101 protein-coding genes, 3 tRNA genes and 1 riboswitch (2 of these 105 only partly in view) are annotated in these 115,343 nt (G+C 71.3%); of the genes, 61 read left to right on the forward strand and 43 right to left on the reverse strand.

Translation table 11 applies throughout. The annotated features are described in order from the left end of the window. On the forward strand, window positions 1-1,608 hold the end of the coding sequence (locus ACIG47_RS00725; RefSeq protein ID WP_397429214.1) for an SNF2-related protein. The gene continues 1,695 nt to the left of window position 1, outside the view; the window shows 1,608 of its 3,303 coding nt (coding positions 1,696-3,303); its start codon lies off the left edge, out of view; its stop codon occupies window positions 1,606-1,608. A gap of 20 nt (window positions 1,609-1,628) precedes the next feature. Next, window positions 1,629-2,345, forward strand: a complete 717-nt coding sequence (locus ACIG47_RS00730; protein ID WP_397429215.1) for a response regulator — start codon at window positions 1,629-1,631, stop codon at window positions 2,343-2,345. A gap of 16 nt (window positions 2,346-2,361) precedes the next feature. Here the strand turns inward: ACIG47_RS00730 and ACIG47_RS00735 are convergent, their stop codons facing one another. Together ACIG47_RS00735 and ACIG47_RS00740 are read right to left on the reverse strand one after the other, a co-directional pair. Beyond that, the gene (locus ACIG47_RS00735) at window positions 2,362-2,757 is read right to left on the reverse strand and encodes a hypothetical protein (RefSeq protein WP_397429216.1); all 396 of its coding nucleotides are present in this window, start codon (window positions 2,755-2,757) and stop codon (window positions 2,362-2,364) included. 78 nt (window positions 2,758-2,835) lie between these two features. Next, on the reverse strand, window positions 2,836-3,306 hold the full coding sequence (locus ACIG47_RS00740) for a hypothetical protein (protein WP_397429217.1): 471 nt from the start codon (window positions 3,304-3,306) through the stop codon (window positions 2,836-2,838). Window positions 3,307-4,729: 1,423 nt separating this feature from the next. Between ACIG47_RS00740 and ACIG47_RS00745 the strand changes: the two genes are divergently transcribed. Next, window positions 4,730-5,257 (forward strand): PDDEXK nuclease domain-containing protein, encoded by a 528-nt coding sequence (locus tag ACIG47_RS00745; RefSeq protein ID WP_397429218.1) that lies wholly within the window; start codon window positions 4,730-4,732, stop codon window positions 5,255-5,257. A gap of 33 nt (window positions 5,258-5,290) precedes the next feature. On the opposite strand, the gene ACIG47_RS00750 is transcribed toward ACIG47_RS00745, so the two are convergent. Both ACIG47_RS00750 and ACIG47_RS00755 read right to left on the reverse strand, forming a co-directional pair. Next, on the reverse strand, window positions 5,291-6,154 hold the full coding sequence (locus tag ACIG47_RS00750; RefSeq protein WP_397429219.1) for a PKD domain-containing protein: 864 nt from the start codon (window positions 6,152-6,154) through the stop codon (window positions 5,291-5,293). An 11-nt stretch (window positions 6,155-6,165) separates the two neighbouring features. After that, window positions 6,166-6,597, reverse strand: coding sequence for a DUF6318 family protein (locus ACIG47_RS00755; RefSeq protein ID WP_397429220.1), 432 nt, complete (start codon window positions 6,595-6,597; stop codon window positions 6,166-6,168). A gap of 326 nt (window positions 6,598-6,923) precedes the next feature. Here ACIG47_RS00755 and ACIG47_RS00760 point away from each other — a divergent pair, with 326 nt between their 5' ends. Then, entirely contained in the window at window positions 6,924-7,130 is a 207-nt protein-coding gene (locus ACIG47_RS00760) for a hypothetical protein (protein ID WP_397412115.1), read from the forward strand. A gap of 117 nt (window positions 7,131-7,247) precedes the next feature. On the opposite strand, the gene ACIG47_RS00765 is transcribed toward ACIG47_RS00760, so the two are convergent. From ACIG47_RS00765 to ACIG47_RS00815, 11 genes are all read right to left on the reverse strand, one after another. Then, a complete protein-coding gene (locus ACIG47_RS00765) occupies window positions 7,248-11,957 on the reverse strand; it encodes a LysM peptidoglycan-binding domain-containing protein (RefSeq protein ID WP_397429221.1) in 4,710 nt (1,569 codons plus the stop codon). After that, window positions 11,957-12,415 carry a pilus assembly protein TadG-related protein gene (locus ACIG47_RS00770; RefSeq protein ID WP_397429222.1) on the reverse strand — a complete coding sequence of 153 codons (459 nt, stop codon included), beginning with the start codon at window positions 12,413-12,415 and terminating at the stop codon, window positions 11,957-11,959. Before ACIG47_RS00770 ends, ACIG47_RS00765 begins: the two co-directional genes overlap by 1 nt. Before the next feature lie 17 nt (window positions 12,416-12,432). Beyond that, complete coding sequence (locus ACIG47_RS00775) at window positions 12,433-12,873, reverse strand: TadE/TadG family type IV pilus assembly protein (protein ID WP_397429223.1); 441 nt, start codon at window positions 12,871-12,873, stop codon at window positions 12,433-12,435. Then, window positions 12,870-13,247, reverse strand: coding sequence for a TadE family protein (locus tag ACIG47_RS00780; protein WP_397429224.1), 378 nt, complete (start codon window positions 13,245-13,247; stop codon window positions 12,870-12,872). Before ACIG47_RS00780 ends, ACIG47_RS00775 begins: the two co-directional genes overlap by 4 nt. Before the next feature lie 3 nt (window positions 13,248-13,250). After that, window positions 13,251-13,547 carry a hypothetical protein gene (locus ACIG47_RS00785; RefSeq protein WP_397429225.1) on the reverse strand — a complete coding sequence of 99 codons (297 nt, stop codon included), beginning with the start codon at window positions 13,545-13,547 and terminating at the stop codon, window positions 13,251-13,253. A gap of 88 nt (window positions 13,548-13,635) precedes the next feature. Continuing rightward, window positions 13,636-14,559: a hypothetical protein gene (locus tag ACIG47_RS00790; RefSeq protein WP_397412127.1), complete on the reverse strand. Its 924-nt coding sequence runs from the start codon at window positions 14,557-14,559 to the stop codon at window positions 13,636-13,638. 1 nt (window position 14,560) lies between these two features. Beyond that, on the reverse strand, window positions 14,561-15,439 hold the full coding sequence (locus ACIG47_RS00795; RefSeq protein WP_397429226.1) for a type II secretion system F family protein: 879 nt from the start codon (window positions 15,437-15,439) through the stop codon (window positions 14,561-14,563). Then, on the reverse strand, window positions 15,436-17,130 hold the full coding sequence (locus ACIG47_RS00800) for a CpaF family protein (RefSeq protein WP_397429227.1): 1,695 nt from the start codon (window positions 17,128-17,130) through the stop codon (window positions 15,436-15,438). Before ACIG47_RS00800 ends, ACIG47_RS00795 begins: the two co-directional genes overlap by 4 nt. Next, on the reverse strand, window positions 17,127-18,032 hold the full coding sequence (locus ACIG47_RS00805) for a hypothetical protein (protein ID WP_397429228.1): 906 nt from the start codon (window positions 18,030-18,032) through the stop codon (window positions 17,127-17,129). The genes ACIG47_RS00800 and ACIG47_RS00805 overlap by 4 nt, the downstream gene beginning before the upstream one ends. Window positions 18,033-18,035: 3 nt before the next feature. After that, window positions 18,036-18,743 carry an SAF domain-containing protein gene (locus ACIG47_RS00810; protein WP_397429229.1) on the reverse strand — a complete coding sequence of 236 codons (708 nt, stop codon included), beginning with the start codon at window positions 18,741-18,743 and terminating at the stop codon, window positions 18,036-18,038. A gap of 516 nt (window positions 18,744-19,259) precedes the next feature. Then, window positions 19,260-20,117, reverse strand: a complete 858-nt coding sequence (locus tag ACIG47_RS00815) for a hypothetical protein (RefSeq protein WP_397412137.1) — start codon at window positions 20,115-20,117, stop codon at window positions 19,260-19,262. 229 nt (window positions 20,118-20,346) lie between these two features. Between ACIG47_RS00815 and ACIG47_RS00820 the strand changes: the two genes are divergently transcribed. The 9 genes from ACIG47_RS00820 (at window position 20,347) to ACIG47_RS00860 (ending at window position 31,129) form a co-directional block, all read left to right on the forward strand. Continuing rightward, a complete protein-coding gene (locus tag ACIG47_RS00820; protein WP_397412139.1) occupies window positions 20,347-20,673 on the forward strand; it encodes a hypothetical protein in 327 nt (108 codons plus the stop codon). Further along, window positions 20,670-21,809: a hypothetical protein gene (locus tag ACIG47_RS00825; protein ID WP_397429230.1), complete on the forward strand. Its 1,140-nt coding sequence runs from the start codon at window positions 20,670-20,672 to the stop codon at window positions 21,807-21,809. Before ACIG47_RS00820 ends, ACIG47_RS00825 begins: the two co-directional genes overlap by 4 nt. Window positions 21,810-21,823: 14 nt before the next feature. Beyond that, window positions 21,824-22,108 (forward strand): hypothetical protein, encoded by a 285-nt coding sequence (locus ACIG47_RS00830; RefSeq protein ID WP_253836168.1) that lies wholly within the window; start codon window positions 21,824-21,826, stop codon window positions 22,106-22,108. Window positions 22,109-22,221: 113 nt separating this feature from the next. Beyond that, complete coding sequence (locus tag ACIG47_RS00835; protein ID WP_397429231.1) at window positions 22,222-22,962, forward strand: hypothetical protein; 741 nt, start codon at window positions 22,222-22,224, stop codon at window positions 22,960-22,962. 6 nt (window positions 22,963-22,968) lie between these two features. Then, window positions 22,969-25,497: an ATP-binding protein gene (locus ACIG47_RS00840; RefSeq protein WP_397429232.1), complete on the forward strand. Its 2,529-nt coding sequence runs from the start codon at window positions 22,969-22,971 to the stop codon at window positions 25,495-25,497. Continuing rightward, window positions 25,494-27,470, forward strand: a complete 1,977-nt coding sequence (locus ACIG47_RS00845) for a hypothetical protein (protein WP_397429233.1) — start codon at window positions 25,494-25,496, stop codon at window positions 27,468-27,470. The genes ACIG47_RS00840 and ACIG47_RS00845 overlap by 4 nt, the downstream gene beginning before the upstream one ends. Next, window positions 27,467-28,111: a hypothetical protein gene (locus ACIG47_RS00850; protein WP_397429234.1), complete on the forward strand. Its 645-nt coding sequence runs from the start codon at window positions 27,467-27,469 to the stop codon at window positions 28,109-28,111. Before ACIG47_RS00845 ends, ACIG47_RS00850 begins: the two co-directional genes overlap by 4 nt. After that, entirely contained in the window at window positions 28,108-29,415 is a 1,308-nt protein-coding gene (locus ACIG47_RS00855) for a M23 family metallopeptidase (protein ID WP_397429235.1), read from the forward strand. Before ACIG47_RS00850 ends, ACIG47_RS00855 begins: the two co-directional genes overlap by 4 nt. Window positions 29,416-29,590: 175 nt before the next feature. Continuing rightward, window positions 29,591-31,129, forward strand: coding sequence for an MDR family MFS transporter (locus tag ACIG47_RS00860; RefSeq protein ID WP_397429236.1), 1,539 nt, complete (start codon window positions 29,591-29,593; stop codon window positions 31,127-31,129). A gap of 189 nt (window positions 31,130-31,318) precedes the next feature. On the opposite strand, the gene ACIG47_RS00865 is transcribed toward ACIG47_RS00860, so the two are convergent. Next, window positions 31,319-32,743: an SMI1/KNR4 family protein gene (locus ACIG47_RS00865; RefSeq protein ID WP_397429237.1), complete on the reverse strand. Its 1,425-nt coding sequence runs from the start codon at window positions 32,741-32,743 to the stop codon at window positions 31,319-31,321. Window positions 32,744-32,804: 61 nt separating this feature from the next. Here ACIG47_RS00865 and ACIG47_RS00870 point away from each other — a divergent pair, with 61 nt between their 5' ends. After that, window positions 32,805-33,755, forward strand: coding sequence for a ribose-phosphate diphosphokinase (locus ACIG47_RS00870; RefSeq protein WP_397412157.1), 951 nt, complete (start codon window positions 32,805-32,807; stop codon window positions 33,753-33,755). Window positions 33,756-33,767: 12 nt separating this feature from the next. Here the strand turns inward: ACIG47_RS00870 and ACIG47_RS00875 are convergent, their stop codons facing one another. Next, on the reverse strand, window positions 33,768-35,207 hold the full coding sequence (locus tag ACIG47_RS00875; protein WP_397429238.1) for a CCA tRNA nucleotidyltransferase: 1,440 nt from the start codon (window positions 35,205-35,207) through the stop codon (window positions 33,768-33,770). A 97-nt stretch (window positions 35,208-35,304) separates the two neighbouring features. Here ACIG47_RS00875 and ACIG47_RS00880 point away from each other — a divergent pair, with 97 nt between their 5' ends. The 8 genes from ACIG47_RS00880 (at window position 35,305) to ACIG47_RS00915 (ending at window position 46,183) form a co-directional block, all read left to right on the forward strand. Beyond that, the gene (locus tag ACIG47_RS00880) at window positions 35,305-35,937 is read left to right on the forward strand and encodes an NUDIX hydrolase (protein WP_397412161.1); all 633 of its coding nucleotides are present in this window, start codon (window positions 35,305-35,307) and stop codon (window positions 35,935-35,937) included. Further along, window positions 35,934-38,174, forward strand: coding sequence for a DUF6049 family protein (locus ACIG47_RS00885; RefSeq protein ID WP_397429239.1), 2,241 nt, complete (start codon window positions 35,934-35,936; stop codon window positions 38,172-38,174). The genes ACIG47_RS00880 and ACIG47_RS00885 overlap by 4 nt, the downstream gene beginning before the upstream one ends. A 107-nt stretch (window positions 38,175-38,281) precedes the next feature. Further along, window positions 38,282-40,012: a murein biosynthesis integral membrane protein MurJ gene (gene murJ / locus ACIG47_RS00890; protein ID WP_397429240.1), complete on the forward strand. Its 1,731-nt coding sequence runs from the start codon at window positions 38,282-38,284 to the stop codon at window positions 40,010-40,012. 162 nt (window positions 40,013-40,174) lie between these two features. Beyond that, window positions 40,175-42,043 (forward strand): hypothetical protein, encoded by a 1,869-nt coding sequence (locus ACIG47_RS00895; RefSeq protein WP_397429241.1) that lies wholly within the window; start codon window positions 40,175-40,177, stop codon window positions 42,041-42,043. Between the two features lie 239 nt (window positions 42,044-42,282). Next, window positions 42,283-43,257 (forward strand): thioredoxin-disulfide reductase, encoded by a 975-nt coding sequence (gene trxB, locus ACIG47_RS00900; RefSeq protein ID WP_397429242.1) that lies wholly within the window; start codon window positions 42,283-42,285, stop codon window positions 43,255-43,257. A gap of 15 nt (window positions 43,258-43,272) precedes the next feature. Then, complete coding sequence (gene trxA, locus ACIG47_RS00905; RefSeq protein WP_119141134.1) at window positions 43,273-43,599, forward strand: thioredoxin; 327 nt, start codon at window positions 43,273-43,275, stop codon at window positions 43,597-43,599. Between the two features lie 227 nt (window positions 43,600-43,826). Further along, the gene (locus tag ACIG47_RS00910) at window positions 43,827-45,062 is read left to right on the forward strand and encodes a PLP-dependent aminotransferase family protein (protein WP_397429520.1); all 1,236 of its coding nucleotides are present in this window, start codon (window positions 43,827-43,829) and stop codon (window positions 45,060-45,062) included. 92 nt (window positions 45,063-45,154) lie between these two features. Beyond that, a complete protein-coding gene (locus ACIG47_RS00915; RefSeq protein WP_397429243.1) occupies window positions 45,155-46,183 on the forward strand; it encodes a D-alanine--D-alanine ligase in 1,029 nt (342 codons plus the stop codon). 107 nt (window positions 46,184-46,290) lie between these two features. Here the strand turns inward: ACIG47_RS00915 and ACIG47_RS00920 are convergent, their stop codons facing one another. The 8 genes from ACIG47_RS00920 to rpmH all read right to left on the reverse strand — a co-directional run bounded on the left by ACIG47_RS00920 (window position 46,291) and on the right by rpmH (window position 54,560). Beyond that, window positions 46,291-47,544 (reverse strand): ParB/RepB/Spo0J family partition protein, encoded by a 1,254-nt coding sequence (locus tag ACIG47_RS00920; RefSeq protein WP_397429244.1) that lies wholly within the window; start codon window positions 47,542-47,544, stop codon window positions 46,291-46,293. Window positions 47,545-47,647: 103 nt separating this feature from the next. Next, window positions 47,648-49,924, reverse strand: coding sequence for an AAA family ATPase (locus tag ACIG47_RS00925; protein ID WP_397429245.1), 2,277 nt, complete (start codon window positions 49,922-49,924; stop codon window positions 47,648-47,650). Window positions 49,925-51,108: 1,184 nt separating this feature from the next. Beyond that, a complete protein-coding gene (gene rsmG, locus ACIG47_RS00930; RefSeq protein WP_397429246.1) occupies window positions 51,109-51,798 on the reverse strand; it encodes a 16S rRNA (guanine(527)-N(7))-methyltransferase RsmG in 690 nt (229 codons plus the stop codon). Between the two features lie 95 nt (window positions 51,799-51,893). After that, complete coding sequence (locus ACIG47_RS00935) at window positions 51,894-52,442, reverse strand: protein jag (RefSeq protein ID WP_397429247.1); 549 nt, start codon at window positions 52,440-52,442, stop codon at window positions 51,894-51,896. Between the two features lie 12 nt (window positions 52,443-52,454). Next, the gene (yidC, locus tag ACIG47_RS00940; protein WP_397429248.1) at window positions 52,455-53,660 is read right to left on the reverse strand and encodes a membrane protein insertase YidC; all 1,206 of its coding nucleotides are present in this window, start codon (window positions 53,658-53,660) and stop codon (window positions 52,455-52,457) included. Window positions 53,661-53,736: 76 nt separating this feature from the next. After that, on the reverse strand, window positions 53,737-54,045 hold the full coding sequence (yidD, locus tag ACIG47_RS00945) for a membrane protein insertion efficiency factor YidD (RefSeq protein WP_397429249.1): 309 nt from the start codon (window positions 54,043-54,045) through the stop codon (window positions 53,737-53,739). Then, complete coding sequence (gene rnpA, locus ACIG47_RS00950) at window positions 54,042-54,419, reverse strand: ribonuclease P protein component (RefSeq protein ID WP_397429250.1); 378 nt, start codon at window positions 54,417-54,419, stop codon at window positions 54,042-54,044. The genes yidD and rnpA overlap by 4 nt, the downstream gene beginning before the upstream one ends. 3 nt (window positions 54,420-54,422) lie before the next feature. Beyond that, a complete protein-coding gene (gene rpmH / locus ACIG47_RS00955) occupies window positions 54,423-54,560 on the reverse strand; it encodes a 50S ribosomal protein L34 (protein WP_010849920.1) in 138 nt (45 codons plus the stop codon). A gap of 429 nt (window positions 54,561-54,989) precedes the next feature. Between rpmH and dnaA the strand changes: the two genes are divergently transcribed. The 5 genes from dnaA (at window position 54,990) to ACIG47_RS00980 (ending at window position 61,032) form a co-directional block, all read left to right on the forward strand. Further along, window positions 54,990-56,426: a chromosomal replication initiator protein DnaA gene (dnaA, locus tag ACIG47_RS00960; protein WP_397412185.1), complete on the forward strand. Its 1,437-nt coding sequence runs from the start codon at window positions 54,990-54,992 to the stop codon at window positions 56,424-56,426. A 635-nt stretch (window positions 56,427-57,061) separates the two neighbouring features. Next, entirely contained in the window at window positions 57,062-58,195 is a 1,134-nt protein-coding gene (dnaN, locus tag ACIG47_RS00965; RefSeq protein ID WP_397412187.1) for a DNA polymerase III subunit beta, read from the forward strand. Window positions 58,196-58,333: 138 nt separating this feature from the next. Then, a complete protein-coding gene (gene gnd / locus ACIG47_RS00970) occupies window positions 58,334-59,230 on the forward strand; it encodes a phosphogluconate dehydrogenase (NAD(+)-dependent, decarboxylating) (protein WP_397412189.1) in 897 nt (298 codons plus the stop codon). A 28-nt stretch (window positions 59,231-59,258) separates the two neighbouring features. Then, window positions 59,259-60,497, forward strand: coding sequence for a DNA replication/repair protein RecF (gene recF, locus ACIG47_RS00975; protein ID WP_397429521.1), 1,239 nt, complete (start codon window positions 59,259-59,261; stop codon window positions 60,495-60,497). 208 nt (window positions 60,498-60,705) lie between these two features. Beyond that, the gene (locus ACIG47_RS00980) at window positions 60,706-61,032 is read left to right on the forward strand and encodes a DUF721 domain-containing protein (protein WP_397412191.1); all 327 of its coding nucleotides are present in this window, start codon (window positions 60,706-60,708) and stop codon (window positions 61,030-61,032) included. A gap of 186 nt (window positions 61,033-61,218) precedes the next feature. Here the strand turns inward: ACIG47_RS00980 and ACIG47_RS00985 are convergent, their stop codons facing one another. Next, window positions 61,219-61,896 carry a hypothetical protein gene (locus tag ACIG47_RS00985; protein ID WP_397412193.1) on the reverse strand — a complete coding sequence of 226 codons (678 nt, stop codon included), beginning with the start codon at window positions 61,894-61,896 and terminating at the stop codon, window positions 61,219-61,221. A gap of 483 nt (window positions 61,897-62,379) precedes the next feature. Here ACIG47_RS00985 and gyrB point away from each other — a divergent pair, with 483 nt between their 5' ends. From gyrB to ACIG47_RS01020, 7 genes are all read left to right on the forward strand, one after another. After that, entirely contained in the window at window positions 62,380-64,524 is a 2,145-nt protein-coding gene (gyrB, locus tag ACIG47_RS00990; RefSeq protein ID WP_397429251.1) for a DNA topoisomerase (ATP-hydrolyzing) subunit B, read from the forward strand. Between the two features lie 79 nt (window positions 64,525-64,603). After that, window positions 64,604-67,264 (forward strand): DNA gyrase subunit A, encoded by a 2,661-nt coding sequence (gene gyrA / locus ACIG47_RS00995; RefSeq protein ID WP_397412197.1) that lies wholly within the window; start codon window positions 64,604-64,606, stop codon window positions 67,262-67,264. Continuing rightward, window positions 67,264-68,649: a DUF3566 domain-containing protein gene (locus ACIG47_RS01000; RefSeq protein ID WP_397429252.1), complete on the forward strand. Its 1,386-nt coding sequence runs from the start codon at window positions 67,264-67,266 to the stop codon at window positions 68,647-68,649. Before gyrA ends, ACIG47_RS01000 begins: the two co-directional genes overlap by 1 nt. A 140-nt stretch (window positions 68,650-68,789) precedes the next feature. Continuing rightward, window positions 68,790-68,863 (forward strand) — tRNA-Ile (locus ACIG47_RS01005). Between the two features lie 36 nt (window positions 68,864-68,899). Beyond that, entirely contained in the window at window positions 68,900-69,019 is a 120-nt protein-coding gene (locus tag ACIG47_RS01010; RefSeq protein ID WP_253836205.1) for a DLW-39 family protein, read from the forward strand. An 11-nt stretch (window positions 69,020-69,030) separates the two neighbouring features. Beyond that, window positions 69,031-69,103 (forward strand) — tRNA-Ala (locus ACIG47_RS01015). 233 nt (window positions 69,104-69,336) lie between these two features. Then, window positions 69,337-70,539 (forward strand): beta-1,3-glucanase family protein, encoded by a 1,203-nt coding sequence (locus tag ACIG47_RS01020; RefSeq protein WP_397429253.1) that lies wholly within the window; start codon window positions 69,337-69,339, stop codon window positions 70,537-70,539. 102 nt (window positions 70,540-70,641) lie between these two features. Here ACIG47_RS01020 and ACIG47_RS01025 read toward each other — a convergent pair whose 3' ends face one another. Continuing rightward, window positions 70,642-71,685 (reverse strand): hypothetical protein, encoded by a 1,044-nt coding sequence (locus ACIG47_RS01025; protein WP_397429254.1) that lies wholly within the window; start codon window positions 71,683-71,685, stop codon window positions 70,642-70,644. A gap of 123 nt (window positions 71,686-71,808) precedes the next feature. On the opposite strand from ACIG47_RS01025, the gene ACIG47_RS01030 reads away from it, so the two are divergent. Both ACIG47_RS01030 and ACIG47_RS01035 read left to right on the forward strand, forming a co-directional pair. Then, window positions 71,809-72,348, forward strand: a complete 540-nt coding sequence (locus ACIG47_RS01030) for a peptidylprolyl isomerase (RefSeq protein ID WP_253836220.1) — start codon at window positions 71,809-71,811, stop codon at window positions 72,346-72,348. Window positions 72,349-72,456: 108 nt separating this feature from the next. Next, entirely contained in the window at window positions 72,457-73,344 is an 888-nt protein-coding gene (locus ACIG47_RS01035; protein WP_397429255.1) for a rhomboid family intramembrane serine protease, read from the forward strand. 87 nt (window positions 73,345-73,431) lie between these two features. Here ACIG47_RS01035 and ACIG47_RS01040 read toward each other — a convergent pair whose 3' ends face one another. Continuing rightward, window positions 73,432-73,704 carry a cell division protein CrgA gene (locus ACIG47_RS01040; protein WP_397412207.1) on the reverse strand — a complete coding sequence of 91 codons (273 nt, stop codon included), beginning with the start codon at window positions 73,702-73,704 and terminating at the stop codon, window positions 73,432-73,434. A gap of 143 nt (window positions 73,705-73,847) precedes the next feature. Between ACIG47_RS01040 and ACIG47_RS01045 the strand changes: the two genes are divergently transcribed. The 4 genes from ACIG47_RS01045 to ACIG47_RS01060 are packed head-to-tail and all read left to right on the forward strand — an operon-like array spanning window position 73,848 to window position 76,320. Then, window positions 73,848-74,660: a DUF881 domain-containing protein gene (locus tag ACIG47_RS01045; protein WP_397412209.1), complete on the forward strand. Its 813-nt coding sequence runs from the start codon at window positions 73,848-73,850 to the stop codon at window positions 74,658-74,660. Then, complete coding sequence (locus ACIG47_RS01050; RefSeq protein ID WP_397429256.1) at window positions 74,657-75,490, forward strand: class E sortase; 834 nt, start codon at window positions 74,657-74,659, stop codon at window positions 75,488-75,490. Before ACIG47_RS01045 ends, ACIG47_RS01050 begins: the two co-directional genes overlap by 4 nt. Further along, complete coding sequence (locus ACIG47_RS01055) at window positions 75,490-75,648, forward strand: hypothetical protein (protein ID WP_397412212.1); 159 nt, start codon at window positions 75,490-75,492, stop codon at window positions 75,646-75,648. The genes ACIG47_RS01050 and ACIG47_RS01055 overlap by 1 nt, the downstream gene beginning before the upstream one ends. A 9-nt stretch (window positions 75,649-75,657) precedes the next feature. Continuing rightward, window positions 75,658-76,320, forward strand: a complete 663-nt coding sequence (locus ACIG47_RS01060; RefSeq protein WP_397429257.1) for an aminodeoxychorismate/anthranilate synthase component II — start codon at window positions 75,658-75,660, stop codon at window positions 76,318-76,320. A 63-nt stretch (window positions 76,321-76,383) separates the two neighbouring features. Here ACIG47_RS01060 and pknB read toward each other — a convergent pair whose 3' ends face one another. From pknB to ACIG47_RS01095, 7 genes are read right to left on the reverse strand one after another with little or no spacing between them, the layout of a single operon-like run. Continuing rightward, window positions 76,384-78,420: a Stk1 family PASTA domain-containing Ser/Thr kinase gene (gene pknB / locus ACIG47_RS01065; protein WP_397429258.1), complete on the reverse strand. Its 2,037-nt coding sequence runs from the start codon at window positions 78,418-78,420 to the stop codon at window positions 76,384-76,386. Next, entirely contained in the window at window positions 78,421-80,226 is a 1,806-nt protein-coding gene (locus ACIG47_RS01070; RefSeq protein WP_397429259.1) for a protein kinase, read from the reverse strand. After that, window positions 80,223-81,758, reverse strand: coding sequence for a peptidoglycan D,D-transpeptidase FtsI family protein (locus ACIG47_RS01075; RefSeq protein ID WP_397429260.1), 1,536 nt, complete (start codon window positions 81,756-81,758; stop codon window positions 80,223-80,225). Before ACIG47_RS01075 ends, ACIG47_RS01070 begins: the two co-directional genes overlap by 4 nt. Beyond that, entirely contained in the window at window positions 81,755-83,236 is a 1,482-nt protein-coding gene (locus ACIG47_RS01080; RefSeq protein WP_397412224.1) for an FtsW/RodA/SpoVE family cell cycle protein, read from the reverse strand. Before ACIG47_RS01080 ends, ACIG47_RS01075 begins: the two co-directional genes overlap by 4 nt. Next, the gene (locus ACIG47_RS01085; protein ID WP_397429261.1) at window positions 83,233-84,828 is read right to left on the reverse strand and encodes a PP2C family protein-serine/threonine phosphatase; all 1,596 of its coding nucleotides are present in this window, start codon (window positions 84,826-84,828) and stop codon (window positions 83,233-83,235) included. Before ACIG47_RS01085 ends, ACIG47_RS01080 begins: the two co-directional genes overlap by 4 nt. A 7-nt stretch (window positions 84,829-84,835) precedes the next feature. Beyond that, window positions 84,836-85,327 (reverse strand): FHA domain-containing protein, encoded by a 492-nt coding sequence (locus tag ACIG47_RS01090; protein ID WP_397412228.1) that lies wholly within the window; start codon window positions 85,325-85,327, stop codon window positions 84,836-84,838. A gap of 10 nt (window positions 85,328-85,337) precedes the next feature. After that, window positions 85,338-86,054, reverse strand: coding sequence for a DUF3662 and FHA domain-containing protein (locus ACIG47_RS01095; RefSeq protein WP_020017306.1), 717 nt, complete (start codon window positions 86,052-86,054; stop codon window positions 85,338-85,340). A gap of 240 nt (window positions 86,055-86,294) precedes the next feature. On the opposite strand from ACIG47_RS01095, the gene ACIG47_RS01100 reads away from it, so the two are divergent. Further along, window positions 86,295-86,378: transfer RNA gene (locus ACIG47_RS01100), tRNA-Leu, on the forward strand. A 118-nt stretch (window positions 86,379-86,496) separates the two neighbouring features. Here ACIG47_RS01100 and ACIG47_RS01105 read toward each other — a convergent pair. Then, window positions 86,497-87,666, reverse strand: a complete 1,170-nt coding sequence (locus tag ACIG47_RS01105; protein ID WP_397429262.1) for an anhydro-N-acetylmuramic acid kinase — start codon at window positions 87,664-87,666, stop codon at window positions 86,497-86,499. Window positions 87,667-87,798: 132 nt separating this feature from the next. Here ACIG47_RS01105 and ACIG47_RS01110 point away from each other — a divergent pair, with 132 nt between their 5' ends. Further along, on the forward strand, window positions 87,799-88,647 hold the full coding sequence (locus ACIG47_RS01110) for a class I SAM-dependent methyltransferase (protein ID WP_397429263.1): 849 nt from the start codon (window positions 87,799-87,801) through the stop codon (window positions 88,645-88,647). Here ACIG47_RS01110 and ACIG47_RS01115 read toward each other — a convergent pair. Beyond that, window positions 88,625-89,458 (reverse strand): alpha/beta fold hydrolase, encoded by an 834-nt coding sequence (locus ACIG47_RS01115; protein WP_397429264.1) that lies wholly within the window; start codon window positions 89,456-89,458, stop codon window positions 88,625-88,627. The genes ACIG47_RS01110 and ACIG47_RS01115 overlap by 23 nt on opposite strands. 440 nt (window positions 89,459-89,898) lie before the next feature. Between ACIG47_RS01115 and ACIG47_RS01120 the strand changes: the two genes are divergently transcribed. From ACIG47_RS01120 to ACIG47_RS01135, 4 genes are all read left to right on the forward strand, one after another. Next, complete coding sequence (locus ACIG47_RS01120) at window positions 89,899-90,390, forward strand: low molecular weight protein-tyrosine-phosphatase (RefSeq protein WP_397429522.1); 492 nt, start codon at window positions 89,899-89,901, stop codon at window positions 90,388-90,390. A gap of 51 nt (window positions 90,391-90,441) precedes the next feature. Next, the gene (locus ACIG47_RS01125; protein ID WP_397429265.1) at window positions 90,442-91,401 is read left to right on the forward strand and encodes an NmrA family NAD(P)-binding protein; all 960 of its coding nucleotides are present in this window, start codon (window positions 90,442-90,444) and stop codon (window positions 91,399-91,401) included. Continuing rightward, entirely contained in the window at window positions 91,398-92,594 is a 1,197-nt protein-coding gene (locus tag ACIG47_RS01130; protein WP_397429266.1) for an alpha/beta hydrolase, read from the forward strand. Before ACIG47_RS01125 ends, ACIG47_RS01130 begins: the two co-directional genes overlap by 4 nt. Before the next feature lie 96 nt (window positions 92,595-92,690). Beyond that, window positions 92,691-92,984 carry a hypothetical protein gene (locus tag ACIG47_RS01135; RefSeq protein ID WP_397429267.1) on the forward strand — a complete coding sequence of 98 codons (294 nt, stop codon included), beginning with the start codon at window positions 92,691-92,693 and terminating at the stop codon, window positions 92,982-92,984. Window positions 92,985-92,990: 6 nt separating this feature from the next. Here ACIG47_RS01135 and ACIG47_RS01140 read toward each other — a convergent pair whose 3' ends face one another. Continuing rightward, window positions 92,991-93,629 (reverse strand): DUF1992 domain-containing protein, encoded by a 639-nt coding sequence (locus tag ACIG47_RS01140; protein WP_397429268.1) that lies wholly within the window; start codon window positions 93,627-93,629, stop codon window positions 92,991-92,993. Window positions 93,630-93,737: 108 nt separating this feature from the next. Here ACIG47_RS01140 and ACIG47_RS01145 point away from each other — a divergent pair, with 108 nt between their 5' ends. Together ACIG47_RS01145 and ACIG47_RS01150 are read left to right on the forward strand one after the other, a co-directional pair. Then, on the forward strand, window positions 93,738-95,684 hold the full coding sequence (locus ACIG47_RS01145; RefSeq protein ID WP_397429269.1) for a SigE family RNA polymerase sigma factor: 1,947 nt from the start codon (window positions 93,738-93,740) through the stop codon (window positions 95,682-95,684). Window positions 95,685-95,739: 55 nt separating this feature from the next. Beyond that, on the forward strand, window positions 95,740-96,909 hold the full coding sequence (locus ACIG47_RS01150) for a pyridoxal phosphate-dependent aminotransferase (RefSeq protein WP_397429270.1): 1,170 nt from the start codon (window positions 95,740-95,742) through the stop codon (window positions 96,907-96,909). Here ACIG47_RS01150 and ACIG47_RS01155 read toward each other — a convergent pair whose 3' ends face one another. Further along, window positions 96,910-97,374 (reverse strand): DUF6328 family protein, encoded by a 465-nt coding sequence (locus ACIG47_RS01155; protein ID WP_397429271.1) that lies wholly within the window; start codon window positions 97,372-97,374, stop codon window positions 96,910-96,912. A 150-nt stretch (window positions 97,375-97,524) separates the two neighbouring features. On the opposite strand from ACIG47_RS01155, the gene ACIG47_RS01160 reads away from it, so the two are divergent. The 3 genes from ACIG47_RS01160 (at window position 97,525) to ACIG47_RS01170 (ending at window position 102,883) form a co-directional block, all read left to right on the forward strand. Further along, a complete protein-coding gene (locus ACIG47_RS01160) occupies window positions 97,525-99,078 on the forward strand; it encodes a hypothetical protein (protein ID WP_397429272.1) in 1,554 nt (517 codons plus the stop codon). 341 nt (window positions 99,079-99,419) lie between these two features. Beyond that, a complete protein-coding gene (locus ACIG47_RS01165; RefSeq protein WP_397429273.1) occupies window positions 99,420-100,184 on the forward strand; it encodes a TetR/AcrR family transcriptional regulator in 765 nt (254 codons plus the stop codon). After that, window positions 100,181-102,883, forward strand: coding sequence for a PEP/pyruvate-binding domain-containing protein (locus tag ACIG47_RS01170; RefSeq protein ID WP_397429274.1), 2,703 nt, complete (start codon window positions 100,181-100,183; stop codon window positions 102,881-102,883). The genes ACIG47_RS01165 and ACIG47_RS01170 overlap by 4 nt, the downstream gene beginning before the upstream one ends. A gap of 21 nt (window positions 102,884-102,904) precedes the next feature. Here the strand turns inward: ACIG47_RS01170 and ACIG47_RS01175 are convergent, their stop codons facing one another. After that, window positions 102,905-103,765, reverse strand: a complete 861-nt coding sequence (locus tag ACIG47_RS01175) for an SDR family oxidoreductase (protein ID WP_397412259.1) — start codon at window positions 103,763-103,765, stop codon at window positions 102,905-102,907. Window positions 103,766-103,911: 146 nt separating this feature from the next. Between ACIG47_RS01175 and ACIG47_RS01180 the strand changes: the two genes are divergently transcribed. The 3 genes from ACIG47_RS01180 to ACIG47_RS01190 all read left to right on the forward strand — a co-directional run bounded on the left by ACIG47_RS01180 (window position 103,912) and on the right by ACIG47_RS01190 (window position 105,914). Further along, a complete protein-coding gene (locus ACIG47_RS01180) occupies window positions 103,912-104,598 on the forward strand; it encodes a PAS and ANTAR domain-containing protein (RefSeq protein WP_397412261.1) in 687 nt (228 codons plus the stop codon). A 72-nt stretch (window positions 104,599-104,670) separates the two neighbouring features. Beyond that, window positions 104,671-105,072 carry a DUF6766 family protein gene (locus ACIG47_RS01185; protein WP_397412263.1) on the forward strand — a complete coding sequence of 134 codons (402 nt, stop codon included), beginning with the start codon at window positions 104,671-104,673 and terminating at the stop codon, window positions 105,070-105,072. Beyond that, on the forward strand, window positions 105,069-105,914 hold the full coding sequence (locus ACIG47_RS01190; RefSeq protein WP_397429275.1) for an endonuclease/exonuclease/phosphatase family protein: 846 nt from the start codon (window positions 105,069-105,071) through the stop codon (window positions 105,912-105,914). Before ACIG47_RS01185 ends, ACIG47_RS01190 begins: the two co-directional genes overlap by 4 nt. Before the next feature lie 15 nt (window positions 105,915-105,929). On the opposite strand, the gene ACIG47_RS01195 is transcribed toward ACIG47_RS01190, so the two are convergent. Next, entirely contained in the window at window positions 105,930-106,340 is a 411-nt protein-coding gene (locus ACIG47_RS01195; protein ID WP_397429276.1) for a VOC family protein, read from the reverse strand. Between the two features lie 117 nt (window positions 106,341-106,457). Continuing rightward, the gene (locus ACIG47_RS01200) at window positions 106,458-106,838 is read right to left on the reverse strand and encodes a hypothetical protein (RefSeq protein ID WP_397429277.1); all 381 of its coding nucleotides are present in this window, start codon (window positions 106,836-106,838) and stop codon (window positions 106,458-106,460) included. A 188-nt stretch (window positions 106,839-107,026) separates the two neighbouring features. Between ACIG47_RS01200 and ACIG47_RS01205 the strand changes: the two genes are divergently transcribed. From ACIG47_RS01205 to ACIG47_RS01230, 6 genes are all read left to right on the forward strand, one after another. After that, a complete protein-coding gene (locus tag ACIG47_RS01205; protein WP_397412271.1) occupies window positions 107,027-107,932 on the forward strand; it encodes a LysR family transcriptional regulator in 906 nt (301 codons plus the stop codon). 64 nt (window positions 107,933-107,996) lie between these two features. Then, window positions 107,997-108,113, forward strand: a riboswitch (glycine riboswitch). Between the two features lie 126 nt (window positions 108,114-108,239). Next, window positions 108,240-111,203 (forward strand): aminomethyl-transferring glycine dehydrogenase, encoded by a 2,964-nt coding sequence (gcvP, locus tag ACIG47_RS01210; RefSeq protein WP_397429278.1) that lies wholly within the window; start codon window positions 108,240-108,242, stop codon window positions 111,201-111,203. A gap of 87 nt (window positions 111,204-111,290) precedes the next feature. Next, entirely contained in the window at window positions 111,291-112,460 is a 1,170-nt protein-coding gene (gcvT, locus tag ACIG47_RS01215; protein WP_397429279.1) for a glycine cleavage system aminomethyltransferase GcvT, read from the forward strand. A 34-nt stretch (window positions 112,461-112,494) separates the two neighbouring features. Then, window positions 112,495-112,866, forward strand: a complete 372-nt coding sequence (gcvH, locus tag ACIG47_RS01220) for a glycine cleavage system protein GcvH (protein WP_397429280.1) — start codon at window positions 112,495-112,497, stop codon at window positions 112,864-112,866. A gap of 187 nt (window positions 112,867-113,053) precedes the next feature. After that, the gene (locus ACIG47_RS01225; RefSeq protein ID WP_397412279.1) at window positions 113,054-113,278 is read left to right on the forward strand and encodes a LuxR C-terminal-related transcriptional regulator; all 225 of its coding nucleotides are present in this window, start codon (window positions 113,054-113,056) and stop codon (window positions 113,276-113,278) included. Window positions 113,279-113,422: 144 nt separating this feature from the next. Next, the gene (locus tag ACIG47_RS01230; RefSeq protein ID WP_397429281.1) at window positions 113,423-113,842 is read left to right on the forward strand and encodes a (deoxy)nucleoside triphosphate pyrophosphohydrolase; all 420 of its coding nucleotides are present in this window, start codon (window positions 113,423-113,425) and stop codon (window positions 113,840-113,842) included. Here the strand turns inward: ACIG47_RS01230 and ACIG47_RS01235 are convergent, their stop codons facing one another. After that, entirely contained in the window at window positions 113,843-114,658 is an 816-nt protein-coding gene (locus ACIG47_RS01235; protein ID WP_397412283.1) for a 2-phosphosulfolactate phosphatase, read from the reverse strand. It abuts the gene before it with no gap. Between the two features lie 155 nt (window positions 114,659-114,813). Here ACIG47_RS01235 and ACIG47_RS01240 point away from each other — a divergent pair, with 155 nt between their 5' ends. Then, on the forward strand, window positions 114,814-115,343 hold the 5' portion of the coding sequence (locus tag ACIG47_RS01240; RefSeq protein WP_397429282.1) for a phosphodiester glycosidase family protein. Its footprint extends 3,073 nt past the window's final position; only the first 530 of its 3,603 coding nucleotides appear in the window; it begins with the start codon at window positions 114,814-114,816; its stop codon lies beyond the right edge, outside the window.

Raw genomic sequence — 115,343 nt, forward strand, 5'->3', positions numbered from 1 at the left:
CCGGGCGCCCTGCGGGTCAGCCGCTTCAACGCCGGCCTGTGGGCGGAGCTGGAGGAGGTCGCCGACGTCGTCGAGCAGTCCGACCGGTGGCGACGCTCGGTGCGTGACCTGATCGCGCTCACCGGCGACGGGGTCGACGGGCCGGAGCCGGTGGCTCCCCCCGTCGGGCTGAAGGCCGAGCTGCGCCCGTACCAGCAGCGTGGCTTCGAGTGGCTGACGTTCCTGTGGCGGCACGGGCTCGGCGGGATCCTGGCCGACGACATGGGTCTGGGCAAGACGGTCCAGACGCTCGCGTTCCTCGCGCAGGCTCGGCAGGAGGCGTCCGACGGCGACGCGGTTCCCCGGGATGAGGGTGGCGACCCGCCGCCGTTCCTGGTGATCGCGCCCGCGTCCGTGGTGAGCAACTGGGCCGCGGAGGCCGCACGGTTCACCCCGGACCTGCGGGTGGTCGCCCTGCCGACGACCGCACGCAAGGCTGGCGTCTCCGTCGCCGAGGTGGCGGCGGGGGCCGACGTCGTCGTCACGTCGTACGCGATCTTCCGGCTGGACTTCGACGCGTTCGCCGACGTCGGCTGGAGCGGGTTGATCCTGGACGAGGCGCAGTTCGCGAAGAACCACCAGACGCGGGCCAACGAGGTCGCCCGTCGGCTGCGGGCGCCCTTCAAGCTCGCGATCACCGGCACGCCCCTCGAGAACAACCTCATGGAGCTGTGGGCGATGCTCGCGATCGTGGCCCCGGGTCTGTACGGGTCAGCCACCAAGTTCCGGGAGGACTACGTCAAGCCGGTCGCCGGCGAGGGCGACTCGGGACCGCTGCTGGCCCGCCTGCGCCGTCGGATCCGGCCGTTGATGCTGCGCCGCACCAAGGAGCAGGTGGCACCCGAGCTGCCCGAACGGCAGGAACAGGTGCTGCGCGTTCCCCTGGACGCCAGGCACCGGCGCATCTACGACACGCACCTGCAGCGCGAACGGTCGCGGCTCCTGGGGCTGCTCGACTCGTTCGACGAGAACCGCGTGGCCGTGTTCCGCGCCCTGACGACGCTGCGGCGCATGGCGCTCGACGCGTCCCTGGTGGACCCGGAGTACGAGGGTGTGCCGTCGGCGAAGCTGGACCTGCTCGCCGAGCAGCTCGCGGAGGTGACCGCCGAGGGCCACCGCGCCCTGGTGTTCTCGCAGTTCACGTCGTTCCTGTCCAAGGCCGCCGAGGTCTGCGACGCCCTGGGGATCCCGTACGAGTACCTCGACGGTTCGACCCGGCGGCGGGCTGAGGTCATCGGGCGGTTCAAGGACGGCCCGGCGCCGGTGTTCCTGATCAGCCTCAAGGCGGGCGGCTTCGGCCTGAACCTCACCGAGGCCGACTACGTCTACCTGCTCGACCCATGGTGGAACCCGGCGACGGAGGCGCAGGCGATCGACCGGACCCACCGGATCGGGCAGACGCGCAACGTGATGGTGTTCCGGATGGTCTCGGAGAACACCATCGAGGACAAGGTGATGGCGCTCAAGGAGCGCAAGGCGCGGCTGTTCGACGCGGTGCTGAGCGATGACGCCGGTGAGTTCGCGGGAGCACTGGGAGCGGAGGACATCCGAGGGTTGTTGTCGGACTGATTTTCTGTAGGTTTGCCCCCGTGTCTCCCATTGCTGACCTGATCGCGGCGGTCGCGAGCCTGCTGTGGCCCCTGCTCGTGATCGTCGTGCTGCTGGTGTTCGGGGGGCAGCTGCTCGCGAAGCTGCGCGGATCGGATGACGTGACGCTGGAGATCGGCGGGCAGAAGCTCAGCATCCGGCAGGCCACGGATCAGCAGGCCGACCTGATCGCCGACCTGCAGCGCGAGGTAGCGGCACTGAAGCGAAAGATCGACGCGAGCGCTGTCGTCGTGCCGGGCGACGAGCTGCCCTGGGGGTCGCAGGAGCAGGAACGGACGATCACCCGTCCAGGAGATGGCAGGCTGCCCGTGCCGGGCGCCGGGACGCCGCACTCGATCCTCTGGGTCGACGACAACCCCGAGAACAACGCCATGCTCGCGGAGTCCTGGCGACGTGACGGCATCGACGTCGAGGTCGCCCGCACGACCGACGAGGCCCTGCGGCTGCTGAACACACGGCCCTACGGTCTGATCATCTCGGACCTCGGCCGTCGCGAGTCCGACGTCGACGTCCCGGACGCCGGGCTCCGGCTGCTCACCCGGGTCCGGGCGAACGACCCCGTGACGCCGTTCGTGCTGTACGGAAACACGGGCCCGTATGCCGACGACGCGCGCGCCGCCGGGGTGACGCTCATGACCGGGTCGACGTTCGATCTGGTGGAGTACGTGACTGGGCTCGGAATGATGGACGAGGTCTGACCGCCGGGGCGACGCGCTATCGGCGCGTCGCAGCCAGAGCCCACGCGACAAGCGCCGGCTGACCCAGCAGCCGCAGCGCGCGCTTCCGATCCGTGTCCAGCCCGAAGGCATCACGATGTTCCGTGAGCTGAGCGATGTTGCCGGGAAAGACCGCGACGAAGAACGCTGCCGCCAGCACCCCCAGGCGGCGACGAGCGGGCTGCCTCCAGGTGGCGACGAGCGCCGCGCCGAGACCGATCTCGACGACGCCGGACCCGACCACGACGGCATCCGGATCGACGGGGACCCACGTGGGCACCTGTGCCTGGAACTCCTTGCGTGCCACGGTCAGGTGCCCGATGCCGGCTGTGAGAAGGGCGGCGCCCAGGGCTGCCTGAGCGAGGCCGCGGACGATGGTCGGTGTGGTCGCCATGAGCACCATCATGTTGTCTCGCCTGCGAGGTTGCGACCGCACGTCCGGCCCATGGGTGTGGAACGAGCCCGGGGATCGTCAGTCGCGTACGAGCGCCTGAAGCTCCCCGATCCGAATCTGCGCACTGTTGGTCGTCGACGTGAAAGGGATCTGACCGGACTCACCGTTGCTGCTCTGCCACTCGACGACCCAGTAGGACGTCCCAGCAAGAGTGAGGTTGCCCGGACTGCTGTTCAGGTCGGCACCGAATCCACAGGTGGGGGACGGTTCCGCGCTGTTCCGGCCGTCATACGGCGTCCCTGCAGCATTGGCACCATCACAGGAGATGGCGCCAACCGTGGTCCCGTTCCCATCGGCCAGTGTCCACTCGACCCGGTCAAGCGTCCCCGTCGCTGTGACCGAGAGACTGCCCCCTTCTGCGCTCCGGACGATCGGACCGGTCGTGTTCTCAGCAGGGTTGGCAATCCACAGCCAGATAGGTAGACCGATGGTGCCGACGGCACCCTGATCGCTGGTGGTCGCCGGCGGAGTCGAACCGATCTGTCCCATGGAGAGCTCCATGGCGGCTACTGCGCTCTGGGCTAGTTCTTCGGCGGTGGGGCCGACTGGTGCGGGCGCGTCCGCAGACCAGTAATACGAGTGCCCCGGGCACGATTCCACATCTGACGATGAAACACAGTCATACGAGGTGCACTCGACAATCAATCCATCGCTATGGCCGTCCCAAACGCTTGCGTCTTTTGGTGGCTGCGGATTTGCTGCCCGCGTATAGCATCTGCCATTCCAGCTTCCGTATTCCCCTGAGCACGGGATCTCCTCTCCGCGAAACTCGCACGTCACAGGAGCCCCACCACCAGGATTCTCACCCTCCCCAGGCCCACCTGGATCATCCGTTCCACCACCGGATTCGCACGGGATTACAACCCCGTCGGGGCCAGTTACGGGAACACATTCCGAGGCGGAGGCAGGAGCTGATACAACTAAGGCAGCGATGAAAGTCGAGCAAAACATCATCCCCAGCCAGGCCAATTTTGAGGACTGGGCGCGCGATTTGATCAACATGCTCGCTCCGTTTCGGGAGTCTCCTCGTGCACAGTCCACGAACCTTCAGCGCCTTGATGACGCATCACATAAGTCAGCAAGTACCGAACTGGAGCTCCGTCGACGCGTCTGATCTCACGACCGTCCGAGTCAAAATTGGTGACATCCGAAAAATCAACACAGGCACTGAGCTTTACGTCCTCGAATCCAGATCGGTCGTCGCGATATCCGATCAGTTCCATCGACTCAACGGTTGCAGCGCCCGTGGTGTATCGACCATCTGTTCGATACCCCTCAAATAGGTCGCTCATCGGCTGCCATATTTGAGGACGACCCCAGAACGGGAGGAGTTCGCTCTCCCAGTCTCTGTACCCGTTATTTGCTACCCGCGCCGTAGTTGAATAGTACTCCACAAGACGCACCTTGGCGTCAGCAATGTTCTTCGCCTTGATTTGTTCCCGCGTACTCGGTGATGGCGACGCCGCTGTAGAAGGTCGAGCCGGCAGGCTCTCGGACGCGCTCGGCGATGCAGACGCCACCACCGATGGAGAGCTTGGTCCCGGGATTGCACCCTGAACCGTCTCCGGCGCGAAAACACCTGACCGCACCACCGCGAACCCGGCGACCGCAAGGACTGCGACTCCGATGAGGACAGCGATGGTGCGCGTGGGCGTGATGGCGGACGAGACCATCCGGGCAACTCCCTCAACTTCGGGCAGAACTCAGCGAACACGGCCGTAAGCAAGGGTGCGGCATATCCGTCTTCCCGGCAAGGCGCTTCCGTGATAATTCACAACATCCTGCCAACGAAGGACAACATCCGGCCAGGAACGCACCATGGATCGATCTCAGCACCCCGCCGGTCGTGGCGATTCGTTGCACATATGCAACTCGGGTCGCGGATGCTGCGATCTCTCTACAGGCTTGCGCCATGACCTTCTTCCAACGGACCGAGGACTTCGAGCCCGAAGGGTTCGAGGACGTCGTCGGCGAGCTCATCGAAGCCATCCGACGCTCGTTCACTGGCATCCTCGTCGACCACCTCGAGGACATGCTTGCCGTGCCCGACCGCCACATGTGCGTGGTCGATCGCCACCTGCACATCACGGAGGACGATCGCGACTACACAGTTGATCTTCTGCTCTTCCACGTGACCCAAATGCGCTATTTCGCCATCCAGGTGCAGGCCGGCCGATTCGATCCAGCCCTGGTTGCCCGTTCTCGCTACACGCTCAGACTCGTCGACGACCTGGTCCGCGTGCCTGACGTACACGGATCCACAGTCGGGGTCCTGTTGTGCACCGATGCCGCGGCCGATCAGGAGCCAGGTCCCGTCGTCGTCACCCTGTACGACGACCTCAGTCCTGCACAACGGTCCGAGCTCCCGTCCGGCCTGGAGTTTGCCGACCTGGTCGGCCGGTGCCTTGACACCAGCGTCGTCAAGGATCAGCCAACGTGACCGCGAGTACATCGGCTCTTCGCCAGTACTCCGTTAGCGGCCATACAAGTCCTCGACCAGCCGTGCCCGGGCCTCCACGATCTCCAAGCTGCCCGACGAAGATGCAGTGGTCGCCTCTCCCGCTACGTCGCGCCATGTTGGATCACCAGCGATCCGGAACTGGCCGCGCCACCTCGTGGTGAGCGAGATTGTTGCAGACCCTTGCTTCGAGTAGGCGTGGGAAATGGTGTGCGCGGGGTACGGGGCGCCCGGGTCAGTCGTTGAGAAAGCTGGGGACCCGTCACCGAAGTTCCACGTATAGCTGCTCGGTACCGCTCGGATATCGACGGGGATTCCGAACAGTTCGGTGCTTGTTGTTCGGGGTTCACCGTCGGTGTACGCGATCGTGTCGACGCTGACCAAGGTCCAGCCGTCCGGCGGTTGCACTATGAGCGACGACGGCTCGATCTGCATCTCCTGGAACGCTCGAGCCGCAGCGGCAGGGATGTCGATCTGCTGTCGGGCCTCTGTCAGACATGCCTCTTCCTCCACAAGTTCTGCTTCAGTCCACTCTCCGGACTCTCGACGCTGCTCGAAGAGGGCGCCGACAGCGTGCTCGTCGTCCTCGCACTCGATGCCTGCGTAGGCGAGCTGATGGCCTTCATCGCATGACTCGGCAAGTACGGTGGCACCGCTGAGATCCCGCAAGAAGCAGAGCGCCGGAGTCGTCCGCCATTGCCGGACTGGTGAAGTTACAGACGGAGGAGTACCCCGGACATCACCGTTGATGCCCTCCCTTGCATGGCCGAGCGGCGTAACCGCCTCAACAGAGATTTGATCATGCTGCGAAGTTCCGCTGAACGTGGGCTGCTCGTCGAACTGACCAACTGCCAGCGCCAGACCGAACAAGATGCTCAATCTTGATGGACTCATTGTTCGGGCCTGGGTGCGACACCAACAATCAACCAATTGCCACTTCTTCGACCGACCTCGACTCGATGTTCCGAAGTTTGCTCCTTTGCGGCCGACGCCACGGAACCATTGGCTTCTAGCGTCCGGGACGCTTCCTGCCTGACTTCAACGTCAAGCGGGTAGATTCCGGTTAATTCGTCCCGGCCGTACTGACTCAATAGGGTCGTAGTCGTAGCCCCGCCTTGATAGGTCTGGCCGAGTTCCTGAATCTGATTGGCGTCCTCCAGGGCCTGCGAGCAAAACCCACAAGCCCGATGCGACAACGCCTCAAATTCCTCGACATCGCCTGTAGCCATCACATACGGATACAACTCAATGAAGTACTCCGCGGCGGCCGCAGCCCCCTCCGCGTCGTCCCGCTCCATCGCCGCCGGCCGCTCCGGCTTCACCGGCACAGGCACCGACGGCGACAGCGACGGCGATGCCGACGGTGAAGGGCCGGCCGAGACAGGCGGCGCAGGCTCCTCCGCTACCCCCGTACACCCACACAACACCAGCCCGGCTGCCACGAGCAGCCCCCGATAAGCACCACGCATCAACATCCCCCGCCCTCGGGCCGCGTCGTTGCGTATCCGCAACGACCGGGAACGACGCTAACCAGGCCCCGCCGATCCCGAAAGTGATCGCCGTGGTTCCTGTGGATAACTCGGCGTCCAACGCACATCTTGGCGCCTCAAGATGACAGATCGTACTTTTGCTCTACAGGCTTGGAGTCATGACCACGTACACCGTGATCGCATACCGCGGCGAGCGCCGCTGGACGTTGCGCGCCCTGGACCTGCCCGGCGCCGTCGCGCAGGGTGTTCTCCTGGACGACGCCGAGACCGCACTGCGCGCGGTGATCGCGCGTCTGACCGGCGAGGACACTGACGGCATCGTCCTCGACCTCGCACCCATCCCCGGCCCTGGCGGCTTCGACTGAGCACGACGTCGACCAGGAGTGTCCTCGAGCGAACGCGGCTCGACCGGACACCGGGAACACACAGCACGGCGGGCAGCAGAACGTGTCTGCTGCCCGCCGTCCTTCAGGACCGGTGTGTCACCGCCCGGCGTCGGCCTCCCGCCGGCGCTCCTGCTCGTCCACCTGAGCCAGCAGCTCCTCGGTGTCGGGCTCGGGATCCATGGCGAGCTGCTCGAGGTGGTCGCGCAGGCGGTCCACGAGCCGGCCCACCGCGTCCCGGCGTCCGGAGGCGAGCTCCGCGCGGATCGCGTTGCGCCACGACCGTTCGTCCACCGGATCCGCGAGCCGCCCCACCTGGGAGGCGTGCCGCGCCGTGGCCACGTCGCCCTCCAGGAGTGCGCGGCGCGCGACCTCGTGCGACACGTCCACGACCCCCGAGGAGATGGTGTGCATGAGCTGCTCCGCCCAGGCGTACTTGCGGAGCGGCACGCCCTCGAACGGCCGGCCACGCACCAGGTCGAGGGCGGCCAGCAGGTCTGCCGTCGGCGTCTGGCTCAGGTCCGGGCCCACGAGGTCGCAGAAGCGGTGCCAGTCGGTCGTGACGCCGCGCAGACGGTAGCCGGCGGACTCGAGGTCGGCCTGCCCGCCGTCGTCCGCGGACCAGTAGCGGGGCAGGTACTCGTAGCCCTCGCCGTCGACGCCCAGCCAGCGGCGCGCGCGGGAGACCGCGGAGCGCCGCGTCGCCAGGTTCGGCTCGCGCGACGGCCACAGGGCCTTCGAGATGTCCGAACCGCGCGACCCCGGGTTGAACGCCAGGAACGCGATCAGCTCGGTGGCCTGCCGCTGGTGCGTTGACGGCAGCTCGACGCCCGTGGTCCCCGCGAGCTCGACACGACCCAGCACACGCACGATCGGCGGACCGGCCTCCTCCGGCAGGTCGGTCACCGGGGCATCAGGCTCGACGGCGGGGCCCGGCCCCGCCACGACCGGTGTACCCAGTGGCGGCGTCGCCACGCTCACGGCCGCGGTGGCCCAGGGCGCGAAGCCGGCCGGCACCGTGCCGGACGCCGTCCCGCCGCCCACGGTCCCCGACGCGTAGCTCGGGGACGGCGCGAGGCCCGCTCCCTGGCCGACGGCGACGTCCGAGTCCGCATCGGCGCGGACAACATCCATGGGGATCTCCTCCAGCGTCGGTTCGGCGCGGTCGATCGAACGGCTCCACGAGGGGCCGGGGGCGGTCTCGGGATCGGCCAGCAGGGCCAGGGCCTGGGCGTAGGTGGCGGCGTCGAGCTGCTGCGGTCGGACGGCGATGTAGGCCGGCATGAGGATGCCGCGCGTCGTGTCGCCGCCCGTGAGGTCACCGGTCAGGTCGAGCGCCCAGTCGCCGACCTCCGCGCTGGACGTCACGGCCGCGATGCCCACTGCGGGTACTCGCTCGACCAGGCGTTCCAGCGTGGCGCGTTCCACGGGTGCGAGTCGCTCGCCGACCAGCAGGATCTCCGGCGTCCACGCGTCGGTCGCGAGGCCCCGACCGCGGGCGTCCGCGACCGACGTGGCACCCACCTGAGCGAGCGTCCGGTCGACGTCGGCGGCGCGCGCCTCCAGCTCGCGGACGACCTCCGCCAGGCTGGGGACGTGCCGCACCCGGCCGGTGTCGACGACGCCGGGCAGCTCCCCGAGCGCACCCACCACGGTCACCTGGAGGTCGTCGGCCCAGAGGCTCGTCGCGAGCTCGATCGCGAGCGCCGCGAGCGTGGCCTGTGCGGCCTCGTCGGTGCCGCGGATGTCGAGGCACGCGAGGTTCTCCAGGTCGACCATGAGGTGGGCGTCCTCGTCGTCGTGGCCGACGGTGACGAGCGCCGGGTACGGCGCCTCCCCCTCCTCGGCCCCAGGTCCGACCTGGGACGCCGCCTCCGCGTCACCCGCCGCGAGCTGCCAGACGAACCGGTCGGTCGTGCTGGCCCAGGGTGCGGGCAGGTCGGCGGCGCCGTCGAGGTAGAGCTCGACGAACTCGCCGCTCTTCAGCCGCGCCATGCGCACGCCCGGCAGCGGCAGGTCACGTTCGCGGTGCCAGCGTGCGAGGCTGCGCAGCGCCTGGTCGACCTGGCTGCGGCCGAACGGGTCCTCGACACCGTGCAGGTCACGTTCGAGCGCGCCGGCCGGGGTCTCGGGCCCCGGCACGACGACGGTCTCGCCCGGGACCCGGCCCTTGCGTGCCCGGCGGCGCTTCACGGCGACGAGCGCGAGCAGCCCGGCGGCGAGCAGGCCGCCGACGCCCGCCGCGGTGCGGACGTCCACGGTCTCGTCGAGGTCGTCGACGGCACCGGAGACGGCGTCGGCCGCGGAGCCGAGCAGGGACGTGGTGGCATCGGGTGCCGTGCCGGCTGCAGCGGTGGCCGCCGTGGTCGCACCCGCGACGTCGACGGGCTCGCGCCCCGGCCGGGCGCCGTCGCCGGACGTCGCCGGTGCCGGACCGCCCGCCGGCGCCGTCGCCGACGGGATGCTGCCCTCGGCGGCGGCTGCGACCGGCGGCGCGGACTCGACAGCGACCTCCGGGACGCCGTCGCCTACCACCGGGTCGTCGCCCGTCACGTCGCCGGGCAGTACCTTCTCGGTCGCCGCGCTCTCGCGCGCCGTCGCCGTGACATCCTCCGGCACCAGGGGCGCCGGCAGCTCGGCCAGGCCCTCCGTACCGTCAGTTTCGACACCGGTCCCGTCGACGTCGCCCTCGACCGCGTCGGTCCCGCTCCCGCCCGGGCCGTCGTTCTCCGGCGCACCGTCGGTGGCGGACTCGCCACCCCACGTCGTGCCGCTGCCGGACGTCGTCTCCCGGGCCGGCTCGTCCGGCTCGCCCTGCGGCAGGAGCTCGTCGGCGATCAGGTCCTCCCAGGGGATCGCCGGCGCTCCGTCCTGGGGCGCGGACCCATCCGGTTCGAGGTCGGGCTCGTTCTCGAGGTCCTCCGGCGTGACCCGCTCGTACCGGGGTTCCTCGGTCTCCTGCGGTGCCGGCGGCGCCTGCGGGGCGAGGTTGCCCTCGGCCGACTTCTCCGGAGCCGGCTCCTCGGTGTCAGGCCGGTCGAGGCCGGCGCTACCCGTGCCGACGTCGGCGGGGTCGGGTGTGCCGTCCCCGGCGTCCTGACCCGGTTCGTCCTGACCCGCGGACGGGTTCTGACCGGCGTTCTGTGCCGCGCGGTTCGGCTGCTCCGCAGGAGCCTCGCCCGCCGGTCGCTCTCCGGCCGGTTGCTCGTCCGACGGCGACTCCGGTTCCGCCACGTCGTTGCCCGCGCCGCCCGGTTCGGCGATGTCGTCGGGCTCGACCTCGACGGCGCCCTCGGGCGTCACCTCCGCGGACGGTGTCGTCGGGGCCGACCCCGCGCCCGCCGACTCCTCCGGCGCCGGCTGCTCCGACTCGCCCGACCCTCCGGCGGCGCCCGCCGCGGACTCGACCCCGGTCGCCTTGTCGGCCTCCGGCCGGCCGGCGAACGTCCGGCCCAGGCCGGTGGCCTGCGCCGTCTCGGCGTCCGCGCCTGCCTCGGAGTCAGCCTCGGGACCTCCGGCCTCGGCCTCCGGACCGGCGTCCGCACTCCCGTCGGCCTCGGCGCCGGCCTCCGATCCCGCACCGTCCTCCGTGGCCGGCTCACCGGCGTCACCCGAACCCGCGGCGTCGCCCGCAACCGCACCGTCACCGGCCGCGTCCGCACCAGGATCCGTCTCGCCGCCGCCGGGCCGCTCCGCCCCGGCACCAGCCCCTTCAGCCCCGGACCCGCCGTCCGCCGCCTCTCCCGCCCCAGGAACCGTCACGGTCCAGCCGGGGTAGATGAGGTCGGGGTCGGTGAGCCGTCCGCCGTCGGGCTGCTCCGTGGAGCGGGATGCCTCGAAGACCTCCGGGTACCGGGTCCCGTCGCCGAGCTCCTCCTCGGCGATGCCCCACAGCGTGTCACCTCGCTCGACGACGACCTGGGCGGACTCCGTACCACCGTTGCTCCGGACGTCGACGGTGCCCGGTTCCGCGACGCCGTCGTCCGCGCTCTTCGAGGGCGCGATGCCCACGGGTTCGTCCTCGTCCGCCGCGGACGCACCCGTCGACGTCGGTGTGACCCCGGCCTCCGCCGGCAGCCGCAGCACCCAGCCGGGTTCGATCCAGTTCCCGGTGTCGAGTGCGCCACCGTCGGCCTGGACCACGCCGTAGTTGAGGTCGGCGATCTGCTTGAACCGCGCGCCGTCGCCCAGGGTCTGCTCGGCGATCCGCCACAGGGAGTCACCCGGCTGCACCGTGTAGGTGGCCGGTTCGGCCTCCTCGGCCGCGGCACGCGGACCCGGCGCGGTCACGGCCCCGGCCTGTCCGACGGCGTCGGACGCCACCGGTGCGGTCGCCACCGTGCCGGTCCGGCCCGCCTCCGCGGGTGCGGGGGCAGCCATCGCGGGCGTCACGGACGGCGCCGCGACCAGCATGGTGATCACGGCCCCGACCAGGACGGCCGCTGCGCGCTGCTGCGCCCCGAGGCCACGGACGTGCGGGGACCGGCGGCCGCGCAACGCCGCGACCACCTCGATCACCACGGCGATCGCGAAGGTCAGCCACGCCACCCAGCCCACGACCTTGACCAGCCCGATGAGCACCGAACCGGTCACGTCGGGGCTGGTGAGCATCGAGACGATCCGGTCGAGGCTGACCTGCCCCGTCCACACCGGGCCGCCGAAGATCCACAGGCCGGCCGGGATGCCCACGACGAGCACGACCAGGAGCAGCGCCGCACCCAGCCCTCTGACCACGCGTGCGCCGGTGCCCTGCCGCGGTCCGCGGGGCTCGCCCGTCACCGCACGACCCTGGACTGTCGAGGTGCTCATCAGGACTCCTCCTGTCCTATCCCGCGGACCGCTCGTGCCTCGGCGTCCGCCGTGACGGTGAGCGAGCTGATCCCGATCAACGTGAGGAACGTGGTCTCGTAGGTGACCTGCGTCCCGACCGAGACGACGGCGCCGTCGACGGCGGTCACGCCGCCCTGGACACCCAGCGCGCCGAGCGTGTCGGACGCGGCCTGTGCCGCCCGCGCCGGGTCCACCTCCGGGGGCAGCCCGAGCTGCGCGCGGTCGAACCGGATCTGCTGTGCCGCGGCGCGCGCCGCCTGGTCGGCGGCGTACTCCGCCTCGTCCTCGGCGTGCAGCCGCCCGCCGCCGTCGACGACCAGGCCGATGGCGATGATGAGCGCAGGCACCATGCCCGCGGCGAGGATGTTGATCTCGCCCCGCTCGCGCCGTGCCCGGACCCGCGCCGACGGTACCGCCCGCCCCTGTCGCACCCTCATCCACCCAGCTCCCCTGGTCATGACCGCCCCCGGTACGCGTCGAGCACCGACGTCCCGGTCGCGCTGATCGTCCGCGAACCGGGCGCACCGGGCAGCCCGAGGTCGCTCAGCGGCACCACGCACTCCACCCGCACGGTGATGGTCCCGACGGTCCCGAGCGGGAGCGCGAACGCGTCGGTCGTCGGCCGCACCGACGTCTGCGCGCAGCGCACGCCGGAGTTCACCAGCGTCGAGGTGGCGGTCGACGTCGCCTGTACCCCGGCCACGTCCGCCGTCCGGCTGATCGACGCCGCCCGCGCCGCCTCGTTCGCCGCCGACTGCACCACGCCCTCGGCCAGCACCAACCGCCCCGCCATCACCAGCAGCAGGGCGATGAGCAGCAGCATCGGAAAGACGACGGCGGTGTTGATCGCGACGTTGCCCCGCTCCCCACCGCTCGGATGCCGGCCGTCACTCATGGCCCCACCGCCGACGTGAAGCGTTCGACGGGCCCCGTGGCCGACTGCTCCACGCGGAACCCGCGGAAGCCGGGCACGATCGACGGCGCCAGCCCCACCACGCGCGCGGTGGCCATCTCCTCGCCACGCGTCACGGCCACGTCCACGGACGCGAACGCGTCACCCCCGCGCGCCAGGCGCGCGGAGGCCTCGGCGTACCCCGACTCCACGGTGCCGCCCTCGACCCGCGTGGCCTGGACGGCGCCGTTGGCCACGGACTGGGCCGTGTTCTGCGCGTGGAACCACAGCACACCCTGCACCATCCCGAAGATGAGCATCAGGACGATCGGGTAGGTGAGGACGGTCTGGATGGAGGAGGCACCGCGCTCGTCCATGTCCTAGCCACCGCCGCCGAGCTGCGCCATGTAACGGTCGACGAGTCCCTTGATCGCGGCGCCGAGCGCGATGGCGATGCCGAGGCCCACCACCGACAGCACGACCACCTCGATGGACTCCAGGCCCGCGTCGTCCTCGCCCGCGCGGTCGGCCTCCAGCCGACGACGGAGCTCGGCCGAGCATTCGGCGAAGCGGCCGTTGAGGGCGTCGAAGCGACCGCGTGCCGCGGCGGCCCGCAGCGATGCCCGCGCGACGGCGCGGGACGCCGCCGACCGGCCCTGGCTCAGGTGCTGGTTCATGGTGACTCCTGGGGGTGTGGTCGACTTCAACAAATGGGTAAGAACCGGCTCGTGTGACACCACGGTGTCCCACGGGGGACCAGACGGTTCAGGGTGCAGTCTGAAACATAGTGACCCCGATTGGGAAGATGAGCATCAAAAAGTACACAAAGACAGTCATGGTCCCGGGCACGGTCATCCGCACCGTCGCGTCGTGCGCGATCTGCTGCTCGACGTCGAGCTGCGCGTCGCGCATCGCCGCCGCCTTCGACTGGAGCTGGTCGTGGATCGCGGAACCCTGCGTGCCCGCGAGCTCCACGATCGAGGCCACCTCGCCGAGGGCGTCCACCTCGACCTCCTCACCCAGCTCACGCAGCGCCACCCACGGCGCCTGCCCCTCCCAGCGGCTCCGTTCGAGCGCTGCTGCGATCCGCCGGAACGGCCACGATCCGGCCACCTGGGCCGCCGCGAACGTGGCCTGCGTGGCGCCCGCGCCCGAGATCCGCTCGATCGCCAGCAGCTCCAGGTACGTGGAGACCGCCCGGGCGAACTCCTGCCGGGCCCGCTTCGCCTTGGACCGGGCGTCGAGGTCCGGCAGGAACCACGCGCCCAGGGCGAGCACCAGGGCCACGCCGAACGGCAGCGCGACCGGCAGGCCGAGGTTGAGCAGCCCCACGCACAGCCCCAGGAAAGGCACCGCCACCAGCACGATCACCGTGCCCAGCGCCTTCTCGCCGTAGTGGTCGGTGGCGGTCTTGCCGATCAGGTCCAGGTCCGCCCGGGTCGGTCCCCAGCGGCCGAGCAGCGTGACCGGCAGCCTGCGCTGCGCCCACGCCCCGAACACCTGCGTGTAGCGCTGCGTCACGGTCAGCTCGCCACCGCCGTCCGACACCGTGACGGGCTCCACCTTGTCGTCACCGCTCAGCCGGTCCAGCGCGGACTGGAGCCGCGGCGTGGACGGCAGCAGCTCGCGCACCACGAGGAACAGGCCGAGCCCGGCCACCAGGCCGGTTCCCACTGCCCAGGGCCACATGTCAGACCTCCCGCTCGTCCGGCAGGAACCGCGGGATCGGCTGTCCCAGGCTGATCTTGCGCATCCACAGCAGGCAGACCACGTAGGCCGAGAACAGCACCACCGCCACGACCTGGCCCAGCGGTGAGTCGTACCCGCTGAGGTAGCCGGACATCGCCGTCGCCACCAGCACCACGAGCGTCACGATCGTCACCCAGCGCACGGTCGCGCGGCCGGTGGATCGCTCGGTCTCTATCTCGCGGCGGGCCTTGGCCTGCGCGGACAGCGACTCCGCGAGCTGGCGGAGCGCGGGCGCCACGGCCCCGGTCCGGTTGTCCGACTCCAGGATCATCGCCGAGGCGATCATGTCCGCCGAGTAGTCGTCCATCTCCTCCGCCCACCGGTACAGGGCGGGCTTGATCGGCTGACGTGCCTCCAGACGTGCCACCAGCCGGGCCAGCGACGGGCGCACGGACGGCGCCGCGCTGTGCAGGGTTGCCGCAATACCTTGCTCCAACCCGACGGCTCCGCCGGACAGCACGCCGATCAGCGACCGCACCCACGCGGTCAGGTCGGTGAGCTTCTCCACCTCGTCGGACTGCGTGGTCGTGCGGAACAGCGCCGGCAGGCCCACGAGCAGCACCGGCACGATGAGCACGAGCGACCACCAGCCGGTGACGATCCCGACCACGACGCCCGCGGCCACCCCGATCGCCAGGAGCTGCCGCTGCGCGTAGAGCGGCCCGCCCTTGGTCAGGCCGAGCAGCCGGAGCAGCCCGTGGAACGGCGGTGTGGTGCGCACGGGCCGCGGCGCCGGCTCGTACTTCTGCGCACCGACGACGACGAACCACACGCCCAGGCCCAGACCGAGCCCGGTCAGCACCGCGACGAGCGTGGTCATGAGTTCCCCCACAGCCCGTCGCGGTAGTTCAGCAGGTTCGCGTCGAAGCCCACGGCCTCCAGGTCCGCGAGGAACGACGGCGTCACGTTGGGCACCGCCCGCCCGTCCGGCCCCGGCGCGAACACGTCGGTGACCGCCACCGGGTTGCCCGCCTCGCCGCGCGTCACCTCGATCACCTCGGCGACGTACCGGTCGCGCCGGCCGTCGGCGCCGGCGTCGACCCGGAGGAAGACGATGAGGTCCACCGACTGCGCCACCTGCCGGTACGCGTACGTCTCCGACAGCGTGGAGTCCTGCACGGCCATGCCGACGAGGCGTTCGACGACGTCGCGGGCGCCGTCGGCGTGCACCGTCGAGAGCGAGCCGTTGCCCATCTGCATCGCCTGGAACATGGACACGATCTCGGGCCCGCGCACCTCGCCCACGATCACGCGGGAGATGTTGTGCCGCAGGGACTCGTAGACGTTGACGTTCGTGTTGATCTCGCCGACGCGGCGTCCTGCGGTGTTCATCTCGCCCGAACCCTCACGCGTGCGTAGGGCGACCACGCGCTTGTGCTTCTCGGGTTCCAGGTGCAGGTAGAGCTCGTAGTCGGTCTCGATGGTCGCGATGGACTCCCACGGATCGAGGGAGGCGCAGAGCGCCCGCAGCAGGGTCGTCTTGCCCGACCCCTGCCCCTGTCCGGACACGACGATCGACTTGCGCGCGCGGACCGCCGCCGACAGGAACTCGGCCAGCACGGTGTCCACCGTACGGTTCTCGCGCAGCAGCTCCAGGTCCACCGACTGCAGCCGCTGCAGACGGATCGTCACGCGCGGCCAGGGCACCACCCAGCCGACGGCGGCCAGTCGCACGCGCCCCGGCAGGTCCAGGTTGAGGAACGGGTTCGCCCGCGTGAAGGACCGCTCGTTCGCGGGATCGCGCGCCGCGAGGAACTGCAGGAAGTCGATCAGCTCCGCGTCGGAGTCCGCGATGGGCTCCGCGTACGTGCGCCGGCCGTCGCCCATCAGCAGGAGCACGGGTGCCGTACCCGTGATCTCGATGTTCTCCACGTCGGGCGTGTCGATGAGCGGCTGCAGCCGGCCGAGGCGGAACAGCGCGTCGAAGAGCGCACGCGTCACCTCGACCTGGTACTCGGTGGTCCAGTTGCGCTGGCCCCCCGAGAGCAGGGCGTCGTTGTGGTCGCGCACCACCTGCTGGATCAGCTCCTGGCCCAGCGCCTCGCGCTGTTCCTCGTCCAGCTCGCGCGTCGAGAGCGCCGTCGTCAGCCGGGAGGAGACCTCGCCGCGCAGGCTGTTGACCTGGCGCCAGAACTCGGCGTCGCGCAGCCGCGGGTTACCGGGCTGTCCGTGGTACTCGCGGCCGGCCCGGGCCACGGCACCCACCCAGGGTGAGGCCCCGTTGCCCGACGACGCCCCGCTGCGTCCGGGTCCACCGGACCCCGCGGGCGAGCCCGCGCCGTTCGGCCCGCCGGGAGAGGCGGTCCCGGTCTGCATGCCGGGGCCGGGAGCCGGGGAGGCACCGCCCGCCTGGTCCACGGTGGCGGTCCAGGTGTTCTGCGGCGCCGCCGGACGTCGGTCCGGTCCGGCCCCGCCGCCGGTCCCCGGCGTCCGGCGCGGAAGCACCGGGGCGGGAGGCTCGTCGTGGAAGATCGGCAGTGAGGACAGGTCGGGGAACTCAGGTGTGCTCACGCGCCGCTCCCCTCGCCGCCACGCCACGGGGCCGCCTGCACGGCCGGGGACGCGGACTCGCCCCAGCGTTCCGGCGGGCGACGTGGCCCGGACGTGTGGCTGCCCTCGCGCGGGCCGGTGGAGAACCGGGCGCGCCGCTTCTCCGTCCGGTCCTGGATCCGCGAGATCACGGGCCCGGCGGATCGCACGAGCGGTGACGTCGAGTACCTGCGGCCCGCGGGCGAGCCCACCGACAGCACCTCTGCGTTGACGGGGTCCCAGGCCAGCGACCCCACGGTGCCGAGGCCGAGCGTGCGGGCGATCTCGGTCGCGTCGTACGGGCGGCCCGGGCCAACGGTCAGCACCGCGAGGTTCGTGAGCTCGCGGGCTGCGGCGTCCACCACGGACGTGCGGGACTTGACGAGCTCCCGGGTGACCGCGATGTCGGGCAGGCGCGATCCGGTGGTGATCAGCACCTGGTCGGCGAGCCGGACGATCGGCTCGCGGTCCTCGCGGACGACGCCGCCGGCGCCGAGCCGGCCGAGGTCGACCAGCACGTCGATGCCGCCGCGCTCGAGCGCGACGAGCTGGTTGGCGAGCGGCCCCCACAGGTTGGCCACCGCGGGCGCGGTGTGCGGGCTGACGATGCCGGGCAGCAGCTTCCTGTCCGGGTCATCACGCACGAGCGGGATGGTCTGATCCCAGAACGCGGCCTCCAGGTCACCGTGCGAGTGCGCGATGGCGAGCGGCTGCAGGCCCCGGTCGTGCGGGAGCTGACCACGGAAGTAGCCGGCCAGGATCGACGACCCGGCCAGGTCGGCCTCGACGAGGAGGACGGGACGCGGCCACTGCAGCGCGAGCACGAGCGCGGCCGTGGTGGTACCGGGTGAGCCCTTCGCGTTGGCGAGGGCGACGAGAGCCATGACTCAGCCCTGCCTGGTGGAGTCGAGCACGAGGGCCACGCGCCCGGTGGCGGCACGGGCGGCGAGCGCGGCGGCGTTGGCCGACTCGACCTGCACGTCGATGACGACCTGGTCGCCGATGGATCCGCCGGGCTGCCCCACGCGGACCACCGTGGCGGGGATGCTGAACGGCGCACCGGCGGGCGGCTCGCCGCCGGTCGCGGGCGTCTCGACCACCCGGACGACGTCGCCGGCACTGAGGGCGGTGTCCGGTCTCTGGTTGGGCGCGAGCGCGACGCCGACGATCGATTGCCCGGCCGGCGGCCGGAGCTCGTCCACCACGCTCGCGGGCGTGAGGAGCTGGCCCTTCTTGAGGTCGGTCGCGGCGATCTTGCCCTCGTACTGGCTGATCTCATCGGCGGAGATCGGGTCGAGCAGCGCCGACCCCGTGCCCAGAGGCAGCTCGACGATCCCGATGTCGGTCGGGGTGACGGCGGTGCCGCGCGGCACGTCGTTCGTGATCGCGAGCACCTCGTACGTCCGGCCGAGCGTGCTGACCAGGTACACGGACGCGAGCACGCTGAGCGCCACGAGCGCGAGGCCGAGCGCGATGAGCGCCGGACGGCGCCGGGCGCGCGTCGGCTTCAGCGGCCCGGGGGGTGCGGGTCGCTGGGGTCTTGTCGCGGACCTGACCTGCTGGTCCTGGCTCGCGACCTTCGTGCCACTGCTCACCGTGCCGTCTCCTCCGACCCCGCCGGCGGAGACCACCTCGGGTACCCCCGGGGCGGGTCCCGTCGCGGTTCCCTTGCGTGCGTCTGTCTCCACCGTGCTCCTGCCCGTGCTGGCCGAGGATCTCCTGCGGTCGTCACGATGTGACGCCGCTGGTAATCCTCGACCACGCGGGCGGACCCGGCAGGTTGAACGCTAATCAGGCTGGGGGACGCCCGCTAGGTCAAGGAGACTTCAAAGTTGTGGAGATGACTTGAATATTGAGTGACCCTTGAACGATCCGACCCTTGCCCGCCGATACCACAGCTGTGGTGTTGACTGCACAGGTCAGCGCGTGGGAGAAGGCTCCCGCACCGCACGTGCCGTCGACAAATCACAGCGCTGACCTGGGTGTTCACCGGGACATGGCATCGCGCGCACCAGTCCGCGGACATGACGAGAGGGCCCCGCTGGCGGTGGGGCCCTCTCGCGATGAGACGGACTTCTGACGACCTCTGGGCTTCACGCACCCCCCAGTGCTCAGCCCTTCGGCCGCCGTCGTCGCTCATCGTCCCGTTCGCCCGGCTGTCCCCCAGACAGACCACCGGACTGAACGGCTTCCGCCAGCCGTCGCACTGCGCGACTCGCCCGCTGGCGCAAGGCTGCGTGCGAGATGCCCAGCTCATGGGCCACCCGCCGCTGGTAGTTCCCGCGACCCGAGCCGAGCTCGGCGTACTCCGGGAGATCGGGGTCCGGCGCGTACAGGCGCGCCAGGAGAGCTGCCTCGTCGCGCGTCAGGGCACCCTGGTCAAGACCCCACGCGATGACGTCGAGCACCTCGCCGGTGGTGCCGAGCGAGAAGCTCGCGAGCGAGTACACGGCGTCGGGCCCGGGGTCGGGCGTCGCCGGCCGCTCGAGCACGGTCAGCGTGCTCGTGTCGGTGGGTATCTCCGCGACGCGGGGGCCGCGGCTGGCACGGCCACCCTGCGCGTGCGGGGCACGGTCGCCGACGACGCGCGTCAGGGTGTGCCCCTGCAGGCGCATCGCGACGCGGCCGCTGCGCTCGAGGTCGTAGTGGGTGATCGCGTCCCACATCGCGGCGGCCGCCTCCTGCTCGAGGTCCTGCACGTCCGGGTAGTGGCGGCGCGACCGGCGCACGATCGTGCGGACGGCGGGGAGCATGCACTGCAGCACCGCGCGGCCGGCGGCGAAGCTGCCGCGGGCGTGCTCGACGATGAGCGCATAGAGCACCTCGTCGGCGTCCGCGGGGGCGAGCCGCACGGAGTCACCGGTGCGCAGGCCCGCAAGCTGCGGGAAGCGCGCGACGAACCGTTCGATCTCCGCGGCGAACGACCGCGTGCGGACCAGGTCGGCCCAGTCGTGGTCAAGCTCTCGCATCAGCGTTCCTGACGCCGGTACTGGCGTGCGTGCAGGCATGGCGGTTCCCCCCTCCGGTCAGCCCGAGTCCAGTCGGGAGGTGTTGCCCGCCACTGTTGCCCGCGGCTCCCGTGGGCATGTGACCTGCGTCACACCCGTTGAAAACCCGGACATCACCGATGTCACACGAACTCGTCACCTGCCATTTGTGATCGGCAGACACAGGAGACGGAGAAACGGGAGAGGCGAGATGAGCAAGGACGAGCTCGACCAGGCGCCCGGCGCCGGACTCGGCAGCACCGACCTCGGCGGCGCGGGCGTCCGCAGTGCGGATCCCACCCCGGACTTCGACCACACGTGGTCGCTGCTCCGGGACACGGCGGAGGTGCACGCGGCACGCGGCGAGCTGGCCCCTCTGGTGGCCGACATCGTCGCCACCCTCACCGCGGACCCGCTCGGCGACGAGGACACGACGACCCGCCTCACCGAGGCGCTCGACAGCCCCCGCGTGCGCAGCGCGCGCGAGGCCCGTGCGCGCATCCAGGCGGACCTGCAGAACGAGGTGCGGACCCGATGAGCTCGCTCCTCGTCCGCCGGCGCGGCAAGAAGGCCGCCGCACCGGCAGAGCTGCCCGCCCCGGCGGACGGCACCGGCGTCGGCGCTCCGCGCGCCGGCGGCTCCGCCCGGCCCGCGACGCCCCCCTCGTCGTCGGGCAACGGTGCGGACGGCGGGGACGCTCCCCCGCAGGTGGTCGAGTGGTCCAACGGGCCCGCTCTCGTGACCAAGGCGTGGGGCGCCCTGCTGTCCCTCGCGCTGCTGGCCGGGCCCGCCGCCCTGGCCTGGACGCTGCTGCGCCCCGAGCCTGCCCCGGTCGCCGCGAGCGCCGGACCGGTGGACACCGCGGCCCAGGCCGCGGCGAACGAGCGGGCCGTCGAGCTGGTGGAGACCTGGCTGCGGGCGGACAGCGACGACCAGCAGCTCCTCGCCTCCCTGACCAGCGCCCCGGTCGGCACTCTCCCCCAGGAGGGCCTGACCATCCGCGACTCGTCGATCGCGCAGAGCGAGGCGGCCGAGGACGACGTGTGGTCGGTGACGGTCGGCGTGGACGTCGCCGAGCCGGCTCCCGGTTCGACGCCCCCGCCCGCAGGGCAGCCCGAGGGTGAGGGGGCCGAGGTCGCACTCGTCTGGGTGCGCCGCTACTTCCAGGTGCCCGTGCTCGTCGAGCGCACCGACACCAGGTACTCGGGTCCCGACCTGGCCGTGGCCGCCCTGGCGCTGCCCGCGCCCGTGCCCGGCCCCGCGGCCGCCGAGCCGCCGGACCTGGACTACCCCGAGACCATCTCCCCGACGTCGGCGGCCGGCCAGTCCGCTGCCGGGTTCCTCGCGGCCATGGTCGCGGGCGAGGGCGAGATCACGCGCTACCTCCAGCCGGGCACCACCATCCCGGCGATCACCCCCGCGCCGTACGCGGCCGCGACCGTCACGGGCATCAAGGGATCGCACGAGATCACCGACGACCCGGCCGACGGCGACGGCACGCACGCCCTGACCACCGTCGAGCTCACCCGGCTCGACGGCCAGAAGACCACCTCCCAGTACGTCCTCACGCTCGTCGCCCGCGACGGGCGCTGGGAGGTTGCCGGCGTTGAGCCGGCCGTCCGTATCGACACGACGCCATCCGGCACGAACGGCTCCGGCACCGCCGGGGAGTAGCGAAGGAGAGAACCATGATCAACGAGATCGTTATGGCCGACGGCTTCCTCGACCTCATCACCGTCAAGTCCGAGGAGGTGAAGAGTGCCATCGAGTCGGTGACCTTCGTGGTCGTCATCCTCATGGTCGTCATCACGGCCGTGAAGACCAAGATGTCGATCGCGGCGATCCTGATGTCCGCGATCGTGGGCGGCATCGTCCTGTGGCTCGTGAACGGTGGCATCAACGTCACCTCGGAGCTGGCCCGGGACGAGTTCGACTCCGCTCCGGCGATCGTGAACACGCAGACGGTTCTCTGACCCGCGGGACGCAGCAGGACACGGGTCAGACACATGGGCATGGCGCTGGGGGCAAGGCACAGGGTTCGGCCGGGCGCTCTCGCGCGCCCGGCGCGTGGTGAGGAGGGTGTCCGGTGACCGAGACCGCGAAGTTCTACACGAAGGCCCGCCGCATTCCCATGCTCGTGGGAAAGCTGCCCAGCGGCGGGCGCATCTGGGGCGGGCCGTACACCATCACCCAGGTGGGAGCGGGCGCCGTGGTGGCGTTCGCGCTGTGGCAGACCGCTCCGCTGTGGGCCCGGCTGGGCGGCTTCATGAACATCGTGGTCGCGGTGGGCCTGGTGGTGGGCACCGTGTGGGCCACCGGGAAGCTGCCGAGCTCCGGTCGCAACCCGGTCGCGTTCGTCATGGACGCGATGAACCTGACGTCGAGCCCCGGACGCCTGGTCGGCGGGCAGGTGGCGCTGCCCAAGCCACGGCTGATGACCCACCGGGTCATGGTCGTCGTGCCCGGGTCCGCGCTCGGTCCGGCGCGGTACGCCGAGGCACCGGGCGGCACCGCACATGCTCGGCCGGCGGTGCCCGACGCCGGGACGCACCCCGCCGTCGTCCGCCCCGTGCCGACGGAGCTGCTCCCCGAGCTGACGGCTCGTGGTCCCGCGGACGCGACCGTCGAGGGGCGCCGGCTGGACCCGCAACCCGACCCGCAGCCCGCCCGGCAACCGAGCAAGCGTTCACCGGCGGACTGGGCCGCAGCGGCCGCCGCGGCAGCAGCCGACCGCAGAAGGTCCGATCTCACCGGCGTCGGCGAGCTGCTCTCCGGCACGCCGCGTACCCCTGACCGCACCGACCAGCCGACCCCGCGAGAGGACTGAGCCCCCATGCTGAGCCACATCTCGGCCCTGACCGACGGCCTCATGTGGACCCGCACCGGGACCGTGTGGGCGGTCTGGCGCGTGTCCCCCGTGCCCTACGCGTTCCAGCCGGACGACAAGAAGCACGCCGCCCGGCGGCACCACACCGCGCTGTACCGCGCGCTGCGGGGCGAGTCGCTGCACCTGGGTCTGACGGCGGCGACGGACCCGGCGTCCGTGGTGCTGTCCATGATCGAGGGCGTCGACCTGACCGAGCGCGAGGCATGGGCCGCGGAGTGCGAGGCCACCCTCGACTTCCTGGAGCAGATCCCGATCGGCCGGCGCGTGCACTGGATCGCCGCCCCGCTGGCCAACCCGGGCGCCAAGGCCTTCCTGGAACCGCTCCGCGCGAGCTGGACCACCCTCCAGGACACGCTGATGATGCCGCGCTCCGTGCCGGGCCGGCACGCGGTCGGCGAACGCGCTGCGCAGGCTGAGGCGCTGCGCAAGGAGATGCCCGGGGCGTTCGACCCGCGGCCGGCGACGGTGGCCGAGATGGCGTGGATGTTCGGGCACGCGATGCAGCGCGGCCTGGGGATCGACACCGCGGTGCCCGTGGACGGTTCGCTGGACGCCGAGATGCACCTGTCGGGACCGTCGGTGCTGCCGTCGGCGCTCGTGGACCCGGCGGGGCAGACCGACTCCGAGAAGCGGCTCGGCCCCCTGCAGATCCTCCGGCGGCCCTACGTCAAGGTGCTCGACCCCACCAACCCGGAGCTCGCCTCCTACCAGACGACGCTCGTGGTGAGCGACACGCCGTCGGGCGGGATCGTGTACCCGGGGTGCGAGTGGATCGGGCGGGTCGACGAGTCGGGCGTGCCCTGCGACTGGGCCATCCGCATGACGGTGCGCTCGCGCGACGAGGTGACCAACCGGAACCGCCGGGCCGTGCGCACGCTGAACGACCAGTTCGACCAGCGTTCCGAGGAGGAGCGCGCCGGCTCGTCCCTGGACACGACGGCGCGCGCCCTGGGCGAGTACCAGGCCGTGATGGACGCCGACGAGCTCGAGGTGGAGGTCGACGCCACCACGATGTTCACGGTCTCGGGCCACACCCCGGAGCAGGCGCTCGATGACGCCCGCGACCTGACCAAGTACTTCGCCGCGATGCAGTTCGCGCTGCGGACCGACCCCACGATCCAGCCCACCCTCTTCGAGGCCACGCTGCCCGGCATGCCGACGCCGCGCGCCGTGCGCGAGTACTCGCAGATCACCACGGCCCGCGCGTTCTCCGCGGCGGTGCCGTTCGCGACCACCGAGCTCGGCGACACCTCCGGCTCGCTGTTCGCGCTGGAGATCTCGAACGGCGCCGCCCGGCCCAACCCGGTGTTCGTGAACCTGGCCGGTGCCACCGACAAGCTGGACGTCGCGCTCGCCATGGGCTTCGTCGGCGAGCTGGGCTCCGGCAAGTCGGTGAGCATGAAGACCGTGGCCATGGACAACGTCGACATGGGCGCCACGCTCATGGCCGTGGACCACACGGAGATGGGCGAGTGGGGCATCGCCGTCTCCGAGATCCCCGGCTCGCAGGTCGTGGAGATCTCGGAGGACGCGACGGTGTCCATGGACCCGCTGCGGATCCTGCCGCCCGCCCAGGCCCCGCGGGTCGCGCGGGCCTTCCTCACGGTGCTGCTGTCGGTGCAGACCAAGTCCGAGCAGAACGTGCTGCTGTCCAAGGTGCTCCAGACCGAGTACATGTGGCGGCACCAGATCACGTCGCTCGGCTCGCTCGCCCGCCACCTGGAGCAGGACTGCGAGTTCCCGGGCGCCCGGATGCTCGCCGACGAGATGCGCATCTTCTCCGAGCTGGACTTCGGCCGCGCCCTCTTCGACGACTCCTTGCCGCCGCTCGACCTGAGCTCGCCGGCGATCGTGCTGCACACGCACAAGATGCAGCTCCCCTCGAAGGCCGACATGGAGCACGGGCACCTGTTCGCCGAGCTCAAGGCCGAGAAGGTGTTCGGCCGCGCCACGTTCGCGCTCATCGCGGCCCTGGCGCGCTACCGCTGCTTCGCGGACCGCTCCCGGCTCGACATCTTCGCCGCCGACGAGGCGTCCAAGACGATGTCGTCGCCCGAGGCGGCCGAGGAGATCGGCACGTTCATCCGCGACGGCCGCAAGCACAAGGCCGCGCTGCTGCTGGGCAGCCACGACGCCGAGGAGGACTTCGGCAACGAGGTGGTGCGCGGGCTCATCCCGTTCCGCGTGCTGCTGCGCCACCGCGACGCGAACCTCGCCCGCCGCGGCCTGCGCTGGCTGCACGGCCTGCCCGTCGACGCGCCGGTCGACGACGGGCTGGTCAAGCTGGTCACCGAGGGCACGGCGCCCGTGGTCGACGCCTCCGGTGTGCCCGAGGAGCGGCGCGGCGAGTGCCTGATCCGGGACTTCCAGGCCCGGTACGGCCGGGCGAAGGTCATGGCGCCCCTGGTCGAGAAGCGCGCCGAGACCGTCAAGACCACGCCGACGAGCTCGACGGGCGCGGTGATCGGGGCATGATCGGGCTGGCGCCCCTCCAGGCCGCCGACCCGCAGGGCGGGCTGAACCTGGAGGACACGCAGGGCGTGGCCGTGGACCGGTTCATGCTCCAGTGGGACACGGGCTCACCGTGGAACCCGCTGAACGTCGACTCCGAGATCTTCTCGACCCTCGCGGGCATGTTCTGGGTCTGGTACCGGGACATGGTCGCGGTGCAGATCTGGGTGCTCGACTGGGTGCTCGGCATGGACTGGCTGGGCTACATCCTGGCGCCGCTGGCCGGGCTGAGCATCATCGTGCAGGGCATGATCGCCCAGATCGGCCTGCTCAACCTGATGCTCATCATCCTGGCGTTCGTCGTGGGGTTCTGGCTGCTGAAGGGGCGGTACGCGGGCGGCTTCATGGAGCTGCTGATCGGTTGCCTCATCGCCGCCCTCGCCACGACGTTCCTCGCCAACCCGATGGCGACCATCGGCGGCGAGCAGGGCGTCATCATGCAGTCGCGCGACGCGGGCATGGACATCGCCACCGGATTCGCGACCGACGGAGCCTCGTTCCAGCAGGACTCGACGGTGATCCGCGACGGCCTCAAGGGGCAGCTCGTGGACACCCTGCTGCGGGTACCCCACCAGATCATCAACTACGGCAGCGTCATCGACGGCACGGGCTGCGCGGACACCTACACCGAGAGCGTCGGCCGGGAGAACGCCGTCGACGCGATCGGGGGCTGCGACGCGGCCTACAAGGAGGCGGCCTCCACGGTCGACGCCGGCACCGTCGTCTCGACGCTCAGCCTGCTCACCACGGGGTTCGTGTTCCTGCTGCTGTCCGTGGTGATCGTCGGCGGCACCATCTTCGCGGTGGTGCTGCTCGGCTGGTCGGCGATCAAGCTGCTCTGGCAGCTCCCGGTCGGCGTCATCTCCAGCGGCACGCGGGCCCAGCTCTTCCGCACGTTCGCGAGCGTGCTCTTCGGCTGCATCCTCGTCGCGATGGCCACGATGTTCCTGGTCGCGTGGATGAAGATCCTGCTCGGCTTCTACGACGCCACCAGCGGCCTGCCGTTCCTCGTGCGGCTGTACCTGTTCAACACGCTGGTGCTCGCGGGCGCCGTCTTCTACGTGCTCATGGGCGCCAGCGTGCGGCAGGCCCTGCGGGGCCTGGCCGACCGGCTCGCGGCCGCCGGCGTGCCCTCCCAGGTGGGCGAGCCCGCGGCGATGCCGTGGGACGGCAGCGCGAAGTGGCGCGAGCGCTACACCAAGGCCAAGGAGTGGGCCGGCGTGGGGCTCGGCCCGGCACCCGTCAAGCCGCAGGAGAGCGTCGTGGACACCGACAAGGTGGACTCGGGCCCGGCGGTCATCGACGGTACGCCGCCCGCCGGCTCGGTCGCCGGCGGCGCCGTCGCCGGGGGTGCGGTGGCCGCCGCCGGCCAGGCCGGTGCGGCGGGCGACGGCCGCACGCAGCCCATCCCGGTCGACGGCGCCGGCGGCCCCGGACCGGACGGCGCCCCGGGCGGCGGCAACGCCTGGACCACCGCGGCCCGTACGGTCCAGGTCGGTTCGACCGCCGGCGGGCAGCCGGGTGGCGACCAGCCCGCCGACGGTGCCAACGCGGGCGAGAAGCCGTCGAACGAACCGGCGCCGCACCTGCCGCCCACCGCCGGTGAGCGTCTGACCGACCGGCTGAGCAGCGCGGGCCGGGCCGGCACCTCGATCGCGCTCCAGGCGGGCGCGATGGTGGCGAGCGGCGGCACGTCCGCGGCTGCGGCCGGCGCCTCCAAGGCGCTGACCGTCGTGCGCAGGACCGGTCAGGCCAAGCAGGTGCTCGCCGCGGTGCGGGGCCTGGGCCGGCGCGGGGAACGGTCGCAGAGCGCGGCGCGGCTGGCCGCGTCGCTCGACGCCGCGCGCCAGGGCGGTACGCCGCAGGCCGGTCCGCAGCCGTCGGCGATCGTGCACAACCCGGGCCGCCGGCAGATGCGAGGGCTGGGCCGCTCATGAGACGTGCAGTCGTCACGGTGGTCGTCGTGGTCGTCCTCGCGATCGGGACGTGGGTGGGCTGGCCGCGCGAGGGCGGCCCGGCCGATCCGGGCGCGCAGGCCGGCGTGGTCACGCCGCGGGACCAGGACGACTTCGGCAACCCGGAGGGAACGTCCGACGACGTCGCGGGCGGCGACCAGGCGGATGTCCCGGCGACCGGTCCGGTCGACGAGCCGGTCGACGACCAGCCTGCCGCCGGGGATCCTGCCCTCGAGGTGACGGCGGAGCCGGAGTTCGACGAGTCCGCACCGAGCGAACCGGTCGAGGCGACCTGGGACGACACGGTCCGGACGGCGGCCCTGGACGCCGCGCGCGCGACCATGACGGCGTTCGCCGCCACCGACCAGACGGCGGCCGCGTGGTGGGACGGCCTCGAACCGCTGCTCACGCCGCAGGCCAGACCGGTCTACCAGGACGTCGACCCGCGGCTGGTGCCGGTCACCCAGGTGACCGGTGACCCGGAGGTCACGGACGAGACCTCCACGCTGCTGGCCGAGGTGGCCGTGCCCACCGACATCGGCCCCTACACGGTCCTCCTGACCCGGGCCGACGGCGCGGCCCCCTGGCTGGCCGAGCAGATCAGGCCGCCGGAGGGGTCGTGAGCGGGCGGGACGCCGTCGGGCTGGCGACCCGGGTCGCCCGGACGGCGGTCCGGTCCAGGGCCCGTCCTGGCTCCGGCCCGGGTCGGAAGAAGGACGATGCGACACGGCGGGCCGTCATCGTCCTGGTCGTGCTGATGGCGGCCGTCCTGGCGGTGCCCGCGGCGGTCGTCGCGATGGTCGTGCTGGTCGGCGGAGCCGTGAGCGAGAGCCAGTCGCAGGACGGCTGCAGCATGTCGGCGTCGGTGGTGCCGGCCGGCGGCCAGGCGACGGCGGCCGGCGGGTTCACCGCCGAGCAGCTCCAGAACGCGTCGGTGATCCTCCAGGTGGGTCAGGAGCGCGGGGTGCCGGGACGGGCCCAGGCGATCGCGGTGATGACCGCGCTCGGCGAGTCGGGCCTGCGCAACCTGACCTACGGCGACGACCGCTTCGGCGTGCGCAACCCGGACGGCACGCTGACGTCCTCGATCGGCATGTTCCAGGAGCAGAAGTGGTACGGCACGGTCGAGGAGCGGCTCGATCCCGTGCAGTCCTCGGGCCGGTACTACGACCGGCTGCTCGCCGTCACGGGCTGGGAGACGATGGAGCCGACCATCGCCGCCCACAAGGCGCAGCGCAACGCCGACCCGTACCACTACCAGAAGTACTGGGACCAGGCGCTGCAGGTCATGCAGCTCGTCAGCGGCGCGGACGAGCAGGACCTCGCGGCGCTGTCCCGGTCCATCCAGGGCGCCGCGGCCGGTGCACCCTGCATGAGCGGGTCGATCGGTCAGGCGGCGGTCGGCGCGGGCGGCTGGGCGAACCCCGCCGTCGGGACGAAGGCGTCCGGTTTCGGGCCGCGCAACACCGGGATCGCGGGGGCCTCGACCTACCACCTGGGCCAGGACATCGCGGCGTCGTGCGGCACGCAGGTGTACGCGGCAGCCGCGGGGCGGGTGGTGATCTCCGGGGCGACCGGCTGGGGCACGGGCAACACGATCCGCATCGAGCACGGGATGGGTCTCGACTCGACGTACGGGCACCTGCTCACCGGCACCAACCTGGTGCGGGTCGGCGACACGGTGCGGGCGGGGCAGCAGATCGCGTCGATGGGGGGCGACTCGCGCATCGACCCGGCGGGCGCGGGGACGTCGTCGGGCTGCCACCTGCACTACGAGGTGCGGATGAACGGGCAGGCGGTGGACCCGGAGCCGTTCATGGCGCAGCAGGGGGTGACGCTCGGCGTGGCCGCACCGGTCACCGAGTCGGTGGCACCCGGCGACGACGCCCAGGACCCGGCGGGCCCGGCGGACGCCGTCGGACGCTGACGCGGGGTCCGCCGAGGGGCGTGCCGATGATTTCTGCTCACCGCAGACGTCTGTGAAAACAGGTCGCGATCGTCGGCGGGAATACCTGACGATGGTCCGGCGTCGTTAGACGTAGGTCGTGTGCAATGTCGCTCTCGATCTCGGCCCGCGCGCACCGTACCGAGAGGGCATACCCATGAGTACCGACACGATCGACACGTCCGACCACCTGAGCGAACCACCGACCACGCCGGTCCGGGGTACCTCTGACCTGCCCGCTGAACAACCCGTCGACGAACCCCGCCAGGACAAGCTCGCACCCGGGGCGTTCCGTGCCATCGCCCTGCTCCTGGCGAGCGGCTTCACCGTGATCCTCAACGAGACGACCATGTCGGTGGCCCTGCCGCCCATCATGGACGAGCTGGGCATCACCGCGACGACGGGCCAGTGGCTCACCACCGCGTTCCTGCTCACGATGGCCGTCGTCATCCCGGCGACCGGGTTCCTCATCAACCGGCTGGGCACCCGAGGTGCCTACCTGACGGCGATGTCCCTGTTCACGGTGGGCACGGCCCTGGCGATGATCGCCCCGGGCTTCGGCCTCCTCGTGACCGGCCGCGTGGTCCAGGCCACGGGTACCGCGATCATGATGCCGCTGCTCATGACGACGATCATGACGATCGTGCCGCCGCACATGCGGGGGCGGGTCATGGGCAACGTCGGTCTGGTCATCGCCGCGGCGCCGGCGCTCGGCCCCACACTGTCGGGCGCGATCCTGGAGCCCCTGGGCTGGCGTGGCGTCTTCGGCGTCGTGCTGCCGATCGCCGTGCTCGCGCTCGTCGCGGGCGTGCTGTGGATCCGCGACGTGTCGGACAAGGACGCGCACCACCTCGACCCGCTGTCCCTGCTGCTCGCGGTCGTCGCCTTCGGCGGCCTCGTGTGGGGGCTCTCGGGCCTCGGCGAGGGCGCGCACGCGGGTGCCGGTGCCATCAACCCGCTGATCCCGCTGATCACCGGCCTGGCGTTCCTCGGCCTGTTCATCTGGCGGCAGATCGTGCGCCAGCGCACCGACTCCGCGCTGCTCGACCTGCGGACCTTCCGCGAGAGCAACTTCCGCGTGGCCATCGGCATCATGGCGGTCTCGATGCTCGCGATGCTCGGCACGCTGATCGTGCTGCCGCTGGTGCTGCAGCAGGCCATGGGCCTCACGCCCCTCCAGTCGGGCCTGGTCGTGCTGCCCGGCGGTCTCGCGATGGGCCTGCTGGGTCCGGTCGTCGGCCGGTGGTACGACAGGGTGGGACCGCGTCCGCTCCTGGTTCCGGGCGCCGTGCTGGTCACGCTCGGCATCGGCATGCTGGCGTTCCTGCACCCGGGCATCTCGGTGTTCTACGTGCTCGGTGCGCACATCACGTTCAGCCTGGGGCTGGCTGCGGTGTTCACGCCGCTGTTCAGCGCGGCGCTCGGTGTGCTCAAGCCGCACCAGTACTCGCACGGCTCGGCGACCATCAACACCGTGCAGCAGGTCGCGGGCGCAGCCGGCACCGCGCTGTTCATCGCGATCATGACGCTCCGGTCCGATGCCCTGACCGCCACGGGCACCTCGGCCGCGGACGCCCTGACCAAGGGTGCGGGCCTCGCCTTCGGGATCGGTGCGGGCGTGATGGCGGTGACCATCGCGCTGGCGACGCTGATCAGGCGTCCGGAGTCCGACGGCGAGGTCCACGGGGGTCACTGACCGCGAACCGGGAACCGCCGTGGCCTCGGTCCCTTGATGGAGGGCACAGCACCACTTCGGTCCGTTGCCTCCAGTTCGGTCGCTCGATTGACCGAACTGGAGGCAACGGACCGAAGTCGTTCCAGGGCCCTATGCCATTGACCGAAGTCACTTCAGGGCTCCGTGGCAGGGACGGGAGCCAGCCCTGGGCTAGCGGCCGAAGAGCCTGCCGAGCAGCCCCTTGCGCTCCGCACGCGCCGGACGCGTCAGACGGACGACCTCGATCGGCGGCAGGCCCCGCAGCGCGAGCAGCCGGTCCGCCACGGCGAGCGCGTCGGTCAGGACCGGCGGGTTCGCGCGGTCAGGCACCAGGCCCGCGGCCTTGAGCGTGTCCGGCACGGTCCCGGCGTCGAACCGCGCCATCCAGTCCGCCGGGTCGAGCGCAAGGAACTCGACTGGCCCGTCGGCGGCACCAGGACCCGCCGGACTCACCCCACCCGCGTCCGTCGTGCTCTCCGGTCGATCAGGCGTCGCCACCCGACCGGCCAGCAGCGCCGCGAGGCTCTCCGCCCGGTACGTCGCACCCGCCCGCACCTCATGGTCCAGCAGCACGACCTGGCCCAGGTGCCCGGCCGGCCCCGGCGCGAGGTCGACGGCGTAGACGTTTCCCGCGCCGTCGGTACCCACCGGGAACCAGAGCGGCGAGCCGATCACCGCCTGCACCCGGTCCGCCGGGTCCCGGGGTGCGACCGTGCCGGCGTCAGCGGTCCAGGTGCCGAACCGGGCGGCCGGCAGGAACGCCTCACGCAGTGCACTCCCGCTCAGCGGCACGATCTCGAACCCACCGAACCGTCCCTCCTCCGGTGCGAGCTTCAGCGCGCCGCTCCCGGCCGCGGCGTACAGGGAGCGCACCTCGGCGGGCAGCCGAGCACCGTCGGGCAGCGCCATCTCCGCGGCGTCGATCTCCTCCGGCGCGGCGCCGACGGCGTCGGGCATCCGCTCGGCGACCACCCGCGCCACGGCGTCGGGGTCGGCCGACGGCGCGGTCGCGGCATCCGGACGCGGCTCGATCGTCTCCCGGTACGACGCCGGGAGCGCCCCCGGTTCCAGCACCACCTCCAGCACCGGCGCCGTCGGACCGGAGACGACGGCGGGCGGGAGCGTGATCAGCTCGACGACGTCGCGCACGGGCGCGTCGCCGCTGGGCGAGGCCCCGCGGTCGCGGGCGTCCCCGCGTTCGCGCGCATCCCCGCCGTCGCGGGCGTCCCTCCGGTCGCGCGCACCGCCGCCGTCACGCGCACCGCCGCCCGAGGGAGCACCGCCGCCCAGCCGGCCCCCGCCGTGCACGGCCACGACCCGCACGAGCTGCTCGCTGTCCGGCAGCAGGGCGGCCACCTCGCGCAACGCCTCGTCGAGCTCCGCCCGCGGACCCGGCCCGCCGGTCCGTGCGGCGGTGAGCGCCAGCTCCCGGTCGCGGTCGCGGCGGGCCGCGGCGTCGCCGTCGTCCAGGTATGTGCCCTGCGCACCCCCACGGCCGACGGTGCCCACGAACTCGCTGGTATGCGTTCCCGGTGGTGCGGAGCGGCGCAGCGCGTCGACGAACGGGGCCCAGGTCTGCCAGTCGGTGACGCTCATGGCGCACATGATGCCCTCTCCAGCCTAGGCGGGCCGCCGCGACGTTCCGTAGACTCCAGCCATGGCCGAGGTGCGGGTCTTCGCTGGTACCGGTGGTCAGCGCTTCGCCCATGCGATGTGCGCTGATCTCGGCGTCGCGTTGAGCCCGGTCAAGATCCAGCGCTTCGCGAACGACTGCCTGCAGGTCCAGCTCCTGGAGAACTGCCGCGAGCGCGACGTCTACCTGGTGCAGTCGGTGGTACGCCCCGCACAGGAGAGCCTCATGGAGCTCCTGCTGATGATCGACGCGGCCAAGGGTGCTTCGGCGGCCCGGATCACCGCCGTCATGCCGCACTTCGCGTACGCGCGGTCCGACAAGAAGGACGCGCCCCGCATCTCGGTGGGCGGGCGTCTCGTCGCGGACCTCCTGGAGACGGCGGGCGTGAACCGCATCCTCACCATGACGTTGCACGCACCGCAGGTGCACGCGTTCTTCCGTGTGCCGACCGACCAGCTCAACGCGCTGCGCGAGCTGGCGGCGTACTTCGCACCGAGTGACCTGGCGAAGGCGACGGTGGTGTCCCCCGACCTCGGCAACGCGAAGAGCGCGTCGGCGTTCGCCAAGATGCTCGGCGTGCCGGTCGCGGCGGCGGCCAAGGAGCGGTTCGACGGCGACCGGGTCGAGATCACGTCGCTGATCGGCGACGTCACGGGCCGCGACATCATCGTGCTGGACGACGAGATCGCCAACGGTTCCACGATCGTCGCCGTCCTCGACCTGCTGCGCGAGCACGGCGCGCGCAGCGTGCGGATCGCCTGCACGCACGGCATCTTCGCCAACGACGCCGTGCACCGGATCGCGGCCGACCCCGACGTCGTCGAGATCGTCACCACCGACACGGTGCCGACCGCGGGTCTGCTGGCGCACGACAAGCTGACCGTGATCAGCGTGGCGCCGGCGTTCGCCGAGGCGGTGCGCCGCATCCACAGCGGCGAGTCGGTCAGCGCGCTGTTCGACCCGACCCACGTCTAGCCCGGCACGCGGTCATCCGCGCTCGGCCCACCACTTCCGCAGCTCCTCGGTCGCGGTCTCCTCGCCCAGCGGGCCGCGCTCCATGCGCAGCGCCAGGAGATGCTTGTACGCGGCGCCCACATCGCGCGACGGCGGGATCCCGAGGATAGCCATGATCTGCGTGCCGTCGAGGTCGGGCCGGATGGCGTCGATCTCCTCCTGCTCGCGCAGTGCGGCGATGCGGTTCTCCAGGTCCGTGTACGCGTCGGAGAGGCGCTTGGCCTTGCGCTTGTTGCGTGTGGTCGAGTCGGCGCGGGTGAGGCGGTGCAGCCGTTCGAGCAGCGGGCCGGCGTCGGTCACGTAGCGGCGCACGGCGGAGTCGGTCCAGGCGCCGTCGCCGTACCCGTGGAAGCGCAGGTGCAGCTCGACGAGCCGGGAGACGTCCTTCACCACCTGCTTCTCGTACTTGAGCGCACGCAGCCGCTTGGCGGCGAGCTTGGCCCCGACCACCTCGTGGTGGTGGAAGCTCACTCCCCCGCCGGGCTCGAAGCGGCGCGTGGCGGGCTTGCCGATGTCGTGCAGCAACGAGGCGAGACGCAGCACCAGGTCGGGCGCCGGCACCGCGCCGTCGGGCCCGGTCTCCTGGGCGATGGCCTGCTCCAGCACCGTGAGCGAGTGCTGGTAGACGTCCTTGTGCCGGTGGTGCTCGTCGATCTCGAGCTGGAGGGCGGGCAGCTCCGGCAGCACGTGCTCGGCAAGTCCCGTGTCCGCGAGCACCTCGAGACCCGCGCGCGGGTCGTCGCTCAGGAGCAGCTTCGTGAGCTCGGCCTGCACCCTCTCGGCCGACACGATCTCGATGCGGTCCGCCATCGCCACGAGCGCGGCCAGCGTCCCTGGTTCCACGTGAAACGAGAGCTGCGCGGCGAACCGCGCGGCACGCATCATGCGCAGCGGGTCGTCGTCGAACGAGCGCTCGGGCGCGATGGGTGTGCGCAGCACCCCGGCCGCCAGGTCGGTCAGCCCCTCGAACGGGTCCACGAAGGTCAGGTCGGGTACGCGCACGGCCATCGCGTTCACCGTGAAGTCGCGGCGCGACAGGTCGCCGTCGAGCGTGTCGCCGAACTCCACCAGCGGCTTGCGCGACGCCGGGTCGTACTTGTCCGTCCGGTACGTCGTCACCTCGACGACGACGTCGCCCCGCCGGGCGCCGATGGTGCCGAACTCCTTGCCGATGTCCCAGTGGGCGTCGCCCCAGCGCGCGAGGATCCGCTGTGTCTGGTCCGGCGTCGCCGACGTCGCGAAGTCGAGGTCGTTGCTCGCGCGGCCCAGGAAGGCGTCGCGTACCGGACCGCCGACGAGCGAGAGCTCGTGACCGGCGGCACGGAACTGCTCGCCCAGCTCGAGCGCGGCGGGCGCCATCTCGGTCAGCACGCCGAGCGCGCGCCGCAACAGGTCCTGCTCAGGGGTAGACACAGCCCAAGATTCTCCCAGACGCGGCGCGCCACCACTCACCGCGCGAAACGACGCCCGCCTGACCTGAGCAACGGTGCTCAGTCGGTAGTGTTGGGGCATGTCCACCCCTGTTCCGGCGAGCGACCGTCCTGATGGTCGCCCGGAGGTGCCCACGCCGCCCGGCGGGGCGCCGCTGCGGGTGAATCCGGCCCGGCGGGCCGCGGCCACCGCCCCGGTGCACCTGCCCATCGTGGACGAGACCTCGGCCGGGGGCCTGGTGCTCCGCGCCGACCCGGACGGCAGCGGCGAGCTGAGCGCGGCCGTGCTGCTGCGCCGCAACCGCACCGGCCGGCTGGAGTGGTGCCTGCCGAAGGGCCACCTCGAGGGTCGCGAGACGCCGCAGGAGGCGGCGATCCGGGAGATCCGCGAGGAGACCGGGATCCGCGGCTCGATCCAGGCGGAGCTCGGCGTGATCGACTACTGGTTCACCGGTGAGGACCGGCGGGTGCACAAGGTCGTGCACCATTACCTCTTGCGCGCGGAGGGCGGTCGCCTGACCGTGGAGGACGATCCGGACGGCGAAGCCGAGGACGCTCTCTGGGTCAGGATCGACGAGCTCGCCGGGCGCCTGTCGTACCCGAACGAGCAGCGACTGGCCACGGCCGCCCTGGACCTCCTCGAGTCGTCGAGGCACCTCCGGGACGTGCTGCGCGCCGACGCCTTCCCCACGGAGCGCCCCGACCTGCCATGACGCAGCACCCCGACATCACCCGCAGTCCCGCCCACCGCCGGGCGGCCCGCCGCGCCGGCACGCTCAGCGCCGCGCTCCTGGCGGTCGTGGCGCTCGTGGGGTCGGCAGTCCTGCCGGCGTCCGCCGCCGGTCCGATGGCCGGGCACCCGCCCGCAGGCGCGTCCTCCGCTCCGGCGGCGGTCACCAGGACTGCGCCGGGCGACGGCGCCGTGCACGTGTCCGTCACGAGCATCTCGCACCCGATAGCCGTCCCCGGCGACACGGTGACCGTCCGGGCGAGCGTCACCAACACCACCGACGCCGTGATCGACGGCGCGGAGGCGCAGTTCACGGTCGACTACCTGGCGCTCACCTCGCGCGCCGAGATCGCCGCGTGGTCCGAGGCGGGCCTGCTCGACCCGGTCTACGGCACCGGGAGCACCACCACGGTCCCGCGGCTGGCGCCGGGCGCCTCCACCACCGTCTCGTTCACCTACGACCCGGGTGTCCAGGCGCTCCAGGGGTTCGGTGCCCGCCGCCTCGCGATCTCCGTCGGTGATGCCTCCGGGCGCCTGGGCATCGCCCGCTCGTTCCTCATGTACGACGCCGACGGCACCGAGCGCGTGCCGATGAAGCTCAGCGTCCTGGCCGCCGTGACCAGCCCGGCGACCGACCCCGCCGACCCGAGCTCCGCCGAGCTGGAGCTGGCCCAGCAGACCGCGGCGGGCCAGCGGCTCGACGGCGTGCTCCAGGTCGCGGAGCACAACACCGTCTCGCTCGCCGTCGACCCGAACCTCATGGGCACGGCCGAGGCCTCGCAGGACCCGGAGCTGCGGGACTGGTACGACCGGATGCTCGCGGCCGCCGGGACGACGGCGACGTTCACGCTCCCGGACCACGACCCGGACCTCGCGGCACTCGCGCACGCGGGCGTGCTCTCCACGGGACCGCGCAGCTTCGTGCGCGGTCCGCGCGCCGGGGTCTGGGAGATCCCGGCCACCTGGCACACGAACTTCGCCTGGCCTGCCGACGGTACGGTGCCCGACGTCGAGACCCTCGGCCTCGCCGTCGCCAGCGGCCGGGACGACGTCGTGGTGGGCGCCGGCGGACTGGCCTACGAGGGTGTCGGCACGGTGACCGGCCGGGCGGAGGTGGCGACACCGGCGGGCACCGCGCACGCCGTCGTGACGGACGAGCCGCTGACCGAGGCGTTCCTGGCCGCCACCGACCTGTCGGGCGCCGATTCGACCGCCTCCGCCCAGGAGTCCGCCGACACGACGGCGGTCACCACGGCGTCCACCGCGACGGAGGGTGCGCAGCGCCTGCTCGCGGAGACGGCTGCCGTCGTCAGCCAGGCGCCCTACGACCCGCCGTCGCTCTCGATCGTGGCGCCCCGGAGCTGGACGCCCGACACCGACGCCGCCAAGGCCGTGCTCGACACGCTCGACGAGGCCGGCTGGATCTCGCCCACGACGCTGGACGCGCTGTTCGTCCAGGACGCACCCGAGGTGGCCCGCACCCCCCTCCCGAAGCACGAGCGGGCCAAGGCGGAGCTCGCGGCGGCCGACGTCAAGGCGCTGGAGCAGGCGCGGGACGCGATCGTCACGTTCTCCTCCGTGGCGGGCGAGGAGCACCCCGTGATCTGGCGGCCCGGCGTACGGCGGCTGATCGCCCCGCTGGCGGTCGCGCGCCGCGCCGACCCCGGCCTCCGGGAACAGGTCGTGCAGCAGGTGCTCCAGGAGAACGACGAGATCACGAAGAACTCCGTGACCGTGGTGCCCCGCCAGGACATCAACTTCATCACCGACGTCGGCAACATCCCCGTGCGCGTGCGCAACGCGCTCACCGTGGACGCGACCGTCACCGTGGTGCTGCGCCCCGACCACCCCCGGCTCACGGTCGACGAGCGCACGACCGAGACCGTGCCCGCGGGTCAGGAGATGGACGTCCAGGTCCCGGTCCGGGCGATCGGGTCCGGCGACGTCGAGGTGACGGCACAGGTGCTCACCCCGACCGGGGCGAAGATCAACGACGACTCGACGTTCCAGGTCCGGGTCCGCGCGGGTTGGGAGGAGGTCGGCACCTGGATCGCCGCAGGCCTCGTGGCCCTGCTCTTCCTGGCCGGCATCTGGCGCACGGTGCGTCGCGGCCGATCGCCCAACCGCGCCACCCGCGAGGACGTCGAGGAGGCGACCGGGACCGCCGCCGAGGCGCCCGAGACCGCACCGGCCACGTCGGGCACCCCGGCACGGCCCTAGCACGCCGTCGGGCGGAGTAGTGTTTCGGCCGCCGCACACGTCGGCCGGGACGGCGCCGGCCAGGGCCCCCAAACCACGGGAGTAGTCGCTTGACCCAGGAGAACACCGTGACCGCAGCAGCCGACCCCGCGTCGGAACCCGACCCCGGCGCGGCCGCGGGCTCGTCCCCCGCGCAGCCGCCGTCGCGCGGTCTGGGCCGCAACTCGATCGTCATGGCCGCCGGCACCGCGGCCTCCCGGCTGGGCGGGCTGGTGCGCAACATGATGCTCGTGGCCGCCATCGGGTCGGTGGGCAGCGTCGCCATCACGTTCGACGTCGCGAACAAGCTGCCCAACGTGCTGTTCGCGATCCTCGCGGGTGGCGCTCTGAACGCCGTGCTGGTGCCGCAGATCGTCAAGGCGTTCCGTGCACGCAACGCACAGGAGCGGATCGACAAGCTGCTCACCGTCTCCGCCGTCGGCATCCTCGCCGTCACGGCCGTGCTCACGGGCGCCTCCGCCTGGGTGGTCCTGCTGTACACGCAGGGCTTGAGCGCCGAGGAGCTCGCGCTGGGCACCGTGTTCGCCTACTGGTGCATCCCGCAGCTGTTCTTCTACGGCCTCTACACGCTGCTCGGTCAGGTGCTCAACGCACGCGAGCAGTTCGGGCCGTTCATGTGGGCGCCGGTGGCCAACAACGTGGTCTCGGTCATCGGGTTCGGCGTCTTCCTGGCTGTCTTCGGCACCGCGCCCGCGCTGGGCATCAACGACCTTGACGAGTGGGACACACCGCGCACCATCCTGCTTGCCGGAACGGCCACCCTGGGCATCGTCGCGCAGGCGCTCGTGCTGCTGGTCCCGCTGCTGCGCTCGGGCTTCCGCTGGCACTTCCGGCTGGGCCTGCGGGGCATCGGCCTGCGCTCGGCCGGAACGGTGGCCACGTGGACGCTCGCCGCAGTGGTGCTCGAGCAGGCCGGCATCCTCTTCCTGACCCGGGTGGCATCGGAGGCGGGCGCCGCAGGCGCCGCGGCCACCCCGCCCGTCGCGGTGGCCGGTAACGGCTCCTACACGCAGGCACTCCTCATCTACCTGCTGCCGCACTCGCTGGTCACGGTGTCGATCGCGACCGCCCTGTTCACCGGCATCAGCAAGGCCGCCCAGGAGGGCGACACCGATCGCGTCCGCGGCGACCTCTCCCTCGGCCTGCGCACCATCGGCGTCTTCACGGTGTTCGCCACGGCAGCCCTCACGGTGCTGGCCGCGCCCGCCACGGCCTTCATCGTGCCGACCGCGGGCGAGGAGGGCACCGCCCTGATCGCCCCGGTGCTGGTGGCGCTCTCGTTCGGTCTGGTGCCGCTGGGCGGCATGGCGCTCATGAAGTGGGTCTACTACGCGTACGAGGACGGTCGCTCGGTCTTCTGGATCACCGTGCCGTCGACGTCGATGCTGGTGATCGGCCTGATCGCCGCCCAGCTCTGGCTGCCGATCGAGATGTGGGTGATCGCGGCGGGCGCCAGCTACGCGCTGTCGAACTGGATCACCGTGCTGCTGCGCACGCGTGGCCTGCGGACGAAGCTGAACGGCCGGCTCGACGGTGGGCGCATCCTCACGCTGCACGCCAAGGCTCTCGTCGCTGCCGTGCTGGCCGGGCTGGCCGGGTGGGGGGTCTACCGGCTGCTGGGCGGGTTCGACGTGCTGTCCTTCGGCAACGGCTGGGTCCTGACGATGCTGAGCGGTCTGTGGGTGTCGGCCCTGTGCGGTGTGGTCATGCTCGCCGTCTACGTGCTGCTGCTGCGTCTGCTGCGCGTCCAGGAGCTCGACGGCCTGCTCCGCCCGGTCCTGGCCCGGTTCCGACGCTGACCTTGCCGACGCACGCGGAAGCGCAGATCGCTGATCTGCGCTTTCGTTGCATTCAGGCGACGTTTCGGCGGTCCGTCAGCGGTTCCGCGTAGCATGGCGACGGCGCGTGATCCCGGACATCACGCACCTGTTACTGTCCCCCGAGCGAGCGAGGAGGTCCGCGTGAGCACCGTCGAGCCAGGGAGTGTGCTGGTCGAGAGGTACAGGCTCGTCCAGCAGGCGACGACCGATCTCGCCGCGGCGACCGCCTGGGAGGCACGTGACCTGATCCTGGAGCGCGAGGTCCGGGTCACGCTCGTGACCGGGCCCTACGCGGGCGATGCCCTCGACTCCGCGCGGCGCGCCGCGCTCGTCACCGACCCTCGCCTGGTCCGGGTGCTCGACGCCGGGACGGACGGCGACGGCCGGCGATACGTGGTGTCCGAGCCGCACACCGGCACCACGCTGACCGAGATCGTGTCGAGCGGGCTCGTGGACGAGCAGCAGGCCCGTGCCATCGTCGGCGAGGCGGCGTCGGCACTCGCCGTGGCCCACGCACGGGGTGTCCACCACACCGCCCTGCGCCCCGAGGCCGTGCGGGTCGACGGCCACCGGGTCCGGGTCACCGGCCTGGGGATCGACGGCGGCCTCGCCTCGGGCGACACGCTGAACGGCCGGCCCGCGCAGCTCGACGCGCAGGGTCTGGTCGCGCTCCTCTACTACGCGATGACGGCACGCTGGCCCGGGCAGGACCTCGAGGCCGGCTGGATCGCGAAGGACACCCTGATCCCGCTGCCCGCGCAGCTCGACCCTTCCGGCGCCGTGGCGCCGCTGTCCACGCTGGTTCCCCACGTGGACGCCGACATCGACGCCCTCGTGAGCCGGACGTTCGACGCGTCCGGCGGCACCGGCGGGCCGATGAACCCCGACGACGTGACCGCGGCCCTGGCGCCGTGGGGAGAGGTTTCCGTAGTGGCATCGCTGCCTGGATTCGTTCAGCCTGAGCCGGAGGGTCCGCGACGCCAGTCCATCGCCGACGCTTTCAACGGCGAGGGTGCTCCGCCCGTGCGACGGCCGGTCTCCGGCCGGATCGCCCGCTCCGACGAGACCGCGGTCGCGGGTGCGGTGCCCGCCGGTTACACCGAGCCGCAGAGCGACTACACCTACGAGCCGCAGGCCTTCGGCCAGCAGCACGCCCCGGTGCCGCCGCCACCCCCGGAGGGCGCGACGCAGGCGTACGACCAGTACGGCCAGCCGGTCGCCCCCGCCCAGCCCGGGTACGAGCAGGCCCAGTACGCGGCAGGCGGGGCGCCGCAGCAGTACCCGCCGCAGTACGCGCCGGCCGGCTACGCCCCTGACGGCGGCGGATACTACGAGCAGCAGGACGGCGGGTTCGCCACCCAGCCGGCGCCCAAGCGGCGCGGCGTGAACCCGACGCCGATCGTGCTGAGCCTGGTGGGCGTGGCCGTCGTCGCCGGACTGATCTGGGCGGTGAACGCGATGATGTCGCCGACGGGCGAGGCCATCGGCGAGGCGTCGCCGTCGGCGTCGGCCTCCGCCTCCGCCGGTGCGGGAGGTACCGACGAGGGCGAGAACAGCGCGGAGCCGTCCGCCCCGACCGAGACCGAGGCACGGCCCGTCATCGACTCGGCGGCCCTCCTGGGCACGCTGGAGTTCGAGGGTGCGACCATCGACCACCCCGAGGCGGTCGAGCGTGCCTACGACGCCGATCCGCAGTCGTTCTACTACACGACCACGTACCAGCGGGCGGAGTTCGGCGGGTTCAAGGACTCCCTGGGCATGGAGCTGAAGCTCCGGGAGCCGGCCTCGGTCTCCAAGATCGAGCTGCTCACCAACACGCCCGGTGGCAAGGTGCAGATCCTCAAGGGCGGCGCCGGCGGTGAGGTGCTCGCCGAGGGCGCGTTCGCGAACACCACCACGTTCGAGCTCACCGAGCCGGTGGTGAGCGACTCGTTCACGATCTGGATCACCGAGCTGCCGCAGGTGTCCGACGGGTTCCGGCTGGAGCTCAACGAGGTCGTCCTGAGCTGACCCCGGCGGCTTCCGGCCGCGCCGAGAACGGCCCCGGGCAGTCCCCTCCCCGTCGGGAGAGACTGTCCGGGGCCGTTCTCCGTCCCCCGGGGCCGTGACCGCGCCTTCTATCCATCGAAATCTGTCGATATTGTGTGGCGAGACTCACGTCCACGACCGAGCCGTGGACGACATCGGCTGGAACACTGGGACCCGCCCGCGTGTTGATGCGTGTGCCCATGGAACTCGAGGAGACCACCTTGACCGAACAGACCACCGCACCGGCTACCGAGACCACCGAGGCACCCGTGCTCGACGTCGTCATCGTGGGGTCCGGCCCCGCGGGGTACACCGCAGCGGTCTACGCGGCGCGTGCCGGCTTCGCGCCTGTCGTCATCGCGGGTTCGGTCACCGCGGGTGGCGCCCTGATGAACACCACCGAGGTCGAGAACTTCCCCGGCTTCCCGGCGGGCATCCAGGGCCCGGACCTGATGGACGCCATGCGGGAGCAGGCGGAGAAGTTCGGCGCCCAGGTCATCTGGGACGACGCCGAGCAGGTCGAGCTCACCGGTGACGTCAAGACCATCGTGACCGGCGGCGGCGACACCTACCGCGCGCGTTCGGTCATCCTGGCGACCGGTTCCGCCTACCGCGAGCTGGGCCTGGCCGACGAGAAGCGGCTCTCCGGCCGAGGCGTCTCCTGGTGCGCGACCTGTGACGGGTTCTTCTTCCGCGACCAGGACATCGCGGTGGTGGGTGGCGGCGACTCCGCCATGGAGGAGGCCACGTTCCTGACCCGGTTCGCGTCCAAGGTGACCGTCGTGCATCGCCGCGACGACCTGCGCGCCTCGAAGATCATGGCCGAGCGCGCCGCCGCCGACCCGAAGATCGAGTTCGCCTGGAACAGCGAGGTCGCGGGGATCAACGGTGAGGACAAGGTCGCGGGGATCAGCCTGCGCGACACGGTCACGGGCGAGGTCCGGGACCTGAACGCCACCGGGCTGTTCGTCGCGATCGGCCACGAGCCGCGGACCGACCTGGTCAAGGGCCAGGTCGACCTGGACGAGAACGGTTACATCCTCGTCGAGGGCCGCAGCACGCGGACGAACCTCCCTGGCGTCTTCGCCTGCGGCGACGCCGTGGACCACACGTACCGCCAGGCGATCACGGCCGCCGGCTCAGGCTGCTCCGCGGCACTCGACGCCCAGGCGTTCCTCGACTCGCTGAACGACTGACAAAGGAGATTACGGATGAGCACCATCAAGGTCACCGACGACACCTTCAAGGCGGAGGTCCTCGACTCCGACATCCCCGTCTTCGTCGACTTCTGGGCCACCTGGTGTGGTCCGTGCCGCATGGTGGCACCGATCCTCGAGGAGCTCTCCGACGAGTACGAGGGCAAGATCAAGATCGTCAAGATCGACACCGACGAGAACCGTCAGACCGCCATGGACTACGGCATCGTCTCGATCCCGACGCTCAACGTCTACAAGGGCGGCGAGGTCGTGAAGTCGATCATCGGCGCTCGCCCGAAGCGCGCGCTGACGCAGGAGATCGACGAGGTCCTCGCGGGCTGACCGCCGTCACCACACCGAGAGCGCGCACCCGCCCGGGTGCGCGCTCTCGGTGTCTCCGGGCACCCTCGAGCCTGTCCGTCCGCGCGGAGTCTCACCGTTTCACCACGAACAGGCACTGGGAGGAGCACGCCACGCGTGCCAGACTGGCTCGCGTGAACGAGCTTCCCGAGACTGCCGGTAACCGCCTCGACCCGTGGTTCGGTTCGTACGCGGCGCGAGCGCACGGCATGCGCGCCTCGGAGATCCGGGCGCTGTTCTCGGTCGCGAACCGCCCCGAGGTCGTGTCGCTCGCCGGTGGCATGCCGTATCTCGAGGGTCTGCCGCTCGACGTCATCGCCGACACCATGCAGCGCCTCATCGTCACCAAGGGCACCACAGCGCTCCAGTACGGCTCCGGTCAGGGCGAGGAGTCCCTCCGGGAGCACATCACCCAGGTAGTCGCCCTGGAGGGCGTCTCCGCCCACCCCGACGACGTGGTCGTCACCACCGGCTCGCAGTCGGCCCTGGACCTGGTGACCCGCATCTTCGTGGACCCGGGCGACGTGATCATCGCCGAGGCGCCGTCGTACGTCGGGGCCCTGGGCGTCTTCCGCTCCTACCAGGCCGACGTGGTCCAGGTCCCGCTCGACGCCGACGGCCTGGTCCCTGCCGAGCTCGACGACGTGCTCACCCGCCTCGCGGCCGAGGGCCGGCGCGTGAAGTTCCTGTACACCGTCCCGACGTTCCAGAACCCCGCGGGCGTCTCTCTGTCCGCCGAGCGGCGCCCCCAGATCCTGGAGATCTGCCGCCGCCACGGCGTCCTGGTCGTCGAGGACAACCCCTACGGCCTGCTCGGCTTCGACGACGAGCCGCTCCCGGCGCTGCGCTCGTACGACACCGACGGCGTGCTGTACCTGGGGTCGTTCTCCAAGACGTTCGCCCCCGGCTACCGCGTCGGCTTCGTGATCGCGCCGCACGCCGTGCGCGACAAGCTCGTGCTCGCGAGCGAGTCGGCGGTGCTGTCGCCGTCGAACGCGTCGCAGCTCGCGGTGGCGACGTACCTCGAGACGTGCGACTGGAAGGCCCAGATCAAGGACTACCGGGAGATGTACCGGGACCGGCGCGACGCCCTCGTGGGCGCGCTGGGCGAGTACCTCCCGAGCGCATCGTGGAACGTGCCGCGCGGTGGGTTCTTCGTCTGGGTCCGGCTGCCGGAGGGGCTGGACTCCCGCGCCATGCTCCCCCGCGCCGTGACGGCGCGCGTCGCGTACGTGCCGGGCACCGCCTTCTACTACGACGGCAGCGGCTCGGACCACATGCGCCTGTCCTTCTGCTTCCCGACGCCGGAACGCATCCGCGAGGGCGTGCGCCGCCTCGCCGGTGTCGTGAACGGTGAGTCCGAGCTGGTGCAGATCTTCGGCACCTCCGCGCAGCCCGACCCCGACGTGGACGACGTCGAGGGCCCCGCACCCGACCTGGCCTGACTCCCCCGTGTCAGACGCACAGGTCACGTGGGTGACCTGTGCGTCTGACACGATGGCAGCCATCCCGTACACCCCGATCGAGTGAGCCGTCGATGACCAGTCCCGCCCCCGCCCCGAACGCGCCGGCACCCGGTACCGCGTCCACCTCGCCCGCACCCGACGACGCGGGACGCAGCCCGCTGGTGGTCGTCCTCGCCGGCGGTCTCTCGCACGAGCGCGACGTGTCGCTCCGGTCCGGTCGCCGGGTCGCCGAGTCGTTGCGCTCGACCGGCCTCGACGTGATCGTGCACGACGTCGACGCGGACCTCCTGGCGTTCCTCCGCAGCACCCGCCCCGACGTCGTCTGGCCGCTGCTGCACGGCGCTTCGGGCGAGGACGGATCGGTGCGGGACGTGCTCGACATGGCAGGCCTGCCCTACGTGGGCTCCGACCCGCGCGCCAGCCGCGTCGTCTGGAACAAGCCCATCGCCAAGGCGGCCCTGCTCGAAGCGGGGCTCACCACCCCCGACTACGTGACGCTCCCCCAGAGCCTCTTCCGGGACCTCGGCGCGCAGCCCGTGCTCGACACGATCGTGGGACACCTTGGCCTCCCCCTCGTCGTCAAGCCCACCGAGGGCGGTTCCGCCCTGGGGGTCACGGTCGTCACGCGTGCGGAGGACCTGCCGCGCGCCATGGTCGAGTGCTTCGCGTACGGCGAGACCGCGCTGATCGAGCACGCGGTCGACGGCATCGAGCTGGCGGTGAGCGTGATCGACGGTCCGGGCGGGCCCCGGGCACTGCCCGCCGTGGAGATCGTCGCGGAGAACGGCTACGACTACGCCGCGCGCTACGTCGCCGGCGAGACCGAGTTCTTCGCACCGGCTCGACTCACCGCGGAGCAGGCGGCATACGTCGCCGACGTCGCCGTGCAGGCCCATGAGGCGCTCCACCTGCGACACCTGTCCCGCACCGATCTGATCCTCGACCGGTCCGGCGTGGCCCACGTCCTGGAGGTCAACGTGGCACCCGGGATGACGGAGATGTCGCTTCTGCCGCAGGCTGCCGCCGCGGGTGGACACTCGCTCCCGGACCTGTACCGACGCATCGTCGACCTGGCGCTGCTGCCGGTGCGCCGACCCTGACCGACGAAGACATCGACGAAGACATCAGGGCCGGCATCCCCGCGGGGATGCCGGCCCTGATGTTCTCCCGGAACGCGTACGTCGCACCGACTCCGCGTACGGGGCGGTCAGTCCCCGGACGGTGGCTTCAGGAGACCTCGCTCGTCCGGGGCCATGACCTGCAGGATGCGGTTGAGGTCCTCGACCGACGCGAACTCCACGGTCATACGGCCCTTGGTCTTGCCGAGGGCTACCTTGACCCGCGTCTCGAACCTGTCCGAGAGCCGCGTGGCCAGCTCGTCCACCGCCTCGCTCCGCGTGCCGGCACGCGGAGCCTTGCGGGTCTTCCCCGAGCCACCCTCGGACTCCGTGAGCATCACGATCTCCTCGGTCGCCCGGACCGACAGACCTTCGGAGACGATGCGCTGCGCGAGCCGCTCGATCTCGGCGCCGTCACTCAGACCCAGGAGCGCGCGAGCGTGACCGGCCGACAGCACGCCGGCGGCGACGCGACGCTGGACCAGTGGTGGCAGACGCAGCAGGCGGAGGGTGTTCGAGATCTGCGGGCGGCTGCGGGCGATGCGAGTGGCAAGCTCCTCGTGCGTGCACCCGAAGTCGTCGAGGAGCTGGCGATACGCAGCGGCTTCTTCGAGCGGGTTCAGGTCCGAGCGGTGCAGGTTCTCCAGGAGCGCGTCCCGGAGCATGTCGCCGTCCTCGGTATCGCGAACGATCGCCGGGATGGTCTCGAGCTCGGCCGCCTGCGTGGCGCGCCAGCGCCGCTCACCCATGATGAGTTCGTACTCGCCGGGGTGCTCCTTGTCGGGGCGCACCACGATGGGCTGGAGCACGCCGATCTCCTTGATCGACTCCACCAGCTCGTCCAGGTCGCCCTCGTCGAAGACCGTACGAGGCTGCCAGGTGTTCGGGCGGATCGCGCTGACCGGGAGCTCCGCGAACCGTGCACCAGGGACCGGCAGCAGGTCGGCCGTTTCACGTGAAACGACGTCCGCCTCACCCTGCTCCCGGCTGAAGAACGTGTTGTCCAGCGCGGAGGCACTCCCGCCTTCCCCCGCCTCGTTCGCGACCGACAGTCGGCCGCTCGCGATCGCCGAGTCCCACTTCACCGTGCTGGGGCGCGGGCCGGAGCTCTTCGCCGGCTTCTTCTCGACCGTGGGTGTGTCGTTCGGCGAGGGCGCCACATCGGTGTCCGCGGCCTCGTCGAGCGCCGACGGGCGTTCCTGCACCACGGTCGCGACCGTGCCGCCGATGCCGATGCCGTCGGACTCACCGGGTCCCACGCCGGGCGCCTGTTCGTCCAGCTCAGGACCCGTCGGGATCAGGGCGCCCAGGCCCCGCCCGAGCCCGCGTCGCTTCGCACTCATCGTGTCTCCTCGTCCGTTCCGGTCCCGCGCCGGGCGCGGACTGGTGTCGTCTCCATCGTCATCGTCACAGCGCGCGGCACGCACCGATCATCACTGCAGACCATCAGTCCTGAGCTCCGACCGCTTCTGCCTTCATCGCGCGCCGGGGGCTCGAACCTCCCTGGCCACGCTCGGCTAGCTCGCGAGACGCCTGCAGGTAAGCGAGCGCTCCCGTCGACGTCGCGTCGTAGGTCATCACGGTCTGCCCGTAGCTCGGGGCCTCCGAGATCCGGACCGAACGCGGGATCGTCGTCTTGAAGGTCTCTGCCGGGAAGTGAGACCGGACCTCGCCCGCCACCTGCTGCGCCAGGTTGGTTCGGCCGTCGTACATCGTGAGTAGGATCGAGGACACGCGCAGCTCGGGGTTGAGGTGCGAGCGGATCAGATCGATCGTCTTCAGGAGCTGGCTCAGACCCTCGAGCGCGTAGTACTCGCACTGGATGGGGATGAAGACCTCACGGCCCGCCACGAAGGCGTTCACGGTCAGAAGACCGAGACTCGGCGGGCAGTCGATGAGGACGTAGTCGATGCGCTCCTCACCTGCCGCGATGCGATCGTCGAGGTACTTCGCGATCGCCTTCCGGAGCCTCGTTTCACGTGAAACGAGAGACACCAGCTCGATCTCGGATCCAGACAGGTCGATGGTGGCCGGAACGCCCCAGAGGTTGGGGATGTCAGGGCACTGCTGCACGGTGCTCGCGAGAGACTCGCCCTCGATGAGAATCTCGTACACGGACGGCGTGCCCGCTCGATGTTCGATGCCGAGTGCCGTCGAGGCGTTGCCCTGCGGGTCGTTGTCGATCACCAGCACGTTCAGGCCGGACTGCGCCAGGCCGGCCGCGATGTTGACCGTGGTGGTCGTCTTGCCGACCCCGCCCTTCTGGTTGGCCACCGTGATGATGCGCGTCTTGGGCGGACGAGGGAATCGCCGCCCCTGAAGTTCGATACGTCGGCGAGCGTCCATGGCGAGCTCGGCGGCGACCGGAGTCGTGTCGTCAACGGCAGGGACGGTTGCGATGAGGGCTGACCGACGCTCGTCATCGCCACCGTGCGGGCCGCCTGTGGGCTGCTGCGTGCCGTGGGCCGTCTGCGCGGGCCCGGACGTTTCACGTGAAACGCCGGGAGCGGAGAGGCTCTGCACAGGAATCGGATCCGTCACGCGGACACTGTAATCGCTGGCCACGTCATCTGGCTTGGCCTCCAGCCCTGTTTCGTCGGCGGAATGTGTGAATTCGGCATCCACGACAGCGACTTCCTCCTCATCGTCGACATCCGCCGGGTGCCCGATCACAGCAGGAGCCGCGTTCACCGCCGCATCGAGGGCTTCACTGGCACGCTTGATCGCATCGGCCGGAATCGGTCGGGTCGAGGGGAGTTCGTCCATCTGGTCCGGATCGTGAAGGGGCTCGGCCTGTGTCTCCGCCTCCCGCTTCGTCGACGGAGCGTCGGCGTGCCCCGCCGGAGAGGTTCCGTCCTGTTCCGGGCTCAGCCCATCATCGTCAGCCGCCGGGAGGGCACTCTGCTCTTCCGGCTGTGACCCCTGGGGTCCTGGGGACACTTCATCCCTGGCGTCGGCCCGGACGTCACTCTCGTGGCTGGTGCCAATCACTCCCTCGGAGTCCCCCGAAAGTTCCGACTCAGACCCCGAGCGAGGGCCAAGCGCCCCGTCAGTCGCGGTCGCGAGCGTTGCGGTAGCCACGACGTCGTTCACCCCTTCGCCCCCACGGGCTTCAGCTTCCTTGAGCTCATCTGCACCGGCGTCGGCTTCGGGATCCGCCGTACCTTCCCCAGCCGTACCCTCCCCGGCCGGATGGGCCACGGATGGCTGCTCTCCGGCTGGGCTCTCGGGCACGCCTCCGGCACCAACGACCGCGTCGAGTGCGCGACTGTCATCCAGCGCACGCTCCTCCACCGGCTCCGCACAGCTGACATCGCCCGCCGAGCCTGCACCGGGACGCTCGCCCGGGAGCAACCCGACCGCCGTGCCCGGCTCGTCCTCGGACGACGCCGCATCACTCGGCGTGGGCATCGTCACCGACTCGATCAACTGGCTCAGCACCGCAGCACTCTTCTCGTCCGCACCGTCCTGACCCCAGACCTCGTCCCGGGGTACACCCGGCATGACAGCCTGCCGAGGAGGCGCCATGTCCACCGAGGACGGCATCACGGCGGTGTCATCGGCGAGTGGCGTCTCGCGTTCCACCGGGGCATCGCCCCCGAGATCGCCGGCGTCCGCGGTCTCAGCCGGCTTCTCCGCGATCAGAACAGTCGTGCTCTGCTCCACCGGAGCCAGCCCGGCCGCCGAACCATCACCGATCGCAGCGGATGCCGCGGTGATCATCTCGTCGCGACTAGGAGGCTCCCCCGCGTCGGCCGGCGGCCCCGATGCGGACGAGTCGGGCACTGCCGCCGGGGCAGCCTGCGCCGCTGCGGCCGCGGCCGCTGCCTTTCGCTTGGACTTTCGTCTGAAGAAGCACACGCGTGCAACGCTACGGTCGCCGACCTGCTCAGGCGTGCCGAAACGCCGCTCTCGGAGCGATCAGTTCACCAGCGATCCGGTCTTCCCGCTCGCCCATGGCCCCTCGGTCGTTGTGCGCATCGGATCGGGCTCGGCCGGTCTTCTCCAGGACTCTCGTTTCACGTGAAACGACCGAGCAGACGCCGTACCCGTAGCTCATCTGGATCAGACAGGGTTCGTCCTCTGGGCGCCCGCCCGGGTTTCACGTGAAACAGCAACCCACCAGCCGTAGCCGCTATGGCACGTCCGGTATGCCGCCCCGCAGACGGGCCGACCCTACCCTCCTGCGTGCCGGCGCTCGCCCGAATCGGTGCTGGACGCTTCTTGCTCAGATCAACGGCTCTCATCACAACGGTCGCCGCCGCGCTGGTCGTTACCCTCGGGACCTCGGCGCGCGCGACCCCGTTCCCGAGCTCAACCCACTCCACGGGTCGTGGGCCATCGGCCATCGGCCGTCGGCCAGAAGCCACGAGCCACGAGCCACAAGCCACGAGCCACGAGCCACGAGCCACGAGCCACGAGCCACCTCAGTGCGGCAGGGATCTCCTGGACGTCAAGCGGAGCCCGCAGCCAACCGCGACCCGGCTATCTCCACGTCGTTCGAACAGGCCAGGCAGATCACCATTGACCACATGTCGACCCTGCGCTCGGAGAGTGCCCCCACCGTTGCCGGCAGAACAAGGACCTCCCACTCCAGCGGAAGCAACAACCACTGGAACGGCTACCAGCTCGGCATCCGCCGGAACACCTGCATCACGACAGTTACTCACCGGCATCTTCGCCTGCGTCGGGTACAGGTCGGGCTGGGGCTACACATACAAGTCCGGCGCTGGAGACACCCACGCCGATGAGGGCGACGACTGGGAACATCATCCTCTACGCACCTGAGGCGGCTGTCGACGCATGCGCCGCGTCCCGGGCACTGCCCGGGAACCGACGACAGGAGCGGTCGCCGTTGTGATGGCGACCGCTCCCGTTCCACGTGAAACAACCTCTGTCGAAAGGTCCTACTTCCCCCGGGGGATGCGCACGATAGTCGTCGACTCGACGCCTGCGACTGTCGATCCCTCAAGGATCTCAGGCTCCCCCGCCCCGTACTTCCGCAGCACCTTCCGTGCAGGATCGACCTCCTGCGCCACGTTACGTCCCTTGAGAATCACCATTTCGCCACCCACGCGAACCAGCGGAAGACTCATCCGTGCCAGCTTGGACAGCGGAGCGACCGCCCGGGAAGTCACTGCGTCCACCTCGAACGCGTCGTGGTACTCCTCGGCTCGCCCGCGCTTCACCTGGACGTTCGTCAGGCCGAGCTCCGTGGCAACCTCGACCAACCAGGTGGTCCGCCGCTCCATCGGCTCGACCAGGAGCACATCAAGCCCCGGTCGCATCGCCGCCACGATGATGCCCGGCAGCCCCGCACCCGATCCGATGTCCGCGACCGCGCCCGCCGTCGGCAGATACTGCACGACCGCAGCCGAGTTCAGGACGTGCCGCTCCCAGATCCGCGGGACCTCGCGCGGCCCGATCAGCCCGCGCAGCTCGCCCTGCTCCCGGAGCAGGTCCGCGTATCGCGCCACCTTGTCGTAAGCCGTGCCGAAGTACTGCTTGACCGGCTCACTCGCACCAAGGGTGTCGCCGTCGAACACCTCCGCAACGATGTCGGGCTCACCCTGTCCCGTCCCGTCCGTACCGCTCACGTCACGCCCTCCACTCGATGTCGAAAGAAGCCAAGCACAGAAAGGGCCGGTGCACGTCCTCGGACGTGCACCGGCCCTCGGCCGAAGCCGAACACTCAGTCCGCGGTGACCGCCGGCGCGGGCTGCACCACGACATAGCGCTCAGGCTCGACACCGCGCGAGTCGCTCACCAGCCCCGCAGCCGCCACGGCGTCGTGCACCACCTTGCGCTCGAACGCATTCAGGGGGGCCAGCTCGACCTCCTCGCCGGAGGCGCGCACCTCCTCGACCGCCTTCTGTGCGATCCGCGTCAGCTCGACCCGACGGGCGGCCCGGAAGCCGCCGATGTCGAGCATCAGGCGGCTCCGCTCGCCCGTCCGAGTCTGCACGGCCAGGCGGGTGAGCTCCTGCATCGCGTCGAGCACCTCACCCTCGCGACCGATCAGGTCCGCAAGCAGCTTCGGATCGTCTGCCACCACCTCGACCGCCGCGCGGTCGTGCTTGATGTCGAGGTCGATGTCGCCGTCCAGGTCAGCGATGTCGAGGAACTCCTCGAGGTAGTCCGCAGCGATCTCGCCCTCTTCCTCGAGGCGCTTGATCCGGTCCTCCGGATCAACCGCGGGAGCCGCGGAGTCCGATGCCGCCGTACCTGTGCTCGCGTTCATCGCGTCCACCTCCTACTTCTTCTGCTTGCTCTTGCCCGACGACGTCGAGGTAGTCCCCGGCGTCGCACCCGACGACTTCGGCTTCGGCTTCGACCCGGGCTGCTTGCCCGACGTCGTGCCGGAGGGCTTGGACTTGGACCCGGTCTGCTTCCCGGACGCCGAGCTCGACGCATCCGGAGCCGCATCTACGGGCTGGTCCTGCGGCGCACCCTGCGGAGCGGACTGCGCGACCGCCGGTCGACCGGCGGTGGGCGTCGCACCCTTCTGGCGGTTCTTCCGCTTGGGCTGCACCCGCTGGCCGGTCTTGGGCTGCTCGACCACCGGCGTCTCGTCCTCGATGACCTCGCCCCGCTTCGCGGCGCGCTTCGCGGCGCGCTTCGCGGCCTTGGCTGCCTGACGCTCCTTGAGCTGCTTCTCGGCGAGAGATCCCGGGGTCGGCATCCGCTTGATCGTGTAGTACTGCTGCCCCATCGACCAGAGGTTCGTGACCGTCCAGTAGATCAGCACACCCACCGGGAAGTTCACGCCGGAGATCGCGAACACGATCGGCAGCATGTAGAGCATCAGCTTCTGCGTCTGGGCCATCGGGCCCTCGAGCGCCGACGGCGGCATGTTCTTCATCGTCAGCTGGCGCTGCGTGGTGAAGGTCGTGACGCTCATCGCGACGATCAGCGCGATCACGACGATGCGCGAGGTCAGCGAGTCGGTCTGCAGGAAGACGTCACTGAGCTGGGCACCGAACAGCGTCGACGACTCGATGTCGCCCGCCACGTCACGGGTGATCGGGCCGATCGGGTCAGCAGTTCCCTCGGAGATCTGCTTGAGGCTGTTCAGCACGCGGAACAGGGCGAAGAAGATCGGCGACTGCAGCAGGATCGGCATGCAGGAGGCGAACGGGTTGGTCCCGTGCTTCCGGTACAGCTCCATGGTCTCGCGCGTCATGTTCTCGCGAGACGCAGGGTCCGTCTTGCCCTTGTACTTCTTCTGGATCGCCTGAAGCTCCGGCTGGATCATCTGCATCCCGCGCGAGGCCTTGATCTGCTTGAAGAAGAGCGGGATCAGCGCGACGCGGATCACGATCACCAGTGCGACGATCGAGAGGACCCAGGCCGTACCCGGGCCGGCGGACATGCCCAGTGTCGTGAACAGCCAGTGCGATCCGTAGATGATCCAGGCGACCACCCATTCGATCGGCCAGAGGAATGCGAAGAAGTCCATCGGTCAAGAAGCTCCAGAGTCGGGACGCGAAGTCTGCGGGGTGCGGTGTCGTGCCGGCGGCGCACGCCAGGGCAGGTCAGCCCTCGGCGTGGGTGTGCGCGCTGCGCACGGGCGGCACGTCGTCGACGCCGCCGAGACTCCACGGGTTGCACCGCAGCAGGCGCCACAGCGCGAGACCCAGCCCACGCAGCGCACCGTGGCGCCGGAGCGCGATCAAGGCGTACTGCGAGCAGGACGGGTAGTACTTACAGCTCGGAGGGCTCATCGGGCTGATGAACGCCTGGTAGAAACGGATCATCCCTACCAGAACGGTCACCGGGAGTCGCCCGATCACCGAAGGTTCGCGCGTCGGTGCCTCACCCTCAGGGGCGGGGATGGCAGTCATCTCGCCCCGTCTCCGGTCGCGCGGGCGACCGCGCGCCGCAGGCACGAGTCGAGATCGCGGTCGAGATCCGCGTAGGTGGCACCGGCCGACGGCGGGAGAGCGCGCACGACGGCGCGAGCGGTGGCCGGCAGCGTCGAGAGGTGTCCCGCTGCGGACGCTCGGAGCCGCCGCTTCACGAGGTTGCGCTGCACGGAGTTACCCACAGCCTTGGAAACGACAAAACCGACCTGTGGAGTTCCCGATCCTGCGTCCGGGACGTTCTCGTCCGGAACCAGGAGGTGAACCACCACGGTCGATCGACCTGCACGCGTGCCGCGGCGCACCGTCCGCTCGAAGTCGACGGAACGGCGCAGACGGTGCGCCGCGGGCAACATGGCTCAGGCTGAGAGCTCGGCGCGACCCTTGCGACGGCGGGCCGCGAGGATGGCGCGGCCGGCGCGGGTGCGCATGCGCAGCCGGAAGCCGTGGGTCTTGGCACGACGCCGGTTGTTCGGCTGGAAGGTCCGCTTGCTCACGAGGTACTCCAAGAACGTCGGGGTAGGCACACCGTCTGTCCTCGACGATGCAGTGAAAGATGGCCGCTCAGTACGACGATCGGCCTCGCCGACCCGGGGCCTGGCCCACGGGTCGCGGCCGACGTCGAAGAACGCGGCTCGCATCCCTGTGTGGGCGCGCAGAAGTACCTGGAACGGCTGTCTGACGTTACGCCGCCGGAGCCCCCCGGGTCAAACCAGAACCGCGGGATCCTGCGTGTCGGGCGCGCCACACCGGACGCGCCGAAGGGGTCCCGACGGGCGCCGGCCAGGGGCCCGTGTACCACTGATTCCGGGGTGATCCGCGCAATCCACAACCTGTGGACAACTGTGTGGACGGTGCTTCATCATGGCAGACTCCAAGACACCCCAGCGCGCGCACCACCCCACGCACGAGACGAAGGAAAGCCAGTGGCCAACCCGGACGAGAACATCGGCGACGTCTGGGCACAGACCCTGACGGCGCTCGAGGCCCGGCCCGACATGAGCCCGCGCCAGCTCGCCTTCATCCGACTGGCCAAGCCGATGGCAGTGCTCGACGACATGGTGTTCATCGCCGTCCCACACGAGCAGACCCGTACCTACCTGGAGACCGCCGTCCGTGACGACCTCGTCTCCGCGATGTCCTCGGTGCTCGGCCGCGACGTGCGTTTCGGCATCACGGTAGACCCTGAGCTCAGCAGCAGCACCCTGGCCGGGCCGTCGCAGATCTCGGGCCCGGCCACGCTGTCCCTGGAGCAGGAGCCGCCGGAGCCCGAGCAGGCGCAGATGCCTATCGCTCCGCAGCCGGCGCCCAAGCCGTCCGCGGAGCCGACCCGGTTGAACCCGAAGTACATCTTCGAGACGTTCGTCATCGGTTCGTCCAACAGGTTCGCGCACGCCGCCGCGGTCGCGGTCGCCGAGGCACCGGCGAAGGCCTACAACCCCCTGTTCATCTACGGGGACTCGGGACTGGGCAAGACCCACCTGCTGCACGCCATCGGGCACTACGTCCACAACCTTTATCCACACATCCGGGTGCGGTACGTGAACTCGGAGGAGTTCACCAACGACTTCATCAACAGCATCGGTGAGGGCAAGGCCGGCGCGTTCCAGCGCAGGTACCGCGACGTCGACGTGCTCCTCATCGACGACATCCAGTTCCTGCAGGGCAAGGAACAGACGATGGAGGAGTTCTTCCACACCTTCAACGCGCTCCACAACGCCAACAAGCAGGTCGTGATCACCTCCGACGTGCCGCCCAAGCAGCTCAACGGTTTCGAGGACCGGCTGCGCTCCCGCTTCGAGTGGGGCCTGATCACCGACGTCCAGCCGCCCGACCTCGAGACCCGCATCGCGATCATGCGCAAGAAGGCCGCGAGCGAGCACCTCGACGTACCGGCCGAGGTGCTCTCCTACATCGGATCGCGGATCTCTACGAACATCCGTGAGCTCGAGGGCGCGCTGATCCGCGTCACCGCGTTCGCGAACCTCAACCGCCAGCAGGTCGACCTGGCTCTCGCCGAGATAGTCCTCAAGGACCTGATCACCGACGACGACGACACGGCCGAGATCACGCCGGCGGTCGTCATCGCGCAGACCGCCGCGTACTTCGGGCTGACGATCGACGACCTGTGTGGCTCGTCACGCTCGCGCGTACTCGTCACGGCCCGGCAGATCGCCATGTACCTGTGCCGGGAGCTCACCGACCTGTCGCTGCCCAAGATCGGGCAGCAGTTCGGCGGCCGGGACCACACCACGGTCATGCACGCCAACAAGAAGATCGCGGGACAGATGGCCGAGCGGCGCTCGACCTACAACCAGGTCACCGAGCTCACGAGCCGGATCAAGCAGCAGCAGCGCGGCTGACAGCGGGTTGGTCGGCCGCTCCTGAAACGGGGCGATACACCCGCTCCCCCACGAATCCACACCCCTGTGCACAGCTGGACCGGTGCACAGGGGTGTTGCACATCTGCACCTCCACAGGCCTGTCCACACAGAGATCCCTCTGTTCAGGCAGATCTCCCGGCCTTGTCCCCAGCACTGTGGACGCGGACTGTGCAGAACTTGGTGTCTCGAGCCGGACCTCCGTCACACGCCTGGGGACGGGGCTGTGGACGGGTGTGGACGACACCCCGATATCTGTGGGCGAACACACCCCGATCGGTGGACGGCCTGTGTGTACAGAATCGGCTTCCACAGGAGCCCCTAGTTCTTGCACAGTCGGACCCACAGCTCCTCCACAGCGAAAAATGGGCCCTGACCTGCGAGAACACCCGATATCCCCAGTTTCCACAACACCGACTACTACTACGACATCTATCTATCAGGGGGAATCCACACGCCTTCATCAGGCGATCCGAGCGCTCGCCGACACTCTTCGAACACTAGTACGACCGGTGCCGTGGAGTCCATCCACAAGCCATCGGTCTCGAGTGCCACCAGGTCATCAACTCGCGTAGGGTTTCCTTCGACAGCCCAGGAACAAGAGGAGATGCAACGGCATGAAGTTCAGGGTCGAGCGCGACGTCCTCGCTGATGCCGTGACATGGACCGCTCGCACGCTCCCCACGCGTCCCCCGGCTCCTGTGCTCGCGGGTGTGCGCATCGAGGCGGACGCGCAGGGTGTGATCAACCTCGCCAGCTTCGACTACGAGACCTCGGCGCGGTCCGAGATCCCTGCGGAGGTCGCGGAGCCCGGCACGGTCCTGGTGTCGGGACGCCTGCTCGCGGAGATCTCACGTGCGCTGCCCAACAAGCCGGTGGACGTGGCACTCGAGGGCAGCAAGGTCATCGTCACCTGCGGTGCCAGCCGCTTCACTCTCCTCACCATGCCTGTGGACGAGTACCCCGCTCTCCCGGGCCTCCCGGAGGTCAGCGGCACGGTTTCCGGCGACGCGTTCACCCACGCCGTCGCGCAGGTGACCGTCGCCGCCAGCCGTGACGACACGCTCCCGCTGCTCACCGGCGTCCGGGTCGAGATCGAGGGCGAGCGCATCACGCTGCTGTCCACCGACCGGTACCGCCTCGCCCTCCGGGAGCTCACCTGGACGCCGGCCACGCCCGGCTTCTCCGCGGTGGCCCTGGTCCGCGCGCGCACGCTCAACGACGTCGCCAAGTCCCTCGGGTCCGGTGGCGGTCTCGTCAACGTCGGTCTGTCCACAGGCCAGGGCCTGGACCTCGTCGGATTCGAGGCAGGCGGCCGCCAGACCACGTCGCAGCTTGTCGAGGGCGACTACCCCGCCGTCCGCCGGTTGTTCCCGGACAGCACACCGATTCACGCCGTCGTCGCGACGGCACCGCTGATCGAGGCGGCGAAGCGCGTGAGCCTGGTCGCGGAGCGCAACACCCCGATCCGCCTGTCGTTCAGCGAGGGGCAGGTGGTGCTCGACGCCGGTCACGGCGACGACGCGCAGGCCTCCGAGGCTCTTGAAGCCGTTCTGGTCGGCGAGGACATCGCGGTGGCGTTCAACCCGCAGTTCCTGCTCGACGGGCTCGGCGCCCTGGGCACGGACTTCGTCAGGCTCTCGTTCACGCACCCCAACAAGCCGGTGGAGTTCACCGGGCAGGGCAGCCTGGACGGTGAGGACGACTCCTCGTACCGGTACCTGCTGGTGCCGATCCGCTTCACGGGCTGATGTCGCGGGCCCGCCGCTGACGAGCCCGATATCCACAGCCTGTGAGTTCCCGGTCCGGGCAGAGGCCCGGACACTCAGCCTGCACCAATGGCGGCCGCCACGAGCGAGCCCGTCGTTCGACCTGGAGGAAGCACGCACATGGTCACCCACATCGGCCTGGTCGGCCTGGGGAAGATGGGCAACAACATGCGGTCCCGCCTGCGCAAGGGCGGGATCGAGGTCACCGGGTTCGACCCCCGGCCGGAGGTGTCCGACGTGCCGACGCTCGCCGAGCTCGCCGCCGCGCTCCCGGCCGAGAAGCGGGTCGTGTGGGTCATGGTGCCCGCCGGCGACGCGACGCGCGGGGTGCTCGACCAGCTCGGTGAGATCCTCACCGAGGGCGACATCGTGATCGAGGGCGGTAACTCGCACTACGTCGAGGACCAGGAGCGCGCCGCGGAGCTCGCGGCGAAGGGCATCGGTTACCTCGATGTCGGTGTGAGCGGTGGTGTCTGGGGCCTGGAGAACGGCTACGGGCTCATGGTCGGTGGCTCGGCTGCCGACGTGGAGAGCGTCATGCCGGTCTTCGACGCGCTGCGTCCCGAGGGCCCCCGCGAGGAGGGCTTCGTGCACGCCGGCGGCGTCGGTGCGGGGCACTACGCCAAGATGGTCCACAACGGCATCGAGTACGGCCTCATGCAGGCCTACGCCGAGGGCTACGAGCTGCTCGCCGCGAAGTCGGACCTGATCGAGGACGTGCACGGCACGGTGCGGGCGTGGAGCCGCGGAACCGTCGTTCGTTCGTGGCTGCTGGACCTCATGGTCAAGGCTCTCGAGGAGGACCCGAAGCTGGCCCTGCTCGATGACTGGGTCGACGACTCGGGCGAGGGTCGCTGGACCGTGGACGAGGGCATCGACCTCGCGGTCCCGCTCCCCGTGATCTCCGCCGCACTGTTCGCGCGGTTCGCCTCCCGCCAGGAGCAGTCGCCGGCGATGAAGGCTGTCGCGGCCCTGCGTCAGCAGTTCGGTGGCCACGCGGTGAAGAAGGCGGACTAGCGGCCGGGACACGTACCATCACCTGTTGATGTACGTCTCCCACCTCTCCCTGCTGGACTTCCGGTCCTACGCGTCGGCCGACCTGGAGCTCGAACCGGGCGTCAACGCGTTCGTCGGGCGGAACGGCCGGGGCAAGACCAACCTCGTCGAGGCGATCGGCTACGTGGCCACGCTCGGATCGCACCGGGTCGCCACCGACGCCCCGCTGATCCGCTCGGGAGCGGAACGTGCGGTGGTCCGGACCCGGATCGTGCGCGGTGACCGCGCCAGCACCGTCGAGCTGGAGATCACGCAGGGCAAGGCGAACCGGGCCCGGATCAACCGCGGCCAGCAGGTCCGGGCGCGGGACGTGCTGGGGATCCTGCGGACCGTGCTCTTCGCCCCGGAGGACCTCGCTCTCGTCAAGGGTGAGCCCGACGGCCGACGGCGGTTCATGGACCAGCTCCTGGTCCTGATGATGCCGCGCCTGTCCGCAGTGCTCTCCGACTACGAGCGTGTCCTCCGCCAGCGGTCGGCGCTGCTGAAGTCGGCGAGGTCCGCGCGTCGGACGGGAGGGCCGGCGCGGACCGAGAGCTCGGCGGCGGCCGAGCTCGCGACGCTCGACGTCTGGGACGCGCGGCTCGCGGAGCTGGGGGCAGAGATCCTGTCTCTGCGCCTCCAGCTTGTCGACGCGCTGCGGCCCGCGGTCGCCGCCGCGTACGAGCAGGTGAGCGATGCCGACGGCGCCGCGGAGATCACCTACCGGTCGTCGCTGCCGGCTCTGGAGACCGGTCGTCCACCGATCTTGTCCACAGGCTCTGGGGATAACTCTGCGCACGTCGGACAGCTTCGTGACCTGCTGATGGAGGCCCTGGCGGCGGCCCGCCCGCAGGAGCTCGACCGCGGTGTGAGTCTCGTCGGACCGCATCGTGACGACCTGGTCCTGACGCTCGGCGGACTACCGGCCAAGGGCTACGCGAGCCACGGCGAGTCGTGGTCGTTCGCGCTCGCGCTGCGACTCGCGTCATACCGGCTCCTTGGCGGAGATCCGCAGAATTCAGCGGATTCACCCGCCTTCTGGGACCCTGATCTCGGAACGGACGCCGATCCGGTGCTGATCCTCGACGACGTGTTCGCCGAGCTGGACGTCCGGCGCCGCGAGCGGCTCGCGGACCTGGTGCTGCCCGCCCGGCAGGTGCTGGTCACGGCAGCCGTTCCCGAGGACGTCCCGGTGGTTCTCGACGGAGTACGGTTTCACGTGGAACCCGGGACGGTGACACGTGACTGACAACTCTCCACAGCCCCCTGTGGATAACTCGGAGCCCGAGCTGACCCCGGCGTCGGAGGTGGCGCGGGCCGCTCTCAACCGAGCCAAGGCGGCCGCCCGAGCACGGGGCCTCCGGCCCGGCTCCCCAGCAAGGCGCTCCCCGCTCGCCGAGCCGAGGACGAGCGGGCCGGGGCCGGGAGCACGTGATCCGCAGCTGCTCGGTGCGGTCGTGGGCCGGTTTCTGCGCGAGAAGGGCTGGACCGAGGACGTCTCGGTCGGCGGGGTCATGGGCCGATGGCGTGAGGTCGTCGGCGCAGAGATCGCCGACCACTGCGCGCCGGAGACGTTCGAGGACAAGGTGCTCGTCGTCCGCGCTGACTCGACGGCGTGGGCCACGCAGCTCCGCCTGCTGGTGCCCGCACTCCTGAGGCGGATGTCGGAGGAGATCGGCGAGGGTGTGGTCGAGGAGGTCACGGTGCTCGGGCCGGCCGGTCCAGGGTTCCGCAGGGGGCCGAGGTCGGTGCGCGGTCCGGGGCCTCGGGACACCTGGGGCTGAACGGCTCGCGACCGGCCGCTGGTCCCGATGCCAACCACGGACCGGGCCGCTCGACGTCCGCACGCGTATCGGCGGGCCTCCCCCTGGTGCGCCCGTACGGAACGACCGATCGCGAGAACGACAAGGGCTCCCCGGCCGAAGCCGGGGAGCCCTTGTCAGCGACGCGAGTGCGTCAGCCGGTCATGCTCAGGCGCCCTGCTGCATCCGCTTGCGGGCCCAGACCAGAGCCACGCCACCCACGGCGAGGAGCGCGGCGAACGCGACGGCACCGCCGACGGTCGCACCGGTCGCGGCGAGCACCGGCGGCTCCTCAGCAGCGGGGCTGGGGGACGCGGAGGGCTCGGCCGGAGCCGGGGGCACGGCCTCTTCCGACGGCGCCTCGGACGGCTCAGGCGTCGGCTCGACGACCGGCTCGCTCGGCTCCTCCGAGGGCTCGGGGGCCGGCTCGCTCGGGGTCGGCTCAGGCGTGGGCGCAGCCTCGACACACGGCTCGATGGCGCCCTCGTAGTCCTTGACACCCTGGCCGTCCGGGGAATCGAACGAGACGGTCCACGTGTGCGCGACTGTCGGGTCCAGGGCGTCGAACGTCTTCTCGTAGCTGTACTCGTACTGGGACTCCTGCTGGCCCGACTTGAAACCGAGGTCGGCGAACGTGCCCGCCTCAACCTCGGCGCCGTCGATCACGACATTGACGGTCGCGTCCGCCGGGTACATCTTCGCCTTGGCGTTCACCCAGGAGAAGTTGGACTCGGCGTTGCAGCCACTGGTCGCCTCGGGAATGTGCGCGGAGGCAGGTGCGGCGCCGGCGAGCATGCCACCGAAAGCCAGGACGGCGAGGGTTCCGCCGGCAAGAAGCTTCTTCACTCTGTTGCCCTTCGAAGAGAGAGGATGCGCCGGAGGGCGCATGTGACCGGTCGGCGCTATTAGAGCAGAAAACGACAAATCAACGAAATGTCTCCTTCTGCGTGCAAATTGCCTGACCTTCGACAGGTCCGGGCATGGCTCTTCGCTGACGAACTGCACCAGCCAGTCGCACACTCCGAACGCGTGTACGACCGGCCGTCCGGACCGGACCGACCGAGCTGCCGACGCCCTTGACGAAGCCCGTGCGCGAGGGTCGTCCGGAGGGGTTCCGAGAGCCCCAGGAACCCCTCCGAGACCCCAGAAATCACCCTGTGGAGAAAGGTTGTGGAGGAGTGGCCACAAACACCCCAGGATCCCGGGTTTTCGCCGCTCAGAAGGTAGTATGAGGGGGTCAACCGCGCCGGGTTCCCAGGATGGTCCTGAGGACCCGGAACGCTGAGCACCGACGAGCCGTCGGACCGTACGTCAGCACCCGAGCACGGCATGGATCCCAGGGGTCCGAGCCGCTCCCGCAACCGCTGGTACGTCCGTCGTCGTGCACATCGTGTGCCTGAAAGACGAGGAGCAACCCCGCCCGTGACAGAGCGAATCGACGGCGGCTACGACGCCGGGAACATCACCGTCCTGGAAGGTCTCGAGGCCGTTCGTAAGCGACCGGGCATGTATATCGGATCGACCGGTGAGCGTGGGCTCCACCACCTTGTGTACGAGATTGTGGATAACGCTGTGGACGAGGCTCTCGCGGGCCACGCCACCGAGATCGACGTGCGCCTCCTGCCCGACGGCGGCGTGCGCGTCACGGACGACGGCCGAGGCATCCCGGTCGCGATGCACCCGACCGAGGGCAAGCCCACCCTCGAGGTCGTCATGACGATCCTGCACGCCGGCGGCAAGTTCGGTGGTGGCGGTTACGCCGTCTCCGGCGGTCTGCACGGCGTCGGCATGTCCGTGGTGAACGCGCTGAGCACGCGCTTCGTCTCGGAGGTGCGCCGCGACGGGTACCACTGGCGCCAGGAGTACACCGAGGGCGGCAACCCGATCACCGAGGTCGAGCGCCTCGAGCCGCTCGCGGCGGACGAGCACACCGGAACCACCCAGACGTTCTGGGCCGACGGCTCGATCTTCGAGACCACGGAGTACGACTTCGAGACGCTCCGCGCCCGGTTCCAGCAGTACGCGTTCCTGAACAAGGGCCTGCAGATCACGCTCACCGACGAGCGCGCCGGCCACTCGTCCGCCACGGACGAGGTCGCCGGTGCCGAGCCGGAGACGCCGGCGGACGGCGTCGAGGGAGCCGAGGACGCGGACGGCCAGCCGGACGGCGCGCGCACCGTCACGTACAAGTACGACGACGGCCTCATGGACTACGTGCACCACATCAACTCGGCGAAGCGGGTGGAGCTCATCCACCCCGACGTCATCTCGTTCGAGAGCGAGGACCCGGAGCGCAAGATCGCCGTCGAGATCGCGCTCCAGTGGACCAGCGCCTACAGCGAGTCGGTGCACACCTTCGCGAACACCATCTCGACCACCGAGGGCGGTACGCACGAGGAGGGCTTCCGTGCGGCGATGACCACGCTGGTCAACAGCTACGCGCGCGACAAGGGCATCATCAAGGAGAAGGACGAGAACCTCACGGGTGACGACATCCGCGAGGGCCTCACCGCCGTCATCTCCGTGAAGCTCGGTGAGCCGCAGTTCGAGGGGCAGACCAAGACGAAGCTGGGCAACACGGAGGCGAAGACCTTCGTGCAGCGCGTCGTGCGCGAGCAGCTCACGGACTGGTTCGACGCGCACCCGAACGAGGCGCGCGACGTCATCCGCAAGGCGATCCAGGCCTCGCAGGCCCGCATCGCCGCCCGCAAGGCGCGCGAGGCGACCCGGCGCAAGGGCGTCCTCAACGGCGCCGCCATGCCGGGCAAGCTCAAGGACTGCCAGTCGCGGTTCCCGGACGAGTGCGAGATCTACGTGGTCGAGGGCGACTCGGCCGGCGGCTCGGCTGTGCGTGGGCGCAACCCGCACAACCAGGCGATCCTGCCGCTGCGCGGCAAGATCCTGAACGTCGAGCGGGCCCGCCTCGACAAGGCGCTCTCGAACGCCGAGGTCCAGGCGCTCATCACCGCCTTCGGCACGGGCATCGGCGAGGACTTCGACATCTCGAAGCTCCGGTACCACAAGATCGTGCTCATGGCCGATGCCGACGTCGACGGCCAGCACATCTGCACCCTGCTGCTCACGCTGCTGTTCCGGTACATGCGACCGCTCATCGAGCACGGGCACGTGTACCTGGCGCAGCCGCCGCTGTACCGGATCAAGTGGAGCAACGCCCCGCACGACTACGTGTACTCCGACCGGGAGCGCGACGCGTTCCTCGAGGCCGGTGCCGCGCAGGGCAAGCGCATCCCGAAGGACAACGGCATCCAGCGGTACAAGGGTCTCGGCGAGATGGACTACTCCGAGCTCTGGGACACCACCATGGACCCGGACCACCGGACGCTGCTGCAGGTCACCATGGACGACGCGGCCGCTGCCGACGAGATCTTCTCCGTCCTCATGGGCGAGGACGTCGAGTCCCGGCGCACCTTCATCCAGCGCAACGCCAAGGACGTGCGGTTCCTCGATATCTGAGGAGCGAGCTTGCGGGCCCGGCAGATATCGACGTGAGACGAAGTGACACGCCCACCGGCGTGGAAAGGAAGTACGAACGGTGACGGACGAGACCCCCGGCGTGGAGAACCCCGACGACGGCATGCCCACCGAGGACGCACGCGTCGCGGTGCACCACGGCCGCGTCGAGCAGGTGGACCTGCAGCTCGAGATGCAGCGGTCGTACCTCGACTACGCGATGAGCGTGATCGTGGGCCGTGCACTGCCCGACGTGCGGGACGGCCTCAAGCCGGTGCACCGCCGCGTCATCTACGCCATGTACGACGGCGGGTACCGGCCGGACCGCGCGTTCTCCAAGTGCTCGCGCGTCGTCGGCGACGTCATGGGCAAGTACCACCCGCACGGTGACACCGCGATCTACGACACCCTGGTGCGGCTGGTGCAGGACTGGGTGCTGCGCTACCCGCTGGTCGCGGGCCAGGGGAACTTCGGCTCGCCGGGCAACGACCCGGCCGCCGCCCCGCGGTACACCGAGTGCAAGATGGCACCGCTCGCCCTGGAGATGGTGCGTGACATCGAGAAGGGCACCGTCGACTTCCGGCCGAACTACGACGGCCGCACGCAGGAGCCGGTGGTGCTCCCCGCGCGCATCCCGAACCTGCTGGTCAACGGCTCGGCCGGCATCGCCGTCGGCATGGCCACGAACATCCCGCCGCACAACCTGCGGGAGGTGGCGGACGGCGTCCGCTGGTACCTCGCCAACCCCGAGGCGTCGCGCGAGGAGCTCCTGGAGGCGCTGCTGCAGCGCATCAAGGGGCCGGACTTCCCGACCGGCGCACAGATCCTGGGTCACAAGGGCATCGAGGACGCCTACCGCACCGGCCGCGGCTCCATCACGATGCGCGCCGTCGTGAACGTCGAGGAGATCCAGAACCGGATCTGCCTGGTCGTCACCGAGCTGCCGTACATGGTCAACCCGGACAACCTGGCCTCCAAGATCGCGGACCTCGTCAACGACAACCGCATCCAGGGCATCGCTGACATCCGCGACGAGACGTCGGGCCGCACCGGTCAGCGCCTGGTGATCGTGCTCAAGCGCGACGCCGTCGCGAAGGTCGTGCTGAACAACCTCTACAAGCACACCCAGCTCCAGGAGAACTTCAGCGCGAACATGCTCGCGCTCGTCGACGAGGTGCCTCGCACCCTCAGCATCGACGCCTTCGTGCGGCACTGGACCACGCACCAGATCGAGGTCGTGCGCCGGCGCACCGAGTACCTCCTCAAGGAGGCGCAGGACCAGATCCACATCTACGAGGGCTACCTCAAGGCCCTCGACGCGCTGGACGAGGTCATCGCCCTGATCCGCCGCTCCCCCGATGCCGACCAGGCACGGGCCGGCCTGATGGACCTGCTGACGATCGACGAGCAGCAGGCCAACGCGATCCTGGCGCTCCAGCTCCGCCGGCTGGCGGCCCTCGAGCGGCAGAGGATCCTGGACGACCACGCGAAGCTCCAGGCCGAGATCGACGACTACCAGGACATCCTCGCTAAGCCCGAGCGTCAGCGCTCCATCGTGGGCGAGGAGCTCGACGAGGTCACCGACCGCTGGGGCGACGAGCGCCGCACCACGATCCTCCCCTACGACGGCGACATGTCCATGGAGGACCTGATCCCCGAGGAGGACGTGGTCGTCACGATCACGCGCGGCGGATACGCCAAGCGGACCCGGACGGACAACTACCGCTCGCAGAAGCGCGGCGGCAAGGGTGTGCGCGGCGCGCAGCTGCGCGAGGACGACATCGTGGACCACTTCTTCACGACGACGACCCACCACTGGATGCTGTTCTTCACCAACCTCGGCCGCGTCTACCGGGCCAAGGGCTATGAGCTCCCCGAGGGCGGCCGGGACGCGAAGGGGCAGCACGTCGCGAACCTGCTGGCCTTCCAGCCCGGCGAGAAGATCGCCCAGGTGCTCGACATCCCCGACTACGAGGCGGCGGACTACCTGGTCCTGGCGACCCGGCGAGGACTCGTGAAGAAGACCCGCCTCGGCGAGTACAACTCGCCCCGCTCGGGCGGTCTCATCGCGATCAACCTGCGCGAGGACGCCGACGGCGCCGCGGACGAGCTGGTCTCGGCCCGCCTGGTGAATGCGGACGACGACCTCATCCTGGTGTCGCGCAAGGGGCAGTCCATCCGCTTCCACGCCGACGACGAGTCGATCCGCCCGCTGGGCCGCGCCACCTCGGGCGTCACCGGCATGAAGTTCCGCGAGGACGACGAGCTGCTCGCCGCCGACGTCGTGGTCGAGGGTGCGGACCTGTTCGTGGTCACGGAGGGCGGCTTCGCCAAGCGCACGCGCATCTCCGAGTACCGGATCCAGGGACGCGGCGGCCTCGGCATCAAGGTGGCCAACCTGGTGGAGGCACGGGGTGATCTTGTGGGGGCTCTCGTCACGCATGCGGACGACGAAGTCCTTGTGATCATGGAGCGCGGCAAGATCGTGCGGTCCGCGGTGGCCGAGGTCAACCTCACCGGGCGGAACACTCAGGGGGTAACCTTCGCGAAGCCGGACAAGGGGGACAGGATCATCGCCGTCGCGCGCAACGCGGAGCGTGAGGACGCGGGCGATGTGCCGAACGCGACGGAGGACATCTCCGACGCCGAGTCCGCCGAGCGGGTTACGGTGGAAGAGATCCCGACCCCCGACGAAGTTCCGAGCACCCCTGAGCAGGACAGCACCGGACGCGAGGACAGCTGATGACGAGTGACAAGAGCGGGCCCGTGCGTACGGCGTCGCCCGAGCTCGACGAGGACCTGGACGACACCAGGGTCCGCAAGGACGTGACCCGGGAGACGGCCTCGGCCGAGACCCCGGAGACGGAGCCGGCAGGGGCCGGCTCGGGCAAGAGCTCCGCGTCGACCTCGTCCGACGGATCCGATGCCGAGACGACCGGTGACGGCGCCCCGAAGAGCGACCTGACGGCAGAGCCGATCACGGTGGCGGCTCCTGCGACCGGGACGCCGGCGCCCGCCGGCAGCACGCCTCCGGCCCCCGGATCGGCGCCGTCCGCGCCGGCCAAGCCCGCGTCGTCGGCCAAGCCAGGGCCCGCGAAGCCCGGGCCCGCCAAGCCCGGTCCGGCAGCCAAGCCCGCGGCCGCCTCGTCCGCGCCCGCAGCGGCGGCCGAGCCGCCCGTGCCGCCCGCTCCCGACGAGCCCGGCACGGCCGTGCCCACCACCGGTGGGATCTGGCGTTCCGCCTACGAGGCCGGGCGTTCCGAGAAGGAGTCCCAGCCCTCGGCCGCGTCGGGTCCGCGCGACGCGAAGGCTCCGGCCGGGCTCGTCTCCGCGATCGGGCGGGCATCGGCGAACGCCGATGCCGCGACCGGGTCGACCTCGGACGCCGCGGGGACCACGTCCGATGCGCCGCGCGAGGCCGCCACCAACCCGAAGTCCTGGAACCGGGTCCCCGCTCCCGACGCCCCGCCCGCTCCCCCGGCACCCGCCGGCGAGGGGACGGACGGCGTCCGGGCAGGCGCGATGAAGGCTGCGCAGGCCGCCCTCGACGCTGCCCGCAGCGCCGCCAAGAAGGTGTCGTCGATCATGCCTGACGAGGACGAGCGGCCGACGGCCGCGCCGAGCACCGCCAACGCCCGGCCCGAGATGCACTACACGGCGGCGGGCGTGCGGGGCACCGCCACGCCGGCCGCCGCGGGTGCGGCCGGCACGCAGCAGCGGCCGGCATCCGTACCCACGCCCGAGGTGCCGCGTCCGGCTCCGGCGGGTCCGCGCCGCGTCCGGCTCGCGATCTCGCGGGTCGACCCGTGGTCGGTCATGAAGCTGGCGTTCCTGCTGGCCGTCGCGATCGCGATCATGACCGTGGTGGCCACGGCGGTGTTCTGGTCCGTGCTGGACGGCTTCGGTGTGTTCACCACGGTGCAGAGCTTCGTCGAGGACGCCGTGGGACCGCAGAGCAACGTGAACCTCACGCAGTTCGTGGAGTTCCCCCGCGTCATCTCGCTCGCGACCCTGGTCAGCATCTGCAACATCGTGCTGCTCACGGCCATCGCGACGATCATGGCGTTCCTGTACAACATCACCGCAGCGCTGGTGGGCGGCGTCCACCTCACGCTGACGGACGACTGACCAGCACTACTCCGAGCGTTCCTGTGCGCCGCAGCGCACGGCTCGACGCACGTCACACCGCAGACCACCATTTCGGTTTGGGACATCGTCCCGACCTGGGGTAATCTCCAGTGTCGCGACAGCGTGCCGAACGCTCGCACGGGGCTATAGCTCAGACGGTTAGAGCGCTTCCCTGATAAGGAAGAGGTCGGAGGTTCAAGTCCTCCTAGCCCCACTCCCCGGACCCGCCGAGGCTCCTCAGGAGGAACTCGTGAAGAAGCTGCTGATCGTGCTGCTCGCCGCTGGCGCCGGTTATGTCCTCTGGCGCAAGCTCAACGAGGACGCGTCCGGTCGCGACCTCTGGTCCGAGGTCACCGACTCGATCGACTGAGTGCCCTCAGCGGGGCCATGGCGCAATTGGTAGCGCACCTGCTTTGCAAGCAGGGGGTTGCGGGTTCGAGTCCCGCTGGCTCCACACCCACAGAAGCCCGGATACGTCCGGGCTTCTGTCGTTTCCGGGGTCGGCTCCTCATCCGTAGGAACACGTAGGCCGGACCTGTGGGATACCCCTATGTTTGCCCGAACCGGGCCTTTTTCACCCCCGATCGGGCGTCGGCTACTGACAAGGCAGGACTCCTTCCATAACCTCGAACGCGAGGGGCACGCACCATCCAACTGACCGGCCCCTCGCAATTCGAGGAGGACCGAGTGACCCTGACCAGGAAACTCATCGGCACTGCCGCCGCACTGACCGCAGCCCTGTCGGCCGCCGTGGTCGCCACCCCGTCCGCCACCGCAGTTCCTGACACCATCCCGCTGACGATCACGAACGACTCGGGTCGCAGCGACGAGGTGTTCGTCTACGTTCTCGGGGAGCAGGGCGGCCAGCTCGGCTACGCCGACGCCGCCGGAACCTTCCACGCGTGGCCGGACGCCGGAAGCGTCCCTGAGCCGGCGCCCGACGCGTCGATCGCGGGCCCGGCCGACGGCCAGGACATCACGATCCAGATGCCCAAGCTCTCGGGCCGGGTCTACTTCTCGTACGGCACCAAGCTGGACTTCAAGATCGTCAACGACGGTCAGCTCGTCCAGCCCGCCGTGCAGAACCCGAGCGACCCCAACCGCAACACGCTGTTCAACTGGACCGAGTACACGCTCAACGACTCCGGCCTGTGGATCAACAGCACGCAGGTCGACTTTTTCTCCGCGCCGTACCAGACGGGCCTGCGGTCCTCGAGCGGAGAGCTCATGCACACGGGGATGCTCAAGCCGGACGGGTGGGACAACGTCGTCTCGGCGCTCTCCCAGCAGGACGGCTGGGACGGGCTCGCCCAGACCGGACCAGACGGCTCGGTCCTGCGTGTCCTGTCCCCCGGGCACGGTGTCGGTACGGGTCAGATCGACGCGAACGTCCTGTCGGACTACGTCGACCGTGTCTGGAGCAAGTACTCCGGCGAGACCCTGACGGTGGTGCCCTACGGCGACCAGCCGGAGAAGAAGTTCCTCGGCACGGTGTCGGGCGACACGATGACCTTCACGGACACGTCGGGCGCGGTGGTCACCACGTTCCCGAAGCCCTCCGGTGAGTCGATCTTCGGTTGCGCCGGGGACCTCGCGGCACCGAACGACGACATCGGTGCCATCGCCCGCACCCTGTGCGCCGGCTTCAACCGGTCCTCGCTGCTCGACAGCACGACGCAGCCCACCCAGGATCCGGCCGGCTTCTACCAGGACTCGGTGACCAACTACTACGCCAAGCACATCCACGAGCAGATGGCGGACGGCAAGGCCTACGCCTTCGCGTTCGACGACGTCGTCAACCAGGAGTCGCTCGTCCATGACGGCGACCCGACCGAAGCGTTCATCCAGCTCGATCCCTTCGCCGGGGCAGCCACCCCCATCGGCGGGTGATCCCTGGGGGCGGAGCTCGCCCCGCACGGCACAAGGGCGCCTGCCCGGCCACGCACGAGATGCGTGGCCGGGCAGGCGCCCTGCTCTGTCCCCCGAGGAGGGTCAGCTCTCCTTCTTGCTGTTCCCCGACTCGGCCGGCGTCTCGACCGGAGGGACCTCGTCCACGAGCGGCTGCTCCGTGGGAGCGCCCGGCTCGGCGGGCAGCCCGGGCTCGGTCGGCTCGGGTGTGGTCTCCGGCGGAGCCGCGGCGGTGTCGCTGCCGTGCCGGCCGCTCTTCTGCGTGGCGTCGGCCACTGCGGCACCCGCCTTCTGCGCGGTCGCCTTGGCGGCGTCGACCACGGGTGCCGCCTTCTCCTTGGCCGCGTCGAGCACCGGTGCCGCCTTCTCCAGCACGGGCCCGGCCTTCTCCTTGGCGGCCTCGAACGCAGGGCTCGCCGCCGAGTAGGCACGCGCACCCAGGTCCTTGGCCGTCTGCGCCGCCTTGGCCCCGGCCTCCCGGCCCTTCGCGACGGCGGAGCCCGCCGCCGCGCCGATCCCGGAGGAGGTCCTTGTGCTGTCGGAGTAGTCGGCTCCCGCCGCCTGCTCCCACGGCTCGGCCCACGGGTCGGTCTGCGGCTGAGCACGCTTCCAGAACACGTACCCCGCGACGGCTGCCCCACCGGCGACCAGCGCGATCACCCAGCCCTTCCGCGAGCCCTTCCTCCCGGCCTTGTCCGCCGCCTCGGTGACGGTCTCGGCCAGCGACGCCTTGCCCTGCGCCGCGGCGGCACTGGACGCCGCGGCGTTGAACGAGGCGACCATCTTGGGCAGCAGGTCGTCCACGAGCTTGTCGTGCGCCGAGTCGATGAGCGGCGCCGCCTTGCTCGCGGCCTTCTCGACCTGGGGCGCGGCTGCCTGGACGCTGTCCTGCCACGCCTTCTCGGCGCGCGGGGTCAACCAGGCGATGAAGTCGTTCACCCGCGGCTGCGCCCAGTCCTTGGCGTGCACGGCGCGGTCCTTGGCCTGTGCCGCGAACGAGCCGGCCTGGACGGCGGCCTTGGAGCTGACGTCGGAGAGCAGGGCGGTGGCTTCCGCGGCCTTCTCCTTGACCTTCTCGGTGTCGATCTTGTTCGTGTCCACGTAGTCGGTCACCTTCTTGCGGGTCATGAAGCTTCCCCCGAACTGTTCAAATACTCCTCAAGGTGCCACTCTGCCATCGTCACGGCCTCCTTGCGAGGGCGAGCGCCGTGGATGCAGCACCAGCGGGCCGCTCCGTGGGAGGATTGATACATGTTCGCAATCCTGCACACCACCTCCGGTGACATCCGCATCGAGCTCTTCCCGAACCACGCGCCCAAGACCGTCGAGAACTTCGTCGGCCTCGCGACGGGCGAGAAGGCCTGGACGGACCCGCGGACGGGTGAGGAGCGCAAGGACCCGTTCTACGACGGCCTCATCTTCCACCGCGTCATCGACGACTTCATGATCCAGGGCGGCTGCCCGCTCGGGACGGGAACCGGCGGACCTGGGTACACGTTCAACGACGAGATCCACCCGGAGCTCCAGTTCACCGAGAAGTACCTCCTCGCGATGGCCAACGCCGGCAAGCGCCGCAACCCGGTCACCGGCGAGATCGAGGGCACCAACGGCTCGCAGTTCTTCCTCACCACGGCCGAGACGCCGTGGCTGAACGGCAAGCACACCATCTTCGGCAAGGTGGCCGACGACGCGTCGCGCGAGGTCGTCGACACGATCGGCAAGACGCGGACGCGTCCTGGCGACCGCCCCGTCGAGGACATCACGATCACGTCGGTCACCATCGAGCCCTGAGCGACGGGGGTGGACGGCGGAGCCCACGCGGCTCCGCCGGACCAGCACGGCCCGGGACACCTGACCACCCGAGCACCTGAGGACCGAGGGGACTGAGGACGTATCGCGATGAACGACCCGGCCGCCGAGGAGCCGGCCGAGGCCGCGGCTCCCGTCTGCCCGCGCCATCCTGACCGCGTCGCCTACGTGCGCTGCCAGCGCTGCGGCCGGCCCGCCTGCCCGGAGTGCCAGCGGCCGGCGGCCGTCGGCGTGCAGTGCGTCGACTGCGTCCGCGAGTCGCGGCGCACCGCGCCTCGTGTGCGGACGATGTTCGGTGGTGCCGCGAGCACGTCGGGTGCGGGCGGTCGGCCGGTCGTGACGTTCACCATCATCGGGCTCTGCGTGGCGAGCTGGCTGCTGCAGCTCGTGACGGGCGGCGAGTGGACCCACCTGCTGTGGTTCTGGCCGTGGGGTGGCGCCGTGGAGCCGTACCGCTTCCTGACGGCCTCGTTCCTGCACTCGACGTCGCCGCTGCACATCCTGTTCAACATGTACGCCCTGTGGATAACCGGTCAGTTCCTCGAGCCTCTGCTCGGCCGGCTGCGCTTCACGGTGCTGTGCCTGCTCTCCGCGGTGGGCGGGTCGGTCGGCGTGCTGCTCCTGGCCGGTGATCCGTTCGCGTCCAGCGCGTGGGTGACGCCCGTGGTGGGTGCGTCCGGCATGGTGTTCGGCCTGTTCGGGGCGATGCTCCCGGTGCTGCGCCGGCTGGGCCGCAGCCTGGGTCAGGTGCTCGTGCTGCTGGCGATCAACGGGGCGATCGGCTTCTTCGTGCCGAACATCTCGTGGCAGGCGCACCTGGGTGGCCTCGTCACCGGAGCGCTCGTCGCGACGGCGTACGCGTACGCGCCGAAGGAGCGTCGCGCCGCCGTCGCATGGCTGGTCGCGGTGGGCGGGATCGTGCTGCTGGCGGGCCTGGCGACGTGGCGCTACGCCTCCGCGGGTGTGCTGGGGATCTAGCGCCGTCCTCTTTTCCCCAGCTTTACCCACAGCTGTGGATAAATGGGGATACAGCTCCGCGGCCGCCTCGACGCGGCCGCGGAGCCGCTACTTCCAGCGGGTCGTGAGCCCGAAACCGACGATGATCAGGCCGAAGCCCACCGCCAGGTTCCACTGCCCGATCTGCGGGATCGGCAGCCGGAGGTCCGCGCTCGTCAGGTAGAACGTCACGATCCAGGCCAGGCCGAGGATCATGAGGCCGAGCATGACCGGGGCCAGCCAGCGCGGGTTGACGGCCTCACCGGGCAGCGCGACCTTGGCCTCGGACTTCTCCGCCTTGGGTGCGGCCTTCTTCTTGTTGCGGGACTTCGACTCGGGCACGAGACGCGCTCCTGTCCTGGGTGATGGCCCCGCCGGGTGTGCCGGGCCGACGTCTGCTTTCTCGTGGACTAGCGTAGTGGTCCACAGGCCTTGAGCGTGACCAGACGTGTCCGCGGGTTTGACGATCGTTGCAGGAGGGGCGCGTGACCGGAGCTGAGCCGACGCCCGCGCCGTCGGCGCGGGGTGCGGGGGGTTTCCTCCGTGCCTCCGCCGGCGCGGGCTGGCGGTCGTGGCTCAGCGTGGGCGGGGTCGCCGTACTGGCCGGCCTCATGTTCAGCGCGAGTGCCCGGCTCGCCGACGGCGGCGGTGCGGACACCCGCGATCCACAGGACCTCGCACAGCTGGTGGACGCCGAGACGGCGCGCGTCGCCGAGCTCACCGACCGGTCTGGCGCGCTGGACCGCGAGATCGAGGCGCTCACCGCGCGGACGGGAGCCACGGTGCCCACGCCGCCCGCCGGGCTGGTGCGGCGCGAGGGCGTCGTGTCCGGGTCGGAGCCGGTGAGCGGTCCGGGTCTGACGGTCACGCTCGACGACGCGCCGTCGACCGCGGTCGGTGCCGGCCCCGGCGGCGTGGAGCCGCAGCCCGACGACCTGGTGGTGCACCAGCAGGACCTCCAGCACGTGATCAACGCGCTGTGGAGCGGTGGTGCCGAGGCGATGACCCTGCAGGGCGAGCGTGTGACGTCGACGTCGGCGTTCCGGTGCTCGGGCAACATCCTGCTGCTGCACGGCAAGGTCTTTTCACCCCCCTACGAGGTGACGGCCGTCGGCGACCCGGAGAAGATGGAGGCGTCGCTCGACCGGTCCGAGGGTGTGCAGACGTACCTGGAGTACGTCCAGTGGGTGCACCTGGGCTGGGACGTGCGGCACAGCGATCACCTGGACCTCCCCGCGTACGACGGCGGCGGTCTGCAGTACGCGACGGTTCCCGAGGGTACGGAGGTCTTTGGATGACCCACGCGCAGGCCGGTCACAACGTACCCCTGCCCCAGGAGGTGTTCCCGATCGCGTACCAGAGAGGCCCGTCCGGGATGGGTCCGCGCAACGCGCGCCGTCCCCAGGGCTCGTCCGGCCAGATGCGGCCGGTGGCCTGGCTGATCGGTGTGCTGGGTGAGCTCCTCGTGACGGCCGGCCTGGTGCTCGGGCTGTTCGTGGTCTGGCAGCTCTGGTGGACCGATGTCGAGGGCGCGCGGGCGCAGAACGAGATCATCGCCCAGATGGACTGGGAGAGTGCCCCGTCCGGGCCGGCGACCGTCACCGAGCGGCGTGACACGCCCCCGGTCATGAAGGAGCCGCCCGCCGAGGGCACGCTCTTCGCGCAGATGTACATCCCGCGGTTCGGCGACGACTACGTCAAGCCCGTCGCGGAGGGCACGGAGAAGGCGACGGTGCTCGACACCATCGGCATCGGGCACTACGTCGGCACGGCCATGCCGGGCGACCTCGGCAACTTCGCCGTCGCCGCGCACCGCACCACGTACGGCAAGCCGTTCAACAAGATCGCGGACCTCAAGACCGGTGACGCCGTCGTGGTCCGCACCGAGAAGACCTGGTACGTCTACAAGGTCACCGAGTCGAAGATCGTCTACCCGCAGAACGTCGAGGTGATCGCCCCGGTGCCCGGCGTGACGGCCGACCAGCCGATGCCCGAGCTGACCAAGCGGTTCATCACACTGACGTCGTGCCACCCGATGTTCTCCGCGACCGAGCGGTACATCGTGCACGGCGAGCTCGACTACTGGGCCCCGGTGGGCGAGGGCATGCCGAAGGAGCTGGTGAGCTGATGTACGGGCTGCTGTGGCGGGCCATCCCGGGCCCGGGATGGTTCAAGTTCCTGGTGTGCCTCGTGCTGGTGTTCGGCGTGGTCGCGGTGTGCTTCACGGAGTTCTTCCCGTGGCTCAGCGAGTACATGCCGTTCAACGACACGACCGTCGGCGCGTAGCATGCCCGCATGACGCGCATCCTCGTCGTCGACAACTACGACTCGTTCGTCTACACGATCGTCGGCTACCTCGACCAGATCGGCGCCCGGACCGTGGTGGTCCGGAACGACGCCGTGCCCGCCCCTGACGCCGACGGCCGCTACTGGTACGACGACGGCGACGGCTCCCCCGCGCCCTACGACGGTGTGCTCGTGTCACCCGGCCCAGGGACCCCGGCGGAGGCCGGAGCCTCCGAGGACGTGATCCGGGCCTGCGCGCGGTCGCGCACCCCGATGCTCGGCGTCTGCCTGGGCCATCAGGCGCTCGCCGAGGTGTACGGCGGCACGGTCACCCATGCGCCGGAGCTCATGCACGGCAAGACCAGCCTCGTCGAGCACCAGGGCCAGGGCGTGCTCGCCGGGCTGCCGACGCCGTTCACCGCCACGCGGTACCACTCGCTGGCCGTGACGCCCGAGAGCGTTCCGGCCGAGCTCACGGTGACGTGCGCGACGGCGTCGGGCGTGGTGATGGGGTTGCAGCACCGCGAGCTGCCGCTGCACGGCGTGCAGTTCCACCCGGAGTCGGTGCTCACGGAGGGTGGTCACCGGCTGCTCGCGAACTGGCTGGAGATGTGCGGCCTGGAGGGCGCGGTCGAGCGGGCACAAGGAATGGCGCCGCTGGTCACCTCGTGACCTGCGACGCCATCCACAGACTTGTCCACAACGCGGGCCGGGCTTCCCGGCCCGCGTTGGTGCTTACGGGAAGATGTCCTCGCCGTCTCCCGTGCCCTCACCTTCACCCTCGCCGGCGCCCTCGGGGCCGGACGAGATGACCAGGTTCACGGTCGCGCCGACCTCGACGGTAGAGCCGGGCGCCGGGTCGGAGTTGATGATCTGCCCGGCAGGGATCGTGTCGGACGGCTCCTGCGAGCCTTCCTGGCAGGTGATCTGCACGCCGGTGCACATGACGTAGGCCTGCTCGAGCGTCTTGCCGTACAGGTCGGCGGGCACCGTGGTCTCCTGCGGAGCCGGCGCCGTCGCGATGTACACGGTGACCGACTGACCCAGCGGAACGTCGCCGGGCTCGGGGTCGGTGCGGACGACCGAGCCCTCCGCGACCTCGTCGCTCTCCTCCGTGTCCCACTGGATGGTGCCGAGCCCGAGGTTGGCGAGCTGCGCCTCGGCCGCTTCACGCGTCTGTCCTGCGACGTTCGGGAGCGTGGTGTTGCCGGTCGCGAGGTAGAGGCTGACGTCCGAGCCCTCCTGGACGATCTGACCGCTCCCGGGCTCGGTCTTGGTGACCATGCCCTGTTGCACGGTCGGGCTGTTCTCCGTCTGGCTCTCGCCCACGGTGAGGTTGAGTCCCTCGAGCGTGGCCCGCGCGGACTCCTCGCTCTGGCCGCTCAGGTCGGGGATGGTGACCTGGCCCGGCGCGCCGGCCACGTACACCGTCACGGTCGAGTTCGGCTCCACCTCCGTGCCGGCGGTCGGATCGGTCGTCCCGGTCGTCTGACCCTCCTCGAGCTCGGACTCCTTGTCGATGGCCTGCTCGAACGTCAGGCCCGCGGCCTCGATCTGCGCGCGCGCCTCCTCGGCGGAGATGCCCTCCGCGATGGTGGGCACGGGCGTCGTCGTCGGCTCGTCGTTGCCGCCGCCGTTCACGATCATGGCGATCACGATCGCCGCGACCGCGGCCAGGGCGATGCCGAGCAGCCACCACATGAGGGCGCGGCTCTTCTTCTCGGGCTCCTGGTTGGCGCGGGTCGGCCCGGGGTAGCCACCGCCGGGCGTGATGGGGCTCTGCTGCGCGGTGGCCGGCCCCCAGTTGCCCTGCCCCGGCGTCATGACCTGCGTGGCGCCGTACGCGGGCGGGCCTGCCACCTGGGTGGCACCCATCATGGCGCCGGCACCGACCATGGGCGCGGTGACCTGGCCGCCGCGCATCGCGGCCTCCAGGTCGCGCCGGAACTCGGCGGCCGTGCTGTAGCGCTGGTCGCGGTCCTTGGTCAGGGCCTTGAGGGTGATGCGGTCCAGCACCTCGGGCACGTCGGTGGCCACCTCGGACGGCCGCTGCGGCTCCTGCCCCACGTGCTGGTAGGCGACGGCGACCGGGGAGTCGCCCTGGAACGGCGGACGTCCCGTGAGCAGCTCGAACAGCATGCAGCCGGTGGAGTACAGGTCGGACCGGGTGTCCACCTGCTCGCCGCGCGCCTGCTCCGGGGACAGGTACTGGGCGGTGCCGATGACGGCGTGCGTCTGCGTCATCGTTGCAGCGGAGTCGGCCATGGCGCGGGCGATGCCGAAGTCCATCACCTTGACCGCGCCGGTGGGCGTGATCATCACGTTCGCGGGCTTGATGTCGCGGTGCACGATGCCGGCGTGGTGCGAGTACTCCAGCGCGCTGAGCACGCCGACGGTGATCTCGACAGCCTCCTCGATCGGCACCGCGGCGCCGTCGGTCAGGATGTCGCGGACCGTGTGACCCTCCACGTACTCCATCACGATGAAGGGCACGTGCACGTCTTCGCCCGCGGCGTTCTGGTGGATGTCCTCCCCCGTGTCGTACACGGCGACCACCGCGGGGTGGTTCAGGGCGGCCGCGGACTGCGCCTCGCGCCGGAACCGGGTCAGGAAGGACGGGTCACGAGCGAGGTCGGAGCGCAGCACCTTGATCGCCACCGTGCGGCCGAGGCGGGTGTCGTGGCCGATGTGAACCTCGGCCATACCGCCGCGGCCGACCAGCTCACCGACCTCGTAGCGGCCGGCGAGTACGCGGGGCGTGTTGTCCACCACTCATACGTCCTTTGATGTCATGGCCGTCTGCCCCGGGGCATACGGCTCGTTGAGGAGCATCATCCCAGAAGCGGCGAGTGCGGCCGCTGCCGGGGAATTCAGTGTTTCGGCATTGATTTCGGAGGAACCCCACGGCTCCTGAAGAGCGCTGTCGTCGCCACCCCCGGTGACCAGCGTGATGATGAGGACCACGAGCAGCAGCGCGACCAGTGCGACGAGCGGCCAGGACACGCGGACCCCGAACCGGTCCTCGAGCCCGCCCACCCACCGTTGGATGTCGGACGACAGATTTCGCCCTTTCCCAGGGTGCCCTCCCGAACGCCCCTGCTGGGGGACCCGCCGTCCGTCCTGGCGTGTCGAGTGCAGGTCGCGGCGCGAGGGATAGGACCGCGCGCCGTTGCCGGCCCCGCCCGCCGACGGCGGCGGTGCGTACCCCGAGCCGTGCGGCTGACCGTATGCGTCGGACCCGTAGGCGCCCGACGTCGTGCCGTAGCCGGCGGAGTCCGACCCGTACCCGGCGGAGTCCGTGCCGTATCCGGCCGAGTCGGTGCCATAGCCGGCCGAGTCCGTGCCGAACGGCCCGGAGACCGGGCTGCCTGCTGGCGTCCCGGGCGGCGGCGAGTACGGCCGCCCGTAGGCATCCGTCCCGTAGGTGCCGGAGGTCGTGCCGTATCCGGCGGAGTCGGTGCCGTAGGCCCCCGATCCGTGCTGTCCCGATCCGTAGCCGCCCGCCGGGGTACCGGGACCGGCCGCCGGTGCACCGGGTCCGTAGGTGCCGGCCGAAGGGCCCTGCTGGGGTGCGGGAGGCGCGGACTGCGCGTTGGCCACCGTGGTGTGCCGTCCGGCGCCGAACGGGCTCTGCCGCCGGGCGTGCGACGGTCCGGGCTGCGGGGCGCCACCGCGGCCGTTGCCCGCGCGCTGGGCGGAGGACTGACCCTCACGGCGCGACCGGCGGGCGTAGCGCGAGCTGCCGAACGGGTCCTCCGCGATCTCCGCGGCGAGCATGTCGAGGTGGCGGGCGAGCTGGTCGGCCGACGAGATGCGCTGTGCCGGGTCCTTCTCCAGCATCTTGGTGATCGTCTCCGCCAGGCCCGGGTGCACCGACGTCGGCAGCAGCGGAACCGGGGCGTTGACGTGCGCGATCGCGATGTCGACCGGCGTCCGGCCAGTGAACGGGCGACGTCCGGCCGTGGCCTCGTAGGCCACCACACCGAGGGCGTAGATGTCGGAGGCACCCGTCGCCGACTGCCCGACCGCCTGCTCGGGTGACAGGTACTGGGCGGTGCCCATGACCATGCCCGTGGCCGTCATGGGCACCTGGTTCTGCGCGACCGAGACGCCGAAGTCCGTGATCTTCACGGTGCCGGAGTGCTCCAGCAGGATGTTGCCCGGCTTCACGTCGCGGTGCACCACGCCGGCGAGGTGAGCGGCGTGCAGGCCCCGGGCCGTCTGGGCGAGGATCGGCAGCAGCCGGGCGGGCTGGAGCACCGGCTCCCGTTCGAGCAGGTCGGCGAGAGGCTCGCCCAGCACCAGCTCCATGACCAGGTACCCGGCGCCGCGCTCCTCGCCGTAGTCGAACATCTGCGCGATGTTGGGGTGGACGAGGGCCGACGAGTTCCGGGCCTCCGTGCGCAGGCGACGGAGGAAGTCCTCGTTGCCCGTGTACTCCTCGCGGAGCACCTTCACGGCGATCTCGCGCGCGAGCTTCTCGTCGCGCGCGACCCAGACCTCGCCCATGCCGCCCATGGCGATGCGCCGCACCAGCGTGTAGCGCCCGCCGAGCGTCAGGCCCTCGACCGGTCTCATTGCTGGATCGCCGCCTGCATGATCTGCGCGGCGATCGGGCTGGCGAGCGCGCCACCGGTCGTCTCGTTCGTGGACTGGCCCTCGTTCTCGAGGACCACGGCGACCGCGACCTGCGGGTCGTCGGCCGGTGCGAACGAGGTGAACCACAGCGTGGGCGACCGCGGGTCGTCCTCGGCGGTACCGGTCTTGCCGGCCACCTGGACGCCCGGGATCTGGGCGCCGGAACCGGTGCCGGTGTCGCCGTTGACGACCTCGAGCATCATGTCGGTGAGTGCCTCGGCCGTGGACGACGAGAACGGGCTCTTGTAGCGGCTCGGCTTCGTCTGGCTGACCAGCTCGAGGTCGCTGTCCCGGACGCTCTGGATCAGGTACGGCTCCATGAGGTCACCGTCGTTCGCGATGGCCGCGGAGATCATGGCCACCTGGAGCGGCGTCATGCGCACGCTGCCCTGCCCCATGCCGGACAGCGCGATGCGCGCGTCGGAGTCGTCGTCGTTCTCGCCGCCGATCAGGCCCGGGTAGGCGCCGACCGACGTCGTCATCGGGATCTCCAGGGACTCGGTGAAGCCGAAGTCCTGGAACATCTGCTGCATCCCGTCCTTGCCGACCTGGTTCGCCAGGTCGAGGAAGGCGGTGTTGCAGGACATGGCCAGGGCCGCCTTGAGCGTCATCTCGCCGGTGCTCGAGCAGCTCTCGCCGCCGAAGTTCTGCACCGGCGTCGACGTCCCCGGGAGCGTGTAGCTGTCGAGGGCCGGGATCGAGGTGTCCGGGGTCACGCCGTCGTACTCGATCGCCGCGGCGGAGGTCAGCAGCTTGAACGTGGACCCCGGCGGGAACGTGGCGTTGATGGTGCGGTTGATGGTCGGCCCGTAGACGCTGCGGCGCTCCTCGCCGTCGACGCTGCCGATCACCGGCTTGTCGTTGATCAGCGCCTCCGAGGCCGCCGTGGCCTCGCCCGCGTCGTGCACTGCGAGCGTGTTGGGGTCGTAGGACGGCTTGGAGACCATCGCCAGGATCGCCCCGGTCTTGGGGTCGAGCGCGACGGCGGCCCCGTTGCGGTCACCGAGAGCGTCCCAGGCCGCCTTCTGCACCTCGGGGTCGATCGTGAGCTCGACGGAGGAACCCTGCGCCTCCTCGCCCGTGATGAGGTTCTGGAGGCGGTCGAGCCACAGGGAGTCGTCCTCGCCCGCGAGGTAGCTGTTGGCGTAGCGCTCCATCCCGGTGACCGTGCCGTTGACCGAGAAGTAGCCGGTCACCGGCGCGTACACGGCGGCGGCGCCTCCGTCGCCCTCCGAGTAGGTGCGCTGGTACTTGTAGTTGTCGTCGACGGGCACGGACGTGACGATCGCCTTGCCGTCGCTCACGACGATGGGCCCGCGGTCCCGCGCGAGCGCGCTGTAGATGCCGCGCACGTTGCGCCCGTCGCTGTTGAGCGACTCCGCGGACACGAACTGGATCCAGGTGGTCGACACCATGAGGGCCAGGAACATGACCATCACGACGCCCGACAGCCGGCGGAGGGTGGCGTTCACCGGTCCACCCCCCGGACGATCTGGGTCGCGTCGTCGGGCGTGCCGCCGTGTCCGGCGCCCGCCTCGGTCTCGGCCTGCACCGGCCTGCCGCCCCCGACCTCGATGGCACCGCCGCCGACGACGGCGGGCGCCGGGTCGGCGAGGGCACCGCGGGTGGGCAGCGCCGACGGGCGCCGTGCGGCGTCGGAGATACGGAGCATGAGGGCGATGACGATCCAGTTCGCGAGCAGTGACGATCCGCCCTGCGCCATGAACGGCAGGGTCAGGCCGGTGAGCGGGATGATGCGGGTGATGCCGCCCACCACGACGAAGAGCTGCAGCGCCATCACGAACGCGAGCCCGCCGGCGAGCAGCTTGCCGAAGCCGTCGCGCACGCCGACCGCGTGGCGCAGGCCGCGCTGCACGATCACCAGGTAGACCAGCAGGATCGCGAGCAGGCCGGTGAGGCCGAGCTCCTCGCCGAGAGCGGCGTAGATGAAGTCGGAGAACGCGAACGGCACGTACTGCGGGTACCCCTCGCCCCAGCCGGCGCCGAACATGCCGCCGTACGCCATCGCGAACAGGCCCTGCACGAGCTGGTAGGACGGACCGTCCGACAGCTCGGGGTTGAGCGCGTCCAGCCAGATGTTCACGCGGAGCTGCACGTGGCTGAAGATCGACCAGGCCACCACGGCGCCGACCGCGAACATGAGCAGGCCGATGGCGATCCAGCCCACACGGTCGGTGGCGAGATAGAGCATGCCGACGAACAGGCCGAAGAACAGCAGCGACGTTCCGAGGTCCTTCTCGCCGATGAGGACGGCCAGCGACACGGCCCAGACGATGAGGATCGGGCCCAGGTCGCGCAGGCGCGGCAGCTGCAGGCCGAGGAACTTCTTGCCGGCCAGGGCCAGGGTGTCGCGGTTGGCGACCAGGTAGCCCGCGAAGAACACGGCGAACGCGATCTTGGCGAACTCGGCCGGCTGCAGCGAGAAGCTGCCGATGTAGATCCAGATGCGCGCGCCGTTGACCTCTCGGCCGAGGCCGGGGATCAGCGGCAGGATCACCAGCACGATGCCGACGATCATCGCCGTGTAGGTCAGGCGGCGCAGACTGCGGTGGTCGCGGATGACGAACAGAGTGACGCAGGCGACCACGATGCCGAGCGCGGTCCACATGAGGTGGCGCGACGCGTTCGCGCCGTCGATGTCGACGAGGTCCTGACGCAGGATGGTCGCCATGCTGATGCTGTTCAGCAGCACCACGGCGGGCAGGATCACCTGATCGGCGTAGGGCGCGCGCAGCCGCAGCACGATGTGCGCGGTGAAGGCGAGTGCGGCCAGCACGATCGTGTAGGTCCAGAACCCCTCGGGCAGGCCGTCCTCGAGCGAGTAACCGACCATCCACATGCCGCCCATGCCGAGCGCCAGTGCGACGACGAGCAGGATCGCCTCGGCGATGCGCGCCGGGGCACCCTCCTCGGGCCGGAGCGCCGTCATCCGTTCTTCCCCTGGCCGGCGTCGTCCGCGGTGTTCTCAGCGGTGTTCTCAGCCGTGTTCTCAGCCGTGTTCTCAGCCGTGTTCTCCGGCTGGGACGACGTGTCGTTGCGCGGTTCGTCGCTCGAGGTCGGCGTGGACGACGGCGTCGGGGTCGACGACGGCGTGGGCGACGGCGAGGGGTCGGTCTCCGCGGCGGCGTCTGCGATGAGGCGGTCCGCCCGCCCGCGGGCGTCCTCCAGCGAGGTGGCCCGGATGGTCTCGTGCACACGGTCGGCGACGAAGTCGGGCAGCTCGTCGACCCGGGTGCCGGTGAGCTCGACGGGGGTCGAGAAGCTCAGGGGTCCCGCCGTGGCGGGGATGCCGCGGAACACCGCGACCTGGCCGTCCGACTCGCCCACGTAGTACTGGGTCTGGGTCCAGCGGTAGCCGGCCCAGCCGGCCACGCCGAGCCCGACGACGAGCAGCAGCGCACCGACCACGGTCAGCCAGGCGCGCTTCTTCGGAGTGGCGGACTCCTCGTCGGTCTCGTCGTCCGTCTCGTCGTCCGGCTGGATGTCGGGCTGGTACTGCTCCTCCTCGGAGCCGCTCGCGATCACGGCGTGCTCGAGGGTGTCGGCGAGCCCGTCCTGCGCCACCGCCCCGGACAGCACGCTCACGGCGGCGGGGGCCGCGGCAGCCTGCTCGCCCCCGGGCGCGGGCGCCCGGACGAACCCGGTCACGGTGTCGCCGTCGATCCCGGAACCGGGACCAGGGCCGGGCAGGCTGGTGGGTGCCTGCTGGTCGCCGCCGGCCGCCGTCACGCCGGCGAGCGCGGCCGAGCCGACGATCTCGGGAACGACGGTCGCGGTGGTGCCGGCCGCGGCGGCCTCGTCGAGGACGTCGGCCACGACGACGGTGATGTTGTCGGTGCTGCCCGCGCGCATGGACATCGAGACGAGCCGCTCGACGGCGTCCTGCGGGGACGCGACCGAGGCGAGGACCTCGGCGATCTCGTGCTCCGGCACAAACCCGGACAGGCCGTCGGAGCAGAGCATCCAGCGGTCGCCGGGCACGGCCTCACGGATCGACAGGTCGGGCGTGAGGTCCAGGTCGAAGTCGCCCAGCACGCGCATGACGACGTTGCGCTGCGGGTGGGTCTCCGCCTCGTCGGGCGTGATGCGGCCGGTGTCGACCAGGTGCTGCACGAAGGTGTGGTCCACCGTGACCTGCGCCAGGACGCCGTCCCGCAGCAGGTACGCGCGCGAGTCGCCCAGGTGGGCCATGGCGAGCGTGTTGCCCGACTTCAGCAGCGCGGTGACGGTGGTGCCCATCCCTGCCAGGTCCGGGTCGGCCGTGGTGGCGTCGACGAGGTCCTGCCGGGCGCGGTCGATGGTCCGTTCCAGCTCGGACATCGACTGGTCGGAGCTGTGGTCGGGCCGGTCGAGGCCCACGAGGGCCGCGATGGTCAGCGCGGATGCGACGTCGCCGCCCGCGTGCCCGCCCATGCCGTCGGCCACGACGAGGAGGTTGGGCCCCGCGTACGCGGAGTCCTGGTTGTTGGAGCGGACGAGGCCGACGTCGGAACGCGCGGCATACCGCAAGGTCACGGTCACGTGGTGGTCATCCCTGGAGCTCGACGACGGACTGTCCGATCTGTACGCCCACACCCGGTGCGAGCGGGACGATGCCCTGGACCCGCTCCTCGCCGATGTAGGTGCCGTTCGTGGAGCCGAGGTCCTCCACGAACCACTGTCCGCCCTGGGGGAAGATCCGTGCGTGACGGGACGACGAGTAGTCGTCGTCCAGCACGAGGGTGCAGCTGGGTGCCCGGCCGATCAGCACGCCGGACGAGGTGAGCGGGATGGTGGTGCCCGTGAGCGGGCCGGCCACCACGACGAGCCGGGACGGGCCACCCCGCTGCGGGGCGCGGGGCGCCCCGCCACCCGGGGCCGGCGACGGGGCCGGGCCCGCGAGCTCGGGCCGGCGCCGCCTGCTGCTCGCGGTGCGTGGCCCGGCCAGGTCGCGCCGCAGCACGGCCACGGCCGAGAGCACGAACACCCACAGCAGCACCAGGTAGCCCAGCCGGAGCAGGGTGAACGTCAGCTCGCTCATGTCGGGTCAGTCACCAGTCCTCGTTGTCCGCACCGGAGGCACTGCCGGTCCAGAACATGATGCGGGTACGGCCGATGGTCATCGTGTTGCCGTCGAGCAGGGTCGCGGCCGGGACCTGGTGGCCCTCCACGTACAGGCCGTTGGTGGAGCCCATGTCGGTCGCGACGACACCGTCGGGTGTCACGCGGATCTCCAGGTGGCGCCGGGAGACACCCGGGTCGTCCACCACGATGTCCGCCTCGGCGTCGCGGCCGATGACGGTGACGGGCCCGGTCAGCAGGTACCGCTGACCGTCGATGTCGATCAGGGGGTGCCGTCCGGTCGGCGCGCCGGACGTCGCCGGGGCGACGCTCCCCTGCACGCTGCGCGACCGCACGGTGAAGCGGCCGGGCACCAGCTCGTACTGCTCGTCGAACGTGACGCTCACGGGGCCGACGAACGCGTAGTGCTGCGTCGCGGCGTACGCCGTGATGTTGGACGCGAGCTCGTCGGCAAGGGTCTGTGCACCCCATGCCTCGATCTGGGCGAAGTCGTCTGGGGCGAGCTCGATGGTGAACTCGTTCGGTGCGACGGTACGGTCACGTCCGACGACCGCGGCACGGTCGTCCAGCTCGCGCCGCAGCCTGCTCGCCAGTTCGACTGGCTTCACCTCGCCACGTCCCACCTTGGCGAACGCGTTGTTCATCATGCGCTCCACGCTCTTCTCGAAGCGGTCCAGGGCGCCCATGCCACCTCCTTCCAGGGTCTGCGCCGGGCAGACTACCTAGATCGTATAGACCGGTAGCTGCCCGCAGACTCCAATACTGTGGATGTCCTGCGGATCTTCTCCGATCTTCCCTCAGGTGGCGCGATGAGGAGAGGCGTGGGCGGATCCGCACGCTACTAGACCTGCGGCGGGACGTGAACCACTTCACCGGATTTGGATTCGGAGGTGGGGTCCGGGACGTGCTAGCGTTCATCCAGCAGCGCGCGAGTGGCGGAATAGGCAGACGCGCACGGTTCAGGTCCGTGTGCCCGAAAGGGCGTGGGGGTTCAACTCCCCCCTCGCGCACGTTGTGACGAAGGCCCCGGCTCTTTGAGTCGGGGCCTTCGTCATGTCCGGGGCCCTTTTCAAAGACGTCATGGGTACTTCTCCCCGGCCGTCCCGTTCCCGGTGGACGGGGTGCCGGTCAGCCACCACGCGCGACCTCCAGTCGTCCCGGCCGCCTCACCCCACTGCTCGCACCGGGCGGAAACCCTCCGCCGGCCCCCGGCGTCACCGACCCCAGCACGCTCGCCCGCCGCGCCCCCGTCGCCCCTGGCAGCACCCCGGGCAGTCCGTGCCAGGTGTGCCAGCCCAGCACCGCGAACGCCAGCGCCTCCTTGGCCTGGCTCGGCACGCCCAGCTCGTCCGAGGTCCGGACCGCCACCCCGGGCAGCTCCTCCCGCAGCGCCGCCATGAGCACGGGGTTCCGCGTGCCGCCGCCCGACGCGACGACCTCGGTGGCACCGTCCCGGATCGCGTCCGCGACCGTGCGGGCGGTCAGCGCCACGAGGGTGGCGAGCAGGTCCTCGGCCGACGGCGGCGTCGGCCCCAGGTGATCGAGCAGGTAGTCGAGGTGGAAGAGCTCCTTGCCGGTCGACTTCGGGGCCGCCCGCGCGTAGTACGGCTCGTCGAGCAGGCGCGCCAGCAGCTCGGGGAGCACGCGGCCGCGGGCGGCGAGCGCGCCGTCGGCGTCGAAGGCGAGCCGGCCGCCGGTGACGTGCCGCGTGGCGGCGTCGAGCAGGGCGCACGCGGGACCGGTGTCGAAGGCGAGCGCTCCCCCGCCCGGCGTCCGTACCGTCACGTTCGCGATCCCGCCGAGGTTGAGCGCCACGGCCGAGCCGGGCCGCCCCGCGAGCCACAGCGCGTCGAACAGGCCGACCAGCGGTGCGCCCTGTCCGCCGGCGGCGACGTCGCGGGTGCGCAAGCCGGAGGCGACGGGCAGCCCTGTCGCCTCGGCGATCCAGGCCGCCTCGCCGATCTGCAGCGTGCCGCGCACGGCGGCGTCCTGCACCCAGTGGAAGACGGTCTGCCCGTGCGAGACCACCAGGTCGGCCCGCCCGCCGCACAGCTCGGCCACGGCACGCACCGCGACGTCCGCGAACGCCTGCCCGATCCCGGTGTCGAGCCGGCACACCGCCTCGAGCGTGGTGGGTGCCGGAGGCAGCGTCGCGACGAGCTCGGACCGGAGCGCCGGAGGATATGGCACGGAGAGATGGCCGAGCGGCGTCAGCACCAGCGTGCCGTCGTCGAGGCGTAGCTCGCACGCTGCGGCGTCGACGGCGTCGTGCGACGTGCCGGACATCAGGCCGACCACCCGGAGAGAATCCGGTCTCTTCGCAGGTGAGAGCCCTGTTCCGGGCAACGGTTCCGCCATCACATCGACTCCTCCGGTCGTGATTGCACCAGTGTTAGCCCGTTGCTCCGAGTTTGCGCCACAATCTCCCCCATGCTTGACGTCTCGATCGCCCCAGCTCCGGCGCCGGACGCGCCGTTCGAGGATCACATCGAATGGGCGCGCAACGCTCCCGCGACCCCGTCGAACCCCGCGGCGCTGTTCACCGGCGGTCTCGACGAGACCCCCGTCGGCGACCGGCTCACGGTCGACACCCCCGGCTGGGACTACCCCACCCTCGCCCGCGACCTCGTGCTCCGTTCCCGGGGTGCCGTGCTGGACATCGGCACGGGTAGCGGGGACTTCTTCGCGGGCCTGGGCCCGCTGCCCAAGGGTTCGGCCGCCACGGAGTCCGGGCCCGCCTTCCTCACGGCCCGGCGCCGCCTGGAGCCGCTCGGCGTGGACGTGCGCCGTGCCGAGCCCTCCTGGACGGGGGACGTGCTGCTGCCGTTCTTCGACGGTCAGTACAGCGCGGTCCTCAGCCGGTTCAGCACCATCGACCCCGCGGAGGTGGGCCGGGTGCTGGAGCCGGGCGGGACCTTCCTCACCGAGCAGGTGGACACGCGCGACGGCATCGCCCTCAACAAGGCCCTCGGTGTGCCGCTGGGTTGGGACCCGGACGCCGTCACCGTCGACGTCGTCTCCGACGGGCTCGTCGCCTCCGGCCTGGAGATCGTCGATGCCCAGGAGTACGCGGGCACGCGCACGTTCACCGACCTGTCGTCCGTGCTCTGGTACCTGCGCACCGCGGCGTGGCAGGTGCCCGGGCTCGCCGAGCTCACCCCGGCGGCCGTCGCCCGGCACGAGGCGGGGCTGCGCGCGCTGCACATGCACTTCGCCACGGGCAACGCGCTCGTCGACGAGGCCCCGCGCATCCTGGTCACGGCACGCCGGCCCTTCTGAGCAGGCTCGACACCGCCTCCGCCAGCGCCGTCGGAGGCACGTCGGCGCCGTGCCCCGGCAGCGTCACCCGGTGTGCCGCCGGCAGCACACCCGCGAGCGAGTCCGCCGCCGTGGTCACCGCGGCGGCGCTCGCGGTGCCGTCCACCACGAGAGCCGGCTGGCCGATCTCACGCCAGCGGCACATCAGCGCCCGGCGGCCGAGCGCGATGCCGGCGAGCACCCGGCCGTCATAGGCGATGGTCGGTGCGATCGCCTCCAGGTCTGCCCACGACGCCGAGGCCCGCATGCGCGGTACGAGCTGACAGGGCATGCCCACGACGTCGAGGAACAGCTCGACGGCGCTGCCGCGGTCCCCCGCCTCGACGCAGGCCTCGACGCCGGCGATCATCCGCGGGTCGACGGGCGCCGCACCGCTCGCGACGTCGTACGGGGGTTCGTGGCAGAGCACCGCGGTGACGCCGGCGCCCAGGTCGGCGGCGGCGCGCAGCGCGAGGAACCCACCCGACGCGATGCCCACGAGCGCCGCCGGGCCCGTGACCTCCAGCAGGGCGGCGATGTCGTCGACCTCCCGGTCCACGCTGTACGGGGGCGTGTCCCCGCTCGCGCCCCGGCCCCTCCGGTCGTACCGCAGTGTGGTGACCCTGTCCTCGAGCTCGGCCGCCACCGCGCGCGTGACGGGCAGGCGGTGCGCGAGCACGCCGTCGACCACCACGACCGCGGGCGCCGCACCGGGCACGGGGCCGGTCAGGTCGTACGCGATCCGGGTGCCGTCGGCCGACGTCGTGAAGGCGTCGACGGTGAGGGTCGTCATGCAGGGCAGACGGTTCGGCCGGCCGAAAGTCGTCGCCGGGGCCGGTGCTCGGGGCTACCGATTTCGCCGCGAGGAAAAAACCTGTGCGAGCGCCTGTGCGGGGCGTAGGTTCGTGGGCACATGAGAAGGGAGGTGATCCGAGCAGTGATTTCACATCGGACCCATGAGGTGGTCGCGCGCTAGTCGCGTGACGCGCAAGCGTTTCGCGCCGACACCGGTCCGGGGGCTCAGCACGGGGCTTTCCTGATCGGTCAGGCGCAACGGGACATGGTGGCGAAACTCTCGCGACCACCGGAGCCCGCGGGTGCCGTGCCCTCGTCCAGCACGGCTGACAGATGTCGCCCCGCGGGCTTTCCCATGCCTCCGCGCCACCGGCCCGGCGCGGCGTGACCGGCACGGCCCTCGTCAGGGAGAATCGCCGGGTGACCGCCTACCGCGTGATGACCGTCTGCACGGGCAACATCTGCCGCTCCCCTATGGCCGAGATCGTGCTCCGCGACCGCTTCGAGGCCGCCGGCCTGGGCGACGCCGTCGAGGTCGACTCCTCGGGCGTGAGCGACGAGGAGCACGGCAACCCGGTCGACCCGCGGGCCCGCGCCGTCCTGGCCGAGCACGGCTACCCGACGGGCGACGGCCATCGTGCCCGGCAGGTGGCCGCGGCCGACGTCGGCTCGCGGGACCTGGTGCTCGCCATGACCACCCGGCACGCGCACGTGCTGCGCGACCTGGAACGGGGGGACGGCGCCGTGGTCCGCATGTACCGGTCGTTCGACCCGGCCGTCGCGGGGCTGCCGGAGAACCGGCTGGACATCGCCGACCCCTGGTACGGCGGTCCCGACGACTTCGAGGAGTGCCTGGCCGAGATCGAGGCGGCGGCGGACGGCGTCGTCGCCTTCGTGCGGGCGGAGCTCGGCGTCCGGTCGGACGCCTGACCGCGACCGGTTCACCCGGCCGACGTGGCGGGGGCCGATTACCGTGAGGGGATGACGCCCGCGTCTCCCGACCGGCTCGTCGTGCTCACCGGGGCCGACGGCCGCCTCGGATCCAGGCTGGCCTTCCGCGTGGCCGCGGCGGGCGGTCAGCAGCGTCTGCTCGTCACGGGCCGGGGCGTCACACCCCGCCTGCCCGACGGCGCGCCGCTGCCGGAGGCGGAGGTCGTGGCACTCCCGGCCGATCTCTCGCCCGGGACCGCCCCCGAGACCGCCTCCAGGATTCTGACCGGCGCGTTCGAGGGTGCGCACGCCGTGTTCCTCGTGCCGAGCCAGGTACGGCACGGGCGGCTCGCCAAGCATCGCGCCGCCATCGACGCCGCGGTGCTGGCGGGTGTGCGGCACGTGGTCTACGTGTCGTCGGTGGGTGCTGCGGCCGACGCCGTGTCGTCCGCCGCGCGCGACGACTGGCTCACCGAGGAGTACCTGCGCGGCACGGACCTGCGCTGGACGCTGCTGCGGACCTCGATGTTCCACCGCACCCTGACGTTCGCCGTCCACGACGAGTCGTACGGTGCGCCGGGCGGCACCGTGCTCCGCGCGCCCGCGGGGGACGGCCGGGTCGCCTCCGTCTCGCACGAGGACGTGGCCGACGTCGCGACCGCCGTGCTGCTCGACGAGGACCCCGGCCGGCACGCCGGGCGTACGTATCACCTGACCGGACCCGAGGCGATGAGCTTCGCCGAGATCGCCGCGACGCTCTCGGCGGCCGTCGGGCGGCCCGTCCGGTACGTGCCGCAGACCGTCGAGCAGGCCCGCTCCTTCTTCTCGCGGTCCACCAGTGCCGAGGTCGAGGACTGGATCACCCAGTGCCAGGCGATCGAGGCGGGTGTGCTGGCGCGGGTCAGCCCCGACGTCGGGCACCTGGCGGGGCGCGGCGCGCGGTCGCTGGCGGACTGGCTCGACGACTACCCGGCGGAGTGGGCGCACCTGCGGTTACCGTCAGTCAGATGACGAGCCTCTCCCCCGGTCCCGACGACGGGACGACGACGCAGCCGGCGTGGGAGCCCGACGTGCTGCCGGGCTTCGAGCGCCGCACGCTGCCGCTGTCGCCCGACGAGGACGAGCCGGAGGTGGTGGCGACCCTGGTCCGCCGCGTGCGGCCGGAGCCCGACCGGGCCGGCGACGCCGGGTCGCGCCGCTCGCGCCATGTGGGCGCCGACAACCCCCAGGTGGCGCGCCTCTGGGAGGAGCTGTCGGAGCTCGGCCGGCGGCTCGGGCTGCGGGGCGGCGGACGGGCGCACCCCGACGGCTCGCCCGAACCGTCGGGCGACGGGGCGCCGCGGGCCGAGGTGCCTGACGCCGGCGTCGACGTGCTGTACGTGCACGGCTGGCTCGACTACTTCTTCCAGGTGCACCTGGCGGACTTCTGGGAGTCGCTCGGTGTGCGGTTCCACGCCCTCGACCTGCGGCGCTACGGACGCAGCATCCGGGAGGGCCAGACCCCGGGCTACATCCGCAGCCTGGCGACGTACGACGAGGACATCGAGGCGGCGCTCGACGTCATGGGCCACGGGCGGGCCGACGAGCCCGAGCGCAAGCTCGTGCTCATGGGGCACTCCACCGGCGGACTGACGGTCAGCCTGTGGACGGCCCGCAACCAGGAGCGGGTCGCGGGCCTGGTGCTGAACTCGCCCTGGCTGGAGTTCCAGCCGCGCGAGACGGTGCGCAAGCTCATGGAGCCCGGCATCCGGGTGCAGTCCGCGCTGGTGCCCCGGAGTCAGCTCGTCAACCTGGATCGCGGGCTGTACGCGCGGTCCATCTCGGCGCGGTTCGACGGCGAGTGGGACTACGACGTGGCCTGGCGCCCCGACGCCGGGTGGGCGCCGACGCCGGCCTGGCTCGCCGCGATCTTCCGTGGGCAGGATCAGGTGGCTCGCGGCCTCGGCATCGAGGTGCCCGTGCTCGTGCTGCTCAGCGCACGGAGCTCGATGCCCACGCGGTGGAGCGAGGACATGCGGAGCACCGACTCCGTGCTGGACGTCATCGGCATCGCGCGGCGGGTGCCCGACGTCGGTTCGCTCGTGACGCTGGTGCGGATCGACGGCGCGCTGCACGACGTGACCCTGTCGGCCGCACCCGTGCGTGAGCAGGTGTGGCGCCAGACGCGACGCTGGTTCGACGGGTACGTGCTCGCCGGGCGCTGACGCCCAGGTTCCCGCGGCCCTGGCGGCCTGACGGCCCCGGTGCGATCCTGGAACGGAGGTGCCCGCACCGAAGCAGGGCACGAGGGGCGATGCGCAATGACAACGCACCAGGAGACGCACCACCGGGCCCGCCGGGGCGGCCCGTTCCTCGCCCGCGGCGAGGTCGTCGTCGGGATCGTCGCGGCCGTCCTCGGGATGCTGATCTCGCAGGGAGCGGCGGAGGGCGTGACGATCGCCGGCTGTCTCGCCATGGCCGCCGGTGCGGTGTCCGGCAGGTTCGGGGCGACGTGGGGCCGGATGGCCGTGGCCGCGGGGCTCGGGTTCGCGCTCGGTTCCGTGCCCTACTGGCTGGCGACCACGGTGGTCATCGTGACCACGTACGGGTTCTGACGGTCCTCACCAGAACTTCCACCACGGCCTGTCGCCCGACGTCGGGTCACGTGGCGGCGCCGCAGTCGCTTCCGTGCGCGCCGCCCGTCGTGCCGCGCGCCGCTCCGCCCACTTCCGGACCTCCTCGTCGACATCGCGGGTGGGCGTGACCACGGGCGGACCGCCCTGGAGCTGGCGGCGGGCGTCGACGACGCGGGCGTTGAAGTCGGCGACGATCTCCCGGACGCGCTGCTCCATCACCTCCAGGTCCAGCCTGTTCTCCAGCTCGGCGCTCTCCGTGCGGAGCTGCGCCGCCGGCAGCACGCCGGTGATGTTCTCCCGCTCGATCAGGCCCTTCACCCACCAGTCCGGGTCGTGGGTCCCGGTCAGGCCCGGGATCGGCTTGCCCTGCAGGGGCAGGTTGTCGAACTCGCCGCGCCGCATCGCCTGGTCGACGACCACGTCGACGTAACGGGCGCGCTCCTCGGATGTCATGCTGCCGGGCCGCTGGGCCTCGTTCTCCGGTGCGTCGTTCTCCGGTGCGTTCTCGGCGGAAGCGTCTGGTTCGGGCGCGGCGCGTTCCGCGGCCGTCTCCCGGTCCACGCGGTACTGCGCGGCCCGGCGGATGGGGTCGTTGTCTGCGTCGTCGCGCGATCCCGGCGCCATGGCATCATGTTACAACTTTCACAAGCGGCTGGGGAGGCTCCGGGTGAAGCGCGCAGCCGTGTCCGAGGGCAAGGCAACCTCGGCGGCGTCTCGCCCGTGGTGGGCGGTATGAACGTGGAGAGCGCCGAGCAGCCCGTCGTCGACCCGGCGCGCGCCCGGGTGCTGGTGGCACCCGACCGCGACGGCGAGTTCGTGGAGTTCGTGACGTCGGCGGGACCGTACCTGTACCGGACTGCATACCTGTTGTCCGGCGACGCCCACCGGGCCGAGGAGCTGGTCCAGGCCACCTTCGAGCGCACCTACCGCGCGTGGTCCAAGGCACGCACCGGAGAACCCCGGGCGTATGCCCGGCGCATCCTGCTGAACCTCCGGGTCGACGGCTGGCGCAAGGACCGGCGCTCCGGCGTCACGGACGACGGCGTCGTGCCGCTCGAGCCCGCACCCGACCACGCGCACGGGGTGGCGGTCCGGGACGAGCTGGCCCGTGCGCTGCGTGCGCTGCCGCCCGGGCAGCGGCGGGTCGTGGTGCTACGGCACCTGCTCGATCTGTCCGAGGCTCAGGTCGCTGACGAGCTCGGCATCTCGGTGGGCTCGGTGAAGTCCGCGAACGCCCGTGGACTGGGGCGTCTGCGCTCGCTGCTCACGGCGTCGGCGCTCGACGCGATCCCCGGGTACCAGGTCGACGCGCACGACGTGCTGTCGACCGCCCGGTCCGCCGTCCGCCGTCGGCGGACGGTGCGCGGCGTCGCCGCCGGGGGGCTCGCGGTGGTGCTCGGGCTGCTGCTCCTGGGACCGGTGCAGATTCCTGGGGTCGGGCCGGTGGCGCTCCCCGGCAGCGAGTGGCTGCGGCACGTGCTCGGGCTCGACCGGGGAGGCCTGTCGGACCTGCCGTTCCCCGAGCCGGTGGACGGCGCGGTCTGCGACGGGCCGCTCGACGAGGCCGCGCGTGCCACACCGGTCGACGAGATGTCGGCGCAGTGGGGATCGATCACGGTGGCCGGGGTGATCCGGGTCGCGGATGCGCACGAGGTCGCTCCGTGCGTCGACGTGGCGGTGGACCACGAGATCGCAGGGGACCGGATGGTCGCGGACGCCGCCACGCTGGGTGACGGCACCGTGGTCGGCTGGTCCGACTCCGCAGCGGTGTTCGACGGCGATCAGCTCACCGGACCGCTGGCGCTGCGTGCGATCGCTCCTGTCGGGGAGGGGTTGCGGACCTCGGACGTCGCCACCACCGGTCCGGTCGACGGCCGCTGGCCCCAGGGGGTCGGCCTCGTCCGGCAGGAGGATCGCGCCGCCTGGTTCGAGACACCGAGCACGCAGATCGCCGGAACCCTCCCGTGGGCGCTGCGGTTGCTCGACGAGGACGGGGACATCGTGACCGTCAGCGACTCGACCGCGCTGGAGGTCGCCGAGGCTGATGCGGTCGCGCTGTCGAGCGAGGCGGTCTGGTGGACCACCGCACGGGCGAACCCGGCCCCGGGCTGCCGCAAGACCCTGCACGGGGCCGCCGTCACCGACCTCTCACACCCGCTGGCAGGCGTCCGCGACCGAGTCTGCGCGGTCGGTTCCGCGCCGGACGGCGCCGTGGTCGCGTATGCCGAGGGCTCGGGTGGCCCGGCTCTCGGCGCGGGGAGCGGCTCCAGCACGGTCTTCGAGCTGATCTCGCGGCCCGGCGAGCCGGGTGCGGCGACGCCGCTCCTCTCGATCGAGAACGGGTTGCTCGACGACGGGTCCGTGTCCGCCGTCGGGTACGACGACGGGCGGCTGGCGTTCGCCTCGGGCGACGTCCTCTACGTCGTCGACGTGGCGGAGCGCACCGGCTACCAGGTGCGCGGTGGCGCATCGGCGGACGCGGTGGACGTGTCGGGCGAGTCCGTCGCATGGTCCTCGGCAGAGGGACCCGCGCACGTCCTCACCGGTACCAGCGGATCGATGAGCCTGTTCGCCGTGCCGGGGGAGCGGGCCTCGGTCGGGGTCGACGGCGACCGCATCGCCTGGGCCACGCTCGACGACGCCGGCGCGTCCATGACGTTCGCCCGCCTGCGCTGGTGAGCCGCGCCTCGCCTGGTTCCGCCGTCGGGCCGCGCAGTGGGCGATGATGGGCGGCATGAAGGTCTCCCGCCGGTCCCACGTGCCCCCGTTCGCCGTCATGGAGGTGCTCGCCGCCGCCAACGCCCGCCGTGCCACCGGCGCGGACGTGCTCAACCTGTGCGCGGGTGAGCCGTCGACCGGGGCGTCCGACGTGGTGCGGGAGCGGGCCATCGCCCTGCTCCGTGACGGCAACCTGGGATACACAGAGGCGATGGGCGTGCCCGCGTTGCGGGCGGAGATCGCGGGCCACTACCGGCGCTGGTACGACGTCGACGTCGACCCCGCGCGGATCGCCGTCACCACGGGATCCAGCGGCGGCTTCGTGCTCGCGTTCCTCGCGGCGTTCGACGTCGGCGACCGGGTAGCGCTCGCCCGTCCCGGCTACCCCGCGTACAAGAACATCCTGTCGGCGCTGGGCTGCGAGGTGGTGGAGCTCGACTGCGGCCCCGAGACGCGCTACCAGCCCACCGTCTCGCAGCTGAACGAGGCGTACTACGGCGGCGGGCTCGACGGCGTCATGGTCGCCTCGCCCGCCAACCCGACCGGCACGATGATCACGCCCGCCGAGCTGGGCGCGGTCGCGGACTGGTGCGCCGACCACGACGTGCGCCTGATCAGCGACGAGATCTACCACGGCATCGCCTACTCGGACGAGGTGGCACAGGCGACGGCGGCCACGTTCACCGGCCAGGGCGCCGTCGTCGTGAACTCGTTCTCCAAGTACTGGGCCATGACCGGCTGGCGGCTCGGCTGGCTCGTGCTGCCCGACGAGCTCGTCGGGCCCGTCGACGCGCTCGCAGGCAACGTGGCGCTCTCCCCGCCCGCGCTGGCGCAGCAGGCCGGTATCGCGGCGTTCACCCCGGAGGGCTACGCTGCGGCGGCCGAGAACGTGGCCCGGTACGCGGCGTCGCGCACGCTGCTGCTCGACCGGCTGGACGAGCTGGGCTGGCGCCCCGTCGCGCCCGCCGACGGTGCCTTCTACCTGTACGGGAACATCTCCGCCTTCGGCCTGGACTCCGTCACGTACTGCGCCCGGCTCCTGGCGGAGGCCGACGTCGCCATCACGCCCGGGACGGACTTCGACGGCGAGCACGGACGGGACTGGGTGCGGCTGTCGTTCGCGTCGTCGCTCGACACCGTGACGCGGGCGGTGGACCGCATCGTGGCCTGGCACAAGACGCTCTGATCACCGGCGCCGCCGCAGCGCCTCCGGGAAGGCCACCCAGAGGATGCCCAGCACGACGAGCACGCTCGCCCCGGCGACGATCCCGGCGGTGCGCCCGACCACGACGTCGAACACGAGCAGGGTGGCCCCGGTCATGACCAGGGCGAGCACGCCGAGGGCCGCGCGGGTGATCCGGTCGGCCAGGGTGACGATGTTCCGCTTCATCTGCTTGCGGAACAGGGACCGGTGCACGCTGACCGGGGCCACGATGAGCGCGGTCGCGACGACCGACGTGATCACCAGGATCAGGTAGACGATGCGCTGGTAGTCGTCGAGATCGGAGAAGCGGGACTGGAACGGCAGCGTCAGCAGGAAGCCCGTCAGGATCTGCACCCCGGTCTGCATGACGCGCAGCTCCTGGAGCAGCTCGTTCCAGTTCCGGTCGGCGCGCTGCGCCGTGGACTCGCCTCGTTCGTCGGCATGCATCGACCCATTGTCGCAACTGTCGCGTAGGTCCGACCGGGCGAAAAATTTCACCCGGTCGCATCACCGCCTCCCGTGGCCGGGCCTGGTCGCCCGGGAGAACATGCCGCTGGGGCGGGACGCGTCCGCGTCCCCCGGACGAGGGGCGTGCGCGTGAAGAGATCAAGGATGCGGGTGTCGCTGGGTGTGGCGCTCGGGGCAGCACTGATGGTGGCCGGCGCCGTGGCGCCGAGCGTGTCCGCGGAGCCGACGGCGACGGTCTCGCCCGGGCCGTCGGGCACCGCGACGATGACCGCGCGGGCGGAGAACGTGGCCGTCACGGCCAAGATCTCGCTGCCGCCGGGGTCGTCCGTGAACGGTTCCATCACCGGGACGCTCACCATCACGCACGACGGGACGTCCGCGGCGATGAAGTCGGGACGGATCACGATGGTCGACCCGGACGGCCGGGAGCTCATCGGTGAGCAGTTCGTCCCGTCCGGGACGGCGAACGCCTGGACCTCCACTGTCCCGCTGCCCGACGACGCCGCACCGGGGATCTACGAGGTGAGCCTGTCCGCCCGGGTCGCGATCACCACGGCCAGCGGCGTCACCGAGGTGCCGATCCAGACGGACACCCCCGTCTCGGTGCCCTTCCGGGCGCAGCGGAACATCCCGCTCATCTGGACCTCGCCGGCGAGCGCACCCGCGGGCTCGACGATCTCGGTCCACGGCGCCGCCAACATCAGGAGCCTCGGTACCGGCGAGTACGAGCCGGCCACCGGCCAGGAGGTCAAGCTGTACTTCGACCCCGAGGGCTCCGCGCCGGAGGCGCTCCGGGCCACGCTCACGACCGACTCGCGCGGCTACTTCACGAGCCGGCACAAGCCCGGTGGGTCCGGCAAGTGGCGGGCCGAGATGGCGCAGACCGACACGGGCGCGCGGGCGGTGTGGACCATCACCTCCGCGGAGCGTGAGCGCAACACGACGCTGCGGCAGGGTCAGGTCCGCGCGACGCAGGGCGACTACACCGCGGGCGACCACCTGATGACGCAGGACGTCGTGGTGGGGCTGGCCCCCGTGAGCCGCCGGGTCGACGTCGGCAGCCTGGGCTTCACCATCGGCGGGACCTCCGGCTGGGTCAGCGCCGAGAGCCAGCGCGGAGAGGGCAGCTACCCCAACGGCTACCGGATGCAGCGCGAGCTGGTGCACTCCGGCATCGGCACGAGCCATGTGACGCTGACCTTCAACCCGACTCTCCCGGCAGGTGTGTACGACATCGGCATCCGGGACGAGATGAAGGCCTGCTCGGCGCCTGACTGGGACGGCCTCGAGGGCGGCACCAGCAACTGCATCCACGACGTGCTGGTCGAGGACCCGACGGTCACCACGATCGTGGTCAAGCGGGCCAGCACCACCACGGTGACCGCGTCCGCGACATCGGTCCCCGGACCGCAGTCCATCAACCTCAGCGGTGGGGTCCGCAAGGTGCAGCTCGTCAGCGGCGGCAGCGCCCAGGACCGCCCGGCGCCGAACACGTCCGTGCAGATCTGGTTCGACCCCGCGGGCACGGCGGAGCCGGTCCTGAAGAAGACGGTGACGACGGGCTCGAACGGCACCTACTCGACGTCGGTCTCCGCGAGTGCGACCGGCAGGTGGATCGCGAAGTACCCGGGCACCAGCCTCCAGGCGCCGTCTCAGGCGTCGGTGAACGTGACGGTCGGCTGACCCCGGCTTTCCCCTGAGCGCCTCCGCCCGGCCGTGTCGTTCGACACGGCCGGGCGGAGGCGCTCTTGTCGTGCGGGGCTCCGGGTGGCGGGTTCGCTCGGTGCCGCAGCGGCTTGTCCCGCGAGGGCGCGTTGCTCTGTGTAGACGATGTCTACCGAGAGTGACTGACTCCCGCGAGGGTGCTTCGTCAGTGGTGGTCGAAGGTTCCACAGCTCGCGCCCCGCTCCGAACCGGCAGGTCACGGGCGCATTGACGGTCTCGGCGCGTGGAGGCTACCGTGCAGGCATGACCAGATGAACGAATCTGGTCATATTTTCAGAGTCGACGGGAGGGGCGACGGCTTGGAGGCCACACAGACCACCAGGCGCCCGGCAGCCGCGCGCCGGCGTGCCGAGCGTGCAGAGCGGATCCTCGCCGCGGCCACGGAGCTGGTTCTCCGCTGGGGCTACGACAAGACCACCATCGATGATGTCGCCCGGCTCGCCGGAGTCGCCAAGGGCACCATCTACCTGCACTGGAGCAGCCGCGAGGAGCTGTTCGCCGCGCTCATGCGGTGGGATCGGGCCCAGATGATCGGCGCGGTGCGCCGGGAGCTGCGGGATCATCCGGAGACCGCGACCCTCCCTGGTCTGTTCGGTCACCTGGCGCGCGAGATCCACCGCCGCCCGCTGCTGCAGGCCGCGCTGGTGCAGGACTCCGCCGTGCTCGGCAAGCTGGTGGCCCGCAAGCGCACGAGCACCACGACGCCCGAGATGGTGGTCCCGTTCGGCGAGTACCTCGCCACGCTCCGGGAGCGCGGCCTGGTGCGTGCCGACCTGGGCGTCGAGGACCACCTCACCCTTGTCGCGGCCGCGCTGCACGGTTCCCTGTTCTCCCTGCGGATGATGCCCGACTCCCTCCGGGTGTCCGACGAGCGTGCCGGCGAGCTCGTCGGCGACATGCTCGCGCGGGCCCTCGCCGGGGACCGTGAGCCGTCCGAGGCGGACCGTGCCGCCTGCGCGGACGCCACCCGCCAGTTCGTCGACCGGGCCTACGCGGTGGCGCGGGCCAAGCTGCGGGAGTCGCTCGGCGACGACCTTCCGCCCGATGAGGAGGAGACCTCGTGAGCACCGACGTCACGCACTCGTTCACGCTGCCGCTGGCGGACCCCGGGGCGGCGGCGCTGACGACCACCGGCGGCAAGGGATCGTCGCTCGCCCGCCTCGCCGCGGCCGGGCTGCCCGTGCCCGGCGGGTTCCACGTCACCACCGACGCCTACCGCGCGGCCGTCGCGGGTGCGCCGCAGCGGGAGATCGTCGCGGCGACCCGCGACGTGGACCCCGAGCGACCCGAGACCCACGCGGTCGCCGCGGCCCGGATCGCCGCCGTGTTCGCGGCCCTGGAGATCCCGGGGGCCGTGGACGAGGCCGTCCGGGCGGCGTACCGGGGCCTGCACGGCGCGGCCGCTCCGGCGCCCGGCACACCCGCCACGGCCGACGGCACACCCGCCATGGCGGACGGCGCACCCACCGCCCCGGCCGCGTCCGCCGGGTCCGCCGCACCCGCCGCACCCGCCGCGGCCGGCGACGCCGGCCCGTTCGTCGCCGTCCGGTCGTCCGCCACGGCCGAGGACCTGCCGGGCATGTCCTTCGCCGGCCAGCAGGACTCGTTCCTGAACATCCGGGGCGAGGACGCGCTGCTCCGCGCGGTACGCGACTGCTGGGCGTCCCTGTGGACGGCGCGCGCGATCGGGTACCGCGCGCGGCACGGCATCCCCGCCGACGAGGTCGCGCTCGCGGTGGTCGTGCAGCTCCTGGTCGACGCTGACGCAGCGGGCATCCTGTTCACCGTCGACCCGATGACGGGGTCACGGGACCGCGTGCTGATCAACGCGGCATGGGGCCTGGGCGAGGCGGTGGTCGGCGGGCACGTCACGCCGGACACGTTCCTCGTGGCCCGGGTCGGTGGAGCGGTGGAGCGCACGGTGAGCACCAAGGACGTCCGCACCGTCCGGACGGCCGGCGGCACACGGGACGAGCCGGTGCCCGCCGCGCTCCGGGACAGCCCGTCGCTCACCGACGAGCAGGCGGCGGGTCTCGCCGCGCTCGGCGTCCGCATCGAGGAGCTCTACGGCGCGCCCATGGACGTGGAGTGGGCGCTGCACGACGGTGTCCCGGCCGTGCTCCAGGCCCGGCCCGTCACCGGAGCGGCCGGTCAGGCGCCCGTGACGGAGGTGTGGAACGACAGCCTGCTCGGCGACTTCCTGTGGACGAACGCGAACCTGGGCGAGGCCCTGCCGAGCGTGATGACGCCGCTGACCTGGTCGCTCGTGCAGATCTTCATGCGGCACGCGATGGCCGAGACGGACATCGGTGTGCCGGCCTACGGGACCATCGGCGGCCGGTTCTACATGAACCTGAGCACCACCGAGACGGTCGCCCGCGCCCTCGGGATGCAGAAGACGATCGACGCCGCGTACCGGGAGGTGTTCGGGCGGCTCCCGGGTCAGCCGGAGATTCCCGTGGCCCCGATCGGCCGCGGGGCGCTGTTCCGCCGGCTGCTGCCGATGGTGTGGCGCAACCTCACGTCGCTGGTGCGCGACGTGCGCGCGCTGCCGAGCTTCCTGGCCACCGCGGAGGAGCGGGGCACCGCCCTGCGCCGGCGCGCGGCCGAGACGGCCGGGCGGCAGGAGCTGGCGGCCTTCTGGCGCAGGGAGCTCGGTCCCTACCTGGTCGAGTCGTCCCGGGCGCTGCGCGGGGCGAGCCGGCAGGACGGCACGGCGCTCCTGACCTTGCGCAGGGACCTGAGGCCGCTGCTCGGTGACGTGGACACCGAGACGCTGACGTCCGGGCTGTCGACCGGTACCCGGGGGCTGGCCAGCATGGACACGCTGCTCGGCCTGCGGCGGGTGGCGCTGGGCGAGCTCGACGCGGAGACCTACGTGTCCCGCTACGGGCACCGGTGCGTCGACGAGTTCGAGGTGTCCGTGCCGCGCCCCGCCGAGTATCCGGACTGGCTCGGCCGGCAGCTCGCCGCGGCGGCGGAGACCGACGTCGACGCGCTGCTCGCCCGGCAGGAGGAGGCTCGTGCTGCCGCATGGGCACGGCTGGAGCAGCGCTCGGCCCGCACGGCGGCGTCCGTGCGGAAGAAGTTCGACCGGTGGGCGCGGAACGCGCGCGACCGCGAGATCGCACGCTCCGAGGTGATCCGCACGTTCTGGGCGCTGCGCGTCTTCGCGGTGCGCGCCGGCGAGCTCACGGGGCTGGGCGACGACGTCTTCTTCCTCGACGTCGGCGAGCTGCTCCAGGTGCTCGACGGCGGCGCCCCGCCCCGTGAGCGCGTCGCCGTCCGCCGGGCCACGTACCAGCAGTACCGCGACCTGCCCGCCTACCCCGCCGTGATCCGCGGCAGCTTCGACCCGGTGCGGTGGGCGGCGGACCCGGCGCGCCGTACCGACGTGTTCGACGAACACGGCGAGGCGGCTCCGGCGAGCGACGTGGTCCGCGGGTTCCCCGGTGCGGCGGGTGTGGTCGAAGGGGTGGTCCGGGTGGTGCCCTCGGTGGACGACGGCGCCGCGCTGCAGCCGGGGGAGATCCTCGTCACGACCGTGACGAACGTGGGCTGGACACCCCTCTTCCCCCGCGCGGGCGCCGTCGTCACCGACGTGGGCGCACCCCTCTCGCACGCCGCGATCGTGGCCCGAGAGCTGGGTATCCCCGCCGTCGTGGGGTGCGGCAACGCGACCATGCTGCTGCACACCGGGGACCGGGTCCGCGTGGACGGCGAGCACGGGACGGTCGAGGTCCTGGCGCCGGCGGCGGGCTAGACACCGGGCTAGAACACCGGGCTAGAACACCGGGCGACCGCCCGTCACACCCAGCACCGTGCCGGAGACGTACGACGCAGTCACCGGCGACGCCAGGAAGACGAACGCGGGCGCCACCTCGGCCGGCTGCCCGGCACGGCCGAGCGGGGTGTCGGCGCCGAACGACGCGACCTTCTCCTCGGGCTGCGTGGCCGGTTGCAGGGGAGTCCAGATGGGACCCGGGGCCACCGCGTTCACGCGGATGCCGCGCGGCCCGAGCTCCGCGGCGAGGTTGACGGTGATGTTGTTGATGGCCGCCTTGGTGGCGGCGTAGTCGAGCAGCGAGGTCGACGGCTGGTAGGCCTGGATCGACGAGTTGTTGATGATCGCGCTGCCCTCGCCGAGGTGCCCGAGCGCGGACTGCGTCAACCAGAACAGCGCGTACAGGTTGGTCTTGAGCACTCGGTCCAGCTCGTCGGTGGTCACGTCCTCGACCGACTCGCGCCGCGCCATCTGGTACCCGGCGTTGTTCACCAGCACGTCCAGGCCGCCCAGCTCCCCGGCGGCGCGATGGGCGACGCCACGCGCCGTGGCCTCGTCCCGCAGGTCGCCCGGCAGCAGGGCGCACTGCCGGCCTGCGCGGTGCACCCATTCCGCCGTCGTCCGTGCGTCCTTCTCCTCCTCCGGGAGGTAGGAGAGGGCGACGTCGGCGCCCTCGCGGGCGAAGGCGATGGCGACCGCCCGCCCGATCCCGGAGTCGCCACCGGTGACCAGCGCCTTGTAGCCGACCAGCTTCTCGCTGCCGACATAGCTCGCCTCGCCGTGGTCCGGCGTGGGCACCATCCGGTCGGTCGTACCGGGCGGGTCCTGCTGCTGCGGGGGAAAGGGCTGGTCCTGGCTCATGGAGTCCTCCGTCGTCCTGCGGGCATATCCAACCGACGCGACGGCCACTTCTCGACCTGCTGTCCACGCTATCCGTGCCGCTCATGGGTCGCACGTCCCGTACTCTTCGATCACCATCCGCGAACCTGCCCCCTGGGAGGAACCTCGTGAGCTCTGGACAGCCACCTGTCGAGCGCGTGTTCGACGGCGCCATCGAGGAAGCACTCGTCGGCGGAAGCCGTCCTCCCGTCGGTCGATACCGGCTCGACCTGGCGACGGGAGAGTGGGCGTGGTCCGACGAGGTGTACGTGATGCACGGGTTCGAGCCTGGGCAGATCGTGCCGACCACGCCGCTCATGCTGTCCCACAAGCACCCGGACGACAGGGCCCGCGTGGACGGGGTCCTGCGGCGTGCTGCCGAGACCGGGCAGCCGTTCAGCTCCGTGCACCGGATCCGGGACGCGCACGGTGCGACGCGGACCCTGGCCGTGACGGGCCAGGGGCGGCGTGACCCTGCGACGGGGCGGGTGGTCGAGCTGTTCGGCTACTTCATCGACGTCACCGAGTCGCACCGCGAGGCCGCGGCACGTGAGGCGACCGCCTCGATCCAGGCGTCGGCCGAGCGCCGGGCGGTGATCGAGCAGGCCAAGGGCGTGCTCATGGTGGTGTACGGGATCGAGGAGGAGGAGGCGTTCGAACGCCTGCGGCAGGCGTCCAACCTGGCGAACATCGCCGTGCGGGACATCGCGCAGACCCTGGTGCGCCTCTTCTCCGGGCCCGGCGTGACCGTCTTCCCGACGCAGGAGGCGATCGACGCGTTCCTGAGCGACCCGGTTCTGCCGGGCGTCGACTGACGTACCGGCCTACGTTGGGGGGACAGGCGTCCCACGTGCGGGGACGCCCACCGGCGACGGCCAGGAGGCGTGATGAGCGACGCGAGGACCGACGAGGCGAGATCTCGTCCGGTGTTCTGGAAGGCCTACTCGTTCGGACTGGTCACCGGGGCGTTCTTCCTGGTGTCCTGGGTCGGACAGTTCGTGTTCCAGGCGATCAGGTTCGGCAACGAGGCGAGCGACCAGGGGCTCCCGTTCTCCTGGGTCGAGTACTGGCCCGACTTCCTCGCCTCGACGTTCGAGAACTGGCAGTCCGAGTTTCTCCAGCTCATCTGGCAGGCGGCGGGGCTCGGACTGTTCTACTTCTGGGGTTCCTCCCAGTCGCGCGAGGGTGACCAGCGTCTCGAGGCCAAGGTCGACGCGCTGCTCCGGGAACGCGGGATGGACCCGGTGGAGATCGACCGGCAGACCCGCAAGATCGCAGAGAGCGAATGACGCAGGTGCGCGTCGCCACCTTCAACGTCCAGCACGGGCTCGGCCCGGACGGCCGCGTCGACAACCACCGCCTGGCGGACGCCGTCGCGGCGCTCGACGCCGACGTCGTCGCGCTGCAGGAGGTGGACCGGCGGCAGGCGCGGTCCGGGGGAGTGGACCAGGCCCGGCTCTGCGCGACGACGGCGGGCGCGGTCGACCACCGGTTCCTGCCGGCGCTCACCGGTCCCTTCCGCTACCCCGGCGTGCGCCGCCGGGCCCGCGCCGCGGAGCCTCCCGAGACCCCGGGCTACGGCGTCGCCCTGCTCTCCCGCTTTCCCGTGCGGCACTGGCGCGTGCTGCTCCTTCCCCCGGCCACGCCGTGGGTCTGGGGCCGGGTGCAGCTCGGCGCCGACGAACCCCGGGTGGCGCTCGCGGCGCAGGTCGACGCGCCGTCGGGCCCGCTCACGGTGGTCTGCACGCACCTGAGCGTGTACCGGTTCCCGACCGTGACCTGGGCGGGCGGCCTGGCGCGGCGTGCAGCCGGGTACCGCCCGGGGAGTCCCGGCGAACGGCACGCGGATCGCCAGCTCGCCCGCCTCCGGCAGTGGCTCACGGCACTGTCCCGGCCGCTGGTCGTGCTCGGGGACTTCAACCTCCGTGCACCGGCACCCGCGGACCTCACCGGGTGGCGGTCCCTCGCCACGGCCGACACGTTTCCCCGCCACGACCCGCGGTTCCAGATCGACCACATCCTGCTGGACGAGGCGCCGGGCGAGAGCCGGGTCCGGCCCGTCGCCGGCCGTGCGGTCGACACGGGCGTCTCGGACCACCGGGCCCTCGTGGCGGACCTCGACGTCCGCTGAGGCGGCCGGCCGAGGTCAGCCGACGAAGACGCAGAACGGATGTCCCATCGGGTCCCCGAGGACGTGGAGCGGCTCGTCCGGGTCGTCCGACCGGTCGTGGAGGAGGGTCGCACCCAGGGCGACGGCGCGGTCCCGTGCCGCCGCGAGGGCGGCGACGTCGGGCACCGTGGTGTCGAGGTGGAGCTGCTGCGGCACGCCGGGTTCGGGCCAGGTGGATCGTGGCAGCTCGTCGACCTGCTGGAACGCGAGGGACACGCCGTCGTCGTTCCGCAGGACGAGCCAGTCGCGGCCCTTCGGGTCCGGCTCGCCCTCGGGCGGCGGCTCGTCACCCGGACGGTAGTGCAGGCCGAAGAGCTCCCGGTAGAACTCGGCGAGAGCGCGGGCGTCGGTGGTGTCCAGCACCACCTGTCGGATGCGCGGGTTCATGGTTCCAGCGCACCACGTCCGGCGCGGGACGCAAGGTCGCTCCGCGCCGGACAGGGAGCCGGGCGACCCCGGACAGGGCCGGGCGACCCCGGACAGGGCCGGGCGACCCCGGACGGGTCAGGCGGCCTCGGCGTAGGCCCGGTGCGTCACGACGGGCCGCTCTGCGGTCTCCGCCGGCTCTCGCTCCGCGGTGTTCTCGACGACGGTGTTCTCGACGACGGACAGCGTGGCCGCCTCGCCCGCCGCGCGCCGCTTGGCGCGGAACACGGTGAAGAGCGCGTTCGCGCCGATCAGGATGGCGGCGATGTTGGACGCCGCGGACGGCCAGATGCCGTTCACCGCCGCCACGGTCAGCAGTGTCCCGGCCGCCAGCACGTTCGTGCACTGGAACGCGAGCGAGTCGGCGCTCCAGCGCCCGCGGCTGACCATGGCGTAGGCCACGAGGCCGGCGAGAGCGCCGACCCAGCCGAGGGCGGTGACGACCAGCATGAGGGACATGGTGATACTCCTGGGGATGTGGTTCGAAACGATTCGAGGATCGGCCGGAGGTCGAGTGCCGGGGATCCGTGCAGGGGTTCGGCGGTCTCGGTCCGGAACTGGTCCGCTCGCCGCCAGGATCAAGCATGAGGCACACCCTGCGTTCAGCACAATCGAATGTTCGTGACTCCGGGATGTAGCATCGCTACATGGCCACCGACCCGCGAAGACTCGCTTTCCTGCTCGCCGTGCACCGCGCCGGAGGGGTGCTCGCAGCAGCGGACCTGCTGCACGTCACCCCCTCCGCCGTCTCGCAGCAGATCGCCCGGCTGGAGGCGGAGGAAGGCATCGACGTGTTGGACCGCGGGCCCCGCGGAGTCACCCTCACGCCGGCCGGCCGGGTGCTCGCGGAGGCCGCCGAGCGGATCGAGGCCGAGCTGGTCCAGGCCCGGCAGGCCGTGGCCGCCCTGGAGGGCGAGCTCACGGGCCGGGTGTCCGTCGGGTCCATCCAGACGGCGATCCGCACGGTGGTCGCGCCGGTGCTCGTGTCGCTCGGGGAGCGCCACCCGCACATCGAGGTCGACGTCCAGGAGTACGACCCCACCGACTCCGTCCGCCGGCTGCGGGCCGGTGACCTGGACGCGGTGGTGCTGGAGCGCGACGTCGAGGTCGACGCGCCTGCCCCGCGCGGTGCCCACGACGTGCCTCTGCTCGACGAGCCGTGGCGCATCGTGGTGCCGACGAGCCTGCCCGAGCCGGAGCGCCTCGATGACCTGGCCGCACTCACGTGGGTGGGCCCGCAGGCCGGGTCGGCGGCCGAGCGCGCCTCCACCCGCCTGGCGGCCCAGCTCGGCACGACGTTCGAGATGCGCCACTCCTACAACGACTTCGACACCGCGATCTCGCTCGTCGCCGCCGGTCAGGGCATTGCGATGCTGCCCGCGCTGGCCCTGCAGCAGGAGGTGCCCGACGGCGTGGCCGTGGTCGCCCTGGCCGGTCTCGGCTCGCGGCGGCTCGTGGTGCGGCACCGGCAGAACCGGCACGAACCCGGTCCCATCGTGCGCGCCGTCGTGGACGAGATGGTCGCCGCGGCCCGCGAGATCGACCTGGGGTAGCCGCTCCGGCCAGAAGGCGGCCCGGCTCACAGTAGGCTTGGCCGTACAACAGAACACGCCGCCATCAACCGCGACGGGAGAGTCCGGTCCGCGCCGCCGTCCCACGACGACGCCGCAGCCGGCGCCGAAGGAGCAAACCCCTCCCCGGGAATCTCTCAGGCCCCAGTACCGCCACGGTGAGGCAACTCTGGAAAGCGAGCCGTCCCGCCGTCGGGCAGGAGGGCTCCACCGACGGTGCAAGCCGGCGCGCCCCGTCCCGCGAGGGAAGGCGGACCGGCAAAACTCTCAGGTCGACGCGCTGCGTCCGATGACAGAGCGGGGAGGGACCGCAGTCGTCCCCACGCCCTCGGACAGCCAGGAGCCCGCCGTGAGCACGCCCCACAACCCCGACGTCTTCGCCGACCGGCACCTCGGCCCGCGCGGCCGTGAGGTCCGCACCATGCTGGACCAGCTCGGCATCGACACGATGGACACCCTCGTGGACCGGGCGGTCCCCAAGGCGATCCGCACCCAGGCCCCCCTGAACCTGCCGGCCGCCTGCACCGAGGCCGAGGTGCTCGCCCACCTCCGTGAGCTCGCGGGCAAGAACCAGGTCAAGACCCAGCTCATCGGTCAGGGCTTCTACGGCACGCACACGCCCGCCGTCATCCGGCGCAACGTGCTGGAGTCGCCCGCCTGGTACACGGCCTACACGCCCTACCAGCCCGAGATCAGCCAGGGCCGGCTCGAGGCGCTCCTCAACTTCCAGACCGCGGTCGAGGACCTCACGGGCCTCGAGATCGCCAACGCCTCCCTGCTCGACGAGGCGAGCGCCGTCGCGGAGGCCGTCGCCCTGATGTGGCGTGCCTCGCGCGCGAAGGAGGGCTACGTCGTCCTGGACGCCGACCTGTTCGGCCAGTCGCTCGCCGTCGCGCGCGGACGCGCCGAGGCGATCGGCCTCCCCGTCGTGGTCGCGGACCTCACGCACGGCCTGCGCGCAGGCCTCGACCAGGCCGTGGCGGACGGCGCGACGCTTCCCGCCGGCCAGCTCGTCGGCGTGGTGGTCCAGCAGGCGGGTGCGTCGGGCCGGGTGCTCGACGCGCGCGGCGTGGTCGCCGAGGCCAAGGAGGCCGGGGCGCTCGTCACCGTCGCGACCGACCTGCTCGCCCTGACGCTGCTGGTCAGCCCGGGGGAGCTCGGCGCCGACATCTCCGTGGGCTCCGCCCAGCGCTTCGGCGTCCCGCTCTTCTACGGCGGCCCGCACGCCGCTTACATGGCGGTGAAGAAGGGCCTGGAGCGGCAGCTCCCCGGCCGGCTGGTCGGCGTCTCGATCGACGTCGACGGCGCCGCCGGGTACCGCCTCGCCCTGGCCACCCGCGAGCAGCACATCCGGCGGGAGAAGGCCACGAGCAACATCTGCACGGCCCAGGCCCTGCTCGCCATCGTGGCCAGCATGTACGCGGTCTACCACGGGCCCGAGGGACTGCGGGCGATCGCCGAGCGCGTCCGGACCCGGGCCGTGACCCTGGCCGCCGCCCTGCGGACCGCCGGCGTCACCATCGAGCACGACACGTTCTTCGACACCGTGCGCGCCGTGGTCCCGGGCAAGGCCCAGGAGATCGCGCGGGCCGCCGCCGACGCGGGCTACAACCTCTTCGTGCCCGACGCCGACCACGTGCAGATCAGCACGGACGAGACCACGACGCCCGCGGACGTCGAGACCGTCGCGGCCACGATCCTGAACGTGCTGGGCCTGGCCCCGGCGCCCACCGTGGAGGCCGGCGGGACCCTGCCCGCCGAGCTGACCCGGACGACGGCGTACCTGACGCACCCGATCTTCCACAGCCACCGCTCCGAGACCAGCATGCTGCGCTACCTGCGCAAGCTCTCGGACAAGGACCTGGCGCTGGACCGCACGATGATCCCGCTGGGCTCCTGCACCATGAAGCTCAACGCGACCGCCGAGATGGAGGCCATCTCCTGGCCCGGCTTCGCGGACATCCACCCGTACGCCCCCGTCGACCAGACGCAGGGCTACACCGAGCTCGTCACCGCGCTGGAGGCCCAGCTCGCCGAGATCACCGGCTACGCCGCCGTCTCGGTGCAGCCCAACGCCGGCAGCCAGGGCGAGTTCGCCGGCCTGCTCGCGATCAAGGGGTACCACGCCTCCCGCGGCGAGGAGCACCGCGACATCGTGCTCATCCCGGCCTCCGCGCACGGCACCAACGCGGCGTCGGCGGCGCTCGCGGGCCTGCGCGTCGTGGTCGTGGCCACGGCCGACGACGGCGAGATCCTGCTCGACGACCTGCGCGCCAAGCTCGACCAGCACGGCGCCCAGGTCGCGGGCATCATGATCACCTACCCCTCCACGCACGGCGTGTACGAGGAGCACGTGCGCGAGGTCTGCGACCTGGTGCACGAGGCCGGCGGCCAGGTGTACATCGACGGCGCCAACCTGAACGCGCTGGTGGGCCTGGCCAGGCCGGGCGAGTTCGGCGGCGACGTCTCGCACCTGAACCTGCACAAGACGTTCTGCATCCCGCACGGCGGCGGCGGCCCGGGCGTCGGCCCGGTCGCGGTGGCCGAGCACCTGGTGCCGTTCCTGCCGGGTGACCCGACGCCGGGCCTGGACGCCGGCTCCGGCTCCGGTGGCACCCCGGTGTCCGCCACGCGCTACGGCTCGGCCGGCATCCTGCCGATCTCGTACGCCTACGTGGCCCTGATGGGGCCGGACGGCCTGACCGAGGCGACCAAGGCCGCCGTCCTGACCGCCAACTACGTGGCGAGCCGCCTCGACCCGCACTTCCCCGTGCTCTACACGGGCCCCAACGGGCTGGTGGCGCACGAGTGCATCCTCGACCTGCGCAAGATCACCGCCGAGACCGGGGTGACCGCCGAGGACGTCTCCAAGCGGCTCATGGACTACGGCTTCCACGCGCCCACGCTCGCGTTCCCCGTGCCGGGCACGCTCATGGTGGAGCCCACCGAGTCGGAGGACCTGGCGGAGCTCGACCGGTTCATCGACGCGATGATCGCCATCCGCGGCGAGATCGACGCCGTCGGCGCGGGTACCTGGCCGCGCGACGACAACCCGCTGCACAACGCGCCGCACACGGCGGCGTCGGTCGTGGCGGACGAGTGGGACAAGCCGTACTCGCGCGAGCTGGCGGCGTTCCCCGTCGCGTCGCTGCGCGCGACCAAGTACTGGCCGCCGGTGCGCCGCATCGACGGCGCCAAGGGCGACCGCAACCTCGTGTGCGCCTGCCCGCCGGTCGAGGCCTTCGCCGAGTGACCTGCCAGACCAAGCCGGGGTTGTCGGACGCCCGGGTCACCCGGGTGGCCCGCGCGTGCGACACGCCGCCGACGAGAGGATTGATCCATGGGTGAGGACCGCACGACCCCGCTCCACGACGAGCACGTGGCGCTCGGCGCCTCGATGACACCCTTCGGCGGCTGGCTCATGCCGCTGCGGTACACGTCCGACCTGGCCGAGCACCGCGCGGTCCGCGAGGCCGCCGGGTTGTTCGACCTGTCGCACATGGGCAACATCGAGGTGACCGGGCCCGACGCCGCGGCGTTCCTCGACCATGCGCTCGTCGGCTGGATCTCCAAGGTGCGCCAGATGGGTGCGCGCTACTCGATGATCTGCGCCGAGGACGGCAGCGTGCTGGACGACCTGATCGTCTACCACAAGGCCCCCGGCGTGTACTCGGTCGTCGCCAACGCCGCCAACGCCGCGCTCGTCCTGGCCGCCTTCCGGGAGCGGACGGCCGGCTTCGACGTGACCCTCGACGACATCCAGCCCGGCCAGGCGCTCGTCGCCGTCCAGGGGCCGCGCGCCGCGGAGATCATGCGCGCCACCGCCGGCCTCGTGGAGGACGCCGAGATCTCCGGCGGCACCGCGTTCGCCGACCTCAAGTACTACGCCTGCATGGGCATGCGGTTCGAGGGCGAGCCGGTGCTCGTCGGCCGGACCGGGTACACGGGTGAGGACGGGTTCGAGATCTGGGTCCCCGCCGGGCACGCCGTCGCCCTCTGGCGTGCGCTGCGCACCGCCGGCGAGCCGTTCGGCCTGGTGCCGGCCGGTCTCTCGGCCCGCGACTCGCTGCGCCTGGAGGCCGGCATGCCGCTGTACGGTCACGAGCTCGACACCACGACCACGCCCTTCGAGGCAGGTCTGGGCCGTGTGGTGCGCCTCGACAAGGAGACGGAGGACGGTACGCCGATCCCCTTCGTCGGCCGGGACGCCCTGGCGGCGCGCAAGGGTTCGGCGCCCGCCCGCGTGCTCGTGGGCCTGCGCGGCGAGGGCCGGCGCCCCGCACGCGCGGAGTACGACGTGGTGCTGCGAGGCGAGGGCACCGAGCCGGGCACGCGCGTGGGCCGGGTCACCTCGGGTGCTCCGTCACCGACGCTCGGCTACCCGATCGCGCTGGCCTACGTGACGCCCGAGGTGTCGGCCGAGGGCACCGAGCTCGCGGTCGACGTGCGCGGGCGGGCCGAACCGTTCGTGGTCGTGCCCGTGCCGTTCTACCGTCGTCCCCAGAACTGAACCCCCTCCCTCCTCAGAACCGCAAGGAGCTGTCATGGCCGACTTCCCCGAGAACCTGAAGTACACCACCGAGCACGAATGGCTGGACGGGTCCACCCCTGCCGTCATCGGCGTGACCGACGTCGCGGCCGAGGCGCTCGGCGACGTCGTCTACTTGGAGCTGCCCGAGGTGGGCGCGACCGTCGAGGCCGGCTCCGTGGTGGGCGAGATCGAGTCCACCAAGTCCGTGTCCGAGCTGTACTCCCCGGTCAGCGGGACCGTCGCCGAGGTCAACACCGAGGCCGTGGACAACCCCGAGATCGTGAACGAGGACCCCTACGGCAAGGGCTGGCTCTTCAAGGTCGAGGTGACCGGGACGGGCGAGCTGCTCACCGCCGCCGAGTACGCCGCGCACACCGGGAACTGATCCCGGAGATTCCCTACCGCCCCCGGACCGCCACGGTGCGTGTCCGGGGGCGGCTTGGTCTCGGAACGGTAACGGTCAGATTTCTCTGTCAGAACCGCGTCATGAACCCCATGCAGAGCGCTTTACCTCTTAGCAGCATCCGTAGGCCGGAACCCCAGAACCGGCCGCTGTGTGGAGGAAAAAGATCATGAGCGCGATGACCCTAGACCACCGTGTGCCCAGTCTCACCCGCCGCGAGCGCGTAATCCTGGCGAACCTCAGCGAGGACGCCACGCTCGAGCAGATCGCTCGGCGCCTGTACGTCACCCGCAACACGGTGAAGACGCAGGTCCGCAGCGTCTACCGGAAGCTCGGCGTGTCGTCGCGCGCCGAGGCGATCGCGAAGGCTCACGAGTTCCAGCTCGCCGACTGAGCCGAGACGGAGCCGCCGGCTCAGGCGGACAGGACTTCGGCGACGGCGCCCTCCCCAGAGGCGCCGTCGCCGTGCTGTGTCCGGCCGGTCTCGTCCCTGCGGTGCGCCGCACGCCGGCCCACCGTGGGTGGGAGACTGCTCGGCATGCAGGAGACCCTCATCGACGTGGTCGCCGCGGCGATCGTGGACGACCTCGACCGGCCCACCCGGTTGCTCGCCGCCCGTCGTTCGGCCCCGGCGGCACTCGCCGGCCGGTGGGAGCTGCCCGGCGGCAAGGTGGAGCCGGGTGAGGACCCGCTCGACGCGCTGCACCGTGAGCTCGGTGAGGAGCTCGGCGTGACGGTGTCCGTGGGTGCGGAGCTTCCGGCGTCCGACGGCGGCGCGTGGCCGATCACCGCCACCCACCGGATGCGGGTCTGGTTCGCGACTCCGGTGCGGGGTACGCCCGCGCCGCTCGAGGACCACGACGAGCTGCGCTGGCTCGGCGCCGGCGAGCTGGGCGACGTGCCCTGGCTGGACGGTGACGTCCAGATCATCGAGGCCCTGAGCCGCCACCTCGCCTGATCAGCGGGCGTTCGCCGACACCCGGTTGCGGGCCGCGGCCGCCCGGTGCCCGAGCGGCACGAACGCACCGTCCATCAGCACCGGCACCACGTCCGTGGCGTCCAGGTCGGTGGCGATGGTGACGTCGTCGGCGAACCCGGAGTCGAGCAGCTCCCGGCCGCTCGCGGAACCGCCCACGAAGTCGACCACGTCCTTGGTGCCCTTCCAGAGGGTCGCGGTCGCCGCGGTCTCGGGGGAGATGCTGATGCCGGGCAGCATCGACGTGAGGCGGGCCGCGATCGCTCCGACCGCGAGGTGGTCCTCCAGCGCGGGACGCAGCGTGTCGTCCGGCCACCGCTCACCCACGGGGACCAGCACGACGTCGTGCCGCTCGGACGCGTCCAGGTGCGCGGCCGCGAGCCCGGCCACGGCCTTCGCGTTGCGCAGGCTGCCCGCGACGATCAGGGCGCCCCGGTTGGCGATGGTGTGGCAGATCTGGGCCGCGCCCGGCGACGGGAGCACGAGGCGCTCGGCGTCGAGGTCCTGCAGCGAGGCGGGGGAGATGCTGATGCCCTCCTCCCACCGGGGTCCGGCGAGCGCGGCGCGCATGGTGCGAGCCAGCCGGGCCGCGCCGGCGGGATCGTGGTACGGGAACGGGTAGACCCCCGCGCCCTGTTCGCAGGCGACGGTGACCGTGGTCGAGAAGGAGAGCACGTCCACGACGACCACGAGCGACGAGCGCGCATCGGTGGCAGTGAGGGCGAGCGCGCCGGAGATGCCCCAGTCCGTGCGCACACGGGCAGGACGCTGGTCGAAGGCGGGGGACGTGTTTGCCACGAACGCATCGTAGTGTCACCCGGACTCGCCCCTGTTTCGCGCTCAGCGAACAACGTTGCGGTTCGGGCGCTATTCACACTCCGGCCGCCGGGTCATAACCTCGCCGCGCCACGCTGCCGCAGGACGCTCCCCCGATGCCCCCAGAAGGAACGAGCATGCGACGAGTCATGCCTGCAGCGCCGTCGGCGCTGCCGCGCAATCCCTTGACCAGCGCGTTGACCTGCACAGTTACTGCCGCACTCCTCCTCGGCCCTACGGCGGGTGCCGCCGCGGCGCCGCTCCCCGGCCCCGAGGACGTGCCCCGGTCGAGCGCCGCGCTGGCCGCCCCGGCGCCGTTCGCGAGCACCCCGCTGCCGGCGGGCGGGCCCGCCGAGAATCCCCCGGAAGTCACCCACCTACCGCTCGACGACGAGGGCGACGCGATCGTCACCCGGCGCCAGGAGCAGCGCATCGCGCCCGGCCTGGAGCTCACCCGGTTCGCACGGATCAGTGCCGACGGCTGGCTGAGCGGCGAGGTGCTCGTGGCCGATCTCGCCGCGGACGCTGGGCAGCGCGGAAAGGTGCAGGTCGGCTACGTCGGGCCGGAGCACATCGCCGGCAACGCCACGGTGTCCCAGATGGCCGCCTCGCGCGGCGCCGTGGCCGCCATCAACGGCGACTACTTCGACATCAACAACTCGGGTGC

Origin of the sequence: Promicromonospora sp. NPDC052451 (assembly GCF_044547525.1) — a bacterium.
Lineage (GTDB): Bacteria > Actinomycetota > Actinomycetes > Actinomycetales > Cellulomonadaceae > Promicromonospora.

Coding starts and splice junctions, on each gene's coding strand:
- ACIG47_RS00735 (WP_397429216.1), bottom strand. CDS start 2,757: ATGGCGACCACACCGACCATCGTCCGCGGCCTCGCTCAGGCAGCCCTG.
- ACIG47_RS00740 (WP_397429217.1), bottom strand. CDS start 3,306: ATGGGACAGATCGGTTCGACTCCGCCGGCGACCACCAGCGATCAGGGT.
- ACIG47_RS00745 (WP_397429218.1), top strand. CDS start 4,730: ATGACCTTCTTCCAACGGACCGAGGACTTCGAGCCCGAAGGGTTCGAG.
- ACIG47_RS00760 (WP_397412115.1), top strand. CDS start 6,924: ATGACCACGTACACCGTGATCGCATACCGCGGCGAGCGCCGCTGGACG.
- ACIG47_RS00765 (WP_397429221.1), bottom strand. CDS start 11,957: ATGAGCACCTCGACAGTCCAGGGTCGTGCGGTGACGGGCGAGCCCCGC.
- ACIG47_RS00770 (WP_397429222.1), bottom strand. CDS start 12,415: ATGAGGGTGCGACAGGGGCGGGCGGTACCGTCGGCGCGGGTCCGGGCA.
- ACIG47_RS00775 (WP_397429223.1), bottom strand. CDS start 12,873: ATGAGTGACGGCCGGCATCCGAGCGGTGGGGAGCGGGGCAACGTCGCG.
- ACIG47_RS00780 (WP_397429224.1), bottom strand. CDS start 13,247: ATGGACGAGCGCGGTGCCTCCTCCATCCAGACCGTCCTCACCTACCCG.
- ACIG47_RS00785 (WP_397429225.1), bottom strand. CDS start 13,547: ATGAACCAGCACCTGAGCCAGGGCCGGTCGGCGGCGTCCCGCGCCGTC.
- ACIG47_RS00790 (WP_397412127.1), bottom strand. CDS start 14,559: ATGTGGCCCTGGGCAGTGGGAACCGGCCTGGTGGCCGGGCTCGGCCTG.
- ACIG47_RS00795 (WP_397429226.1), bottom strand. CDS start 15,439: ATGACCACGCTCGTCGCGGTGCTGACCGGGCTCGGTCTGGGCCTGGGC.
- ACIG47_RS00805 (WP_397429228.1), bottom strand. CDS start 18,032: ATGGCTCTCGTCGCCCTCGCCAACGCGAAGGGCTCACCCGGTACCACC.
- ACIG47_RS00815 (WP_397412137.1), bottom strand. CDS start 20,117: ATGCGAGAGCTTGACCACGACTGGGCCGACCTGGTCCGCACGCGGTCG.
- ACIG47_RS00820 (WP_397412139.1), top strand. CDS start 20,347: ATGAGCAAGGACGAGCTCGACCAGGCGCCCGGCGCCGGACTCGGCAGC.
- ACIG47_RS00825 (WP_397429230.1), top strand. CDS start 20,670: ATGAGCTCGCTCCTCGTCCGCCGGCGCGGCAAGAAGGCCGCCGCACCG.
- ACIG47_RS00830 (WP_253836168.1), top strand. CDS start 21,824: ATGATCAACGAGATCGTTATGGCCGACGGCTTCCTCGACCTCATCACC.
- ACIG47_RS00840 (WP_397429232.1), top strand. CDS start 22,969: ATGCTGAGCCACATCTCGGCCCTGACCGACGGCCTCATGTGGACCCGC.
- ACIG47_RS00845 (WP_397429233.1), top strand. CDS start 25,494: ATGATCGGGCTGGCGCCCCTCCAGGCCGCCGACCCGCAGGGCGGGCTG.
- ACIG47_RS00850 (WP_397429234.1), top strand. CDS start 27,467: ATGAGACGTGCAGTCGTCACGGTGGTCGTCGTGGTCGTCCTCGCGATC.
- ACIG47_RS00860 (WP_397429236.1), top strand. CDS start 29,591: ATGAGTACCGACACGATCGACACGTCCGACCACCTGAGCGAACCACCG.
- ACIG47_RS00865 (WP_397429237.1), bottom strand. CDS start 32,743: ATGAGCGTCACCGACTGGCAGACCTGGGCCCCGTTCGTCGACGCGCTG.
- ACIG47_RS00870 (WP_397412157.1), top strand. CDS start 32,805: ATGGCCGAGGTGCGGGTCTTCGCTGGTACCGGTGGTCAGCGCTTCGCC.
- ACIG47_RS00880 (WP_397412161.1), top strand. CDS start 35,305: ATGTCCACCCCTGTTCCGGCGAGCGACCGTCCTGATGGTCGCCCGGAG.
- ACIG47_RS00885 (WP_397429239.1), top strand. CDS start 35,934: ATGACGCAGCACCCCGACATCACCCGCAGTCCCGCCCACCGCCGGGCG.
- trxA (WP_119141134.1), top strand. CDS start 43,273: ATGAGCACCATCAAGGTCACCGACGACACCTTCAAGGCGGAGGTCCTC.
- ACIG47_RS00910 (WP_397429520.1), top strand. CDS start 43,827: ATGCGCGCCTCGGAGATCCGGGCGCTGTTCTCGGTCGCGAACCGCCCC.
- ACIG47_RS00915 (WP_397429243.1), top strand. CDS start 45,155: ATGACCAGTCCCGCCCCCGCCCCGAACGCGCCGGCACCCGGTACCGCG.
- ACIG47_RS00920 (WP_397429244.1), bottom strand. CDS start 47,544: ATGAGTGCGAAGCGACGCGGGCTCGGGCGGGGCCTGGGCGCCCTGATC.
- ACIG47_RS00925 (WP_397429245.1), bottom strand. CDS start 49,924: ATGATCACCGCGGCATCCGCTGCGATCGGTGATGGTTCGGCGGCCGGG.
- ACIG47_RS00935 (WP_397429247.1), bottom strand. CDS start 52,442: ATGAACGCGAGCACAGGTACGGCGGCATCGGACTCCGCGGCTCCCGCG.
- yidC (WP_397429248.1), bottom strand. CDS start 53,660: ATGGACTTCTTCGCATTCCTCTGGCCGATCGAATGGGTGGTCGCCTGG.
- yidD (WP_397429249.1), bottom strand. CDS start 54,045: ATGACTGCCATCCCCGCCCCTGAGGGTGAGGCACCGACGCGCGAACCT.
- rnpA (WP_397429250.1), bottom strand. CDS start 54,419: ATGTTGCCCGCGGCGCACCGTCTGCGCCGTTCCGTCGACTTCGAGCGG.
- dnaN (WP_397412187.1), top strand. CDS start 57,062: ATGAAGTTCAGGGTCGAGCGCGACGTCCTCGCTGATGCCGTGACATGG.
- gnd (WP_397412189.1), top strand. CDS start 58,334: ATGGTCACCCACATCGGCCTGGTCGGCCTGGGGAAGATGGGCAACAAC.
- recF (WP_397429521.1), top strand. CDS start 59,259: ATGTACGTCTCCCACCTCTCCCTGCTGGACTTCCGGTCCTACGCGTCG.
- gyrB (WP_397429251.1), top strand. CDS start 62,380: ATGGATCCCAGGGGTCCGAGCCGCTCCCGCAACCGCTGGTACGTCCGT.
- ACIG47_RS01000 (WP_397429252.1), top strand. CDS start 67,264: ATGACGAGTGACAAGAGCGGGCCCGTGCGTACGGCGTCGCCCGAGCTC.
- ACIG47_RS01025 (WP_397429254.1), bottom strand. CDS start 71,685: ATGACCCGCAAGAAGGTGACCGACTACGTGGACACGAACAAGATCGAC.
- ACIG47_RS01030 (WP_253836220.1), top strand. CDS start 71,809: ATGTTCGCAATCCTGCACACCACCTCCGGTGACATCCGCATCGAGCTC.
- ACIG47_RS01035 (WP_397429255.1), top strand. CDS start 72,457: ATGAACGACCCGGCCGCCGAGGAGCCGGCCGAGGCCGCGGCTCCCGTC.
- ACIG47_RS01050 (WP_397429256.1), top strand. CDS start 74,657: ATGACCCACGCGCAGGCCGGTCACAACGTACCCCTGCCCCAGGAGGTG.
- ACIG47_RS01055 (WP_397412212.1), top strand. CDS start 75,490: ATGTACGGGCTGCTGTGGCGGGCCATCCCGGGCCCGGGATGGTTCAAG.
- ACIG47_RS01060 (WP_397429257.1), top strand. CDS start 75,658: ATGACGCGCATCCTCGTCGTCGACAACTACGACTCGTTCGTCTACACG.
- ACIG47_RS01070 (WP_397429259.1), bottom strand. CDS start 80,226: ATGAGACCGGTCGAGGGCCTGACGCTCGGCGGGCGCTACACGCTGGTG.
- ACIG47_RS01080 (WP_397412224.1), bottom strand. CDS start 83,236: ATGACGGCGCTCCGGCCCGAGGAGGGTGCCCCGGCGCGCATCGCCGAG.
- ACIG47_RS01090 (WP_397412228.1), bottom strand. CDS start 85,327: ATGAGCGAGCTGACGTTCACCCTGCTCCGGCTGGGCTACCTGGTGCTG.
- ACIG47_RS01095 (WP_020017306.1), bottom strand. CDS start 86,054: ATGGGCGCCCTGGACCGCTTCGAGAAGAGCGTGGAGCGCATGATGAAC.
- ACIG47_RS01110 (WP_397429263.1), top strand. CDS start 87,799: ATGCTTGACGTCTCGATCGCCCCAGCTCCGGCGCCGGACGCGCCGTTC.
- ACIG47_RS01115 (WP_397429264.1), bottom strand. CDS start 89,458: ATGACGACCCTCACCGTCGACGCCTTCACGACGTCGGCCGACGGCACC.
- ACIG47_RS01120 (WP_397429522.1), top strand. CDS start 89,899: ATGACCGTCTGCACGGGCAACATCTGCCGCTCCCCTATGGCCGAGATC.
- ACIG47_RS01125 (WP_397429265.1), top strand. CDS start 90,442: ATGACGCCCGCGTCTCCCGACCGGCTCGTCGTGCTCACCGGGGCCGAC.
- ACIG47_RS01130 (WP_397429266.1), top strand. CDS start 91,398: ATGACGAGCCTCTCCCCCGGTCCCGACGACGGGACGACGACGCAGCCG.
- ACIG47_RS01135 (WP_397429267.1), top strand. CDS start 92,691: ATGACAACGCACCAGGAGACGCACCACCGGGCCCGCCGGGGCGGCCCG.
- ACIG47_RS01140 (WP_397429268.1), bottom strand. CDS start 93,629: ATGGCGCCGGGATCGCGCGACGACGCAGACAACGACCCCATCCGCCGG.
- ACIG47_RS01145 (WP_397429269.1), top strand. CDS start 93,738: ATGAACGTGGAGAGCGCCGAGCAGCCCGTCGTCGACCCGGCGCGCGCC.
- ACIG47_RS01150 (WP_397429270.1), top strand. CDS start 95,740: ATGAAGGTCTCCCGCCGGTCCCACGTGCCCCCGTTCGCCGTCATGGAG.
- ACIG47_RS01155 (WP_397429271.1), bottom strand. CDS start 97,374: ATGCATGCCGACGAACGAGGCGAGTCCACGGCGCAGCGCGCCGACCGG.
- ACIG47_RS01175 (WP_397412259.1), bottom strand. CDS start 103,765: ATGAGCCAGGACCAGCCCTTTCCCCCGCAGCAGCAGGACCCGCCCGGT.
- ACIG47_RS01185 (WP_397412263.1), top strand. CDS start 104,671: ATGAGCGACGCGAGGACCGACGAGGCGAGATCTCGTCCGGTGTTCTGG.
- ACIG47_RS01190 (WP_397429275.1), top strand. CDS start 105,069: ATGACGCAGGTGCGCGTCGCCACCTTCAACGTCCAGCACGGGCTCGGC.
- ACIG47_RS01195 (WP_397429276.1), bottom strand. CDS start 106,340: ATGAACCCGCGCATCCGACAGGTGGTGCTGGACACCACCGACGCCCGC.
- ACIG47_RS01200 (WP_397429277.1), bottom strand. CDS start 106,838: ATGTCCCTCATGCTGGTCGTCACCGCCCTCGGCTGGGTCGGCGCTCTC.
- ACIG47_RS01205 (WP_397412271.1), top strand. CDS start 107,027: ATGGCCACCGACCCGCGAAGACTCGCTTTCCTGCTCGCCGTGCACCGC.
- gcvP (WP_397429278.1), top strand. CDS start 108,240: ATGACAGAGCGGGGAGGGACCGCAGTCGTCCCCACGCCCTCGGACAGC.
- gcvT (WP_397429279.1), top strand. CDS start 111,291: ATGGGTGAGGACCGCACGACCCCGCTCCACGACGAGCACGTGGCGCTC.
- gcvH (WP_397429280.1), top strand. CDS start 112,495: ATGGCCGACTTCCCCGAGAACCTGAAGTACACCACCGAGCACGAATGG.
- ACIG47_RS01225 (WP_397412279.1), top strand. CDS start 113,054: ATGAGCGCGATGACCCTAGACCACCGTGTGCCCAGTCTCACCCGCCGC.
- ACIG47_RS01230 (WP_397429281.1), top strand. CDS start 113,423: ATGCAGGAGACCCTCATCGACGTGGTCGCCGCGGCGATCGTGGACGAC.